Source organism: Aliivibrio friggae, assembly GCF_057368515.1.
The window spans coordinates 692,056-807,398 of sequence record NZ_CM170649.1; the positions used below are offsets into that span (position 1 = coordinate 692,056).

The 115,343-nt window shown below is 37.5% G+C and carries 113 protein-coding genes and 4 pseudogenes (1 of these 117 running past the window's edge); 64 read left to right on the plus strand and 53 right to left on the minus strand.

What is annotated here, in order from left to right; all coding sequences use genetic code 11:
• Positions 1-82: 82 nt before the first annotated feature.
• Together AC2INI_RS16510 and AC2INI_RS16515 are read right to left on the minus strand one after the other, a co-directional pair.
• On the minus strand, positions 83-607 hold the full coding sequence (locus AC2INI_RS16510; protein WP_486305745.1) for a DUF3087 domain-containing protein: 525 nt from the start codon (positions 605-607) through the stop codon (positions 83-85).
• 197 nt (positions 608-804) lie between these two features.
• Complete coding sequence (locus tag AC2INI_RS16515) at positions 805-1,725, minus strand: permease (protein ID WP_122032522.1); 921 nt, start codon at positions 1,723-1,725, stop codon at positions 805-807.
• A 107-nt stretch (positions 1,726-1,832) separates the two neighbouring features.
• Here AC2INI_RS16515 and AC2INI_RS16520 point away from each other — a divergent pair, with 107 nt between their 5' ends.
• The 3 genes from AC2INI_RS16520 to AC2INI_RS16530 are packed head-to-tail and all read left to right on the plus strand — an operon-like array spanning position 1,833 to position 3,708.
• On the plus strand, positions 1,833-2,126 hold the full coding sequence (locus tag AC2INI_RS16520; protein ID WP_122032523.1) for an ArsR/SmtB family transcription factor: 294 nt from the start codon (positions 1,833-1,835) through the stop codon (positions 2,124-2,126).
• A 14-nt stretch (positions 2,127-2,140) separates the two neighbouring features.
• Positions 2,141-2,614, plus strand: coding sequence for a methylated-DNA--[protein]-cysteine S-methyltransferase (locus tag AC2INI_RS16525; RefSeq protein WP_486305746.1), 474 nt, complete (start codon positions 2,141-2,143; stop codon positions 2,612-2,614).
• 50 nt (positions 2,615-2,664) lie between these two features.
• On the plus strand, positions 2,665-3,708 hold the full coding sequence (locus tag AC2INI_RS16530; RefSeq protein ID WP_486305747.1) for an ion channel: 1,044 nt from the start codon (positions 2,665-2,667) through the stop codon (positions 3,706-3,708).
• 3 nt (positions 3,709-3,711) lie between these two features.
• Here AC2INI_RS16530 and AC2INI_RS16535 read toward each other — a convergent pair whose 3' ends face one another.
• The 3 genes from AC2INI_RS16535 to AC2INI_RS16545 form a co-directional block, all read right to left on the minus strand.
• Positions 3,712-5,052, minus strand: a complete 1,341-nt coding sequence (locus AC2INI_RS16535; protein WP_486305748.1) for a heavy metal sensor histidine kinase — start codon at positions 5,050-5,052, stop codon at positions 3,712-3,714.
• Between the two features lie 4 nt (positions 5,053-5,056).
• Positions 5,057-5,740 (minus strand): heavy metal response regulator transcription factor, encoded by a 684-nt coding sequence (locus AC2INI_RS16540; RefSeq protein WP_122032526.1) that lies wholly within the window; start codon positions 5,738-5,740, stop codon positions 5,057-5,059.
• Between the two features lie 104 nt (positions 5,741-5,844).
• Complete coding sequence (locus AC2INI_RS16545) at positions 5,845-6,225, minus strand: DUF3316 domain-containing protein (RefSeq protein WP_122032527.1); 381 nt, start codon at positions 6,223-6,225, stop codon at positions 5,845-5,847.
• Between the two features lie 233 nt (positions 6,226-6,458).
• Here AC2INI_RS16545 and AC2INI_RS16550 point away from each other — a divergent pair, with 233 nt between their 5' ends.
• The gene (locus tag AC2INI_RS16550; RefSeq protein ID WP_122032528.1) at positions 6,459-7,124 is read left to right on the plus strand and encodes a response regulator transcription factor; all 666 of its coding nucleotides are present in this window, start codon (positions 6,459-6,461) and stop codon (positions 7,122-7,124) included.
• Positions 7,125-7,140: 16 nt separating this feature from the next.
• Entirely contained in the window at positions 7,141-8,529 is a 1,389-nt protein-coding gene (locus AC2INI_RS16555; RefSeq protein WP_486305749.1) for a histidine kinase sensor domain-containing protein, read from the plus strand.
• Positions 8,530-8,647: 118 nt separating this feature from the next.
• Here AC2INI_RS16555 and AC2INI_RS16560 read toward each other — a convergent pair whose 3' ends face one another.
• Positions 8,648-11,101, minus strand: a complete 2,454-nt coding sequence (locus AC2INI_RS16560) for a molybdopterin guanine dinucleotide-containing S/N-oxide reductase (protein ID WP_486305750.1) — start codon at positions 11,099-11,101, stop codon at positions 8,648-8,650.
• Between the two features lie 10 nt (positions 11,102-11,111).
• Entirely contained in the window at positions 11,112-12,203 is a 1,092-nt protein-coding gene (locus AC2INI_RS16565) for a NapC/NirT family cytochrome c (protein WP_486305751.1), read from the minus strand.
• Positions 12,204-12,532: 329 nt separating this feature from the next.
• Here AC2INI_RS16565 and AC2INI_RS16570 point away from each other — a divergent pair, with 329 nt between their 5' ends.
• The 16 genes from AC2INI_RS16570 (at position 12,533) to AC2INI_RS16645 (ending at position 26,295) form a co-directional block, all read left to right on the plus strand.
• The gene (locus AC2INI_RS16570) at positions 12,533-14,632 is read left to right on the plus strand and encodes a TonB-dependent siderophore receptor (protein ID WP_486305752.1); all 2,100 of its coding nucleotides are present in this window, start codon (positions 12,533-12,535) and stop codon (positions 14,630-14,632) included.
• Positions 14,633-14,741: 109 nt separating this feature from the next.
• Positions 14,742-15,509 carry a DUF3450 domain-containing protein gene (locus tag AC2INI_RS16575; protein ID WP_122032533.1) on the plus strand — a complete coding sequence of 256 codons (768 nt, stop codon included), beginning with the start codon at positions 14,742-14,744 and terminating at the stop codon, positions 15,507-15,509.
• Position 15,510: 1 nt separating this feature from the next.
• Positions 15,511-16,866: a MotA/TolQ/ExbB proton channel family protein gene (locus AC2INI_RS16580; protein ID WP_486305753.1), complete on the plus strand. Its 1,356-nt coding sequence runs from the start codon at positions 15,511-15,513 to the stop codon at positions 16,864-16,866.
• Positions 16,866-17,375, plus strand: coding sequence for a MotA/TolQ/ExbB proton channel family protein (locus AC2INI_RS16585; RefSeq protein WP_486305754.1), 510 nt, complete (start codon positions 16,866-16,868; stop codon positions 17,373-17,375). The genes AC2INI_RS16580 and AC2INI_RS16585 overlap by 1 nt, the downstream gene beginning before the upstream one ends.
• Positions 17,372-17,776 carry an ExbD/TolR family protein gene (locus AC2INI_RS16590; protein ID WP_017021643.1) on the plus strand — a complete coding sequence of 135 codons (405 nt, stop codon included), beginning with the start codon at positions 17,372-17,374 and terminating at the stop codon, positions 17,774-17,776. The genes AC2INI_RS16585 and AC2INI_RS16590 overlap by 4 nt, the downstream gene beginning before the upstream one ends.
• Positions 17,776-18,396: an energy transducer TonB gene (locus AC2INI_RS16595; RefSeq protein ID WP_065592692.1), complete on the plus strand. Its 621-nt coding sequence runs from the start codon at positions 17,776-17,778 to the stop codon at positions 18,394-18,396. The genes AC2INI_RS16590 and AC2INI_RS16595 overlap by 1 nt, the downstream gene beginning before the upstream one ends.
• On the plus strand, positions 18,393-19,595 hold the full coding sequence (locus AC2INI_RS16600) for a tetratricopeptide repeat protein (protein ID WP_486305755.1): 1,203 nt from the start codon (positions 18,393-18,395) through the stop codon (positions 19,593-19,595). The genes AC2INI_RS16595 and AC2INI_RS16600 overlap by 4 nt, the downstream gene beginning before the upstream one ends.
• 159 nt (positions 19,596-19,754) lie before the next feature.
• Entirely contained in the window at positions 19,755-20,399 is a 645-nt protein-coding gene (locus AC2INI_RS16605) for a PepSY-associated TM helix domain-containing protein (protein ID WP_486306458.1), read from the plus strand.
• Between the two features lie 75 nt (positions 20,400-20,474).
• The gene (locus AC2INI_RS16610) at positions 20,475-20,957 is read left to right on the plus strand and encodes a DUF2271 domain-containing protein (protein WP_486306459.1); all 483 of its coding nucleotides are present in this window, start codon (positions 20,475-20,477) and stop codon (positions 20,955-20,957) included.
• 50 nt (positions 20,958-21,007) lie between these two features.
• Complete coding sequence (locus tag AC2INI_RS16615) at positions 21,008-21,838, plus strand: DUF4198 domain-containing protein (protein WP_141677020.1); 831 nt, start codon at positions 21,008-21,010, stop codon at positions 21,836-21,838.
• Between the two features lie 57 nt (positions 21,839-21,895).
• Entirely contained in the window at positions 21,896-22,213 is a 318-nt protein-coding gene (locus AC2INI_RS16620; RefSeq protein ID WP_017021649.1) for a hypothetical protein, read from the plus strand.
• Positions 22,210-22,773, plus strand: a complete 564-nt coding sequence (locus AC2INI_RS16625) for a DUF6162 family protein (RefSeq protein ID WP_486305756.1) — start codon at positions 22,210-22,212, stop codon at positions 22,771-22,773. The genes AC2INI_RS16620 and AC2INI_RS16625 overlap by 4 nt, the downstream gene beginning before the upstream one ends.
• 22 nt (positions 22,774-22,795) lie before the next feature.
• Positions 22,796-23,719 carry a metal ABC transporter solute-binding protein, Zn/Mn family gene (locus tag AC2INI_RS16630; RefSeq protein ID WP_486305757.1) on the plus strand — a complete coding sequence of 308 codons (924 nt, stop codon included), beginning with the start codon at positions 22,796-22,798 and terminating at the stop codon, positions 23,717-23,719.
• Positions 23,719-24,483 carry a metal ABC transporter ATP-binding protein gene (locus AC2INI_RS16635; protein WP_486305758.1) on the plus strand — a complete coding sequence of 255 codons (765 nt, stop codon included), beginning with the start codon at positions 23,719-23,721 and terminating at the stop codon, positions 24,481-24,483. The genes AC2INI_RS16630 and AC2INI_RS16635 overlap by 1 nt, the downstream gene beginning before the upstream one ends.
• Positions 24,483-25,358 (plus strand): metal ABC transporter permease, encoded by an 876-nt coding sequence (locus AC2INI_RS16640; RefSeq protein ID WP_045104276.1) that lies wholly within the window; start codon positions 24,483-24,485, stop codon positions 25,356-25,358. Before AC2INI_RS16635 ends, AC2INI_RS16640 begins: the two co-directional genes overlap by 1 nt.
• 52 nt (positions 25,359-25,410) lie before the next feature.
• On the plus strand, positions 25,411-26,295 hold the full coding sequence (locus tag AC2INI_RS16645) for a metal ABC transporter solute-binding protein, Zn/Mn family (protein ID WP_486305759.1): 885 nt from the start codon (positions 25,411-25,413) through the stop codon (positions 26,293-26,295).
• A 119-nt stretch (positions 26,296-26,414) separates the two neighbouring features.
• Here the strand turns inward: AC2INI_RS16645 and AC2INI_RS16650 are convergent, their stop codons facing one another.
• The 3 genes from AC2INI_RS16650 to AC2INI_RS16660 are packed head-to-tail and all read right to left on the minus strand — an operon-like array spanning position 26,415 to position 28,680.
• Positions 26,415-26,894, minus strand: coding sequence for a transcriptional regulator (locus tag AC2INI_RS16650; protein ID WP_486305760.1), 480 nt, complete (start codon positions 26,892-26,894; stop codon positions 26,415-26,417).
• The gene (locus AC2INI_RS16655; protein WP_045104274.1) at positions 26,894-27,826 is read right to left on the minus strand and encodes an ABC transporter ATP-binding protein; all 933 of its coding nucleotides are present in this window, start codon (positions 27,824-27,826) and stop codon (positions 26,894-26,896) included. Before AC2INI_RS16655 ends, AC2INI_RS16650 begins: the two co-directional genes overlap by 1 nt.
• Positions 27,826-28,680 (minus strand): ABC transporter ATP-binding protein, encoded by an 855-nt coding sequence (locus AC2INI_RS16660; protein ID WP_486305761.1) that lies wholly within the window; start codon positions 28,678-28,680, stop codon positions 27,826-27,828. The genes AC2INI_RS16655 and AC2INI_RS16660 overlap by 1 nt, the downstream gene beginning before the upstream one ends.
• A gap of 379 nt (positions 28,681-29,059) precedes the next feature.
• Between AC2INI_RS16660 and AC2INI_RS16665 the strand changes: the two genes are divergently transcribed.
• On the plus strand, positions 29,060-30,187 hold the full coding sequence (locus AC2INI_RS16665) for a DUF3103 domain-containing protein (RefSeq protein ID WP_486305762.1): 1,128 nt from the start codon (positions 29,060-29,062) through the stop codon (positions 30,185-30,187).
• 73 nt (positions 30,188-30,260) lie between these two features.
• On the opposite strand, the gene AC2INI_RS16670 is transcribed toward AC2INI_RS16665, so the two are convergent.
• The 7 genes and pseudogenes from AC2INI_RS16670 to AC2INI_RS16700 form a co-directional block, all read right to left on the minus strand.
• Positions 30,261-30,659: a CBS domain-containing protein gene (locus AC2INI_RS16670; protein ID WP_122032544.1), complete on the minus strand. Its 399-nt coding sequence runs from the start codon at positions 30,657-30,659 to the stop codon at positions 30,261-30,263.
• Complete coding sequence (locus AC2INI_RS16675) at positions 30,656-31,006, minus strand: P-II family nitrogen regulator (RefSeq protein WP_105056329.1); 351 nt, start codon at positions 31,004-31,006, stop codon at positions 30,656-30,658. Before AC2INI_RS16675 ends, AC2INI_RS16670 begins: the two co-directional genes overlap by 4 nt.
• Positions 31,007-31,029: 23 nt before the next feature.
• On the minus strand, positions 31,030-31,821 hold the full coding sequence (locus tag AC2INI_RS16680) for a DUF1538 domain-containing protein (RefSeq protein ID WP_122032545.1): 792 nt from the start codon (positions 31,819-31,821) through the stop codon (positions 31,030-31,032).
• On the minus strand, positions 31,818-32,552 hold the full coding sequence (locus AC2INI_RS16685) for a DUF1538 family protein (RefSeq protein ID WP_486305763.1): 735 nt from the start codon (positions 32,550-32,552) through the stop codon (positions 31,818-31,820). The genes AC2INI_RS16680 and AC2INI_RS16685 overlap by 4 nt, the downstream gene beginning before the upstream one ends.
• Before the next feature lie 213 nt (positions 32,553-32,765).
• A pseudogene (locus tag AC2INI_RS16690) lies at positions 32,766-32,987 on the minus strand (catabolite repressor/activator); the annotation flags it as partial.
• Positions 32,988-33,037: 50 nt separating this feature from the next.
• Entirely contained in the window at positions 33,038-35,158 is a 2,121-nt protein-coding gene (locus AC2INI_RS16695) for a peptidase domain-containing ABC transporter (protein WP_122032547.1), read from the minus strand.
• A complete protein-coding gene (locus tag AC2INI_RS16700; protein ID WP_486305764.1) occupies positions 35,158-36,396 on the minus strand; it encodes an HlyD family secretion protein in 1,239 nt (412 codons plus the stop codon). The genes AC2INI_RS16695 and AC2INI_RS16700 overlap by 1 nt, the downstream gene beginning before the upstream one ends.
• A gap of 219 nt (positions 36,397-36,615) precedes the next feature.
• On the opposite strand from AC2INI_RS16700, the gene AC2INI_RS16705 reads away from it, so the two are divergent.
• The 3 genes and pseudogenes from AC2INI_RS16705 to AC2INI_RS16715 all read left to right on the plus strand — a co-directional run.
• Positions 36,616-36,846, plus strand: coding sequence for a hypothetical protein (locus AC2INI_RS16705; RefSeq protein ID WP_122032549.1), 231 nt, complete (start codon positions 36,616-36,618; stop codon positions 36,844-36,846).
• Between the two features lie 64 nt (positions 36,847-36,910).
• Entirely contained in the window at positions 36,911-37,534 is a 624-nt protein-coding gene (locus AC2INI_RS16710; RefSeq protein ID WP_162922437.1) for a DUF922 domain-containing protein, read from the plus strand.
• Positions 37,535-37,727: 193 nt separating this feature from the next.
• A pseudogene (locus AC2INI_RS16715) lies at positions 37,728-37,946 on the plus strand (IS6 family transposase); the annotation flags it as partial.
• 21 nt (positions 37,947-37,967) lie between these two features.
• On the opposite strand, the gene cra reads toward AC2INI_RS16715, so the two are convergent.
• Entirely contained in the window at positions 37,968-38,945 is a 978-nt protein-coding gene (gene cra / locus AC2INI_RS16720; RefSeq protein WP_045104256.1) for a catabolite repressor/activator, read from the minus strand.
• Between the two features lie 293 nt (positions 38,946-39,238).
• On the opposite strand from cra, the gene fruB reads away from it, so the two are divergent.
• From fruB to fruA, 3 genes are read left to right on the plus strand one after another with little or no spacing between them, the layout of a single operon-like run.
• Positions 39,239-40,375 carry a fused PTS fructose transporter subunit IIA/HPr protein gene (fruB, locus tag AC2INI_RS16725; protein ID WP_486305765.1) on the plus strand — a complete coding sequence of 379 codons (1,137 nt, stop codon included), beginning with the start codon at positions 39,239-39,241 and terminating at the stop codon, positions 40,373-40,375.
• Positions 40,376-40,378: 3 nt separating this feature from the next.
• Entirely contained in the window at positions 40,379-41,362 is a 984-nt protein-coding gene (gene pfkB, locus AC2INI_RS16730) for a 1-phosphofructokinase (protein WP_486305766.1), read from the plus strand.
• Positions 41,363-41,391: 29 nt separating this feature from the next.
• Positions 41,392-43,134: a PTS fructose transporter subunit IIBC gene (gene fruA, locus AC2INI_RS16735; RefSeq protein ID WP_486305767.1), complete on the plus strand. Its 1,743-nt coding sequence runs from the start codon at positions 41,392-41,394 to the stop codon at positions 43,132-43,134.
• Positions 43,135-43,209: 75 nt separating this feature from the next.
• On the opposite strand, the gene AC2INI_RS16740 is transcribed toward fruA, so the two are convergent.
• Entirely contained in the window at positions 43,210-43,734 is a 525-nt protein-coding gene (locus AC2INI_RS16740) for an outer membrane beta-barrel protein (RefSeq protein WP_122032554.1), read from the minus strand.
• 77 nt (positions 43,735-43,811) lie between these two features.
• On the opposite strand from AC2INI_RS16740, the gene AC2INI_RS16745 reads away from it, so the two are divergent.
• Both AC2INI_RS16745 and AC2INI_RS16750 read left to right on the plus strand, forming a co-directional pair.
• The gene (locus tag AC2INI_RS16745; protein ID WP_122032555.1) at positions 43,812-44,426 is read left to right on the plus strand and encodes a LysE family translocator; all 615 of its coding nucleotides are present in this window, start codon (positions 43,812-43,814) and stop codon (positions 44,424-44,426) included.
• A 175-nt stretch (positions 44,427-44,601) separates the two neighbouring features.
• Positions 44,602-45,261 (plus strand): HAD family hydrolase, encoded by a 660-nt coding sequence (locus tag AC2INI_RS16750; RefSeq protein WP_486305768.1) that lies wholly within the window; start codon positions 44,602-44,604, stop codon positions 45,259-45,261.
• Between the two features lie 98 nt (positions 45,262-45,359).
• Here the strand turns inward: AC2INI_RS16750 and AC2INI_RS16755 are convergent, their stop codons facing one another.
• The 3 genes from AC2INI_RS16755 to AC2INI_RS16765 are packed head-to-tail and all read right to left on the minus strand — an operon-like array spanning position 45,360 to position 47,472.
• Complete coding sequence (locus AC2INI_RS16755) at positions 45,360-46,190, minus strand: SGNH/GDSL hydrolase family protein (protein WP_486305769.1); 831 nt, start codon at positions 46,188-46,190, stop codon at positions 45,360-45,362.
• Between the two features lie 14 nt (positions 46,191-46,204).
• Positions 46,205-47,086 carry a LysR family transcriptional regulator gene (locus tag AC2INI_RS16760; protein ID WP_486305770.1) on the minus strand — a complete coding sequence of 294 codons (882 nt, stop codon included), beginning with the start codon at positions 47,084-47,086 and terminating at the stop codon, positions 46,205-46,207.
• Positions 47,083-47,472 (minus strand): nitrous oxide-stimulated promoter family protein, encoded by a 390-nt coding sequence (locus AC2INI_RS16765; protein WP_122032839.1) that lies wholly within the window; start codon positions 47,470-47,472, stop codon positions 47,083-47,085. The genes AC2INI_RS16760 and AC2INI_RS16765 overlap by 4 nt, the downstream gene beginning before the upstream one ends.
• Positions 47,473-47,707: 235 nt before the next feature.
• On the opposite strand from AC2INI_RS16765, the gene AC2INI_RS16770 reads away from it, so the two are divergent.
• Positions 47,708-48,172 carry a hypothetical protein gene (locus AC2INI_RS16770; protein ID WP_486305771.1) on the plus strand — a complete coding sequence of 155 codons (465 nt, stop codon included), beginning with the start codon at positions 47,708-47,710 and terminating at the stop codon, positions 48,170-48,172.
• 82 nt (positions 48,173-48,254) lie between these two features.
• Here AC2INI_RS16770 and AC2INI_RS16775 read toward each other — a convergent pair whose 3' ends face one another.
• Positions 48,255-48,470, minus strand: coding sequence for a hypothetical protein (locus tag AC2INI_RS16775; RefSeq protein WP_122032560.1), 216 nt, complete (start codon positions 48,468-48,470; stop codon positions 48,255-48,257).
• Between the two features lie 390 nt (positions 48,471-48,860).
• On the opposite strand from AC2INI_RS16775, the gene AC2INI_RS16780 reads away from it, so the two are divergent.
• From AC2INI_RS16780 to AC2INI_RS16830, 11 genes are all read left to right on the plus strand, one after another.
• The gene (locus AC2INI_RS16780; RefSeq protein WP_122032561.1) at positions 48,861-49,379 is read left to right on the plus strand and encodes a YbhB/YbcL family Raf kinase inhibitor-like protein; all 519 of its coding nucleotides are present in this window, start codon (positions 48,861-48,863) and stop codon (positions 49,377-49,379) included.
• A gap of 34 nt (positions 49,380-49,413) precedes the next feature.
• Positions 49,414-50,214, plus strand: a complete 801-nt coding sequence (locus tag AC2INI_RS16785) for a helix-turn-helix transcriptional regulator (protein ID WP_486305772.1) — start codon at positions 49,414-49,416, stop codon at positions 50,212-50,214.
• A gap of 394 nt (positions 50,215-50,608) precedes the next feature.
• A complete protein-coding gene (locus AC2INI_RS16790; RefSeq protein ID WP_122032562.1) occupies positions 50,609-51,256 on the plus strand; it encodes a hypothetical protein in 648 nt (215 codons plus the stop codon).
• A 61-nt stretch (positions 51,257-51,317) separates the two neighbouring features.
• A complete protein-coding gene (locus tag AC2INI_RS16795) occupies positions 51,318-52,337 on the plus strand; it encodes a penicillin-binding protein activator LpoB (protein ID WP_174213420.1) in 1,020 nt (339 codons plus the stop codon).
• 2 nt (positions 52,338-52,339) lie between these two features.
• Entirely contained in the window at positions 52,340-53,887 is a 1,548-nt protein-coding gene (locus AC2INI_RS16800; RefSeq protein WP_122032563.1) for a hypothetical protein, read from the plus strand.
• Complete coding sequence (locus AC2INI_RS16805) at positions 53,887-54,882, plus strand: hypothetical protein (protein ID WP_486305773.1); 996 nt, start codon at positions 53,887-53,889, stop codon at positions 54,880-54,882. Before AC2INI_RS16800 ends, AC2INI_RS16805 begins: the two co-directional genes overlap by 1 nt.
• A complete protein-coding gene (locus AC2INI_RS16810; protein ID WP_486305774.1) occupies positions 54,879-56,492 on the plus strand; it encodes a hypothetical protein in 1,614 nt (537 codons plus the stop codon). The genes AC2INI_RS16805 and AC2INI_RS16810 overlap by 4 nt, the downstream gene beginning before the upstream one ends.
• Before the next feature lie 68 nt (positions 56,493-56,560).
• Complete coding sequence (locus AC2INI_RS16815; RefSeq protein ID WP_122032566.1) at positions 56,561-57,175, plus strand: LPP20 family lipoprotein; 615 nt, start codon at positions 56,561-56,563, stop codon at positions 57,173-57,175.
• 4 nt (positions 57,176-57,179) lie between these two features.
• Entirely contained in the window at positions 57,180-58,340 is a 1,161-nt protein-coding gene (locus AC2INI_RS16820; RefSeq protein ID WP_122032567.1) for a transglycosylase SLT domain-containing protein, read from the plus strand.
• Between the two features lies 1 nt (position 58,341).
• A complete protein-coding gene (locus tag AC2INI_RS16825; RefSeq protein WP_122032568.1) occupies positions 58,342-59,295 on the plus strand; it encodes an LPP20 family lipoprotein in 954 nt (317 codons plus the stop codon).
• An 802-nt stretch (positions 59,296-60,097) separates the two neighbouring features.
• Entirely contained in the window at positions 60,098-60,268 is a 171-nt protein-coding gene (locus AC2INI_RS16830; RefSeq protein ID WP_162922438.1) for a hypothetical protein, read from the plus strand.
• A 107-nt stretch (positions 60,269-60,375) separates the two neighbouring features.
• Here the strand turns inward: AC2INI_RS16830 and AC2INI_RS16835 are convergent, their stop codons facing one another.
• From AC2INI_RS16835 to AC2INI_RS16845, 3 genes are read right to left on the minus strand one after another with little or no spacing between them, the layout of a single operon-like run.
• Entirely contained in the window at positions 60,376-61,500 is a 1,125-nt protein-coding gene (locus AC2INI_RS16835) for a M20 family metallopeptidase (protein WP_122032570.1), read from the minus strand.
• Between the two features lie 9 nt (positions 61,501-61,509).
• Positions 61,510-61,977, minus strand: a complete 468-nt coding sequence (locus tag AC2INI_RS16840; RefSeq protein WP_045104213.1) for a YjiG family protein — start codon at positions 61,975-61,977, stop codon at positions 61,510-61,512.
• A complete protein-coding gene (locus AC2INI_RS16845) occupies positions 61,977-62,714 on the minus strand; it encodes a nucleoside recognition domain-containing protein (RefSeq protein WP_122032571.1) in 738 nt (245 codons plus the stop codon). Before AC2INI_RS16845 ends, AC2INI_RS16840 begins: the two co-directional genes overlap by 1 nt.
• Positions 62,715-63,031: 317 nt before the next feature.
• Between AC2INI_RS16845 and AC2INI_RS16850 the strand changes: the two genes are divergently transcribed.
• Positions 63,032-63,226, plus strand: a complete 195-nt coding sequence (locus tag AC2INI_RS16850; protein ID WP_122032572.1) for a hypothetical protein — start codon at positions 63,032-63,034, stop codon at positions 63,224-63,226.
• Between the two features lie 178 nt (positions 63,227-63,404).
• Entirely contained in the window at positions 63,405-64,205 is an 801-nt protein-coding gene (locus tag AC2INI_RS16855) for a mechanosensitive ion channel family protein (RefSeq protein ID WP_122032842.1), read from the plus strand.
• Positions 64,206-64,297: 92 nt separating this feature from the next.
• Here AC2INI_RS16855 and AC2INI_RS16860 read toward each other — a convergent pair whose 3' ends face one another.
• On the minus strand, positions 64,298-65,041 hold the full coding sequence (locus AC2INI_RS16860) for a LuxR family transcriptional regulator (protein WP_122032573.1): 744 nt from the start codon (positions 65,039-65,041) through the stop codon (positions 64,298-64,300).
• Between the two features lie 240 nt (positions 65,042-65,281).
• Between AC2INI_RS16860 and AC2INI_RS16865 the strand changes: the two genes are divergently transcribed.
• The 7 genes from AC2INI_RS16865 (at position 65,282) to luxG (ending at position 72,383) form a co-directional block, all read left to right on the plus strand.
• Entirely contained in the window at positions 65,282-65,863 is a 582-nt protein-coding gene (locus AC2INI_RS16865; RefSeq protein WP_486306460.1) for an acyl-homoserine-lactone synthase, read from the plus strand.
• Positions 65,864-65,945: 82 nt separating this feature from the next.
• Positions 65,946-67,382, plus strand: a complete 1,437-nt coding sequence (luxC, locus tag AC2INI_RS16870; RefSeq protein ID WP_486305775.1) for a long-chain-fatty-acyl-CoA reductase LuxC — start codon at positions 65,946-65,948, stop codon at positions 67,380-67,382.
• A 15-nt stretch (positions 67,383-67,397) separates the two neighbouring features.
• A complete protein-coding gene (locus AC2INI_RS16875) occupies positions 67,398-68,321 on the plus strand; it encodes an acyl transferase (protein WP_486305776.1) in 924 nt (307 codons plus the stop codon).
• Positions 68,322-68,362: 41 nt separating this feature from the next.
• Positions 68,363-69,427 (plus strand): luciferase subunit alpha, encoded by a 1,065-nt coding sequence (luxA, locus tag AC2INI_RS16880; RefSeq protein WP_486305777.1) that lies wholly within the window; start codon positions 68,363-68,365, stop codon positions 69,425-69,427.
• A 35-nt stretch (positions 69,428-69,462) separates the two neighbouring features.
• The gene (gene luxB / locus AC2INI_RS16885) at positions 69,463-70,443 is read left to right on the plus strand and encodes a luciferase subunit beta (RefSeq protein WP_486305778.1); all 981 of its coding nucleotides are present in this window, start codon (positions 69,463-69,465) and stop codon (positions 70,441-70,443) included.
• Between the two features lie 83 nt (positions 70,444-70,526).
• The gene (gene luxE / locus AC2INI_RS16890; RefSeq protein ID WP_122032579.1) at positions 70,527-71,669 is read left to right on the plus strand and encodes a long-chain-fatty-acid--protein ligase LuxE; all 1,143 of its coding nucleotides are present in this window, start codon (positions 70,527-70,529) and stop codon (positions 71,667-71,669) included.
• Positions 71,670-71,672: 3 nt separating this feature from the next.
• A complete protein-coding gene (luxG, locus tag AC2INI_RS16895; RefSeq protein ID WP_486305779.1) occupies positions 71,673-72,383 on the plus strand; it encodes a flavin mononucleotide reductase LuxG in 711 nt (236 codons plus the stop codon).
• Between the two features lie 68 nt (positions 72,384-72,451).
• Here luxG and AC2INI_RS16900 read toward each other — a convergent pair whose 3' ends face one another.
• A complete protein-coding gene (locus AC2INI_RS16900) occupies positions 72,452-72,895 on the minus strand; it encodes a dCMP deaminase family protein (RefSeq protein WP_486305780.1) in 444 nt (147 codons plus the stop codon).
• A gap of 205 nt (positions 72,896-73,100) precedes the next feature.
• On the opposite strand from AC2INI_RS16900, the gene AC2INI_RS16905 reads away from it, so the two are divergent.
• From AC2INI_RS16905 to AC2INI_RS16930, 6 genes are all read left to right on the plus strand, one after another.
• The gene (locus AC2INI_RS16905) at positions 73,101-74,471 is read left to right on the plus strand and encodes an MATE family efflux transporter (RefSeq protein ID WP_486305781.1); all 1,371 of its coding nucleotides are present in this window, start codon (positions 73,101-73,103) and stop codon (positions 74,469-74,471) included.
• Between the two features lie 110 nt (positions 74,472-74,581).
• Positions 74,582-75,133 carry a sugar O-acetyltransferase gene (locus tag AC2INI_RS16910; protein ID WP_486305782.1) on the plus strand — a complete coding sequence of 184 codons (552 nt, stop codon included), beginning with the start codon at positions 74,582-74,584 and terminating at the stop codon, positions 75,131-75,133.
• A gap of 191 nt (positions 75,134-75,324) precedes the next feature.
• Complete coding sequence (locus AC2INI_RS16915) at positions 75,325-76,605, plus strand: hemolysin family protein (RefSeq protein ID WP_486305783.1); 1,281 nt, start codon at positions 75,325-75,327, stop codon at positions 76,603-76,605.
• A 216-nt stretch (positions 76,606-76,821) separates the two neighbouring features.
• Complete coding sequence (locus AC2INI_RS16920; protein WP_486305784.1) at positions 76,822-78,153, plus strand: GGDEF domain-containing protein; 1,332 nt, start codon at positions 76,822-76,824, stop codon at positions 78,151-78,153.
• On the plus strand, positions 78,143-79,468 hold the full coding sequence (locus AC2INI_RS16925; RefSeq protein WP_486305785.1) for a GGDEF domain-containing protein: 1,326 nt from the start codon (positions 78,143-78,145) through the stop codon (positions 79,466-79,468). Before AC2INI_RS16920 ends, AC2INI_RS16925 begins: the two co-directional genes overlap by 11 nt.
• Entirely contained in the window at positions 79,469-80,902 is a 1,434-nt protein-coding gene (locus AC2INI_RS16930; RefSeq protein WP_486305786.1) for an EAL domain-containing protein, read from the plus strand.
• 51 nt (positions 80,903-80,953) lie between these two features.
• On the opposite strand, the gene AC2INI_RS16935 is transcribed toward AC2INI_RS16930, so the two are convergent.
• Positions 80,954-81,826: a hypothetical protein gene (locus AC2INI_RS16935; protein ID WP_486305787.1), complete on the minus strand. Its 873-nt coding sequence runs from the start codon at positions 81,824-81,826 to the stop codon at positions 80,954-80,956.
• The gene (locus AC2INI_RS16940; protein ID WP_122032587.1) at positions 81,826-82,542 is read right to left on the minus strand and encodes an ABC transporter ATP-binding protein; all 717 of its coding nucleotides are present in this window, start codon (positions 82,540-82,542) and stop codon (positions 81,826-81,828) included. The genes AC2INI_RS16935 and AC2INI_RS16940 overlap by 1 nt, the downstream gene beginning before the upstream one ends.
• Before the next feature lie 181 nt (positions 82,543-82,723).
• Between AC2INI_RS16940 and AC2INI_RS16945 the strand changes: the two genes are divergently transcribed.
• Entirely contained in the window at positions 82,724-82,990 is a 267-nt protein-coding gene (locus AC2INI_RS16945; RefSeq protein WP_162922440.1) for a hypothetical protein, read from the plus strand.
• A 48-nt stretch (positions 82,991-83,038) separates the two neighbouring features.
• Here the strand turns inward: AC2INI_RS16945 and AC2INI_RS16950 are convergent, their stop codons facing one another.
• Positions 83,039-83,929: a DMT family transporter gene (locus AC2INI_RS16950; RefSeq protein ID WP_486305788.1), complete on the minus strand. Its 891-nt coding sequence runs from the start codon at positions 83,927-83,929 to the stop codon at positions 83,039-83,041.
• Between the two features lie 101 nt (positions 83,930-84,030).
• Between AC2INI_RS16950 and AC2INI_RS16955 the strand changes: the two are divergent.
• Positions 84,031-85,487 (plus strand): annotated as a pseudogene (locus AC2INI_RS16955) (aminotransferase-like domain-containing protein).
• Positions 85,488-85,491: 4 nt separating this feature from the next.
• Here AC2INI_RS16955 and AC2INI_RS16960 read toward each other — a convergent pair.
• Positions 85,492-86,403, minus strand: coding sequence for a LysR family transcriptional regulator (locus AC2INI_RS16960; protein ID WP_122032591.1), 912 nt, complete (start codon positions 86,401-86,403; stop codon positions 85,492-85,494).
• Between the two features lie 111 nt (positions 86,404-86,514).
• Between AC2INI_RS16960 and AC2INI_RS16965 the strand changes: the two genes are divergently transcribed.
• A complete protein-coding gene (locus AC2INI_RS16965; RefSeq protein WP_122032592.1) occupies positions 86,515-87,072 on the plus strand; it encodes an NAD(P)H-dependent oxidoreductase in 558 nt (185 codons plus the stop codon).
• A gap of 126 nt (positions 87,073-87,198) precedes the next feature.
• Positions 87,199-87,996: a RecX family transcriptional regulator gene (locus AC2INI_RS16970; protein ID WP_486305790.1), complete on the plus strand. Its 798-nt coding sequence runs from the start codon at positions 87,199-87,201 to the stop codon at positions 87,994-87,996.
• An 800-nt stretch (positions 87,997-88,796) separates the two neighbouring features.
• Here the strand turns inward: AC2INI_RS16970 and AC2INI_RS16975 are convergent.
• The 13 genes and pseudogenes from AC2INI_RS16975 to AC2INI_RS17035 form a co-directional block, all read right to left on the minus strand.
• Positions 88,797-88,919 carry a hypothetical protein gene (locus tag AC2INI_RS16975; protein ID WP_486305791.1) on the minus strand — a complete coding sequence of 41 codons (123 nt, stop codon included), beginning with the start codon at positions 88,917-88,919 and terminating at the stop codon, positions 88,797-88,799.
• A gap of 199 nt (positions 88,920-89,118) precedes the next feature.
• Positions 89,119-89,421 carry a hypothetical protein gene (locus AC2INI_RS16980; RefSeq protein ID WP_486305792.1) on the minus strand — a complete coding sequence of 101 codons (303 nt, stop codon included), beginning with the start codon at positions 89,419-89,421 and terminating at the stop codon, positions 89,119-89,121.
• Positions 89,422-89,514: 93 nt separating this feature from the next.
• A pseudogene (locus AC2INI_RS16985) lies at positions 89,515-92,615 on the minus strand (efflux RND transporter permease subunit).
• Positions 92,616-92,626: 11 nt separating this feature from the next.
• Positions 92,627-92,908: a permuted SH3 domain-containing protein gene (locus tag AC2INI_RS16990; RefSeq protein ID WP_486305793.1), complete on the minus strand. Its 282-nt coding sequence runs from the start codon at positions 92,906-92,908 to the stop codon at positions 92,627-92,629.
• Between the two features lie 42 nt (positions 92,909-92,950).
• On the minus strand, positions 92,951-93,781 hold the full coding sequence (locus AC2INI_RS16995; RefSeq protein ID WP_486305794.1) for an efflux RND transporter periplasmic adaptor subunit: 831 nt from the start codon (positions 93,779-93,781) through the stop codon (positions 92,951-92,953).
• A 226-nt stretch (positions 93,782-94,007) separates the two neighbouring features.
• Positions 94,008-95,264 (minus strand): BatD family protein, encoded by a 1,257-nt coding sequence (locus AC2INI_RS17000; RefSeq protein ID WP_486305795.1) that lies wholly within the window; start codon positions 95,262-95,264, stop codon positions 94,008-94,010.
• The gene (locus tag AC2INI_RS17005) at positions 95,264-97,042 is read right to left on the minus strand and encodes a vWA domain-containing protein (protein ID WP_486305796.1); all 1,779 of its coding nucleotides are present in this window, start codon (positions 97,040-97,042) and stop codon (positions 95,264-95,266) included. Before AC2INI_RS17005 ends, AC2INI_RS17000 begins: the two co-directional genes overlap by 1 nt.
• Positions 97,035-98,084 carry a vWA domain-containing protein gene (locus tag AC2INI_RS17010; RefSeq protein ID WP_486305797.1) on the minus strand — a complete coding sequence of 350 codons (1,050 nt, stop codon included), beginning with the start codon at positions 98,082-98,084 and terminating at the stop codon, positions 97,035-97,037. The genes AC2INI_RS17005 and AC2INI_RS17010 overlap by 8 nt, the downstream gene beginning before the upstream one ends.
• Positions 98,077-98,607: a DUF4381 domain-containing protein gene (locus AC2INI_RS17015; protein WP_486305798.1), complete on the minus strand. Its 531-nt coding sequence runs from the start codon at positions 98,605-98,607 to the stop codon at positions 98,077-98,079. Before AC2INI_RS17015 ends, AC2INI_RS17010 begins: the two co-directional genes overlap by 8 nt.
• 2 nt (positions 98,608-98,609) lie before the next feature.
• The gene (locus AC2INI_RS17020; protein WP_486305799.1) at positions 98,610-99,569 is read right to left on the minus strand and encodes a DUF58 domain-containing protein; all 960 of its coding nucleotides are present in this window, start codon (positions 99,567-99,569) and stop codon (positions 98,610-98,612) included.
• Positions 99,570-99,574: 5 nt separating this feature from the next.
• Entirely contained in the window at positions 99,575-100,555 is a 981-nt protein-coding gene (locus AC2INI_RS17025) for an AAA family ATPase (protein WP_486305800.1), read from the minus strand.
• Positions 100,556-100,580: 25 nt separating this feature from the next.
• A complete protein-coding gene (locus AC2INI_RS17030) occupies positions 100,581-101,879 on the minus strand; it encodes an anaerobic sulfatase maturase (protein WP_486305801.1) in 1,299 nt (432 codons plus the stop codon).
• Between the two features lie 76 nt (positions 101,880-101,955).
• Positions 101,956-103,476, minus strand: a complete 1,521-nt coding sequence (locus AC2INI_RS17035; protein WP_486305802.1) for an arylsulfatase — start codon at positions 103,474-103,476, stop codon at positions 101,956-101,958.
• Positions 103,477-103,638: 162 nt separating this feature from the next.
• On the opposite strand from AC2INI_RS17035, the gene AC2INI_RS17040 reads away from it, so the two are divergent.
• The gene (locus AC2INI_RS17040; protein ID WP_486305803.1) at positions 103,639-104,502 is read left to right on the plus strand and encodes a LysR family transcriptional regulator; all 864 of its coding nucleotides are present in this window, start codon (positions 103,639-103,641) and stop codon (positions 104,500-104,502) included.
• A 47-nt stretch (positions 104,503-104,549) separates the two neighbouring features.
• Here AC2INI_RS17040 and AC2INI_RS17045 read toward each other — a convergent pair whose 3' ends face one another.
• The 3 genes from AC2INI_RS17045 to AC2INI_RS17055 all read right to left on the minus strand — a co-directional run bounded on the left by AC2INI_RS17045 (position 104,550) and on the right by AC2INI_RS17055 (position 107,280).
• Positions 104,550-105,773, minus strand: coding sequence for an HlyD family secretion protein (locus AC2INI_RS17045; protein WP_486305804.1), 1,224 nt, complete (start codon positions 105,771-105,773; stop codon positions 104,550-104,552).
• A complete protein-coding gene (locus AC2INI_RS17050; RefSeq protein ID WP_486305805.1) occupies positions 105,766-106,143 on the minus strand; it encodes an MFS transporter in 378 nt (125 codons plus the stop codon). Before AC2INI_RS17050 ends, AC2INI_RS17045 begins: the two co-directional genes overlap by 8 nt.
• 126 nt (positions 106,144-106,269) lie before the next feature.
• Entirely contained in the window at positions 106,270-107,280 is a 1,011-nt protein-coding gene (locus AC2INI_RS17055) for an AraC family transcriptional regulator (protein ID WP_122032606.1), read from the minus strand.
• A gap of 104 nt (positions 107,281-107,384) precedes the next feature.
• Between AC2INI_RS17055 and AC2INI_RS17060 the strand changes: the two genes are divergently transcribed.
• Positions 107,385-107,855 carry a NanQ anomerase/TabA/YiaL family protein gene (locus AC2INI_RS17060; RefSeq protein ID WP_486305806.1) on the plus strand — a complete coding sequence of 157 codons (471 nt, stop codon included), beginning with the start codon at positions 107,385-107,387 and terminating at the stop codon, positions 107,853-107,855.
• Between the two features lie 114 nt (positions 107,856-107,969).
• Here the strand turns inward: AC2INI_RS17060 and AC2INI_RS17065 are convergent, their stop codons facing one another.
• From AC2INI_RS17065 to AC2INI_RS17085, 5 genes are all read right to left on the minus strand, one after another.
• Positions 107,970-109,001, minus strand: coding sequence for a hybrid-cluster NAD(P)-dependent oxidoreductase (locus AC2INI_RS17065; protein WP_486305807.1), 1,032 nt, complete (start codon positions 108,999-109,001; stop codon positions 107,970-107,972).
• 107 nt (positions 109,002-109,108) lie between these two features.
• On the minus strand, positions 109,109-110,770 hold the full coding sequence (gene hcp, locus AC2INI_RS17070) for a hydroxylamine reductase (protein ID WP_486305808.1): 1,662 nt from the start codon (positions 110,768-110,770) through the stop codon (positions 109,109-109,111).
• Between the two features lie 240 nt (positions 110,771-111,010).
• On the minus strand, positions 111,011-112,549 hold the full coding sequence (norR, locus tag AC2INI_RS17075; protein ID WP_486305809.1) for a nitric oxide reductase transcriptional regulator NorR: 1,539 nt from the start codon (positions 112,547-112,549) through the stop codon (positions 111,011-111,013).
• Between the two features lie 97 nt (positions 112,550-112,646).
• Positions 112,647-113,090: a hypothetical protein gene (locus AC2INI_RS17080; protein ID WP_122032611.1), complete on the minus strand. Its 444-nt coding sequence runs from the start codon at positions 113,088-113,090 to the stop codon at positions 112,647-112,649.
• 7 nt (positions 113,091-113,097) lie between these two features.
• On the minus strand, positions 113,098-113,574 hold the full coding sequence (locus AC2INI_RS17085; protein ID WP_486305810.1) for a winged helix-turn-helix domain-containing protein: 477 nt from the start codon (positions 113,572-113,574) through the stop codon (positions 113,098-113,100).
• A gap of 508 nt (positions 113,575-114,082) precedes the next feature.
• Between AC2INI_RS17085 and AC2INI_RS17090 the strand changes: the two genes are divergently transcribed.
• Positions 114,083-115,343: the 5' portion of a methyl-accepting chemotaxis protein gene (locus AC2INI_RS17090; protein WP_486305811.1), read on the plus strand. The gene runs 623 nt beyond the window's last position; only the first 1,261 of its 1,884 coding nucleotides appear in the window; its start codon is at positions 114,083-114,085; its stop codon lies off the right edge, out of view.

Sequence of the window (115,343 nt, forward strand, 5' to 3'; positions counted from 1 at the left end):
TCGTAACAATTTGACATAGGTCAATATTGAGATTATTTGTAATATTGTTATGAAACTAATTCATGATCAGTTGTATCTGTTATTAGTATCTATCTAGTAAGTCGACAGTAAAATCATCAAGATCAAGCGTAAAGTTCATTTCTGCTGCTTGTTCATATACTTCATTTAAGCTTTTTTGAACTGCTGTAATGGTAAGCGTGTTGTTATCCAAGGTGAATACTTGTTGTTGAGTCGTGTAGTAGAAAGCGAGTATCAACAGAGAGTTGTGATCATTTCTGGCCGCTTTTTCTTTAATCTTTGCTAGCTTACGATAGATACGATTATGAATTTGTTTTAGTTGCCATACGTACATGATCTCATCAAAATACGGATTACTTTTAACTTTGTTCATAACCACAGAACTTACTATTACCGCTAAGATAACGCCAAGAACATTGAGATGAAAGTTGCCAGTAGAGCCGGATTCAGTAATGCCTTCTGAGCCAAATAAAGCAATAAGAATTGAGCCGAATGCAAGGGCTAACACCGCAAGACAACCAACAAAACCCACCATAACCAAGTTAGTTTTTTTACGATACGTGTCTTTGTCTATATTTAGAATTTTCATGTCACACCGCTCTCGATGATAGTAAATAGAAGGGCAGTGTAGTGCAAAAAGGAATAAAATTGGAATTAAGAAAGAGTAACCGTTAGTTTCATCAAAGTTTTATCAAGAAATAGATGATGTTAAAGACAAAAAGCCATATCAAATTGAGTGATATGGCTTTGTTAATATTGCGTATTATTTTTTGAGGAGTTTAATCTTTAGAAGATAAATTGATACAAGAAGCCCGCACCAATTGCCATGCCTAGAATTACTACTAAGAACGCTGCAATCATTTGGTTCTTGAAGATAGATTTAAGCAAAATTACTTCGGTTAAACTTGCCCCTGCACTACCAATGATTAACGCCATTACTGCACCAAGACTCATTCCTTTTGCTGCTAGTGCTGCACTTAACGGGATAACCGCTTCAGCACGAATGTAAAGAGGAATACCAATGACCGCCGCAACTGGGATAGCAAATGGGTTATTTTCACTTGCGATACGAGCAACGAATTCTGTTGGCATAAAGCCATAAATCATTGAGCCAAGAGCAATACCACCAATTAAATAAGGCAATACTTTCTTAAAATCAGTCCAAGTACTGTTCCAAATTTTCATCCATTTACTTTGAGGTGCTTTTTTCGCAGCGCCACAGGTTGAACCACAGCCTTTTGATTCAGGTGCGATATACGCGCTTTCTTTTACGTATTTTTCAAAGCCCAGTTTTTCTAAGGTGTAACCTGCAATAATGGATACACCCATTGCAATTGCAAAGTAGAACACAGTCACTTTAAGACCAAAGGTGACAGCGAATAGTCCAATAATGATTGGGTTTAATAGTGGGCTTGCAAACAAGAACACCATCATCGTACCAAAACCAGCTTTAGCTCTTAGTAGACCTTTCAAAAAAGGAATGGTTGAGCATGAGCAAAACGGAGTAATTGCACCAAGTAAGCCGGCAACAATATAGCCTCGGCCATTTTTCCCGCTCAGAATACTTTGGATCTTCGCTGGTGGAATGTATTCCTGTAAGACGCCAACAAGGTAGCTAATTAATAGGAACAGTACGGTTAATTCTGCCGCTAAAAACGCGAACATATTTAAGGTGTCCATCACCATGTCTTGTGTAATTGTAAACATAATCTAAATCTCTATATTTCTGGAATAGTCGAAATATACACATAACTATTGGCGCGATCAAGTTATTTCTAGTAATATCGAAATATAAATTTAAAGAGGAATACATAATGGATATTGAAATTGTTGCTAAAGCATTGAAAGAATTAGGGCATCCCACCCGTTTAGCTATTTATAATGTTGTAGTTCGTGCTGGGCACCAAGGGATTGCTGTTGGTGGAATACAAGAAAAATTAGATATTCCGGGTTCTACCTTGTCTCATCATGTATCAGGTTTGGCTTCTGCAGGATTAATTTCTCAACGCCGTGAAGGGCGAACTCTTTTTTGTGTGGCTGAATATGAGAAACTGTCTTCGGTGATTGGTTTCTTACAAGATGAATGTTGTTTTGATGAAGAATGTTAAAAAGGAGCAATGAAATGAATGTGTATACTCAATTTGAAAGCCCGTTAGGTCTTGTGACTGCCAACGCGAATGACGATGGCTTGCTTGGTGTTTGGTTTGAAAGTCATGAGATGGAATTAAGTGATTTTGGAACGCAAGCAGATGACCATCCTGTTTTGAAACTTACCGTTCTTCAGTTACAGGAATATTTTTCAGGAAACCGCCGTGAGTTTTCTATTCCATTAGCGGCAAATGGCACAGAGTTTCAAAATAAGGTATGGAAAGCATTAACAACAATCCCTTATGGTGAAACATGGTGCTATAAAGATCTTGCCATTGCAGTCGGTAACCCAAAGGCGTCTCAAGCGGTTGGTGGGGCTAATGGTAAAAATCCAATATCAATTATCGTTCCTTGCCATCGTGTGATTGGTAAGAATGGCAGCCTAACGGGATACGCTGGTGGCGTTGACATCAAACAAGCATTATTAGAGTTAGAAGGTATACGTTAATTTTGTAGTACGCTACACTGATCGGAATTATGGATGATGAAGGAATAACAATGCACGCAATATTAAAAGTCATTGCTAACTTAATTAATAAGCACTTTATGGCGATTAATATGTATACGCTGATGTTTCTTCTTATCAGTTACGTCGCGTTAAGTTGGCTAGGGTTAACCTTGGCGAATGAACCTCATTTAACCGATAACCTATCCAGCTTTTTTTACTATATCGTTACCACCAGTAGTACCGTAGGGTATGGCGATTTAAGCCCAACAACCGATCATGGTCGACTCTTTTCAGCCTTGTTTATTATTCCATGTGGTGTTGGTTTATTTGCGTTGTCAGTGGGACGTGCCGCGGTATTTTTTACCGATTTTTGGCGTACAAACAGAAGAGGGAGACGAAACTTGAACTTAGAAAATCACATTATCGTTATTGGAATAAACAGTGGGCGAACGCCTCACCTTGTTCAAATGTTAAGAAGAGAAGAGCAAGGCCGACGAGAAGTGGTGGTTGTCTCTTGTGAGTATGAAGAGTCTCCTTTTGATTCTGATATCCATTTTGTGCGCGTTAACTCGTTTACCGATGCAACAGAAATGGAACGCTCAAACTTATCGAAAGCCAGTGCGGTTATTGTTGATACCGATTTAGATGATGCAACGTTAACCATTAGTTTGTTTGTCGCAGAGCAAAACAGCGATGCGCATTTAGTGGCTCACTTTGAAGACCCAATCAAACGAGATTTATTGCATAAATATTGCCCGAATTCAGAGTGTATTTCGTCACTGTCGACAGAATTAGTGGCGAAGTCTGTAATGGATAAAGGCTCAAGTTTTATTCATTCTGAGTTGGTGAGTGCGCATGAAGGTCAGACTCAATACTCAATTGAGATACCGAACGACATCACGCCATTTACGATTGAATCGGTGTATACGCCATTTAAGAAGCAGTATGAAGCCATCATTATTGCCATACAGACAAATAATGAAGGGTGTAAAATTAACCCAAGTCTAGAAACCATACTATCGCCAGGCGATGTAATTTATTACATTGCGGATGAACGTATTGTCGATCTTAATTGGGCTAACATTACGAATTAATCATTATTTTTGGAAAGAAACGGTAAACGTTGTTTGTGTATCGGCAGACTGCACTGTTATCTTTCCATTATGTGCATTTATAATCGAGCGAACAATAGTTAATCCAAGCCCTGCGCCTGTGCTGCTTGAATGTCTTCGTGATTTATCGGCTCTGTAAAAGCGCTCAAAAATAAAAGGCAGATCCTTTTCTTGGATGATGTCACCTGTGTTTGAAATTGATAATTGCACTTTATTTGGGCTTTCTTTGATATCAATTAAAATAGAACTGTTTGGTGCTGAATGACGAATTGCGTTTGATAAGAGATTATTAGCAATTCGTTGTATCATCGATTTATCCCCATATAGGATGCCCTTACCAGAAAGCCGAATAGTAACGTCTGACTCTTCAGAAATGATGCTGTAATATTCTACAATAGGTTCAAATAATGAGACTAAATCTAAGTGGATATTATTTTTTAATAGCAAATCATTTTCTGACTTAGCAAGATAAAGAGTATCGTTAATGGTTTTATTGATCCGTTCTAATTCTTCTAAATTAGACGATAAAATGTCCTGATAGTCTTGTGTGGATCTTGGGTGTGATAGCGTGACTTGAGTTTGTGTCACAATGTTCGATAATGGGGTTTTTAACTCATGGGCAATATCAGAAGAAAAGTCACTTAAGCGCTGAAACCCCAATTCTAATCGTTCAAGCATTTGGTTTTGCACCCTCGCAAACTCAATGAGTTCAGTGGGTAACCTCTCATCAGATAATCGGATATGCAATTTATTTGGTTGAACTTCTTTGATTTGATTTTGCAGTGATCTAAGCGGTTTAAACCCCATACTCACGATCAAAAAACTGTAAAGAAAAGACAGCAAACTCGCGATGCTAATAGACCACATTAAAATAACTTTGAGTTTTTTATTAAATTGAATGTGATGATCAATGTTAATGCCAATGAGAAGGCCAGTGTACTCATCATGTGCGTTTAGAGGATAATATAAAGTTCTAAATGTGTAGTTATTATACGTCCACTCGTTAAGGTCTTTTGATGGAGAAAATGCATCATCATTTGCGATTACGTTGGTGTTTTGGGTTTGCTCTCCGTTCTTTTTGGTTATCCATACATTAATGCCTCTGCTTTTTAACGATGAAAATATCTCGGTACTAGTAATCCCTTTGTTTTGCAGTAAGACGGAAATGGAAGTGCGGTTGGAGGTTAGTTGATTACGGTCTTCTTCATAGAAATGGGATTGAACGAGATACTGAATGGCGATGCCAAGGCCAATAAACACAAATACCGAGGTGGAGAAAAACATGAGGGTGAGCTTTAATTTCATTGAAAGATAATGAGTTTTCATCGCATCACACCTCGTCCATTTTATAGCCCATCCCTCGCACCGTATGGATCAATGGCGTGTCGTAAGGTTTATCGATTTTTGCTCTGAGTCGTTTAACGGCAACGTCAATGACATTGGTATCACTGTCGAAATTCATATCCCAAATGAGAGAAGCGATGGTGGTTCTTGATAGTACTTCTCCTTGCTTTCGCATGAACAATTCGAGTAATGAAAATTCTTTTGCTGTTAACGTAATATTATCGTGATTTCTTGTCGCAGTATGTTTTAAAAGGTCGAGTTGTAAATCACATAAGACTAACTCGTTTACTTTTTGGGTGTGCGAGTTTGCAGTTTGAGATCTCAGTGCATTTTCAATACGAGCTTTTAATTCAGCAAAGGCAAAGGGCTTGATTAGGTAATCATTCGCGCCGAGTTCAAACCCTTTTACTTTGTCATCTACTTGATCTTTTGCCGTCAGCATAATAATAGGCGTGCTATTTTCGCAGTTTCTGAGCGTTTGCAAAATTTGCCACCCATTCAATTTTGGCAGCATGACATCTAAGATAATTAAATCGTATTGATATGTCGTTGCGTTATACAAACCATCAACGCCATCACGCGAAAGATCAACAGTGTAACCGGACTCTGTTAATCCCTTTTTTAGATAATCTCCAGCTTTCGTTTCATCTTCTATTATAAGTAGTTTCATCACGTTACTTCTTTAAATATGGAGAACAATCAGTGGGTATCAATACAATATAGTCGCATCTTTCTTATATGGCACGTTGATTTATAAAGAATAGTACAAAAAAACTAGTCATTAGAGGTGTGCTCTAAGTAATGATAATTTGCGTGTATTAATCCTGTGTATTGTATTTGCCCTGCCATGTTCATTGTTTCTTGAACTGTGATGTAACTCTTGTCATCTAAGCTAATGCTTTGGGTTGTTTTTGATTCAAATGATTTGATTTTTAATGCATTTTTAAGTTCTGACGGTGAGCTTGTATCAAGTTTATTTAATTGAGTTAAAGCTTGATTGTAGGCTTCTTTTTTCGTTGTTACATGGTCAGTATAGAGCGTCGTATTGCTTGTTTTACTAATATAGTTGCCGCTAGTGATAACTGAGTTAGCCATCGCATTTGAACTTGCAAGAATAATAACGGCTGATAGAGCAAGTGTTTTGAATGATTTCATGATGATCCCTTAATGAGCTGTTTTGTTTAAGTAGGTTCATAATAGTGGACTGAAAGTGACATGACGGGGTCTGGTATATGACATTTTTGTCATGTTGGTTTGGGGAGTGGGTCGTGTTTTTATGACTGATATCATTAAGAAGAGAGAAACTGTCGCCATTTGAAATTCTTTATTGCACTGAGGTAATGCTGAGATTAGAATGCGAACGATTTTCATTTAATTGGTGAGTAAACGTGTCCCGTATTTTAGTGGTTGATGATGACATTGCGTTATGCAATTTATTACAAGAAGTATTACAAGATGAAGGCTACGATGTCGATTGCGTACATTGTGGAGAAAGTGCGCTAGAGTTTATTCAGACGCATTCAGTTGACCTTGTTTTACTTGATGTCATGTTACCAAAATTAGATGGTTATCAAGTGGCGAGACGCATTTGTCAGCGCTTTGCCACTCCTATTCTTATGCTTACTGCTTTAGGTGATGAAGAGTCTATGCTTGATGGTTTGCAAGCAGGCGCAGATCATTTTCTTGCTAAACCTTTCAATGTTCCTGAATTATTGGTGCGTATTACCGCTATTTTACGTCGTGTCGGTTTAGAGCGTCAGCGCCAAAATTATGTGGGTGCGACCGAAGATCTGGCAGAGCAATTTTTACGTTTACCATTGACTGAAACGGAATCCGAATTACTGCAATATCTGATTAAGAATGCTGATGTTGTGGTGTCTAAATCTGATCTTCAAGTTAACATTCTCAAAAAAGAGTTATGCCCGTTTGATCGTAACCTAGATATGCATATCAGTAATATTCGTCGTAAATTACTTCAATCTGGTTTATCTAAACAGCACATTAAAACCGTTCGTGGGCGTGGCTATAGCTTTATCAAAACGGTTAATAACTAATGATGGGTAAGGTTGAATGAATATGCTTCATTGGTTTTGTACTTGTCCCTCTTTTGTACGTAAGCATAAAAATGGATTAGCGTTTCGTTTATTTAGTGCATTCGCAGTCAGCTTATTTTTGATCATATCGCTACAAAGCTTGGCTGAAATTGCCTTAATGAAATCAATGTTACGTATTCCTGCATCCATACAAACTAAGATGTTAGATTTGGCTGACCAAGCAAATGTGATGATTGAAGATGGGGATATGGATGAGTTAGCCGATTGGGCAAGAGCACAAGAGTATTATCTTTTTGTTCTTGATGAAAATAAACGACCAATTACTCATCGTGATATGCATCCTCATTTTGCATTTAAACTCAGATATCTACGTCCATTAGATACGCAATTAGATAATGAAGTGAACCGTCCGATTATCGGTATTCCATTAAAGGATGGTTTAACGATAGTAATTCAAATGCCGTATCAGTACCATCCCGCAAAAGATTTCCCTCTTTATTTTGGCATTATAAAGTTCGTTATTTCAGGGTTGATCCTAGGGTTGTTCTCTTGGGTTATTGCTCACTATTTACAGCAGCCACTCGCTAAATTACGCGAAGTAAGTCATAAATTAGCGCAAGGCGATTTTGACGTTAAAGTGGGAGAAGAGATAGGACATTCGGTTCGAGAGTTTAGCGAGTTAGCTCATGACTTTGATAATATGACCCATGAGATCCACTCTTTAGCTGAAAAGCAGCAGAGACTGATCCGTGATGTTTCTCATGAATTACGAACGCCATTAGCTCGACATAATTTAGCGTTGCATTTACTGAGAAAGAAAGTGGACAGCGAGCATCAACATTTATTGGATAGATTAGAGAGTGAATCTAATGAGATGAATGAATTAGTGGGTGAGATCTTAGAGTTTAGCCGTTTAGAGAACGCTCGTTACTCCACAAAGTTAGAAGCGATTATGTTAGAGAGCCACTGCAGCGCTCAAGTGGCTCAACGTCGCGTCGATTTAAAATTAAATCAAAGTTTAGAAATGACAGCCACACAACCTATTCCAATGGCGATGGCAGATCCTCGTTTGGTGACTCGGATTATTAGCAATCTGATTGGTAATGCGATTAAATATGCCGGTGACAGTGCGGTGATTCAGGTTATCGTGACGCCATATACAGAGCAAGATAAAGAGTATGTCGCGGTAATCGTTGAAGATGATGGTTTAGGGATCCAAGAACATCAGTTATCGAATATATTTTCTCCATTTACCCGCTTAGAGTCAGCTAGAGATAAGCAATCTGGTGGCTATGGTTTAGGGCTTGCGATTGTTAAAGAAGCGATGTCAGTAATGAAGGGGAAAGTGAAGGCTGAGAATCGAAAAGAGGGCGGTCTGAGGATCTCACTGCTGTTTCCTGTTTAGTACCTGCTTTGATTAGAATTACTGCGATGGTTATAAGAAACATTGAAGTGAAGATAAAAATAAACCCGAGCACATTACATGCTCGGGTTTGTTATTTATGGGTATGAACTACATCATATTACCCATTCATTGGTGGCGTAAACGCCGTTAATGTTGGTGCAACACCCGTGTATTTTTCAATTTTTACAACACCAGAGTTACCACAGTTACCATTACCTAAACGAGAGGTCGGAATATCCATCGTTAGTACGTTTGGTCCACCGTTTTTACACATACCTGTCTTAGGATCTAAATCAGGCCATGCTCCTTCGTGGATACATACGCTGCCTTTTTTGATGCCATTAGAAACAAAAGCACCAACCAGAACTTGGCCACGTTGGTTATAAGCGCGAACTAAATCGCCATCTTTAATACCACGTGCTTTTGCATCTTCTGGGTGAATCGTAATAGGCTCACGGTTTTGTACCGCGTATTTTTTACGAAGATCGGCATAGTTAAATTGGCTGTGCAAACGGTGTGCTGAGTGCGATGTCATTAACTGTAGTTCGCCATCAGTGTAGTTAAACATCCACTCTGTTGGTTCCATCCATACTGGGTGTGGAGGACAATCATCCAGTTTGTAACTTTCGATAGTTTTAGAGAAGATCTCAATCTTACCACTTGGCGTGCCTAGTGGGTTCATGATTGGATCTTTACGGAAATCACCAAAACGTACAAACTCTGCATTCTTTACATTCCACTTCATTTCGATAAGCTTGTTTGCTTCCCAGAACTTAGAGAAATTCATCATAGGTACACGTGCGTTGCGGCCGCCTTTTTGTGCTGTTTTATAGAAATCACGAAGCCATTCCATCTCCGTTTTGTTTTCCATATACACATTTTTACCGCCAGGCTTTAGGAACTCAGCCATATCTGCGAATACGTCAAGATCACTACGTGCTTCGTTTTGTGGCTCAACGACTTGCTTCATAGGAACAAGATGCTGGTTAGAGTAATCGCCTGTCATCGTCATATCATTACGCTCAAATGACGTCGTAATTGGGAGAACGATATCCGCGTGTTTAGCCGCAGCAGTCCAGTATGGTTCTGAAATAACGATCATCTCAGGTTTTTGCCATGCTTTGATCAAACGGTTTGTATCTTGGTGATGGGTAAAGTTAGCACCGCCCGCCCACCAGATCATTTTCAGTTCTGGGAAGGTTAGCGTATGGCCATTGTGTTGGTACTCTGTGCCCGGTTTTTCTAAACATTCAACAATACGAGCGACAGGGAAAGCCGTAACTGAACCTTGAATAGCCCAGTCATTACCACCTGCTGAGCTGCCACCTAGCGATGGAGACATTGCAGGTAATACACCTGCGTCACGTGCTGGGTTACCGCCATTTGAGTAATGGTATGAATAACCAAAACCACCGCCAGGTAAGCCAACTTGACCAAGCATTGAAGCAAGAACGGTAAGCATCCAGTGACGTTGTTCACCGTGTTGCTGACGTTGCATACCCCAACCCGCCATCAGCATGGTACGGTTTTCTTTGAAGATCTTAGCCAGTAGTTCGATTTGTTTTGCAGGAACGCCACAGATCGCTTCAGCCCATTGTGGGGTTTTCTCGATGCCGTCTTCTTTACCCATCAAGTACGCTTCAAATTCCTCAAAGCCTACAGTGTATTTAGCTAGGAATTCAGCATCGTGCTGTTGTGTTTTGATTAACTGGTAAGCAATACCCATCATCATAGCGACATCAGATTGCGGGTTAGGTGCAATCCATTCTGCTTTATCACCAAAGAATTCAGCGGTTTCTGAACGCATTGGGTCAATAATAATAACGGTTTTGCCTGATTTTTTCAGTTGATGGAAAAACTCAAGACCTTGACCATCGGTTGAAGACCATGCGATTTTTAAAGTGTTAATTGGGTTTAAGCCCCATAACACAACCACTTCACTGTTTTCTAAAATTACCGGGTAAGTCGTTTGTTGTTCATATACTTCGATAGAGCCAACAACGTGAGGCATAATAACTTGAGCTGCACCCGTTGAGTAATCACCTAGGTGACCAGCATAACCACCGGACATACTCATGTAACGTTGAAGTAGTGTTTGAGCTTTATGTAATACACCACTTGAGCGCCAACCATAAGAGCCAGCAAAGATTGATTCAGGACCGTAAGCTTCACGAATGCGCATATGCTGTTCGTGAATTAGCTTATAAGCGTCATCCCATGATACTTGCACAAATTCATCGCTACCACGAACCCCTTGAGGGTTACTTGGGTTTTCTAAATAGCCTTTACGAACCATTGGGTATTTAACACGAGCCTTGGTGTAAACCTGCGATGGACCAGTTTGTTGCAAGCTGTTTGGTACGGTTTGCGCTAAGCCACTTTTGGTTGAAATAAGTTGACCATCTTTGACTTCACAAAGTAATGGACCCATACGACCAGCGGTTAGAATTAATGAATCTGTACGACCAAGTGTAGAGGCGTTTACAGATAACGGAGCGATAGACGTGATCGCTAATGCACCAGCAGATGCACCTGCGCCTTTTAAAAAGCCGCGACGAGTAATAGTAGTCATAGTCACTCCCTTATTTATGGTTTGCCACGTCTTTCGCGTGGTTTTGGAAGAATTTAGTTAAGATCTCAAGGTTTAGCTCAGAGATATCAGTACGTGCGCCCATGCTTTTTGCAACAGGCCCCCAAGAGTTAACAGTGAAGTGATTTGCCGGAATTTTCGCGTGACACGTTGCACAGTAGACGTTGTCTAGCTCTTCTGCGTAGTCCCATAATGGTTGATTTGATGCAAGAACAGGTGCTTCAATTGTGCCTGTTAGCTCAGCCGTGCGCCATTCGTTGCCATAAGCATCAGTGTTTGCTTCACCTAGTGTCAGAGCTTTGATGCCGGTATCAGTAAGAGTCGCAATGATTGAACGTTGGCCTTCACCCATGTAAATAACAGATTCTGCGCCTTTCATTTGGTAACCAGAAACAGTCACTGTACGTTTACCTTCATCGTTACTAACAGTTGTTAGTTCAACGGTAGGGTTAATTGTAGCAAGATCGGCCATTTTGATGCTTTCAATTGGATAAACTTTTTCAGCATCAGCTTTGGTGTTTTTCGCCATATCAAAAAGGTGATCAAAAGCAGACGTATCTAATGTGGCTTGTGGTGCAAAGTGAGCAACGCCTTTATGACAATCAATACAGGTTTGGTTATTTTCTCTTCCGTATGCGTGCATTTTTTGTGCACTAGCAGATTGGTCGTAAGTTTCCATTGCATCAAAGCTGTGACAAGAACGACAAGTAGCAGAGTCGTTCTCACGCATTTGATCCCATACAGTTTCAGCCATCGCTAAACGATGTTCTTCATACTTTTCATCAGTGTCAATTTTGCCAGTAACAAATTCGTGATAGATGTCTTTAGACGCACGGATTTTGGTAATTAGGTAATCAATTGGTTCTTCAGGAATGTGGCAATCTGCACATTCGGCACGGATGCCTTTTTGGTTACTGAAATGAACAGAACCTTGATATTCGTGTAGTGGTTTTTCCATTGTGTGGCATGAAACACAAAATTCAGTGGTTGATGTTGCGTGAAGTACTGCTTGGGTACCCCCTAAGGTTATCCAGCCAATGGCAATACCAACGGCGATGATTAAAGCAATATAGCGTTTGTTCATAATATGATCCTTTAATTAGCCACAATCTTTGTGTGGTCAACCTAAAATCCTACCACTTTTGTATTATTTTTTGTAATTTAAATCGAAGTTATGTCAATAAATGTAAGCGGTAGCTCATAATTGAGAGTTCTATTAATAAAGATTCATTTTTATTGTTTATTTTGGTGTCATTTTTATTGGTTTAACGTTTTGTTAAGTCATTCTTCTTTTTCTTTACAAACCTTTACGAATGCAAAGAATGTAAATTTAATGCAAATAATAACAATTATCATTTATATTCCATCTCAGATTTTATCACCCCTTTTATAAATCTTTGGAGATAATGGAATATGTTTTCTAAAAGTCAGTTGGCTCTTGTTATTGGCGCAGTTTTGTCTACCCCTCTTGCTTACGCTGAAACAGATACATCAACTACTGATGAGCACATGGTCGTTACAGGCCGTGATTACGGTTATAAAGCCGATACAAACTCAACATCAATGCGTATGGAAGCAACTCAGCTAGAAACTTCAGGACAAGTAAGTGTGATTGATGAGCAGCTTATTGATGAGCAACGTGCAAGTACGCTTGGTGAAGTATTGAAGAATGATGCAAGTATCGGTGCTGGTGCAACAACGCGTAACCGTGAGCAATTTACTTTGCGTGGTTTTGGATTAAGCAGTAGTACTGGTTTCTTACGTGATGGAAAACAACATTGGTCTCATTATCGTCAACCAATTGAATTATTAGACCGTGTTGAAATTTTAAAAGGCCCATCAGGTTTACTTTACGGCCAATCAGCTCCAGGCGGCTTAGTTAATATGGTAGCTAAAAAGCCAACCTATGAAACTCAAGTAAGTGTAAGCCAAGATCTTGGTTCAAATAATGATTCACGTACAACAGCCGATGTTAGCGGCTCATTAAATGAAGACCAGACATTACGTGGTCGCGCTATCGTTTCAAAGCAAACGTATAACTCATGGCGTCAATACAGTGATGGTACAGTGCCATCGACTGAGCGTTTCGTTGGTGGATTATTCCTTGATTATGACGTAACAGAAGACGTTACTGTGTCGCTGCATTATGACCGTACTATTGATGATGGTAGCGTAGATTCTGGTGCCTACATCAAAGATGGAAAAACGGTGATTGGTGATGATCATATCTGGGATGCTCAGTGGTCAAAAATTGAAAATGATGTTGAGAATATCGGTATCGATGTCGCAGCAAATTTAACTGACACATGGCGCATTAACGCAAGTTATAACTATCAAGATTTTAATCGTCATGATGTAGAAAGCTTCCCTAAAGAAGAAACGTATGATCCAGTAACAGGTGAATACAAGCAAGGTGGTAGTGATCGTACTGATAAATGGGTATTCCAAACAGCAAGTATAGATCTTATTGGTGAATTCGATGCATTGGGTGTAAGCCACCAAATGTTATTCGGCAGTAACTGGTTAGGTTATAGCTATGATCGTTTAGAGTATTCATTTAATAGCACAACAGCAACGGTTGGTGAGCCAGCTCAAGCCCCTGTTCGTGATCCAAATAAAGATCCTCGTGATACAAGTTCGGAATATAATAACTGGGGTTTCTATGCCCAAGATATGATTACGTTTAATGATCAATGGCAAGCACTTGTTGGTGTTCGTTTTGATCGACAAGTTGAAGAAGGTTTAGCTGAAGAGGCTACTTCTCCGAAATTAGCTGTAATTTATCACCCAACAGATACGGGTTCTATTTATGCTACATACTCTGAAAGCTTTGAAATGCAAGGTGAAGTGTCAGGTTCGAATTATGTCAATGATGGACAAAAATTAGATCCTCTACGTGGAAAGTTGTATGAATTAGGTACTAAATGGGAGTTGATGGATAACCAATTGTTTGTTTCTGGTGCTGTGTTTGATATTACTCAAGAAAACTCAACGGTTGATAAGCAACTAAGCAGTGGTATGGATGAGAAAACTCAAGCAGGTGAACAAGTTCACCGTGGTGCAGAGCTTTCGGTTCAAGGCTTTATTACAGAACGTTTCTCTATGAGTGGTTCGGCTACTTATTTAGATGCAGAATACACAGTGCATGAAGATTACCAAGGCAATCGTCCAGCTGACGTTCCTGAATACTCAGCAAGTGTTTGGTCACGTTATGCCTTCACAAATAATACCGATGCAAACTTAGGTGCTATTTATGTTGGCGAGCGTTACGGTGATGCTGCGAATACCTTTAAGAAAGATGGTTACACTCGTTTTGATTTAGGTTTAGCTCATACGATTAAATACGACCAAGATTTAACCTTTGTAGCTCGTTTCAATGTTGAAAACTTGTTTGATACTGACTACCTAGCAGGTGGTGGTTCAACGGGTGATGATTATGCAAAAAATGGTGCATCAAATGTTGTTATTGGCGAAGGCCGAAACTACATGGCGACACTACAAGTTAAATACTAATTTAGCGCATTAAATATAAGGGAGACTTCGGTCTCCCTTTAGTGCGTTTATTTGAAGGCAAATTTTTTAAGAGATAGACCTTAAAAATAACAGTTAAGAAATAGATAATATGAATATTTTAAAAACCAGTATTGGAATAGCGTTAGCTACCGTGATCACAACGGCTCAAGCATCTACACTTGATCAAGCTCGATCTATCGAAAATAAATCGAATACAGCCTCTGCTGTGAGCCAAACAAAAATTGATAAAAGCTCAGAAGCAACATTGGCATATAAAGCAGAGATCGAACAACTGCAAGAAGAAGTAAAGAATCTTGCGGTTTATCGTGATCACCTCACTGGTTTGGTGAATAGTCAGCAACAAGAAATGGGTAACCTAAATAATCAAATAGAGACAATTAAAGAGACAAGACAAGGTGTCGTGCCATTGATGTATAAAATGTTATCGGGCCTTACTGTGTTAGTTGAGCAAGATAAACCAATCAAGATAGTAGAACGCCAACAACGTATTGAAAAACTTGAACACATGATGACAAGAGCCGATGTGAGCGATGCAGAAAAATACCGTCGTATTCTCGAAGCGTATCAAATTGAGATGGATTACGGCTCGAAGCTAGGTACATATCAAACTCAAATCACGGTTGATAATGATGAATTAATCGATGCTGATATGTTGCATTTAGGCCGTGTTTCATTGCTTGCTCGTCGTTTGGATGCTTCACAATACTGGAGCTGGAATACCTACAGTAATCAGTGGACGTTATTGGATTCATCATTTAATGACGACTTAGCTAAAGCTTACTCTGTCGCTTATAAACAAGTGGCTCCGAGCTTATTGACTCTACCCGTTTCTTTATCACTGAAAGAGGTGAAATAACATGACGATCAAACCACTTATTTTAGCTATTTCAGTATTAAGTTTTTCAGCTAACACATCGGCAGCAAGCTCTGAATTAGTTCAAGACACCAAGCAAGCAAGCCAAATTCAAAAACAACATAATGCACAGCGTGAGTCTGGTTTTAAACAAACAGAACAAAGTTTAAAAGCACAAAGAAATGCGTTAATAGCAGAACGAAAACAGCTACAGAAAGAGAGTGATAAATTAAGCTCAACGTTCAGCAATAATGAAAAAACGTTAGTCTCTTTAGAGCAAAAATTACATCTAGAAACTGGCAGTCTGGGAGAGCTGTTTGGTGTTGTAAGACAAACAGCAAAAGATGTCGATTTAGAGTTAAAGAACTCAGTAACAGGCTTTGATGATAAGAAAAATAGCCAAGTAATTAATGATATCGTTGCTGCGAAATCTTTGCCTTCGATGGGCCAATTGACCGGTTTATGGCAAACAATGACACAACAAGCACAGGTAAGTTCACAACTGACTTTAGTTCCTGTAACTGTTATTAACGGTGCAGGTCATCGCGCAGAAGTGAATGCTTACCGTTTAGGAAATATGGCATTGGTTGGCGACGAAGGCTTTTTACGTTGGGGTAACAAAAAACAAGTTGCGACGTATTATGCACAACAGCCAGAGCTTGCGCCATCAGTAGCAACATTATCTGATATGGCGCAGCAACAAGTGATCATGATGGCAGTGGATCCATCGCGTGGCATCATGCTAGAGCAACTTGCAAATTCGCCAACGCTAAAAGATCGCCTTCAAGCGGGTGGTGTGGTTGGACAAATCATTATCGCTCTATTGGCAATTGGCCTGCTTATTTCGTTATTTAATGGTGCAAGATTGTTGGTTATTCGTCAGCAGATCCGTACTCAATTAAAAGATCCTGAACACATCGGTAATAATCCTCTTGGTCGTGTTTTATCTGTTTATGATGCAGAAAAAACTCGTTCGGTAGAAGCGTTAGAACTTCGTTTACTAGAAACCATTGTCGATGAGCAACAAGGCTTAGAAAAAGGTCTTTCAATGCTTAAGCTTCTCGCTGCATTAGCACCTATGTTAGGTCTTTTAGGTACTGTTACTGGCATGATCGAAACATTTCAAGTGATTACGCAATTTGGTAATGGCGATCCAAAAGTAATGGCGGGCGGTATTTCAATGGCTCTTGTGACTACGGTATTAGGCTTAGTTGCAGCAATGCCTCTGTTATTAACTCACAATATCTTAAGCTCACAAGCAGAGAGTATTCGTACCATCCTTGAAAAACAGGGCTTGAGTTTAGTGGCTGAACAAGCAGAAAAAGAAACAATAAATAAACCAATGGGAATCGCAGCTTAATGACGGCCTTCTTATCTCACTTTATGGCACAAGGCGGCCCCATTCTATGGTGGTTAGGCGCTGTTGTTGCTGTGTGTTGGTTACTAGTGGTTGAGCGTGTATTTTTCTTATCTTACACTTTTCCGGCACAGCGAAAAGTATGGTTAGATAAATGGCAACAGCGAGACGATCATGATTCGTGGTATGCGAAAACGATCCGTGATGGCTGGGTAAGCGAAGCACATCTTCAGCTTAATCAATACATGAATTTCATCAAAGTTCTTGTCGCCATTTGCCCAATGCTCGGTTTGCTAGGCACGGTAACAGGCATGATCTCAGTGTTTGATGTAATGGCAAATCAAGGCAGTAGCCAGCCAAAACTGATGGCTTCTGGTATCTCATTAGCCACATTACCAACCATGGCAGGAATGGTTGCTGCGCTAGCGGGTATGTTTGTTCATGCTCGTTTAGCCAAAGTATGCCGCCGTAAAGAACATCATTTAGAAAAAGCATTAAGGAGTCAGTCATGAGACTTGGCCGTCGTTCTTCAAACCAAGAAGAAGCACAAATAGATTTAACATCAATGCTCGATATCGTATTTATCATGCTGATCTTTTTTATCGTAACAAGCTCATTTGTTCGTGAATCAGGGGTTGAAGTAAATCGTCCTCAAGCCAGTAATGTATCGAGTCAAAAAGACGCCGGTATCTTTGTCGCTATTACCGCTTCAAACGATATTTTCATTGATAAACGTATGGTGGATGCTGAGCGAGTTCAAGCGACATTAGAGCATTTGTTATTAGAACAACCTGATGCATCGTTAGTGATTCAAGCAGATGAGCATGCGTATAACGGGACGGTTGTAAAAGTAATGGATGCGGCTAAAGGTGCGGGAGTTAAAGGCATCGCATTGGCTGCGGAGAAAAACTAATGTGGCGATTATTGTTGGCAGTGCCTATTGCGCTTTCTATGACGGTAGGACTATTCACCTTTATGGCGTGGATGGTAGACAACGGGCATAACGGGAAACCAGAAAGCAGTGAGACGATCCGCTTTGATATGGTGATGGTTGAGCAAGAACAAGATATTCAGCGCCGTCAACGTCGAGTGCCGGAAAAACCAGAAACACCAGAGCCGCCGCCAGAGGCAAAACCAATGGCGTCTCAAACTCAAACTTCAATGGCGACGCCACAAAGTTCAATGCCACCAATGAGCTTGGATTCTGGTATTTCGGGGTTAGCGATAAATGCACCGAGTTTCGCAGATTTTACAGGTAACCAACAAGCGATGCCGTTGTATCGTGTTGAGCCTCGTTATCCATCAAAAGCGATGAAAAGAGGCGCAGAGGGCTTTGTTGTTATGTCATTTACCATTGATGAACAAGGTCGCCCAACTAATGTAAAAGTGACGGATGCTAAACCGCGTCGAATGTTTGAAAGAGAAGCAGTTAAAGCGTTGAAAAAATGGAAATATCAACCAAAAGTAGTCGGTGGGAAAGCCATTGCTCAAGTTGGACAAACGGTGAAATTGGAGTTTACGTTAGCAAAATGATGAAATTAAAATTACATTCTTCTGTTCTTATTCTTAGCTTCGCTTTATTTTTTGCTGGGGCAGTGCAAGCTCAGCAACTTAGTCAATACAATGCGGGTAAAGTACAGCGAGCGTTGCAATTACAGCAGCAAGAAAAAATGCCTGAGGCAATTGCTGTTTTGGCAGAATTAACCCCTTCTCAGGATTATGATAAAGCCTATATTCAACGTATGTTGGGTGTGTTTCATTGGCAGGCAGGGAGTAGTAAGTCGGCAGTTAAATATCTCACTAAAGCAGTAAATAGCCAGCAATTAGCCGATGAGCAAGCATGGATAACGCAACGTATGCTTGCCGATTTATTATTAACAGAGCAGCGCTTTAGTGATGCGTTACCGCATTATTATCAATTAGCGAACTCAGTGCCTGAAAAACAAAAAATAGGCGATTTATGGTTCCGTATTTCTCAAACCCATTACCAGTTGGCGCAATGGGAAAAGGTCCTTTCTGCATTAAATAAGCATGAACGTGTCGCGATATATAAGAAACAAAGTGAAAGAAGCCAATCACTAGTACTGAAATTAGGGGCGCAACTACAGTTAAAACAATGGAAATCGTCGATCCCTACCTTGAACAGTTTAATTGTACTTGAACCAAATAAAGCGACATGGTGGCAGCAGTTAACTAGTATTCAGCTTCGTTTGAATCAACCTAAAAATGCGTTAGATACTCTTATTCTTGCAGAGCGACAAGGAATTGAATTGAGTCAATCAGAGTTGAAATTGTTGGCTCAACTTTATGCTCAGCGCGGTATCCCAGAGAAAGCCGCTGGAGTATTAAGTCAGTTAGATGAAGCGCAAAGTGATATTGATTTACTGACTATGCAAGCAAGTTATTGGCAAGCAGCAAAAGAGTGGGATAAAGCCACTGTCACTTGGTCAAAGGCTGCAACGCTAGATTCACGTTATTATTGGCAAGTGGCCCAATTGCAGATCCAAGAGGGTCATCATCAACAAGGCTTGAAGACTTTAGATAAGGTTAAGGATTACAAAAAGACAGATGATATTGCATTAGCTAAAGTAAGAGCTTATTACAAGCTAAACCAAATAGATTCAGCCTTACTTTATGCGAAAAGAGCCAATGATTTTACGCCCTCAAATGAAGCGAAAGGGTGGATAAAGTATTTGTCTCAATTGAGAAAAACAGCCAATACTTCAGCGTAAACTCCATTTAATGCCCTTATCGAATGATGAGGGCTTTTCTATTGCTCGTAAAATAAACAGTAAAGAATCCCCAAACGTAAACAATGTAAATTGAATGTCAACGCAAATCATTATCAATTACATTACCATCCATTATTCTTAAATGATCCTGTTTTATTCATGTTGCTGAAAAATAAACAAGTACAATTGTGGGCGCGTCGCTTACATGTCTATGTATCAATGGCGCTTCTACTCGTTGTCTTATTTTTCTCGATCACCGGGATCACGCTAAATCGTCCTGATTGGTTTGTTAGTAGCTCTCCAGACATCAAAAACACCACTCTTTCTGTTCCTAACAGAGTGCTTTTTTCTCAAGATGAAAAACAACACACCCTTTGGAATAAACCAAATACCGCTGCTTTGCTTGATTACTTAAATCAACACACCGATCTCTCTGGAACGCCTTCTAATGTTGATGTTTTTACCGACGTTGAAGACGGTGAACTAGTCGAGGGTGAATTGTCATTAAATTACAAAGGACCCGGTTATAACGCGTCTGTTTATATCGATTTAACGACAGGCATGGCAGATATCGAAAGCTCAAACTATGGCGTTGTTGCGTTATTAAATGATTTACATAAAGGACGAAACAGCGGTGAAGTTTGGAAAGCATTCATTGATATTACCGCGTTATTAATGATCTTTTTTGTACTAACAGGTGTGTGCTTAATTTTACCGAAAAAAAGAACACTAATGACATCAATGAAGTGGATGGTATTTGGCTCATCAATCACGCTTGCATTGTATTTTATTGCCGTACCTTAACCCTTTTAATCTTGTATCCATAAGGACATCACAATGGCTTCACTCTCTACCTATTTACGTCATTCAGTTGCTGCAATGGTATTAACAACGCCTCTTTTTGTTAATTCAGCGACTATTTCTGAGAGTGCAAAAGTCGATGTTGCTTTTGAGCTTCCAACGATTACGACCACCATGTATGCACGCCCTTATGTAGCGGTATGGATTGAAAACAGCGAACGTAAGTCAGTAAAAACGATTGAGCTGTGGGTAGGTAAAGATGAGTGGCTAAAAGATTTAAGAAGTTGGTGGCGTAAAGTCGGACGTTACGATCGTGAATTAGTTGATGCTGTTACTTCTGCAACACGACCAGCTGGTAAATACAAATTCAGTTGGGATGGCAAAGATGACTCAGGTCAGGCGCTACCACAAGGGGATTATACGTTACATATCGAAGTGGTTCGCGAGCATGGTGGCCGTAACTATTTACGTCAAAAAATGACGTTAGCGAATAGTGATATGACTTACCAATTAAAGCCAACAGAAGAGACTGGCGAAATTACCATTCATTATAAAAAATAATTTAGATGTCTATTTATCAGGGAATTAAACACATTATGAAAACAACATTAATGAACAGTAAGTTCAAAGCGGCAGTATTAACCGGCGTGATGGCTGCAGGTTTATTGGCTGCAACGACGGCTAACGCACACCCTCGCTGGGTTTTACCTTCTCATTTTACCGTATCTAAAGAAGGTGGTGATTGGCTTACGTTTGATGTGACCGCGTCACACGGTACGTTTGTATTTGATAAGCCGGCGGGTAGTGATCAGGCACAAGTAGTGATGCCTGATGGCCGTACTGAGCGCCCAAACTTTGTTGTTAAAGGCAAACGCCGTTCAATGTTTGATTTCTATTTTGAAGAAGAAGGCACACATAAAGTGCGTATCAATAATGAACCTACTTACTACACCCAATATAAAGCGGGTCGTCGTGATACGGTGAAATGGATTAAAGCAACCAAGGCAGATCGTGCGTTAGTACTTCCAGAAAAAGCACGAGATGTGGTAAGCCAAGTGAGTTTCACTCGTGCTGAGAGTTACGTAACAGTAGGTAAGCCAACAACAGAAGCGATGAAGCTTGATAATACCTTGTTAGAGCTTAAGCCATTAACTCATCCGTCGGATATTCTAGAAGGTGAACCTGTGACTTTTCAGTTCTTCTTTAATGGTAAACCTCAAGCGGGTGTAACGGCTGATATTACTCGTGAAGGGACACTATATCGTAATCATCAAGAACAAATTGACGTAGTGAGTGATAAAGACGGAAAGATCACCTTTACTCCTGAAACTGCGGGTCGTTACCTGATGAAATCAAATTACAAAGGTGAGCTGAAAGACCACCCACTTGCAGAACAAGCCAGTGTAAATGTTCACTTAACGTTTGAAGCTCTACTTCAATAATGTAGTTAGCACCACTTTCCATAAAGGTTTGTGGTGCTTTTTTATCGAGATTTATCCATGACTAAAGTAAACCTGAAAACCCTTTTTGTTTCTTCTCTTCTTTTTTCTTCTGCGAGTTTTGCTCATTTTCCATTAATGAGCTGTTGGTTTGAATCGGATTTAGTACTGTGTGAAACAGGCTATAGTGATGGCAGTAAAGCCGTTGATTATGACGTAAATATGTATGATTACGATGATAATTTGATTGCAAAAGTCACTACTGATAAACGCTCAATTGCGGAATTTACAAATCCTGAAACAGATTTTTATTTGGTGTTTGATTCAGGACACGAAAGCCCAGTGGAAGTCGATGTTGTCGAGATCTCAGAGAAATGATCATTCAATCAGTCACTCCAGATAATGGAAGCGCAGAAGGAAAATGGATAGCACTCATTATTGGGTGCATTTTGCTTATTGCGGTGGTCGCATTGCCATATCATCAATCGAACGATGAGGGCGTAAAGCTTGAATCACACCAAGTATTAATTACCGATTTAACGCAAGATGATTTAGCTATGATCGCTGAATTACGTTTAGCCTATGAAGAAATTTACGATATTCAGGCTGAGTCAACAGAAGAAAATGCATGGCCAGAGATTGCTTACCTAGCGGATGAATGGTTACCGCCTTTTGTGCAAGACCAAAGCTGGGAGCGTCGCGGAAAACACCAATGGCAGCATTTAGGTTCTGGAGTTTATCTGGGTTTAAAAGTGAAAAAAGAAGGCGCTGCGTCATTCATTTTTAATGCAAAAGGCAATGAGATTGAGCTTTGGCTGAACTCTGAATTGATGTCGACAACCATCTCTCCTGCTCTAATCTCTTGGAATGAAAGCGAACTCATTCAACAGCACTGGGTACAAGTTATCTTTCCTACTCATGACTCTCATTTAAATTGATACCAATTAGAGATAAATAATAATGATGAAATCTATTTTATACGTACGTTCTTTTGTTCTGCTTAGCTTACTCTCTTTGTTTTCTGCATCGGCGATATCGGCAACAAAACCTTTGGTGATTGGCATTACCTTACAACCTTACTACAGCTATGTAAAAGCGGTTGTGGGATATAAAGCAGAAATTCTTCCTTTGGTTGATGCAGGGTTTAATCCCCACAATTATTTACCCCAACCAAACGATTTAAAACGTTTAAATAAAATGGATGTGATTGTTGTTAATGGTATTGGTCATGATGACTTTGCGTTAAAAGTAATTTCGGCAGCAAATAACAGCGAATTAATGGTATTAGAAGCCAATAAAGACGTTCCGTTGTTGCCAGCGATGGGGCAATCGGTCGGTAAAGGGGCGGTGAATCCTCACACATTTGTTGGTCTATCTACAACAATTCAAAAGGTTTACACCATTGCCAATGAGCTATCTAGAATTGATCCTGAAAATGCCTCGTTCTACCGTAAAAATGCACGAAAATACGCGAAAAAATTCCGATTAATGAAGCGTGATGCCATGCTCTCTCTAGGTGAATTAGACACTGCAGGAATGAAGGTAGCAACAACGCACAATGCGTATGGTTATATTCTTCAAGAGTTTGGTGTGGATGTGGCTGCTGTCATTGAACCCGCTCACGGTGTAGAGCCAAGCGCGAGCCAGCTGCAAGGGACAATTGAAAAGATCCGTGAATCCGACATTGATGTTTTATTTTATGAATTGAACATGCCAAACCGTTTTGTCGATACGATTGAAGAGGCGACAGGCGTTCAGTTGTATCGTTTTTCACACATGACGCATGGCCCTTATGAAGACAATAAAGTTGAAATCGAAATGAAATCAAATTTAGACACCTTAATCGAAGCCATGAAATTTGCCGCTGATAAGGACGCTAAATAATGTCAGGACCAGCAATTTCGTTAACCAATGTTGGACTAACTTATGGTGAAAATACCATTTTAGAAGGAGTTAACCAACGCTTTGAAGCCGGTCAATGCCATGTGGTGATGGGGCCTAATGGCGGTGGTAAAACCTCGTTATTGCGTTCAATTTTAGGATTAACCGCGTTTCAGGGGGAAATTAATATTGAGTGGCCAGAGCAGAAAGGCGTGATTGGTTATGTACCACAAAAAGCCGTCTTTGAATCTAGCCTGCCGCTAACGGTGAAGGATTTCATTTTATTGAATCAAACGCTAGTGCCTCTGTTTTTAAGTGCGTTATGGCGTAAGAAAAGCAGCCAAGAAGCATTTGCAATGGCGCAGTTAGAGCGCGTTGGCATGTCTAACCGTGCCGATCGTCGAATGGGACAACTTTCTGGTGGGGAGCAACAGCGCGTGTTATTCGCTCAAGCGCTATTGGATAATCCCGATTTACTTGTTCTTGATGAACCAACAACAGGAATGGATGAGCACGGGGTTCGTTATCTTGAATCCTTAATGCATGAATTTATCGCGCAAGGGAAAACCGTATTAGCCGTTCACCACGATGTGACCGCTGTTCGCCGTCTTAAAGCACATGTTCATGTTATCAATCGTAATTTGGTTGATTCTGGTTGTTATTCAGAAGTATTAAAACCTGAGAAAATTGAGCGGTTATTCAATCATTATACGGGTGCAAGTGCTCAGTACGATGCATCAAAAACCAACAATGGAGAGGCTGCGTAATGGAACTTTTTCGTCAGTGGGCGTTATATGGCGTCGAGCAAGGTTTCTTAAGTGACAGTTTTTCGTATGCCTTTATGGTTAATGCTATTGTTGCCGCCATCCTCTTAGGGCCATTGTTAGGTGGGTTAGGGACGTTAGTGATTGCAAAGCGTTTAGCCTTTTTCTCTGAAGCAGTTGGACACGCTGCCTTAACGGGTATCGCGTTAGGTGTGTTATTGGGTGAGCCCGCAGAGAACCCAATCATCGGCTTATTTAGTTTCTGTATGATCTTTGCTTTGTTACTGCATTTTGTAAGAAACCGAACTAATGTGCCTTACGATACGTTAGTTGGGGTTTTCCTTGCCTTGGCATTGGCTGTGGGCGCTGCATTACTGATGTACGTAGCACGTAAAATTAATATTCACATGCTAGAGAACGTATTGTTCGGTTCTATCCTAACGGTTACGGACCAAGACATTGCGATTCTAGCAGGCAGTTGCTTATTGATTGTGGTGGTATTAATTCCGACGTTTAATCGTATTTTATTAACTTGTATTAGCCCTGATATTGCCAGAGTTCGTGGCTACAAAACTAATTTTTATGACTACCTGTTTGTGATGATGATTACCCTTGTGACGATTGCATCGGTAAAAATTGTCGGTGCGGTTTTAGTTGGCGCGTTATTGCTCATACCTGGTGCGACGGCTCGATTGTTAACTAAAAATATGGGCAGTTTTGTCTTGATGTCTGCGCTATTAGCGACAATATCGTGCTTGATTGGCACCGTATTACCGATGGAATTAGAAATGCCAGTGCCTTCTGGGGCTGCGATTATTATTGTTTCAGCTTTCTTCTTTTTACTTGCGACCACCTACCGAATTATTCGTAAGAATTAACAGAGTAGACCTCAATAATAATCGAAGAATATGGGTATAGATAGGATAAGAAATGAAACAGAATTCAATGAAATGGATAGTGATTGCTAGTGTATGTGTAGCCTCACTATTTAATATGAAAGCAGCAATCGCAGCAGATGTATTAACGGCAACCCCTGTGACGTATATGCTATCAAGCGAGTTATTAAAAAAGACCTCATTAACGACAAAATATTTACCACCAAATCGTTATGGGATTGAGCGTTTACCCAATTGGTTGGCCACTAAAGGGGTGAAAACCGTTCAAGATTCAGCAAAAACAGCCCAAGCGGTTGTGACGATTGGGGCGGTATGGGCTGATGATCCTCTTTATGTGAACGCAAGATACAGCAATATTCAGATTATTGAAGTCGATGCTTCTCAAGCAATTACTCCTCGCGCACAAGGTGTGGCAGCATTACGTTTATCTGATGGCTCAACTTCAAAATACGCATGGTTAAACCCAACAAATTTAATCCGAATGGTAGCGATTGTGAGTGATGATTTTCAACGTATCTGGCCTGATAAATCAGAGCAGATCCAAAAAAACCAAGAGCAGTTTATGTTGTCGGTACGTCAATTAATCAACCAGCAGCAAAAAGTGATTTTAGAGAATGATATCGACTCGGTTATTTTGTTGTCTGAGCAGTTAGAAGACTTTGCCTCTGGCAATCAATTATTTGTGGTTGATCGTTTAACAAAACCAGCTCTTGAATGGACTGAAAACGATAAAGCACAGTTGAACGATTTAATTAAAGAAGATGATTCAGTTTGGATTATTACGACTCAAAAACCAAACAAGCAGATGCAAGCGTTGCTGCCAATGGAACGTGTATTAGTTGTTGATGTGGTTGATCGTTGGGGCAGAGCAGGAATAAACAGTAAAGCGCCATTACAGAGATGGCAATTAGCGTTATAGCCTTATGTAAATTTGGCGAGTTTACTCTAAAAAGAAAAGCAGTAGAGGCTTATGGTTACGATCTAGCACCTACTGCTTTTTTTATTGTTTTATTATGATCATTTTATAAGGTAATACATTTAATGGGGGGACATTAAATTTGGAGTGTTACTGCTATTTAAGGATTCATTCCAAGAAAGGCTCGCCATTAATTTAACGTGTATTTCAATTAATGAATGGGCTTTTTTATTCCATGTGGATTGATCTTGTTGCTGATTACAAAACTCCAAACTGAGTACGGTCAGATGTTGTAATCGTTTTAAACACCAATCTTTAATATCAATATCCGTTTCAGAGTTAAAGGCGGCCACTTCTAACTTTGCACTGGCGTATTGTAATGTTTGGTATGCTTTTTTCGTATTATGATACTTAGTGTGCTCAAACACTCTTAAACACCCATCTAACCAACAGGCTATCGCTTTACTTTGATCATCTGTCAATGTTGGTCCCCACACCGAATTAGGTGCTGAATATAAGAGTGTTTCAAGCGTTTCTATTTGGTCATATTGTTTTGCTTCATACCAATTAGAAATTGAAATTAACCAAGTATCTAATGTCATTATGCTGCCTCATCCCAATGTTTAACAAAATGGTTATCGCCGACCTGTTTACACCCTTCTATTACAATACTGCTGCGTTTTCTAATTTCATCAGCGTCTATAGAATAGTTTGGTTCACTTTCGACTAAATTGCCAAACGGTAAATCAGGATCAGGCACTGCTGAGATTAATAGCTTGGTGTAAGGGTGCTGAGGGTTACGTAAAATTGAGCGAGTGTCTCCCCATTCTACAATTTGGCCTTTGTACATCACGGCGGTTTCTTCGGCGATATAATGAGCAGTAGCGAGATCATGTGTGATATACAAAAAGCCAATACCGAGTTCTTTTTTCATGTTCTGCATTAGGTTAAGAACGCCTAATCGAATTGATACATCAAGCATCGAGGTAGGCTCATCAGCTAGAATGATCTTAGAACCAACCGCTAAAGCGCGGGCAAGATTGACTCTTTGACGCTGACCACCGCTGAGTTCATGAGGAAACTTAGCTAAAGTGTCGTGATCCAATTCAACCAAATCCAATAATTCAAGTAGGCGTGCAGGTATGTCTTTATCATTCGCTATTTGTTTATGAATTTTAAGTGGTCGAGTTAAATGATGTGCAATGGTATGCGTTGGGTTTAATGAACCAAATGGGTCTTGAAATATCATTTGTACTTGGCTGCGATACTTCAAGATCTCTTTTGATGATGTTATCTCATTGATATTTTTTCCATCAAACAGAATTTCCCCGTTCGTCGCAGGGTATACCTTAGTAATTAGGCGAGCACAGGTACTTTTGCCACAACCAGATTCTCCAACCAGGGCTAAGGTGCGTCCTGCATAGAGATCAAAACTGATCCCTTGTAATGCTTTAAAGGTATCTTCCTTTGCGAAGCCTCCACCAACAGTAAATTCTTTAACGATGTTCTTAACTTGAATAAGAGGCTTATCCATTATAAAACTCCTTCTAATGTTAGGGATTGACGTCTTTCTTCATGAATATTTGGGAATGAAGCCCATAATTTCTGAGTGTAAGGGTGTTGTGGGTTATTTCTAATGTCTGATGATGTACCAACTTCAACAATTTCACCGTGGCGCATAATCGCAATACGATCACAAAGCTGACTCATTAGCGCTAAATCGTGGGTAATAAATAAGACTGAGAAGCCAAATTCTTGCTTTAATTGATAGATTTGTTGCAAGATTTCTCGTTGGACGACGACATCGAGAGCGGTTGTTGGTTCATCCATTATGATCAGTTTTGGGCTTAGAGAAAGTGCAATGGCAATGACTAGACGTTGCCTCATCCCTCCACTAAATTGATGGGGATAATCGGCTAAGCGTTCACGAGGGATATTAACTAAATCCAATAGTTTCTCTGCTCTGTCTTTCGCTTGTTCGTTTGTCATGCCTTTGTGGTGGCGTAATACATCAGCAAATTGTTCCTGAATAGGAAGAACAGGATTCAGTGAGTTCATGGCACTTTGAAAAACCATTGCTATCTCACTCCATCGGATTGCATTTAATTGTCCATCAGATAATCGGAGTAAGTCTTTATTTTGAAATAAAATACTCCCTCCAGAAATAAATGCCGGTGGCTTATGAAGACGGTTAATAGCAAAGGCAATGGTACTTTTCCCACAACCAGATTCTCCCGCAAGACCAAATATTTCTCCTTTACCGACATCAAAGCTGACGGACTTCACGGCATTGAAATCACCATTATCAGTGATGTAATCAACACAGAGTTCTTTTATTTGAATTAACGGTTCAGGGTGAGAGCCGTTAGTGATGTTTATATTACTCATGATAGTCACTCGTTAAAAAACCCAAAAGATAATAATTATCATTAGTATTAGCATGCGTTATTTAGGTAAGAAAGGAGTCTAAGGTTAATTAGTGAAGTGACTCGAAGTATGAATGCAATTTGTTGTTCGTTTCAATTGGAGTTGTCGGTGATATTGAACATATGAGAAAAATACAAAGAGGATCATGGTGCCATTTTTTAGCTGGTTTTCATTTTTTGTTTAAATTGCCAGGTATTCAACTGTTTCAAGTGTAAGACTTGGTGTTGGAAATCTATTTTAGAGTATTGACTTTAATTTTTGCATGATTTTGTTACAGTGGGGTGAAGGACAAATGTAAACGGATGTAAATAAATACAATAATTATAAAAAGGAATGCTGTATGAACAAATTAACAGCGCTACTCGTACTTTGTTTGATGACTCCTGTTTCAGCGAATGCGCAAGATGAAGTGTCTAAACGAGACTTAGCTCAGGAGCTGAGTCGTGCTTTTCCACAGTTAGAGAAGAGTTTAAAAGGTGCGATTAATCAGTACCAATTAAGTGCTTCTTTATCTGATTTGCCTATTCAACCCAAACCTCAAGCTCGAACTTTTATGGCTGCAATGAGTGCGGCTAATGATACAGAGATCGAGTCTCGTGGGTTACAGCATTATACTAATGAATTGTTGGAATTACGTCTTGCTGATCCAAGTATGCTTGCTCGTTGGCAGGCAGGGCAAAGTCCATTATTTGCTTTTGAACCTGAAGGAGCAGAAAGTGAATGGCAATATATTGAAGCATTTGATATTGATGGCAACGTCCATTACCTAGATATTTATGATATTCCAGAGCGTCCTGTTTTAGTGGTTGATACCAATAACCGTCAAGAACTAAAAGCTGGCTTAGCGTTAATGCGTGATGAGTTAAAAGCATTACAAGAGCAGCCGAAAGCAGAAAAAATGGCTCGTTACTCTATGATGCAAAGTGCACCAGCAGAGCCAACTGAAATCAATACGACTATATTGAAAAAAATTCAGCTAAAGGATGATCATGAACCATGGATCTCTGGTAAAGCAGAAGTGTATGCGATTGTTTCTGGTGTCAGCCCTGATCGTGATGAACCAACGATTGACCTGATTGAAATGCCGTACCTTGATTACGCCGAGCAGTCTTACCCTGCAAATCAAATCATGATTTTTTGGCAGCGTTATCGTTGGGGTGCAGCGGATATTATTTTGATGGAACAAGATGATAAAACGGACTATAAAGAGCTAGCTCAAACGATTCTAAAAGCAGCAAGTGACTTTTTAGCGACTATTCCAGATAAAGAAGCACAGGCATATTTGATTATTCCTCAAATGACGAGTGCAATCATTGCTTTGCTTCCTGATGATTTATTTATTAATGATGATGATTTCGTTGATGTGTTTTACACCATAATGAAGGATACGGAATACACTGATCATTCAGGTGCTGGTAATAATGCAGTAGCCGACTTTGCACCTTTGATCATTAAAAAAACAGAGTAATTAAATCGGTGGCTTAGAGAGGCTTATGTTCTTGGGAACTAAGCTTTAAGTCACCGAAACTCGCTTTTTTGGACTAGGGGCTTACGCCTGCCATCCCATTCAAAACAATGTTGTTATAACTGACCATTCCAACTATCTGACCATTTTTAATGACAGGTGCTCTGCTTATCCCAAAGCGTTCGAATAATCGTGCACAGTACTTTACGTTCATATCAGGAGAGACAGAAAGTGCAGGTTTTGTCATGATCTCATAAATATTCGTCCTCTCTGTTGGACGGTTTTGTGCGAGTACTTTTTTAGCAATATCATTCATTAGGACAATGCCGTATTCATCATCATCATGGCGTTTTTTTACAATCAGTGCTTTTACTTGCTTCTGCTTAGCTAATTGAATTCCTTCGGCTACCGTCATTAATCCATCAACCATGACGTAGGTATTTGACATAACGTTTTCTACTTTTACTTTATTCATAGTTTTTCCTCTACAACCTTGGTTAATGTCTCAACTTGATGTGCGACTCCTACTGCATCTTCAATATCTATTTGAATGGCAATTCCTTGGCCTGATTCAGTATCAAACTCTCCGACATCATTGATGGTCTCTAAAATAGAGCGTGCAAGGTGCTCTTCAACCACGAATAATAAAACATCTTTTTGGACTTCGAGTGTTAGGCCAAAGAAAGTCTTTTTCTTATTGAGACCTTCACCGCGAGCATGATTAATAACTGTTGCTCCTGTTGCTCCTGCATTACGCGCAGCATCGAGAACCGCATCAGTTTTGGCTTCTTCTACAAAAGCGAGTAACAATTTAAAACGCATCAGCTTTCTCCTAAATTCATCGATTAATTCGTATTTTCTTGAGGACTAGATTTTGTTTTGGCTCTATAAGCACTGATCTGCGCATAAGCCATAACAGAAATAATGGGGAACAAGCTGGCAAAGGCAATTAATCCAAAGCCATCAATCATTGGGTTTCGACCGGGAATTGTTGAAGCAAGTCCCAACCCTAGTGCGGTTACCAAAGGTACGGTGACCGTTGAGGTTGTTACACCACCAGAATCGTAAGCCAGTGGAATGATCATTTTAGGGGCATAGAAGGTTTGAACAACCACAATGACATAGCCCACCATGATGTAATAATGAATGGGATCACCAACTACAATTCGATAACTTCCTAGCGAGATACCAAAGGCAACACCTAAAGCAACGGTTATTCGTAATCCATTAATACTGATACTGCCGCCAGAAACCGCATTGGCTTTTATAGCAACAGCAATGAGTGATGGCTCAGCAATAGTGGTACTAAAACCAATCGTCGCCGCAAAAATATAGACCCAATAGTAATCGACCCAATCAAAGGTTTGGATTAATAAATCTTTTCCTTCATAGATAAAATCAGGCGCGGTTAATTGTGCAGCCATCGATTCACCGAGTGGAAACAACGCGAGTTCTAATCCCATTAAAAAGAGGGACAATCCTAAAATTACGTAGAAAAACCCTAGAATGACTTTAGGTAAATTGGTTATTGGTTTTTTTAATACCGCAAATTGGAAACCAAAAATAATAACGACAATCGGTAATACATCACGAATGGTTGATAAGAAGGTTTCAAAAAATAGAGTTAGACTGTTCATGCTAATACCATCCCATAGAGCATGACAAAAATCATCGGAAGGAGGGAGGCGAAGGCGATTAAACCAAAACCATCAAGCATAGGATTTCGCCCTTTAATGGTAGAAGCAAGGCCGACACCAAGAGCGGTAACTAAGGGAACGGTAATGGTAGATGTCGTCACGCCACCAGAATCATAAGCAATCCCGATGATGTTCTCAGGTGCTAACCATGTAAGAGCGACCACGGTAATATAACCCCCGATGATCATGATATGGATTGGCCAACCTTTTAAAATACGTAACACCCCAATCACAATGGCAAAACCAACAGAGAGTGCGACGGTTAAACGTAGTCCGTTGGCATAATCATCCATATCGTTTTCTGTATGTGGGATCATTCCTCCTTCGGCGGCGACTTCAGCCGCCTCTGCCGCTACGGCTGTGAGTGCAGGCTCCGCAATAGTCGTTCCAAAACCCAAACAAAAAGAGAAAAATAATAACCAAGCCACGCTGCCTTTTCTGGCAAAGGCTTGGGCCATCGACTCGCCAATAGGAAATAACCCCATCTCTAAACCAAAGATAAAAAAGGTCAAACCCAATACAACAAGTAGCAAGCCAAAGAGGATGGAACCAATGTTTGGTAATGGCTCTTGCAGTACTACGAGTTGAAAGAAAGCAATGACCAGAATAATAGGTAGGAGATCGCGAAAACTTCCAAACATGGCACTTAACATTGCTTTAATCGCGTTCATTTATTCTCCTTTTTAAGTTCGCATCTGTATATTCTTTATACTGTACGAATTAAAATGAGAGTGTGATCAAAGATAGATTTTCGTTTATTTACGAAGAGAATGTTTCAAAATGTTAATTGGATAGAAAGGTCATTATTTGTGGTGTGGTTCGAACGTGTTTATTTTGGTGTGGAATTCAATATAAATTGGCTGCCGCAACAGCCAATTTAACGACTAGCGAATAACAATTTTCCTAGGAATTAACTCTATTCCTGCTTGATAACGCTTTGCTGAAGCATTCAACCCTAATGCCAAGGCACTATCAGCAATCAGTTCGAATTGCTGTGGTAGAGAGTTGACTTTGATAGGTAAAAAATCAAGCAAACGATTATCACCAAACGTACCTAATTTTATTTTGGTCATCAATTCAGGCTTTTCAATTAGTACATCTAATAGAATATAAAACGGAGGCTAGTTTTTCTTGGTTACTACAAATCACTCAAATGTTATTTTGTAATATCTATTACTCTATCTGCTGATTCAATTGTTTCTTTTCGATGAGAAATAATAATTCTTGTTATATCTAATCTACTTATATGTTTATTTATTTTATATTCATTGTCACAGTCTAAATGGCTCGTTGATTCATCTAAGCAGAGAATGTCTGGTTTTTTATATAAGGCCCTTGCTAAAAAAATACGCTGTAATTGTCCACCAGAAAAATTATTACCCATATCCCCAACTAAAGAATGAAACCCCATAGGAAGTGATTGAATATCTTCTAAAATATTAGCATGTTTACAACATTGTATTAATCGCTTCTCATCATAACTTGAATCAAACATGGTAATGTTTTCTGAAAGGGTTCCTGAAAGTAATGTATCATCTTGCATGACACTGCCTAAATGTTTTCGATAGTCATTTAAAGAAATATCTTGAATGTTTATATTATCAATATAAATATTTCCTGAAGTAGGTTTTAATAAACCGAGAAGTAACTTCATTAAGGTAGTTTTACCGCAGCCAGAAGAGCCTATGATGGCAATACATTCACCAGGTTGAATTTCAAATGTTAGGTTGCTAAATAGCCATTCTGAATTGTCCGTATAACGAAAGCTTAAGTTTTCAACTCGTAGGTGAGCATTAAGCACGTTAGGAAGTTTATTATGCATTGAATGCTGCTCTCTTTGCTCCAACGTAATGTCTGATAAACGATTCAAATGTAAACTCAATAATTTAAAAGAGAACATGTTATCAATGAAAGCATATATATTTGTCGTAAACTGGTTTTTGTAAGCAATAAATGCTAATAACATTCCAATTGTAAGGTCTCCTTCTATTACGGCTAAGGCACCAAAGAATACAACTAAAATGGTTTCTAAACTGTATATTAAATTATTCAGGCTATCTTCAGCTATCCTTAATTTACCTAAACGAATATCTATATTGATAACCTCAGAATATTGGTTTAACCACGTATTTTGTCTGCTCGTTTCATGATTAAATAATTTAATAGTTTGGATTGCTCTAATACTTTCTAAAAAGATAGAATCTTCTTTCGCATCTGCCAAAATTGCTTCTTCTGTTATTCGTCTATTAGGGAAATAAAATATAAGCTGTATGAGGAAAGAAACGAGAACAACAAAGATCACTAGAAAGGTAAGCTTTTGACTATATAAAAACATCATGAGCAATACGACTGTTGCCATGAGACCGTCAATAATTGATTCAATGACCCCTGTAGTTAGTAATTCCTTGATAGAGCTCATTGAACTGAAACGAGAAATAACATCTCCAATATGACGTTTCTCAAAGTAATTCATGGGTAATCGGATTAAATGATAAAATAAGTTTGATCCCATTTGGATGTTGATGGCACTACTAAATCGAATAATAAGCCAGTTTCGAAAAGCACTTACTACAACTTGAATTAGTGCTAATAATCCAAATCCAATAGCTAATACAATTAAGAGAGGTTTATCATTACTCATTAGGACGTTATCTACTACCCATTGTATGTAATAAGGAGAGAATAATGCTGCTGATTGCATAATAGTAGACAAAAGGAACAAAGAAGTTAGAGATCGTTTTAATCCTGTTATTTTGTCCCAAAGTTGAGATATTTTCATAACAGTTCTTACATCTTGTTTTTTAAAAGATGTTGTAGGTGTCAACTCTAAAGCTACACCTGTATAACACCTACTAAATTCAGTAAATGTAAGTTTACGTTTTCCAATCGATGGGTCATTAATTAATATCCCTTTTTTTGATACCTCGGTTAACACTACAAAATGGTCTAAATTCCAATGAAGTATACAAGGTAAGGTTAATTGCTTAATTTCATGTAATTCACACTGAATTGCACGAGAAGCTAATCCTAATTCACTCGCGATTTCCATAATCTGATTTAGATTCATTCCTTGGGTATCAATTGTTAGGAACTTTCTAAGAGAAGAAGTATTTATTTGATGACCGTGATATGATGAAACCATAGCTAGAGAAGCTAATCCACATTCCCCCGCTTCAGACTGTACGATTAAAGGGACTCTTTTTTTTCCTGAATACGATAATAGATCCAGAGGGTTTTGTACTTTTATTTTTTGTTTTAATGTTTGTAACCTTGTCATTACATTTTCCCTTTTATTGCATAGATAGGGTCAAGTAACCATTCTAAAAGACTTCTTTTTTCCAAAATAATATCAGCATCGGCAATCATCCCTACTTTTAATGGAAATTTTTTCCCATAAGCTGAAATTATTTGATTAGTTAACTTAACTCGAACTCGATATATAGCTTCGTCCATTTTTATCGGGAGAATTTTGTCTGTTGGGAGAATTAATGCTTTATCTATGTTTATAATAAACCCTTGAGATAAACCAAATTTTTGATAAGGAAAGGCATCAAATCTAATTTTTACTTCATCTCCTATTTGTACAAATCCGGCAGAACTTGTGGGGAGTAGCAATTCAACTTCTAAGGGAGACCCCTCAGGTATAATACTTAAAATAGGTGAATCAGCATTAATTTGAGTACCTATTGAAGGTTGAATCGCAGTAACCATGCCTGATTCTGGCGCTTTTTTAATGAATTCATACGTATTATTGAGCTCGACCAGTTTAACTTGTAATTCAGAAATTTGTCGTTGAATTACTGCTTTTTTTAAAAGACGCTTTTCTGGCAAAGCTATATGCTCGGATTTCAAATTATCTATATCGACAGATACTGAAGCTATCTCTCTTTCTAATCTATTAGTGGCCTCTAAGGCTTCTAAATACAATTCTTGAATTGAAGAGAGTAGAGCAGACGAAAGAAATCCCTTTTGGTGCAAGCTTCTATTTTTATAAAATAGATTCTCCTTGAGTCGAAATCTTTGTTGACTGGTTTCTTTAGCTTTGTTCATTGCTTGTAAGCTCTTTTGTAATTGTACCAATTGTCGCTTTATACGTTGTTCATCTTTTTTAAATAAAATTTTTGTTACATTTTTCTCTTTTGTAAGAGCTTCAATTTGAATTTTAATTTCTTTACTCAAAGCTTCTGATACTTCCACACCATTCACTAAACTTTGACTATTTCGAATTTTAGCGATTAATTGTCCTTCTTCAACTATGTCTCCTTCATGGACAAATAATTCATCAAGAATTCCAGTTCTACCTGAATAGACTTTAATTACTCCTTTTTGAGGTAATAAATAACCTTTAACCGTTTCTTTTCGTGAATATTTAGATTCGATTAAATAAATTATTGAAATAACTAAAAATACGAATGTAACGATTGATATAACATAAAAGGAAGGAGGTTGAGTAAGAATCATCTTACCGGTAAGTCGATTTTGTTTAAGATTAGTTACTTCTTTTCGGAATAACATGTGCTCTTTAATTGTCAATGAAATGTAGTAAATTTACTATGTATTTTTTGTAATTGTGAGTCACTTAATAAGTATTTGTTATGTGATTGATGTCATTCATTTATAAAATATATGAAAATAAACTTGAAAATTAAATATTTTCAATGGTATCTTTCGATTTGAAAAATACTTTTGTTGGTTAATGTTATACCTAAACTCATGTAAAATAAGGATAATATTGTGAAAGAAATAACTAGGGAAGATTTAGAACTTGTGATTGGCGGTAGACTAGAGCACAGAGCTGGTGGCGGTGGGAATTTAAGCTCTTCTAGAGGAGGAAGTCGATCTCAAGATAGAAGAGAGCGGGGAAGAGATGCTCGAAATAATGGCCATAAGTCACATGAGGGTGGGAGACGTAAGGGTGGGGATCGCAGTAGAAGAGAAGGTGGCGGTCGTTCAACAGAGCGTTAAAAATAGTTAATGTGATATTTAAGTGTGGCTTCATGTGAGTGTAGCCATACAAATGGAGATAGAAGTGACAAGTAAATTATTACCTATATTTATTTCTCTGATATTAATAATTTTTAATTATGCCAAAGCAGAGTCACAACCAGACATTGGGTATTCTTTAGAAATTAATTATCAAACTTATAATGTAATAGGTGAAACTGAAACTGAAATTAATACTTCCTTTAATAATAAAATTAAATTTATAGAAAATATAGATATTATATATATTGATGCTTATACACAGTGGAATTATAATATAATTAATGATGACACCACATGTGAAATAAACAAGTTTTCTGTGAGTGTTACTTATATATTACCTCAGATTATAATCTCTGATTCAAATAAAGAGGTTGCGAATTTATTTAAATCATATTTAGAGCGTTTATACCGCCATGAAGAGACACATTGCGCTATATCTGTTAAGTTATTACATGATATTTATATAGCTATTGAGAAGGGACAATCTAGTAATTGTAATGATCAACGTGAAATTGCTGATAGACTAGAACAAGATATAAGCAAAAACCAAGAAGCATTTGATATGTATACCAATCATGGTGAAATAGAATTAGCTAATTCACCTTTTGGAGAAGAAAAGTATTTGGCTTACTGTAAGATTTCGTTGCCTGTGTTTAAAAATAATTAATAGGCACTAAGACTTATCATCATTCAATTCTTTCTACTGCACTTAATAACATGACTGTCACTGAAAGTCGCAGTCGAAAGTTATTGTTTTGTGTATATCGGGCATAACTTTTTTCGGTTCTGTCGCACGGTAAGGAACTAAAGTGACGTTGTAAGTTCAAAATAGTTATATTTAATATCATTTCGAGTCATTAATGGATTTCACTGACTACCAATACCCTTCAGATATCATTCTTCAAGCGGTACGTTATTACGTCTCATACAAACTCAGCACTCGTGATATCGAAGAGATTTTTACAGAACGTGGTAGCGCTATTGATCATTCTACAATTAACCGTTGGGTCATTACTTTTTCGCCAATGCTTGAGCACAAATCTCGTCAATTAAAACGTAAAGTATCATCATCGTGGCGTACTCCACCGTGCGACAGAACCCTAGCGAATAACAATTTTCCTAGGAATTAACTCTATTCCTGCTTGATAACGCTTTGCTGAAGCATTCAACCCTAATGCCAAGGCACTATCAGCAATCAGTTCGAATTGCTGTGGTAGAGAGTTTACTTTGATAGGTAAAAAATCAAGCAAACGATTATCACCAAAAGTGCCTAATTTTATTTTGGTCATCAATTCAGGCTTTTCAATGAGTACATCCAAAATGCCTTCAAGTAGGATATAAGAGGTTGTAATGATCGCATCTGGAATCGTCTCTTCTTTTATCCATTGTTCAAAAATTGCTTTGCCTGATTCACTGTTAAAGTGTTCGCCATAACCAGTGATACTCGCTAAACCTTTCTCTTTAGCTTTTGCTTTAAAGCCTAAATGACGCTGACGAGATATGTTGAGATCAGGTAATGCCCCAATTAAGCCGATCGATTTTACGTTTTCATTAACTACCGATTTGGTTAGCTCATAAGCCGCTTCAAAATCTTCACTGATCACGCAACCAAAATGTTCATCATCCAAAGAGCGGTCAATCGCGATAATGGGTGTGCCTTTTTCTTGAATCGTTAAATAGTACTCACTGCCATCGGGCAAACAGCTTGCAACAAACAACGCGTCTATACGACGACTGATTAAAGCATGGGCTACGTTTTTTTCTGTTTCAGGATCATCATCAGAGCAACCAATTAAGATCTGATAACCCGCTTTACGAGAGTTGTATTCTAAAAGTTTAGCCAGCTTGGCGTAACTGGTGTTTTCAAGATCAGGAATGATTAAACCAAACGAACGGCTACTGCCCGCACGTAATGCAGAAGCGGCATGGTCTGGACGATAATTATGCTCATCAACCACAGCCATGACTTTTAATTGGGTCTTTTCACTGATGCGATATTTCTGTGCTTTACCATTAATGACATAGCTTGCGGTGGTTTTAGAGACGCCAGCAAGTTTGGCAATTTCATCTAATGTCATGGATAAGATCCTTAAATTCTGTGGGTCGGATCATATAAATTTAGATCCAATCATTTTATGAGTTGAATTATATGCTGAATCGTTTCAGTATAAAAGCTGAAAGGATTCAGCAAATTTGAAAAACGTGATATTTACGTTGTTTTTACTTTTTATGAAGCGTATTAATAAGTAGAAAGCATTTGCTGAACTTTTTTAACTGTTTTGCTGAATCGATTAAGCTTTACTCAAGCAACGCTTAAACGGTGATTTAGCAGAGCACAAATTACAGATAAACAAGCGAGAGGCTAAGACCCATGCTGACATTGACAAAGAATGACATTACGTTGCAACAAGCAGCAACGGATAAGACAACAGCAATCAAAGCGATTGCAAAGCAACTGACAGAAAAAGGTTTAGTTGCAGAGAAGTACGTAGAAGGGATGTTAAATCGTGAGCAACAGAACTCAACGTTTTTAGGTAATGGTATTGCTATCCCACACGGTACAACAGACACCCGTGATTTAGTCAATAACACAGGCGTGGCTGTTCATCATTTTCCTCAAGGCGTTAACTGGGGTGATGGTAACGTGGTTTATGTGGCTATTGGTATTGCGGCTAAATCAGATGAACACCTAGGTATTTTAAAGCAACTGACTAAAGTCCTTTCTGCAGATGGTGTAGAAGAGAAATTAAAACAAGCAAAAACAGAAGCTGACATTATTGCATTACTAAATGGTGACGTGCAGTTTGAAGCCGATTTTGATGCATCACTCATCCAATTGCTTTTCCCTGCAAGCGATATGATCCAAATGAGTGCGGTTGCGGGCGGTTTATTAAAAAATAGCGGTAATGCCGAAAGCCAATTTGTTGCAGAGTTAGTTACTAAAGAGCCTACGCATCTAGGCAACGGTTTATGGTTGGTAAGTACTGACAAAGGCGTTAAACGCTCTGGTATGTCTATCGTAACGACAGCAAATGGGTGCGAGTTTAATGGCTTGCCTGTTAAAGGTTTGATTGCAATTGCTTCTTGTAACGCCTCTCATAAATCGTTCTTAACAACGATCACCAAAGCAGTAGCTGGGCAACAACAAGACTCGATTCTATCTGCAACTTCTGAGCAGTTACTTACGATGTTTTCTACTTCTGCTGAAGAAACAACAGTAAGTGCTGATGTTGATAATACAGCAACCTTTAAAATTAAAAATGCACACGGTTTACACGCTCGTCCAGGAGCAATGCTCGTTGCTGAAGCGAAAAAATACGAATCAAAAATCACCGTATTAAACGTAAATGGTGACGGAAAAGCGGTGAATGCGAAAAGCTTAATGAAAGTGATTGCGCTTGGCGTTAAACACGGTCATGAACTGCAATTTACTGCAGATGGCTCAGATGCAAAAGAAGCGCTTGCTGGTATTGGTGCTGCTATTGCTTCTGGTTTAGGTGAGGGTTAATTGATGAGCAGTAATCAAAAAAGCAAAGTAGTTACTATCACGCTAAACCCTGCTTTAGATTTAACGGGCAGTTTAGATGCGTTATCGGTTGGCTCTGTGAGTTTAGTTAGTAAAGGCTCACTTCATGCGGCGGGTAAAGGCGTAAACGTTGCTAAAGTATTGTCTGACTTAGGTGCTGAAGTGACGGTTACCGGTTTTTTAGGTCGTGATAATGAAGAGCTGTTCTGTCAATTATTCGAAGAGATGAACGCTAACGATGAGTTTATCCGTGTCGATGGTGCTACTCGCATTAATGTGAAATTAGTAGAGCAAGATGGCCGAGTGAGTGACATCAACTTTCCGGGTGTTGATGTCTCTGAACAAGCGATTGCCGAGTTTGAAGTTCGTTTATTTGAATTAGCTAAAACACATGAATTTTTCGTATTAGCAGGCAGTTTACCAAAAGGTATTTCTCCTGAGCTGTGTGCTGAGTGGATTGAAAAGCTGCATCAAATGGGTAAAAAAGTCCTATTTGATAGCAGTCGTGCGGCATTGGCAGCAGGTTTAGAGGCTCACCCTTGGTTAATTAAACCAAACGATGAAGAGCTATCTGAATTTGTGGGTCGTGAGTTAGAAACGCCAGAAGCGTGTCAGCAAGCGGCTCAAGATCTTGCACAAAAAGGCATTGAAAATATCGTCGTGTCATTAGGCTCAAAAGGCGTAATGTGGCTTGGCAATAATGAGCAAAACAAGACGGAATGGATCTACTCTCAACCGCCAAAAATGAACGTAGTAAGTACTGTAGGTGCTGGTGATACGTTAGTTGCTGGCCTATGTTGGGGTCACATGCAGAAAGATTGGGATCGTTCACAAATCTTATCTTTTGCTACCGCTTTATCTGCTTTAGCTGTATCGCAGGTTGGCGTTGGCGTACCAAATGTCGAAGACGTAAAAGAATTACAAAAACAAGTAACCCTACATAACCCTATTTCTACAAACGTGCAGTAATGCGTTTAGACTTAGTTTAAGGACAGATTATGAAAAATATAGCTATCGTTACTGCATGCCCAAGTGGTGTAGCAAACAGCATTATTGCAGCAGGTTTATTAGAACAAGCAGCAACCAAACTAAATTGGAAAGCGACGATTGAATGTCAATCAAGCGTGTTACCCGTTGAGGTGTTAACTCAAGAAGTCATTGATACGGCGGATGCAATTGTTATTGCCGCAAACTCGGTGGTTGATACGTCTCGCTTTGTTGGTAAAAAAGTACACCAAGGTTCAATTTCTGAATGTGCAATTAATTCGGAAGTTTGGTTAGAAAATGCAGTAAATAATGCCAAAGAACTAACCGCTTCAGAAGTGACGGTTTCAGAGACAGTGGCATCGACTGACGCGACAGGACCTAAGAAAATCGTAGCGATTACGGCATGTCCAACGGGTGTTGCGCATACTTTCATGGCGGCAGAAGCGCTAGAAGAAGAAGGTAAACGCCAAGGCCACATTATTAAAGTAGAAACTCGTGGTTCTGTGGGTGCAAAAAATCAGTTAACGGACCAAGAAATTGCCGAGGCTGATTTAGTAATCATCGCAGCGGATATCGAAGTTGCACTTGATCGCTTTAATGGTAAGCGCCTGTACAAAACAAGCACAGGTTTAGCGCTGAAGAAAACAGAACAAGAGATGAATAAAGCCTTCTCAGATGCGACGGTTTTCCAATCATCAGGTAAAGCGCAATCTTCTCAAGCCGAAGAGAAAAAAGGCATGTACAAACACCTAATGACAGGGGTATCGCACATGCTTCCTGTTGTTATCGCGGGTGGTTTATTGATTGCATTGTCATTTGTATTTGGTATCGAAGCATTTAAAGAGCCGGGTACTATTGCAGCAACGCTGATGGACATTGGTGGCGGCGCGGCATTTGCGTTGATGATCCCTGTTCTTGCTGGTTTCATTGCATTCTCAATTGCTGACCGTCCTGGTTTAGCGCCAGGTTTAATTGGTGGTATGTTGGCGAGCTCAACTGGCGCAGGTTTCCTTGGTGGTATCGCGGCGGGTTTCATTGCGGGTTATTCTGCAAAATTCATCGCAGATAAAGTGTCTCTTCCTCAATCAATGGAAGCGCTTAAACCAATCCTAATCATTCCATTTGTGGCGAGTTTGTTCACTGGTTTGGTAATGATTTATGTTGTTGGTGGTCCTGTATCAGGTATCATGTCTGCACTGACAGAGTTCCTAAACAACATGGGTTCAACTAACGCTGTATTACTGGGTGTGATTCTTGGTTGTATGATGTGTTTCGACTTAGGTGGTCCAGTAAACAAAGCAGCATATACATTTGGTGTTGGTCTTCTGGCTTCACAAACGTACGGTCCAATGGCGGCTATCATGGCGGCAGGTATGGTTCCTGCGCTAGGTATGGGTTTAGCGACATTCCTTGCTAAGAACAAGTTTGAAGCGGGTGAACGTGAAGCAGGTAAAGCATCATTTGTACTTGGCTTATGCTTTATCTCTGAAGGTGCGATTCCATTTGCAGCGAAAGACCCAATGCGTGTGATTCCAAGCTGTATGGCGGGTGGTGCATTAACGGGTGGTCTATCTATGCTATTTGGTGCTCAACTACTTGCTCCACACGGTGGTCTGTTCGTACTTCTTATTCCAAACGCGATTACGCCAGTGTTCATGTACTTAGTAGCAATTGCAGCAGGTACTGCGGTAACGGGTTTCACTTATGCTTTCTTGAAAAATAAAGCAGATGAGAAAGAAGCAGTAGCAGCTTAATAAGTGCAGATATACTGATATAAAAAGGGCGCTTCCAAGGTGATTGGAAGCGCCCTTTTTTATGTTTTTTAAAAGTTAGAACATAAAGTTCACACCAGCACCAATTGAAGATATGTAATCGTCAGAAGCTAAAGGCATATATTGGTATTCAAGATTGAAGCTTACAGAAGGAAACAGTTTCATTACCGTACCGACTGCAACGTAAGGCTTAGTTGATACCGCCTCTTGTTTTAAGGTTTGATTACCTTCGTTATATTTATATTCAACATTAGTGCGATTTAAACCGAACTTCCCATAGAAAGAGCCATAATAAGACATAGGGAAATACATTTTTGCTGCAATAGTCGCACCCGTAGCCGATGCTTTATCATTATCAATTGCGATATCATTCATTGATGCAGTCATGTAATAGCTTAGATCCATCGCTATCATCGGCGCGAAATGGTAGTTATATCCGACTTGGGTCATTAAACCACTACCATGTGAGTCATCAATTTTCAGGTTAGCAAAACTTGGCTGAATATAGATTTGGTGTAAAGTGTCTGTTGCTTGTGCAGATGCAGAAGCACCTAGCAACAAAAGTGGAAGTAACCTTTTCATTATAAACTCGTCTTTTTAACCTAATGCGCGATTTTATTGTGAATGAGACAATGTTGTAAAGAGGAATTAAAGAAGAAATGACATTAACTATTTGGTTTTCATTATTATTGGTATCAATGTTGGGAGCAATGTCGCCGGGGCCGAGTCTGGCAACTGTCGCAAAGCATACGTTATCTGGCCGCCGTATTAATGGCATTGCAGCGGCATGGGCACACTCCATTGGGATTGGTATCTATGCATTTGTTACCGTTATTGGGTTAGCGGTCGTCTTACAGCAGTCACCGACAGTATTTAAAGCTATCAGCTATCTAGGTGCCGCCTATCTTGCTTATCTAGGATTTGGTGCATTGCGATCTACTGGGGGAATAGCAGCAAAGCTTGAATCTGGAGAACAAGTTTCTATTCTAGAATCAGCAAAAGAAGGTTTATTGATTTCACTGTTAAACCCCAAAATTGCACTGTTCTTTTTAGCCCTATTTAGTCAATTTGTGGCTGTCGGTAACGATCCATTAGATAAAGCGATTATCGTGATTACGCCTATTATTATTGATGGTTTGTGGTACACCATTATTAGCTACTTATTGTCGGCTCCTAAGATTGTAGATAAGCTTCGAAATCAAGCCAAATGGATTGATCGCCTCTCTGGTGTCGTGCTTATTCTTCTTGCTATTCGAGTGGTATTTTCTGCGTAGTCAGTTACTCTAAAATTTTTATTTTGCTTAATTTAAAAGAGGAAGTGGGCTTAAAAGAAGAGTTCACTTTTTTATCCAATAGTTTTGGCTTAGTATGAGCATTCTCAAACGTATAGCATTGTCATTTTATACGTAAAGTTATTCTATTTTTTGTTATTAATACATAAGGTTTCTCATGACATTTCAAGCTGCAATTTTCGATATGGATGGACTGCTATTAGACACTGAACGTGTGTGTATGGGGATCTTTAAAGAGGCATGTGAAGCTCAAAATGTCCCATTTATTGAAGAGCTGTATCTTTCTATTATTGGCTGTAATGCAAAGCGTATTGAACAACTGTTTCGCGAAGGTTATGGACCAAGTGTTGACTACCCAGCATTAAATCAAGAGTGGCGAGTGCGTTATACTGCTGTAGTTAAGCATCAAGCAATCCCAGTAAAAGAAGGGGTTATTGAGCTACTAGAGTGGCTAAAAGCAAATGAAATCCCAATGGCCGTTGCGACATCTACACAGCATGATATTGCGATTAAAAAATTGGAATTAGCAGGTCTTGATGGCTACTTTGATGTACTGGCAACAGGCTGTGAAGTCGAACATGGTAAACCGCACCCTGAGATCTACTTCTTAGCGGCAGAGCGTTTAGGTATTGCTGCTAATACTTGTCTTGCGTTTGAAGATTCAAATAACGGAACTCATGCTGCCGTTGCAGCAAATATGATCACTTATCAAATTCCAGATTTAGTAGAGCCAAGTGCAGAAGTTATTAAACTTCGTCATCAAATCCTACCTTCTATGATTGATGTGTTGGTTGATTTAAAAAACCGCAAAGCCTAACTTGTTTTGAACTCAATAATGTAGAAATAAAAGAAAGGCGGATCACTATGTAGTGTCCGCCTTTTTTGTTTAACGTGTATTAGTAGATAAAGTCAGAATTAAGGTAATAGAGTTTCTAATTTAGGCTGAAGTACTTTAATCCAAGCAGAATAAGCTTTCGCGTTTAAATGGAGATCATCACAAGTAAATTCATTCGATAAGAAGCTATTAGGGCTCAGGATCTGATTAACGTTCAAATAATGAATATTGTGTTGCTGACAATAAGATTCTAAACGAGAGTTTAACTCTGTCACTTTTGGATTTAAATGAGCGAGTCTATTGCCACAATATAAAGTGCTTTGAACCAATATAGGGCAGTCATTCTTTTGCCAATAAGTCAGCATTTCTATGTAATTATCAAAAACAGAATCAACAGCAAAACCTTGAGATAAATCGTTGATCCCTGCCATGATTGAAATGAGCTTAGGTTTAACGGCTAGTGTCGTTTCTATTCGACGTAGCATGCCAAGCGTAGTGTCACCAGCAATTCCTCGGTTTACGTGCGGAATGTGAGTAAAAACATCTTGCCATGGTCCCCATTCCGTAATTGAGTCACCAAATAGAACCACATCCACTTCCGGCGTAAATGTCTGATGTGAATCGACTAAATGAATATAACGGCTCATGCTATGTCCTCGTTGAGCTATATCTATTTCTTTGCAAAGAAACTTAACTTGTTGGGTTGGATCTTCGATGGCATCCAGTTTTGGCAATAATCCATCAATCTGAGAAACAAGAGCGCTGAGTTTGATAGAGAGCTGTAACTCTTCTTTTAAAGCATGTAGTTCATTGATTAATCTATACACTGAGATCGATTGAAATTGATGAAACAGATCATATAAATCGATAGCTTGATTATTAAGTAAATAGGTTCTTAGTTGTGCTTTCATTATTCATTCATCTTCTATAATTTTTCAAATGTATGTTCAATTTCATCAAGCATCCACTCCATGACATTCCCCATTCCACTGTCACGGCGCTTTACTACTCCTATCTCAATCTGTAATGCATCAGGAACATGAAAAGCCGACAGTCGGATAGTTTGATCTCGATACCAGTCTGATTCTAATACATGCTCAGGTACTAAAGCCCAACCAACATTGCGGATCACCAAGGCTGTAATGTAGTAATAACTGTCTATATACCAATGGTTGGCAGAAATGGCCTTTTCATGTGAATGACCAACACGGTCACGAATTACAAGTTGACGATGTTGATTTAAGTCTACTAACGTCGGTTTTCTTATTTTAGCCAATGGGTGTTTTGGAGATACGATAAGTGCCTGATTAAAAAAGCCTAGCGAAAGATATTCTAAAGAATCAGATAAAGTATTTACGCGAAATAGAAAACCAAGATCTGCTTTTTTATCATTGACCCATTCCGCAATATCAGCCTGAGAGCCATTAATGATCGTCAGTTTTAATAATGGAAATTTGAGCGATAATTTTTGAAAGAAATCTTCAAATACATCAATAGGCACTGCTTCATCGAGTGCAACCGTTAATGCTATCTCTTCACCTGTCGCAACGGTATCAGCTCTGGCTTGTAGGCGTTCACATTGCTCAAGAATTGCCTGAGCCTCAATAAACATGTCTTCGCCATCTTGTGTTAAAACCGGTAAGCGGGCACTTCTATCAAAGAGATCAAACCCAAGATCTGCCTCTAGATTGGCAATTGCGGTACTAATTCGCGATTGCGCCTTCCCCATTTTGCGTGCTGCAGCAGAAAATGAACCACATTTTACGGAAGTAACAAAGGCATTGAGTTGATCTAAAGTCCAATTCATTTTTTCTCACCTTTTTGTAAACGTATATGGCGGTTAGAGCAATTTGCTGAAGGCTTAGGGTTCACTGTTCGTTTTTCAGACAGTAAATGACGGATAGCTAAAATGGGATGTTTTAATAGCATTCGTGGACCAGAAAAGCGCATCACTAATCTCATCTGTTCTTTAGGTTCAGGCTTGTAGCAGTGGATAGGGCAGGTATTGCAAGTGGGTTTGTTTTCACCGTAAGGGCAGCGATCTAAGCGAACTTCAGCATAATCCATTAAGTTTTGGCATTCTTCACATAGTGATTGAGAGTGATGGTTTTTTTTACAATAAATCTCAATCATTGCTGATACGGTTTTGAACTCAGTATTGAGTTTACCAAGTAGAATATTACTGCTTTTCATGTCTAACCCATGCATGTTAAATCCTAATCAAACCAGTATAAAGGGGAAATGATATTGGGTGAAGTGTTCACTTTTTCATAAATGAATTATGGCTTAGTATTTAGTTATCCCCTAAAGCATATTGCTCCTAAGTGTATGCGCCAAAAGCCATTTAGCATCACGCTAAGTGGCTTTTTTTTATGATTATTAGTTATCATTAGGTATACTGTTAAAAAATGACTTAGGTATATAAATAATGAATATTTTAAAAGTCTTAGGTGTCATACTTTCTACTGGGATATTGATGGGCTGCGATACTGAAGATGATAACGATATTGATTCAGTATTAGTAAAGCGTAATGAATATAAAGTGGTGGAATTTACGTTAAAGCCTGGGCAACAAGTGAATATTACAGTAACTGATCTTAGTAATGTTTTAGCTGAGACGTCGATAACTCATCCTGATTTGTATGATGACTGGGTATCTGAGACTCAAAATATTGGTTTTGAAGATGCTGATATTTATGGTTATTACCACTTCCCCCCATTATCTGGAAAGCACTCATCGGGCTGGCAAGATTTACATTCCGCTATTACAGAAGAAACAACATACCTTTTATTTTTTGAAAATACGGTTTCTGGACTTATTTCTCCTCCAACCGAAGGGCCGTCTGCTTCTTCGACGATGATGTACCACATTGATATTCGAAATAAGCCTTAAGAGTACCGTAAAGTATTAATATGGAGTGGATCTCCCTAATTATTAATATTTTACGGTAAATGAAAACGTTGAATAATAGGCTCTATTTATCTTCTGATGTGTAACTAGAGTACGAGCAGTAATAGCAACCATTTGATTTTGGATATATTTCTTTAGCGGCATTTAGTGCTGTACTACATGCAGTATGATAACCAAGAGGCTCGCACTTTGCGATCCCAGGACTGTGAGTGCATGTTGCAGTGTGAACTTCATGATCACCATTAGCTTGTTCGTTTTTATCTACATAAAATAAACTCATAACCACCTCTAATCATTAATGTTTAATAGCAATATCGAATAATTACAATACGCCTATTAGAGGTAGTTGATAGCTAAAAAAATGAATAGTTAGATGTACATCACTTGTAATCATTAAACTTGTGAGGCGTCTTTAATATCGTATTTTTTAGTATCTGTAATGCTATGTTAGCCCTTAGTTAATGAAGCGTATGAATACGTTTTGTTTCTATTTTAAACCCTTTAATTCAAATGAGTCATTAATTGTTTTGGTCTCTTAGGTTACTCAAAGTATCATTTATTGTTTTTTATGATCTCATATTGAAACTTTTAGGTGATTTTGTTTTTGTGTGATCTTTAATATTGTTCCTGTACTTATTAAGACCCCCTATAAACAGTAAAGGAAATTATTATGAACAAAGCATTATTAGTGTTACTGACTCTTGCATCATTCTCTAGCCAGGCTTTTGAAGTATCGAGTAAGGATATTCACGAAGGTCAGTTGATGAGCAGTGAGTTTGTTTTCTCAGGCATGGGTTGTACTGGTGACAATATTTCACCACAACTAAGCTGGAAAGATGCACCAGAAGGAACAAAAAGCTTTGCCATTACTGTATTTGATCCAGATGCACCAACAGGTAGTGGTTGGTGGCATTGGTTAGCACTTAACATTCCTGCTAATGTAAGCAGTGTTGCCCAAGGCTCTCCAATGAAAAATGTACTACAGACTAAAAATGACTTTGGCACAATGAGCTACGGCGGTGCGTGTCCTCCTGCTGGTGATGGGATGCACAGATACCAATATACAGTATGGGCATTACCACAAGAGAAAATTGATTTACCAGCAGATATCTCACCAGCGGTAGTCGGTTATACTTTAAACAGCATGGCATTAGACAAAGCCGTATTAACAGCGACATATGTACGCTAATTACCATTGAAATATAAAAATATAGGGGTATAAAATGGATAAAGTGATGTTGAACGAACCCATGTTTCGAGTTCAAACCTATTCAGGCCAGAGCGATCAACATTTACGTAATGTTCATATTTATGCCCCTAGTATTATTTGGGTTAAGTCTGGTGTAAAAACCGTCTTTCAAGAGAGTGAGCAATTTGATATTGATGCACACTCTTGGTTACTTACGTCAGCCAACCAAGGCTTAAACTTTATTAATAAAACGACAGAGGATAATTTTTATTCTATTCAGATCTGCTTTTTTTTAGCGCCCCCTAAGGAGATGCTAGAAGAAAGTCAAAGTAACGAAAGCACTCGCTTACATACTCATGCGGTCACTGTTTCATCATTGTTGGCTTATGGATTCACATTCTTAACCGATACGAATACCCAAAAGCTAAGTTCTAAAACACAGCAATTTCACTTGTTGGCCTTATATCAGCAATTGGCAGAATTGGGTGTGCTGCATGTTTTATTCTCTCCAACGTTCACTTCTTTTCAAAATGAGTTGAGTGCGTACTTTTCTAAAGATCCAGCCGAACCTTATCACCTAGAAACGGTATGCGATGATTTTTCTATGAGTCGCGCAACGCTAATCCGTCGATTACAGCGAGATGGTACCAATTTTAGAACGGTATTATCGAACGTTCGAATGACTCATGCTCTGTCTTTAATGCAAGAGAAACGCCAAACCCAGTTAGACTTGGCGTTGCAGTGTGGTTATCAATCAGAAAGTCGTTTTAGCCAGCGTTTCCATCAGCAGTTTGGTATGACGCCAAAGCAGTATATGAAGACGGTGGTGTATTGATGTTTTTGCAATTTAATAATTACATACTTTGAGTTATTGAGAGCGGTGAAAATATACTATGTGTAATTATTAAAATAGATCTTTGTCATGTTATTTTATTAATAGTATAAAATACCTAAAATAGAAAATATTTATAACATCTGATTGTTTCCTTACTTACCCCTCCCTCCCGCTATTGATGTATATATCAATCCCCTCTCAATTGTTGTGAAATTGTTTGTTTAATGATGTATTTTGGTGTTTATTTCTTTGTTTTTTATGGCTAATTACATGAATTAATCACATAATATATAAAATATGACATATCGTATTGCATTAAATTTAAGATATAGTATTCTGCATCTCGTTGGTGGAACAGCATGTTCTAAAATTAATAGTGATTGATGAGTGAATAATGATGAAAAAGACAGTATTAGCAATGGTTTTAGCTGCAACAATGGTATCTGGTTGTTCAATGATTGGTGGTTCTGAAACTACATCATATGCAGATCTTCGAGCTGAAGGTGATGCGTTATATGCAGAGTCAAAACCAGCAGTAAGAGATGACGAAGGAAAGATAATTGAAGAAGGTTACCAAGTATCTGATGTAGCTCAATTAGAAGCTATTCGTTTACTTGTTAATTCAGCATTTTTATCAGCGAAACCAGCTTATGAGCGTTACACGGATGAACTTCTTGCTACACCAGAACTAGGTAATTATTTTTCTGCAGTAGAAGCAAAAGATACTGAGGAAGAAAAACGTGCGGTATATGACTCTTTAAGTGATGAAATGAAAGTAAAAGTTGACGATTTTAATAAGTCATCAGTGAGTGATGAGATTATGTCTGGCCTAAAAGATGCAGCATTGGTTGCTCTAGAAAATTCAGCAGTATTCTTAAAAGCAGATACAACAGCAATGTTATCTGATGTTGATTTCTCAAAACTGATGGATGAAAAAGATGCAGTTTCTTTAACTGCTGAACAGGTTATTTATCTGGATAAGACTGTAGTTTCTGCATATGAAAACTACAAAATCATTTCTGCTTTTAGCTCAGCACAATAATTTCAATTAAAAACTTATTAAAGCCGGTGATTATTTACCGGTTTTTTTTTGAGAGGATAAAATGAAAAAGATCTCATATTTATTAGTCGTATCTTTATTTTTGGTTGGCTGCCAATCAACTAGTTTAAAAGTAAATTCTGAAGCTGATATTGAATCAAATTCTCAAATAGAGAAAGTCAGTAGAGACGCTTTATTCGAAAGTGAAAATATTGAATTACCAAGCAATTACGATGTAAAAGCATTTAATAAAATGAGTATTGCAGCGTACGTAGATCATGTGCGTTTTGAAAAAGATGCTAAAAAGACTCAAATTGATAATGGGATTATCGCCAAATTATTAGAAAATGAGTTGGCAAGAACTAAGCGCTATGAAGTATTAACTCGTAATTGTGATGCTTGTGACTATGAAGTTGCTTTTCAAGCTGAAAATACCGTTGAAGAAGGATCTATTCAACTTGGTGAGCAATTAAATCCTGAATATGTTTTTGAGACTTCAATTGCATTGGGAACTGTGATTAAAAAAATGAGTGATCATAATGAGATCATCTTTAGAAGTTTAGTGACAACAAAAGTCGTTGACCCAACATCGGGCAAAATAATCCACTCATTTGAACCAATTCGTCACAACATGCCAGCTAAACGATTTTTTGCAATGGAAGGAAAGTTTTTAGGTGGTTTTGATTACCGAAAACAAAATGAACTTCAAGAAGCTTACAAAGAAGCTGCTCAAAAAGCAATTCAAGTATTAGTTAATAGAACAATGGATTACTACCCAGTTGGTGGTCGTGTAACAAACTTTAGAAATGGACGTTTTGCTATTGATGCCGGTATCGATCAAGGTTTTGCGACTAAGCAGCCAGTAGTTTTATTTTTAAGTGATGATGGTTTAGATATACCAATCGCCTCTGGTGAAGTAACACCAAAGACTAATGGTGGCTCAGGCGTTATGTTTATTTGGAAAGAAGATGACCTTGATGCTGATGATGTGAAGAAGAAACTAGAAGCGATGGGTAAAGATTACCTTAAGCGCAATAAAATCTATGCAGTATCAGTAGGTACGCCAGAAGACTGGAAACTATAATTATGCTTAAACTACTACGTAATATTTATGCAGGTATCTTAATCACTGCAACAATAAATTTATTTACTATTGGTTCTTTATCTGCGGAACCAATGGATGATGTTTTCTCTATGTTAGAAGATGGAGGTGGAACTCGCACTGGTAAAAATAAAATTGATGGTTATTACGTAGTAGCTATGGGTACATCAAGTCGTTCAAATGAAAATAAAGGCCTTGAAGAAGCAAGAATGGAGGCATTACGTCAATTATCTGAAATGATCAATGGCGTAACCATGAGCGGTAATACTAGTGCTTCAATGAAATATATTACAGTATCAGATGAAAATGGCACTCAAGAGTTTTCTCGAGAAAGTTTCGTTGATGTCGTTAATACTAGCTTCAAAGGTCAACTTTCTGCTGCTAAACAATTGAAATCAGGTAAATACGATGGTGACTATTTTGTTGCAATTGTTATTACACAAACTGATCTTAAACAGGCAGCATCACTTCGCTCAACCGCTAATTCTGGTAATAGTCATTCAGGCAATACAATTATCATTGCCACTGATGCAAGTAATCAATCTATTGCTCAAGTCAAACAAGGAGCTAAAACCGTAGAATCTAAAGGTTTAGCATCAATGAAGGTTGGTGAAACAGAGGCTCGTAAAAAAGCATTAAATGATGCTATTCACAACGCTGTTCAACAAGCACAGGGCGTTATGATGCAGGGCAAGTCTGGCAAATTTAATGATGCAATTGCTGTTGCAATATCAACAAAAACAGAAGGCTATGTAAGTAGCTATGAAATGCTTGATGAAGATATTTCTCGTGGTCAATATTACGTGATTATTGAAGCAATTGTTGATGCAGGTAAATTATTAAATGATGTTAATTTTTATACTCAAGTACTAGGGCAACCTGTTTTTTCTATTAATTCTGAAAATGATAAGAAATCAGATTGGGTGATTGATGAACTTGAGCGCCTTGGATTTACAATTAATGATGGTAAGAAAAAAGCAACGCATACTTTCTATTTAAAGCAAAGACAATCAAATGTAGAAGACCATAAAGGGTCTAAAGGTATTGAAACGGTGCTGAGTATTGTCCTTAAAGATAATAACTCTGGAGACATATTATTTACGATAAATAATAACCCGATGAAAACCCGTATTTATGTTCAGCCAGTATCAAGAGCTAAACAAGTTTCAGAGCATGTTGCTTATAAGCAAATGAAGAAAAAAATGGGTGTTGAAGTAATTCAATCTTTAGCACGTCATGCAGAAAAAGGCATTGTTTATCAAATTGTGTTAAAGAACGCAAAACGAACAGACGTTGATATTTTTAAACATGTTTTAAATAACGGCACAAGTGGAAATGTTGAAACCTGGAAATGGGATAAAAAACATAAAACGATGACATTAGATTACCGTTTTTCAGGACCGTTAAGTGAAGCTTTTGACCAAAGCCTGAAAGAAATATATTCCACATTTAAAAAAGAAGGCAAAGGCCGTAGACCACATATGAAAAAAGTGGAACGAGATGCTGCATACTTTGACATTGTGAGAAGCTAATGAGGTATATTTTATCGATTATTTTGTTATTTATGTCAGTAATGTCGCATGCTAAAAGTTTACGAAGTATCTATGAAGTAGAGCTGGGTAATAAAAAAACAGGGATCTATAAATTAGAGGATTATACCTTTTTTGTAGTAAAACAACCTTGTTTAACTGTAAAAAAATATTCTAATCATAAAGAAGAAAAAGAGGCTAAAAAGAAATATTTTCGTAGTCTGAAAGAATATTTAAGTATTAATGGAATTAAATACAATAAATATAATTGGCCAGAGAATAAATATATAAGAAATGACTTCTCTAAAATAGTATCAGATCGTTACCCAAGTGGTAATGTCCTACAAGTAAGAGAAGTGATCAATAGAAATATAGAAGGATGTATTAGAGAATTTGTTAAAGCTGTTAGTAATGAACAGTTTGTATCTGGGGTGAAACTTTCAGATGCAAGTGTAAAAAAGATTGAATTAGATATACTTGATGGCTATATCACTGATGTTAATATCAATGGTGTTAACGAGTTCTTTAAGGAAAAGAATATAAACATTATTTCAAAAGGAAGCTTTTTCCTTGATAATAAATATCATGTTTTTGATTTTGAATCAGTTTTCCTTGATGATTTAAGTGATGGATTAGATAAGAAGGATCTATCTTTTTCTTTATATAAAGGAACGGAGGTTGATTTTAATGATGGTAAAAACATTGATGGGATAATTGAAAGTAATATATTAGCAATTAACTTTAATAATGAAAATATATTGGCATGGTATCGATTAAATGCATTGTTTAGAGCTTTGAATAATAAAGAACTTGCAACTTATATATCATTTAGAGTTTTTAAAATTTGTCCATTTGATTTGGATAATTGGGTTTATTATATGAAGTCAATTGATGAGAACTCTGTTGAATTCCATACATTTAAAGAAATTTTAATTCATATCAAGAATGAACATAAAATGTCAGATTGGGCAAGAGAACAATTAAAGGAAGTAATATGAAATTTAGAAATATAGGTTTTTTTATTATGCTGTCTAGCTTAAATGTTTATGCAGCAGATTTCATACCTGTAGAGGAACAAAATAATCTAGAGGTAATGACAGAGGTTGCAGAACAACCCTATGAGCAAGAAGAAGTAGAAGATGAGTTATCGGCATCTGAACAATTAGAGAAGTATCTAGAGTCGAAAGATGGTTGGTCAGAAGGTTATAATAGTGAAAAAAAGAGAATATTTGTAATCTCGTCTGTAAGCTTTGTGACACCAGACCCAACAACTGATGATTCTTTTTTACAAAAGCGTTCTAGATTTGCACTAAGAGCTTCAGTTGAAGCAAAGGCGCAAGTTGTACGTTATATGAATGAAGAGATGGAAGCTGTTGATCAATTTACAACACCAGGTACAGATGTTCATGCGAAGTTAAATGCTAAATATATAGAGTTAGAAAATAAATTCATTCAGAAACGTGAAGAAATGTTAAAGTTATTAGCTCAGAAAGATATAGCAGAAGCTGATAAATTAGCAGGTGTAACTTGGGAAGATCAAGTTGAAGAGTTCTTTAATGCTGTTATTAAACAGTTAGATGAATCATACGATCCCAATGAAATAAAGAATGAGAAAGAAGAAAAATATTCATCAATTAAAACTGAATACTTAAAAGTATTAAATGAATATAATACTTTAGAACAAGAAGCTCAAACGATTAGAGGTAATATTTCGGAAGAAAGTTATACTGGAATTAGTGCGTATGCTAAAGCACCAATTATGGGTACATCAATCGTTGCACAATCAGAATCATATATTGATGGTGAATATGAAGTAGCTGTTTTAACTGTTTGGAGTAAAAAACTTGAAAACGCAGCAGCTTCAATATTAACCGGTATTGATTATAAGCCTAAGCCTAAACATGGACTTTCTGTTACTCAATGGTTGAAATCACAAGAATTATCAACCTTAGTTGGACCGCGCCAGTTTGTTGATAAAAATGGTGAGCGTTGGTTTATGGGGGCTTATGCGATGCCTATGAACGTAAAAGGTTCAAAAAAGAATAAAAATAAAAAATTTGCTGATCTGAATGCAAGAAAAGAAACTGCAATGGCACTATATTCAGATATTGAAACATTTGAAGCTTCAGAAGAAATAATGCAAACAATTGAAGATCCGAACGGCAATGAAATGACGAATAGTGCTGAAAGCATCGAATCATCGCTGACAGCAAAACTTAGTAAACGTAATGTTAAAGGTTCTTCTAAATTACTATCTAAGACAGTGAAGCACCCTATCTCAGGACAGAAAATATATGTAGTTGTATATGGAATATCTGGAAAAAGTGCATCTTCTGCTTTAGAAATGCAAAAGGAAACATATCGTTCGGCTGTAAAAGTAAATAAAAATTTACAGAAAAGCATGGCCGTACAGAAGCAACAAGATAAATTTCTTAATGAGAGTAAAAAAACTGTTACTTTAACAAATTCTGAGAGTTTAGACATTAAAAATGATATGGAATCTAAACCCGATCAATCTAACAATTCAACAACTCAAATAAAGAAATCGACAGGTAGTTCAAAAGTATCATTACTAAATGCGCCAACAATTGATGAAGACGATTTTTAATCAAACAAATCATAAATTAAAACAGGGAGTGAACACTCCCTAAAATTAAATAACCAAGAGATATTACAATGAAAAAGATCTTAGCTTTATCGGTAGTGGCAATGGCTTTGGTTGGTTGCCAGTCAACACAACAAGAAAGCAAGCCAGTAGTAGAGAAATCTCCTGCATATTTAGAGTGTAATTTTGGTGGGGAATATTATGAAGTAGCAGCTCCAAAATGGAAATGTGAACCAAATACTAACCGCGAAATGTATGCAAAACAGGCGTCTGGTTCAAGTGCAAATAAATCAGGTGGAGTAGCTCATCAGCGTCAGTTAGCTATTTTAGATGCAAATAGAACACTTGCTGGTCAGTTTAAGACGGATGTAATTGCTACGATTAAATCATCGAGCGGGACGTTAGGTATTGATGGCGCAGCTGGTGGTGCTGGTGCAACTAAAGATGTTTCAGAAGCATTAGTTAATTTCGAACTAAAAGGAACTGAAATCATTCGTACGATGACAGGTCCAAATGGTCATGTTTATGTTCATGTAGGTATGCCACGTGCCGCGTTACAACAGAATATTGATTTAGCGCTTGAGGTTGTACAAGAGAAAGCACCAAACTCCTTACCTACTAATGTAACGCCTGCACAAAATAAGCAGTTATCTGACGATATCGCTAAAGCACTAGAAGGTATGTAATCCAATGACTACGGCTAAATTTGTAAAATCACTTGTAATCGGTTTAAGTTGTTTTTCGAGCTTAGCCGTAGTGCATGCGTCTGATTCAGTTGATGCTTTTGAAAAGAAGAAAGCGAGTATGCTTTCTTCTTTTGAAAGCTCTAAAAAAGAGAATGTTGATAAATTTGAACAGTCTAAGACTTCTTATTTATCTGCTTTTAATAAAGCAAAAGAAAAGTTAAGTAAAACATGGGATATTCCAGAACTGACGAATAAATCAAAGTGGGTTCAATATTCTAATAATGATCAAGTAAAACGTTCTGTAGATTTTGAAACCGGTAGTGTTGTGGTTGAGGTTGTTGGTAATGATCTTTCAGAAGAACAAATAAATAAAATCATTAAAGGCCAAGTTTCTGAGCTAGAAAATCAAACAACAACAAATGCCTATACTAAAGATAGTGTATTAGCAGCGACAAAAATAAAACCTAATAAAATAGAATCAAAAGCGAAAGTGCTACCAGATGTCAGCTCTAAAGAATTATTGATGGCACAAACAAAGTCGAGTTACACGCAGAAAAATGGATTGAAAGTAACTCGTGTTAGCATGGCCGTACCGCAGAATAAAGTTGCCAAACGAGCTATGATCTATCTGCCACATGTGAGTAAAACTTCGGAGAAGTGGGGGGTTGAACCTGAGTTAATCCTTGCGATTATGCATACCGAAAGTCACTTTAATCCAATGGCACAATCTCATATTCCTGCTTATGGTTTAATGCAAGTCGTCCCGACATCTGCGGGTAGAGATGTGACTAAGATCTATTTAGGGAAAGAACAATTACTTTCCCCTGAAATACTATTTAATCCAGAATTCAATATTGATATAGGTACTGCTTATCTAAATATTTTGGACACTCGTTATTTAAAACGAGTTGATAATAAACAGTCACGGTTGTATTTATCTATTATCTCATATAATGGTGGGATTGGTGCAGCAGCAAAAGTAATTAATGGTAACCGAAATTCAAAATTATCATCATTAGCTGTTAATGCAAACAAACTAACCCCTGATGAGATTTATCATAAATTATCTAAAGACCATCCTGCGAAAGAAGCACGAGATTACTTAAAAAAAGTAAATGATAAACGAGAGTATTACGCTAAAGTGCTGAATACAGGCAGTATGTAAAATGAGAATTACATTCATTCTTTTAGGTTTATTACCTAGTCTAGTTATCGCTGCCCCATCTTGGTACGATAATCCAGAACTTAATTCTAACCAATATATAGGTTCGGGTTTAGGTGAAAGTATTGGTTTAGCAAAACAAGAAGCTATAAAACAGATCTCATTTACTCTTTCTTCTACTATATCTAGCAGTCTAAACGAAACAATAAAAACCGTGGGTAACAGCGGAATAATGGAAACAAAATCATCTACGGAAATGGTAAATAAATCAATTTTATTGCCTAAAATCACATGGAAACATATAGAAGCAGAACATGGGATTTACTACACTCAAGGTAGTGTGGATAAAACTGAAGTTATTAAGTTGTATGAAAATACGCTTCGCTCTCAATCAAAACGATTTGATTATTTATTAAGCGAAAAGGAAATTGATCTATCAGATTATCTAGCTATAACCCAATCATCTGAAGCTTTGCAAACACACCTCATTCAGTCGACAATCATAATGTCAGGATCTGAAATTGCTAAAAATGAATACAATAAGGTAATGAGTATTCTAGATAAGAAAAATGCGTTTAAAAACAGTATGTGTATGACGGTAACATATAAAGGGCATTCTTCTTTTGAAAGAAAAATGTTACAACCATCGATTGAAAGTGCGATTCAGAACTCTGGTTTAAAGCTAAAATCAGAGTCTTCATGTGAATTAGTCACTTTCAATTCAAATAGTACAACAAGTAAAAATAATGGGATCCGAACTGAAAGTGTAAAAATACACATTAGTTTGGGAAGCCCTGCTATTGCATCAAAAGTAATATCAGTTATTGGTAGTAGTTCGGGTTCAAAAAAAGCAGCAATGAGTGATGTTTCGAGTAAATTTTTATCTCATTTTGATCAACGTAATAATTTAGTACACTACCTTTTAGATTCAAATTTACCTGAGCTAACTATAAAATAATGTCAATAATCATCGGATTGATGACTCTTTTCTTTCTTTTGTTCATTCAGAGGCAAGTTGAGTTATATACAACAGCAAAACTTACACGATTAGGTTATCCAAAACTTAGGTTTGCTACTGCATTTATTGGTGTACCTGCCCATGAGATCTCACATGCCATTGCATGTTTGATATTCGGGCATAAAATCAATGAAATTAAGCTATTACAGTTTAATGGTACACCTACACTGGGTTATGTTAACCATAGTTACTCTAAAAGGAATGTTTATCATAGAATAGGCAATTTATTTATTGGGCTAGCACCGATATATATAGGCTTAATATTGTGCGTTTTATTTACTAAATTGCTATTTTCAGAAATAGATTTCGCCTCATTCAACAGACCTATTTATAATGATTTACTGGAAATCACAAGGTTTACAGACATCGTAGGGTTATTCATCAGTAATCTGTTTTCTAGTATAGATTTACACGTAATATTATTCACAGAAAGTAATGTCAAATATTTTATTTGGTTGTTTGTTATATCATCTATTATTACACACATAATACCTTCTTCATCAGATTTTGAAGGTGTTAAAGATGGACTAATATTTTTAATATTACTCGTTTCATTATTATTATTTACTTTTGGTGTCTCAGTAATAAGTTCAATGTTATTACCCGTAATTTTGAATTTGGTTTCAGTTCTATTATCGTTTTATATAGTGATTATTCTTACAAGTATCATTTTGATTTGTACTGCTAAATTATTGAACTCAATTTTATAGAGCTTTTTAAATTATTAATTAGAGGTTTTTTCATGTTTAAAATTTTTGCACTTATATTTATCTGTGTCGGTATTTACCTTGGAATGAACTATTCAGATGAAATTGAAAGTATTATGGATACTGATGTTTTTGAACAAGTTCAAGACAAGGTAGAAAATAGCAAAGACCTAGTTATTGATAAGCTTGAAGAAGCTAAGAATTAATTAAATAACACGGTTTTTCAGTAGATTAGTGGCGTTCCCAACGAACATAAAAAACAGCGAGCACTTAGGCTCGCTGTTTTTATTTTTAACCCTGAATAAGTAGAGATCTACTTCGCCAGTTTAGTCAGTACACTCATTAACAACTTGATACGTGGTTCGATTGATTCAAGTAGCAAGTACTCATCGGCACTGTGGAAGCCTGCACCGATTGGACCTAAACCATCTAATGTTGGAACACCTAAGATTGCGGTGTTGTTAGCATCAGAGCCGCCGCCTACTTCTTTCCAGTTGATATCAATGTTTAGCTCTTGAGCTGATTCTTCAATCATAGCCATTAATGATTCTGTTAAATCAGATGGCACCATTGATGGTTTGTACGCTTCACGCTCTAGAGTGATAGTGACACCGTCAACAAATGGCGTTTCAATCATGCCGTTTAGCGTAGTATCTACTTGATCGTATTCTGAGTTATCCCAGAAACGAACATCCACAATCGCCGTTGCTAAATCAGGAACGATGTTTGCGCCAGCACCACCAGAAACTACACCAACATTTAATGTCGTGCCTGATTCAAAGTCAGTCATCGCATTCGCCGCTAAGATCCAGTTGGCCATTTCAGTGATAGCACTGCGACCATTTTCTGGTTCGTTACCAGCATGAGCTGCTTTACCATTGAAGGTCATTTTATAGCGAGCCATGCCTTTACGAGCTTTAACTAAGCCACCATCCGCACGAGCTGCTTCTGCGACTAATACGTTTTTCGCTTTCTTAGCTGTTTCTTGGATCCAATCAACTGAATCTAAAGAACCCGTCTCTTCATCTGGGTTCATGCAGACACAAATAGACAGTTTATCTAATACCGCTTGGTCTAGGTTACGCAGTGCATACACCACGTTTAATAGACCCGATTTCATATCAGAAACACCAGGGCCATACGCTTTTTCAGCATCCATAGACATTGGGCGCTCTGCCGCAGTACCGACAGGGAAAACCGTATCCATGTGACCAATCATCATTACATCAATATGTTCAGCATCTGGTTTGTTACGAACTTCAAGACCAACGCCTGCTTTACCACAATCAATGCGCTTAACAGACCAGCCGTTCATTGCTTCGTATTTTGCAGCCATATGATTCGCAATTACTTCGATGCCTTCAACGGTATACGTACCGCAATCCACATCAATCAGTGGGCGTAGCTCTTCTAGATAATCGTTTAGAGAAAAATTCATCTTGAGTCCTTATAGAATCATGTTCATAACAAACATAGCACCGAATGCGTTCAATACTGAAATTGCAATCATTACTGGAATATAGCGGCCTTCAGTACCTATAGGACCCATGATGCGGCCCATATACTGTACTTGCGAGCCCATTAGGTAAATCGCAGGTGCAAGAATGGCAATGTGGTTACCATCTAAAATACCTTGGTCAAACAATGTGATAACTACACCAACCGCGCCACCCATTGACATCCATGCGCCAATTAATACTGCAGCAGCTTCACCCGGTAAACCAAAGACAGCCATGATAGGAGAGAACAGAGTTCCCATTAGTTCAAGAGCACCAGTGATCTGAAGTGCTTTAATGATAACAAACGCCATTAGTACGTTAGGAACCGTTGAAGTGGTTGCAATAACCCAGCCTTTTTTAGCGCCTTCAACGAAGATGTCAGTCACCATTGGTTTTTTCGCTTTAACGTCGCTCATTATGCAGTCTCCTCAGTCATTTTCTTGTCTTGCTTATCGCTGTCTTGGCCTTCTTTACCTTCCGTAATGTTTAGGTAAATACGGAATAAGTTTGCACCAACAAATTTGAAAGCAAACATCACAACAACCGCTAGGCCGATAGAAGAAGGAACCGCCAAAGAACCATCAGGATTTGTTAACGTAAATAGCACCGCCCCAGACGAGAAGAAGTTTACAATTGCTGCACCAGCAGTGAATTGGAACATAGTGAAGATGTCGGTTTCGCGTTTAGTTAAATGTTTTTCGTCTTTTAATTGACGAGTCATCGCCGCACCCGCATCGGTACTTTGTAATGAGGCGATTAAAGCCAAACCAGAGTTACCAGGAATACCCATTAAAGGACGTAGAAGAGGAGTAAGCAGTTTACGAGCTGCGTTAAGTGCGCCGTAATGCTCAAGAACATTGATCATACCTAATGCAAACATCACGGTAGGGATAAGAGTTAATGCAAAGATGAAACCGTCACGAGCACCACTACCGCCTTTACCGCGTAGTGAAGTTGTTGCTGCTTGAACACCATCCGCTGTTTCAGAAACAGAATAAGCGACTTGTCCAAAAGAGCCATTTAGCGTGGTGAAATCGAGAACACCATACCATTCGTTAGATTGCATTAAGCCAGAAAAGAACACAACAGCGAAGGCGAGAGCCACGTAGCTGCCAATACCGACTTTAGAATCTTTGTCAGTCGATTGAGTCATAATTACCTCGTTTAAAAGTTAAGATTAGAAATTGTAAGTGGTTAACTATTTAGTGGTATTGTGCGTTAATCTGGCTTATGGGATTTGATACGTATCAATAACTATTTCTAAAAGTAATATTCTATATATGAAGATTATTATTTTGTGATCTATCTGAAATTGTAGAGTTTTATGTTGATTTGTTGTTTAATTTTGTCTTTTGTTATTTTTAATAGAGGATTATATATTGAGTCTTTTTATATCAAGATAGGCTTGTTCATCTTCCATTCAGAAATGAGGTGATAGAGTGAGACTTCATTTATAGAGAGAGTAAAAATATGAAACAGTTATTTGCAACGATAGTCGCTTTGTTTGTTGGTTTTTTTGTTCTTGTTTCAAGCTTATTTTTTGCGATTGGATTGAGTATTGTTGGCTTTATTATGTCAAAAACACAGAGCAAGAGAATGAGTACTAAAGAAGACAGAGAAGCGAGAATTATTGAAGGTGAATACTCTGACGTGACGAATTATTAATCAATTGAGAGCCATTGATTAGTATAAAGTGAATCAAGTTCGAGGAAATGGGGCGATAGGGATGAAATTATTGCTTACCTATGGGATATTTACCGTTGATTTTAGAAAGCAGCGGTAAATAGAAGAGGTGAGTGTGGATAGACTGTTATTAGTCATAGATTTTTTATTAACACATAAAATGATTTTTAGTGTGTTGATTATTAGCTTTATCTTTTTATTGCGTCATTATGCGGTCAAGAGGATTAGAGGGGATATTCCTTTTTTAACCGAAGATCAGCGAAAATGGATCTCCCGTACCAAAAACGGCTCATTCACCTTCATTGTTATTATTCTATTTATTCTTTGGCAATCAGAGATTAATGAATTTGCTTTATCTGTTACAGCGATCGCAGTGGCATTAGTAGTGGCCTCTAAAGAGATTATTCTTTGTTTTACTGGTTCAATTCAACGTGCGAGTTCACGTTCTTTTCGTATCGGTGATTGGATAGAAGTTGGTTCCTTGTGTGGTGAAGTGATTGAGCACAATATGATGGCAACTGTGATTCAAGAGATTGACTTGCATCATGGACAGTACGACTACACCGGAAAAACAGCAACCTTACCTAATAGTATGTTCTTCACATACCCAGTCAAAAACCTTAACTTCATGAAGCGCTATGTTTATCATAACTTTTCTATTTGTGTAAAAGAGTTTGTAAACTTGTATCCAGTGCTTCCTGACTTATTACATAAAATTGATGTGCATTGTGAAGATTTTATTGATGTCGCTAGACGCTATAATAGTGTGATAGAAAAACATGCAGGGGTTGATTTACCAGGCTCTGAGCCTCATATCCACATCACGACAACGTCACTTGGGGATCAAAAAGTTCACTACATGATTTTTTGCCCAACAGAAAAAGCATCTCATTTGGAGCAACTTATTCGCCAAGATTTTATGGTGATGTATGAAGAGAAGTTTCCTCAGAAAGAGGGTTAAGTAACGTTTTTGTATTAGAGACAGGATTGAATTTTTTATGTGAGCGCGATTTATTTAAGTCGCGCTCATTTTTTATCCGTGTATAAAAGTGATTAATATGAAGGATTGATAGCGCCAGTTAAGATGGCCTTTGAGACGCTTTGACAACGATTGTTCGTACCTAACTTCGTTTGTGAATTGGTGAGATGAAATGTAACTGTGCGTTCAGCACAACCTAGAATTTTAGATATTTCCCATGAGCTTTTCCCTTCACAAGCCCATGATAAGCATTCTTTCTCTCGCTTTGTTAAGTAGGTGCTTGATGTTGGTTTATTTTGATTAATTCTATGATAGCTGTCTAGCAAGGCTGGAATAATAGGAGGGATATTCATGCAAGCATTAGAATAGATATAATCTATATTCTTTTCTTTGTTTGAGTGAGCAAAGCTTATCATTCCAAACCCCCCATTTATGGTATGAATAGGAAAACTAAATCCTGAATGTAATCCTGAGATCTTCGCTTCTTTAATTACATTAGGTTTGCTTTTTTTTTGTGTTTTTTGATCAAAGAGATTCCAAGATATTGGTGAGTGATTAGAGAAGCAATAATCGACAATTGGGTCATACTTTATTAAGTTTTCTTCATCATAATAGTCGCGCCATTGTTTTGGGTAATTGTCTAATATTAATACATCTGATTTGATCATCGACTTTGGGTTTATAATTGCGAAAAGATAATATTCGCAATGGATCATATCTGTAAGTTTTTCTAAATTATTATCTATATCCTGATATTTTTTAGATGTTTGAATACTATTAACTAATTCAAGTGTTGAATCTATATTCTCAATGTTCATTTGTTAATCCCCTAGTTAGTCTGATTAAAGTTTAATATTTGTTACTTTTATAATTATATTTTTGCGTGTTATATATCATTAAAACAGGTGTTTAGTGAAAAATGTTTACTATAAACATAGCTTGCATCACACAATGGTATAAGTAAGTTTAAATGTAGGTTTAATGTTAATCACCTGTAGAGTTGTACAGGTTTACGAATGAGATTTGATTGTTATAGTGACCAAAACGAAGGAGTTATGATGGCTATAATGATTAAAAATGCAGAATTTACTACAATCTCAAAAGGTGAGTATTTAGGGATATTAAGTCTTCGATATCAGGTTTTTAAGAAAAGATTACAATGGGATTTAGCATCTGAAAATGATTTAGAATCTGATCAGTATGACAATGACTCAGCAGAATATATTTATGCGTGTGATGACAGCCGAAATGTAAATGGATGTTGGAGGTTATTGCCGACTACTGGTGATTATATGTTAAAAAGCATATTTTCTGAATTACTCGGCCATCATAAGGCACCCAGTGACCCTCAAGTGGTGGAATTAAGTCGTTTTGCGGTAGGAAAACGTACTTCAAAAATGAATGAATCTGTTAGTGAAATAACTATGAAGTTATTTGAAGCAATATATTTTCATGCAATTAAAAATGACATAAAAGAATACGTAACAGTTACATCTATTGCGATTGAACGACTTTTAAAACGTATGAATATTCCTTGTGAACGAATTGGAGACCAAAAGGTTCATTTATTAGGTGAAACTAAATCTGTTGTATTATCAATGCCTATTAATAATATGTTTAAAGAAGCAATAGCAAGTTGATATATCTGTATTAAGAATGCAATGACCTGACGATATATTAATATCGTTAGTTGGCTATTTAATGATTGTGTATAGGATTATAATGAAAAAAAATATCCCAATGATAATCTCTGGAATAATAAAAGAGAGTGAAAATACATACGCTAGGGAGGTGTTATTAAACGATAATACCTTATTTATTACAATTCCAGATGAGGTAAATATAGATCTTGCTATAAATAATAACGTAAAGAATAAATTGACATTAAATCAGACCATTAATTTTTTATATACTGTTGGACAGCGTTGGAAAAGTGAAGAATACACACGTCGCCGAGCTTATATTCGGGATTTAGAAAAATATCTTGGCTATTCGAGCGAAATGGCAAAGTTAGAAGCAAATTGGATTGCGATGCTATTGTGCTCAAAAAGTGCACTGTATGATATTGTAAAAAACGATTTAGGTTCACAGTATATTACTGATGAATGGCTACCTCAGGGAGATTGCTATGTAAAAGCGTTGCCTAAAGGAAAGTCTGTTCATTTACTCGCGGGTAATGTCCCCTTATCGGGCGTTACTTCTATTCTCCGAGCTATTTTAACTAAAAATCAATGCATCATTAAAACCCCAGCAGCAGACCCATTTACTGCAAATGCCTTAGTTTCTAGTTTTATTGATGTTAATGCTGAACACCCAATCACAAGGTCTATGTCGGTCATGTATTGGTCGTATCATGAAGACATGAGCTTACCGCAAAGGATAATGGATAGTGCAGATGTTGTGGTTGCGTGGGGAGGTGAAGAGGCAATTAAGTGGGCGGTTAACCATACACCTCCTCATGTGAACATTTTAAAATTTGGTCCTAAGAAAAGCCTAACTATTGTTGATAATCCAGAAGATCTTATCGAATCGGCGACTGGCGTTGCGCATGATATTTGTTTCTATGATCAACAAGCGTGCTTTTCAACTCAAAATATTTACTACATTGGCGGTAGGTTAAACGAGTTCATTAATGAGCTTGAGAAACAACTAATGCTATATGCTCGAATTTTACCGAAAGGCGACCAAAGCTTCGATGAAAAAGCGGCATTCAGTTTAACAGAAAAAGAATGTTTGTTTTCCGGTTACCAAGTAAGAAAAGGAGAAAATCAGAGTTGGCTACTAATAGAATCACCATTAAATAGTTTTAATAATCAGCCACTGTCTCGCTCTGTTTATATCCACCAAATTTATAATATTGCAGACGTATATCCATTTATTAATAAGTATACAACTCAAACTGTTTCTATTACGCCATGGGATTCTTCATTTAAATATAGAGATCAATTGGCTGAATGTGGGGCGGAACGAATTGTTGAGTCGGGTATGAATAATATATTTCGTGTTGGAGGTTCTCATGATGGCATGCGACCACTTCAGCACCTCGTTAATTACATTTCACAAGAAAGACCCTCTACTTATACCACTAAGGATGTTGCAGTAGAGATAGAACAAACCCGTTATTTAGAAGAAGACAAGTTTCTTGTTTTTGTTCCATAACCAAAAGGATATTACATGGAAAATACAGACACGTTCTCAACCATTGATCATGTTATTACTCTTGTAAATGGTCAAACCATTAGGGTTTGGGAAACGTTGCCCAAAGAAAATACAAAGATAAAAAATAACACGATCCTCATTGCTTCTGGTTTTGCTCGACGAATGGATCATTTTGCTGGTCTTGCAGAATACCTATCAAGTAATGGATTCCATGTCATTCGTTATGATTCTCTTCATCATGTAGGTTTAAGCAGTGGTGATATTAATGAATTCTCCATGACGATCGGAAAGAATAGTTTATTGACGGTCATTGATTGGCTTAATGAACGCGGTATTAATAACTTGGGGCTTATTGCCGCCAGTTTATCTGCTCGAATTGCTTATGAGATAGCGAATGAAATAGACATTTCTTTCTTAGTGACTGCGGTTGGTGTTGTTAACTTGCGGGATACATTAGAGCGAGCACTAAAGTACGATTATCTTCAATTAGCGATTCATGATTTACCCGAAGATTTAGATTTTGAGGGACATAATTTAGGTTCAGAGACTTTTGTTACCGATTGCTTTAAGTATGAGTGGGACACGTTACATTCGACAATTAACAAGATGAAAAACAGCGATGTTCCATTTATTGCATTTACGGCTAACGATGATAATTGGGTTAAACAAGATGAGGTTATTACATTAATTAATACGCTTGATCCTAAAAAGTGCAAACTGTATTCATTAATTGGTAGCTCACATGATTTAGGGGAAAACCTTGTTGTTTTAAGAAATTTTTATCAATCAGTAACGAAAGCCGCAATGGCTTTAGATAAAGGATCTTTAGATTTAGAGTTCAAAATCATCGAACCAAAATTTCAAGAGGTGACGAGTGTGACAGTAAAAGAACGTCGATTAAAAAGCCAAATTGAAAATGAATCTTTCATATTGGCCTAGTTCGATAGCGTAAACGACATATCACAATAAAGGAAGATATTATGAAGTTCGGAAATATTTGTTTTTCATACCAACCACCTGATGAAAGTCATAAACAAGTAATGGACCGCTTTGTTCGGCTTGGCGTTGCATCTGAAGAACTGGGTTTTGATACTTATTGGACTCTTGAACACCATTTCACAGAATTTGGCCTTACAGGGAGTCTTTTTGTGTCAGCCGCGAATATACTGGGACGAACCAAAACTCTGAAAGTAGGAACAATGGGAGTGGTTATTCCAACTGCTCATCCAGTTCGTCAGGCAGAAGATGTTTTGTTATTAGACCAACTGTCGAAAGGGCGTTTCAACTTTGGTGTTGTGAGAGGGTTGTATCATAAAGACTTCCGAGTGTTTGGGGCTAATATGGAAGAGTCTCGTGAAATAACACAAGATTTTCATAAGATGATTACTAATAGCTTTAAAACTGGAACCATTAGCACTGATGGTAAACATATTGATTTCCCTAGTGTTGAGATTTATCCAACGACATATTCAAAAGAAATATCAACGTGCATGACTGCAGAATCAGCTAGCACAACAGAATGGTTGGCGAGCCAAGGGCTTCCTATGGTTCTAAGCTGGATTATCGGAACGAATGAGAAGAAGGCACAAATGGAACTCTATAATGAGATCGCGACAGAGTATGGTCACGATATTACCAAGATTGATCATTCATTAACCTACATTTGTTCTGTGGATTACGATAGAGAAAAAGCGCGCGAAATTTGTCGAAAATTCCTAGTAAATTGGTATGAGTCTTATGTTAATGCCACAAATATCTTCAGTGATAGTAATCAGACTCGTGGTTATGATTACCATAAAGGACAGTGGCGAGATTTCGTTTTACAAGGTCACACAAATACAAATCGACGTGTTGATTACAGCCATAATCTCAATCCGGTAGGAACGCCTGAAGATTGTATCGATATCATTCAGCGTGACATTGATGCTACAGGTATCACCAATATTACGTGTGGTTTTGAAGCTAACGGTACTGAAGATGAAATAATAGCATCCATGGAGCTTTTCATGACAGAAGTCGCCCCTTTCTTAAAAGACCCTAAGTGATCATAAATACATTTTAATAGCGTAAGGAGTACATTATGAAATTTGGATTATTTTTCCTCAACTTTCAAGTTGATGGATCTACCTCCGAAGAAACGCTCGATAATATGATAAATACGGTAACGCTCATTGATTCTGAAAAATACCATTTTGATACCGTTTTTGTTCATGAGCATCATTTTTCGAAAAATGGCATTATAGGCGCTCCAATTACCGCGGCTGGATTTTTACTTGGGTTAACAGATAAGTTGCACATTGGTTCATTAAATCAGGTGATAACAACTCATCATCCTGTTCGTATTGCTGAAGAAGTCAGTTTATTGGATCAAGTATCTGAAGGGCGTTTTATACTTGGTTTTAGTGATAGCAAAAATGACTTTGAAATGATATTTTTTAAACGTAATATCCTGTCTCAACACACACAATTTGAAGCTTGCTACGCCATTATTAATGAGGCATTAACGACAGGTTATTGTCACCCTCAAAATGATTTTTATGATTTTCCTAGAGTGTCAATTAACCCTCATTGTTATAGTGAATATGGCCCTAAACAATATGTTGTTGCAAGCAGTGATGAAGTAGTCGCTTGGGCTGCGAGAAAGGGGTTACCGTTAACCTTTAAATGGGATGACGATCTTAATATGAAAGAAGAGTATGCCTTACTTTATAATAAAATAGCGACACAATATTGCGTTGATACTTCAAAAATAGATCACCAATTAACCGTTATTGTTAATCTAAATGCTGATGGTGACATAGCTCGTGAAGAGGTTAGGCAATATTTAGAAAGTTATATTATAGAAACTTGGCCAAATATCGACCCAGAAGAAAAAATGAATAGGATCATTCAAGAGAATGCAGTGGGAACGGATAGTGATTATTATGAATCGACTAAATTAGCGATTGAAAAAACCGGCGCCTCGACTGTTCTTTTATCTTTTGAATCAATGAGAGATCAAAATAACATTGAGAATGTTATTAATATGGTCAATCAGAAAATTCATCAGAATCTTACTTAATCATGATTAAATAATGGCAGATTTCTTCTGCCATTATCTATATCTTATAATGCTAATTATTACTTTAATAATTTGGAGTATATATGAGTATTCAGGTATCTGTTGAGAAGCATGAAATTATAGCAAGCTCAGAAATTGATGATCTTATTTTTATGAGTTCTCCGCAAGAATGGACATTTGAAGAGCAACAAAGAATACAAGATAAACTAGTGAGAGAAGCGTTTCACTTTCACTATAATCGAAATGAAACTTACCGAAATTATTGTGTCACTCAACACGTTAGTGAAAACATTCACACACTTGACGATATTCCTGTATTTCCAACCTCTGTTTTTAAGCAATTGAAAGTCCATACTGCAAGTGAAGCCGAAATAGAAAATTGGTATACCAGCAGCGGAACCAGTGGAGTCAAAAGTTATATTGGACGTGATCGTCTCAGTATTGAACGTTTATTAGGATCTGTGAATTTTGGAATGAAATATGTGGGAGATTGGTTTGATCACCAAATGGAGTTAGTTAATCTTGGGCCAGATCGATTTAATACCAATAATGTATGGTTTAAATATGTCATGAGCTTAGTTGAATTACTGTACCCGACAGAGTTCACTGTTAATGATGATGAGATTGATTTTGAAAGTACGATTGATCACCTATTTCGTATTTATTATTCTAAAAAGGACATGTGTTTAATCGGCCCTCCTTATTTTGTTTATCTGTTATGCCAATACATGAAAGAGCATGAAATTCAATTAAAAGCGGGAGATCGCTTGCATGTCATTACTGGAGGTGGCTGGAAATCAAATCAAAGTGAATCGTTAAATCGCAATGAGTTTAATGACATGGTGATGGATACTTTTCACTTATCTAATATCAATCAAATTCGTGACACTTTTAATCAAGTTGAATTAAATACCTGTTTTTTTGAAGACAAACAGCAACGAAAGCACGTACCTCCATGGGTATACGCACGTGCATTAGATCCAGAAACCTTACAACCTGTTGATGAGGGGGAATTAGGCTTATTAAGCTATATGGATGCATCTGCAACAGGTTATCCCGCGTTTATTGTCACGGATGATATTGGCACGGTTCATCATGTAAAAGCGCCTGATGCTTATCCAGGTACGACGGTGAATATTGTTCGACGGTTAAATACCCGAGCACAAAAAGGCTGTGCACTTTCTATGGCAAACATAATGCAAGAAAGAATCGACAATCAGGAGTAGCGTATGCGAGTTAAATGTAAGGTTTTAAAAATAGAGGCGGCTAAAAATCATATTTATAGAGTCTATATTACGCCAAGTGAATCTATTGTGTTTAAGGCGGGGCAATATATCTTTGCCTATTTAGAAGACAACAAAAAACAGCCTTTTTCAATTGCGAGTTGCCCTACTGAGACAGGTACAATTGAGTTGCATATCGGCAGTTCTGACAAAGACAGTTCATTAGAGGCGATGGAGTATTTTGTGGATGCTTTACTTAAAAATTCTACGATTGAAATTGATGCTCCTCATGGTGATGCTTGGTTGCGTGAAGACAGTCGAAAACCTTTATTATTAATCGCTGGTGGGACAGGATTATCTTATATCAACAGCATTCTTAAAAATTGTTTAAATCGACGATTTACTCAGCCGATTTATGTGTATTGGGGAGTAAAGAACAGTGAATTTTTATATATAGATGAAGAACTGAAACTGTTATCAATAAAATACACCAATTTATCTTATGTACCTGTTGTTATTGATGACGATTCAAATTTATGGTCAGGAAAGCGGGGAACGGTGCTTGATGCCATTATGGAAGATTTTATAGATCTTACCTTATTTGATATTTATGTGTGCGGACCACCAATGATGGCAAAAGCAGTAAAAGAACAATTAGTGGCAAAAAAGAAGGCGCAACAAGAACGAATGTATGCAGATGCTTTTGCTTATTTGTAATAATGTTGTGGTATTTATTATTTAATACCACAACATCAATAGCCGGATTAATATTATTCATTATCCGGTTATTTTAATGTATCCAAAGGCAACCACGTCACCTCAACACCTGCTTGAGCAAACATATCTTGGCTGATCTGGATCTTCTCACCCCAACGAGATAAGAAATCTTCGCTCTGCTCAGGGCAATATACTTTTGAAATATCGGTTTGAATGATCTTCGCCGCACAGTTAGGGCAAGGAAAATGAGTAACCCAAATATCACAGCCTTCTAAATCTCGCTTAGCAAATAAAATTGCGTTTTCTTCGGCGTGAAGTGTTTTTAAGTATTTAAGTTCACGATCATCGGTATCTGCGCTGTCGGATACCCCATGTGGATAGCCATTAAACCCAACTGATACAATACGGTTGTGTTTGGTTATGACGGCACCAACTTGTGTTGATGGGTCTTTACTCCACGAACCGACTAATTCAGCCATTTGGAAAAATCGTTTTGCCCATTTAGAAACCATAATTCTGCCCTTTGTTACTGAATATATCGAATAATTATATCTATTTCATAAGCTTATAACACAATTTGTGAGTGTCAATAAGCGCAAAACAATAATCCGTTCTAATAACTACTGATCTATCTCAAAAGCGGATGGATACCAACTTTTTCAATCATTATTTCTGCCATATACTCGCCGCAATTCTTTGTTGTTACCGAGGTAAATTATGACAACATTTCATGCAGAGTCATCCATCACACGTACTTTTTGGCGTTATGCCATCCCTTCTATTGCAGCAATGGTGGTGAGTGGTCTGTATCAAATTATCGATGGGATCTTTGTTGGCCATTATATTGGCTTTGAAGGTCTTGCGGGTATAAATATGGCATGGCCTGCTATTTGTGTGTTAGGCGCAATAGGCGTAATGATAGGCATGGGCACAGGCAGTGTAATGTCTATTTATCGTGGTGAAAATAAGTTAGAAAAAACTAAAGTCGCGCTTACTACGGGTTTTTGGCTATTAGCTATTTTAAGTGCGATAGCTATCTTCTTTATCGTTTTATTCGCTAAAGATATTTTGTCTGCACAAGGGGCTGAAGGCCAGAACTTTGCTTATGCAATGGATTACATCAATGTACTAATGTTTGGTGGTTTTTTTACTGCCTGTGCAACAGCATTGCCAATGTTAGTCAGAAATGATGAGTCGCCTAATGTAGCCACCTTTTTATTGATGCTTGGTGCTTTAATAAATATCGTATTGGATTATTTGTTTATCGGTGTGATGGGCTTAGGGTTATCAGGTGCAGCGTTAGCGACATTAATTGCTCAGGCATTTGTAACTGTCTTTGGTATTGGTTACTTCTTTACTAAGCGCTCAAGTATTCAGATCACACTAAAAGACATTGTGTTCTCGTTAAATAAAGCTAAGCAGTCTTTAGCTTTGGGTTCGTCAGCACTAGTGATGTATTTATATGGTAGCTTTGTTGTGGCAATGCATAATGCGTTAATGATGCATTATGGCTCGGCAACGACAGTGGGGGCTTATGCCATTGTAGGTTACCTATTTATGTTGTATTACCTTCTAGCGCAGGGCATTGCGGAAGGCGCACAACCACCAATTAGTTACTATTATGGCGCGAAAGAAAATAAGAAAGTGTACCAAATCTTTAAACTGGCGCTTAAATGGGTAACTATTACCGGTATAGCTTGGGTTGCTATTTTAAATATTTCACCAGAGCTAACGACAGCCCTGTTTACTAACGGTGATCAGTCATTAATTGCTGAAACGATTGTTGGTATCCGCTATCACCTGTTTGCTATGTTCTTAGACGGTATTATTGTACTTGTTACTATCTACTTCTTATCGGTGAATGAAGGCAAAAAAGCGATGGTGATCTCAATGAGTAATATCATTATTCAATTGCCTTTCTTGCTGATACTTCCAAAATGGTTTGACATTGATGGGGTATGGTTAGCGATGCCTATCTCTAATATTGCCTTGATTATCTGTATTACACCAATGGTGTGGAAGCATTTGAAAGCTCAGAAATTGATTAAACCATTACCGATTGCATCGACATCAGTAATGAGCCATTAAGCCTCGCTAAAATAGGAAGTTTTTTAGACGAAGATTTACTCTTTTTTTTATAAATTCAATCGAATAGACTTTACTTGGTCTATTCGGTTTTTGTTTTTAGGGAGACGGTGATGACAGAATTTGAAAAAATGAAAAGTGGGCAAGAATTTAATGGCGCCGATCCTGAGATCGATACTATTCGTAATCAAACACAACAATACCTTAAAAAATTTAATCAGAGTGTTGAAACAGAAGAAAAGTTAGCCATTTTACCCAGTGTATTTAGCGCATTTGGAAACAGTTTTATTCAGGCGCCTTTCTTTTGTGAATTTGGTAAAACGATTTCTATTGGTAATGAAACCTTCATTAATATGAACGTGACCATGCTTGATGGTGCTGAAATTACCATTGGCAATCATGTATTAATTGGCCCAAATGCTCAGTTTTACACGGCTTCACATTCATTGGATTATAAAAGTCGTCGTCGCTGGGAAACTTTCTGTAAGCCTATTGTCGTTGAAGATGATGTGTGGATAGGGGGAAGTGTAGTCATTAATCAAGGCGTAACTATTGGTGCTCGTTCTGTTATTGCAGCAAACTCTGTCGTAAATCATGATGTGCCAACTGATTGTTTATATGGTGGAAGTCCTGCTAAATTTATTAAAAAACTAGACCAAAAATAGCGATTAATATATAAAATAATGAACTATTAGCGACAAATTATTTCAGCTTATTTCTATATGTATATATTAAGCTTCTTGTTTAAAAATAGTTCAATATAATGATTGACCTTCTTGTAAATCAGGCATATAAGTGTAGAAAATTTCAGCATACTTTATGTTGATTTTCATTATTTATTAATTCGAGGTTTACATTGGATATTGCCATTTTACTTTTTTTAATTGTGATTAATGGTGTGTTTGCTATGTCTGAAATTGCATTGATGACAGCAAAAAAGAGTCGATTACAAAAACTAGCAGCAGAAGGAAGTTCATCTGCGGCTAAAGCAATAAAACTGGCTGAAGAGCCGACACAGTTTTTATCTACTGTACAGATAGGCATTACCGTTATTGGTATTCTTAATGGTATTTTAGGCGAAGCTGCACTTGCAGGACCAATATCAGAGTTGATCATATCGTTAGGTGTCCCTGTAACGATAGCGCCGACCATATCAACTATCTCTACAGTTGTTGTTATTACCTACGTTTCTATTGTTGTTGGTGAATTAGTACCAAAACGTATAGCACAGTTCCATGCTGAGCGTATATCTACACTTATTGCACCATTAATTAGTGTGCTAGCGTCTATTTCTAGACCTTTTGTTTTCTTACTCTCGATCTCTACGGATGCTTTGCTGCGTTTGCTTGGGCGTTCAAATCAAGATGGAGCTTCTATTACGGAAGATGATATTCATGCTCTGTTACATGAAGGCTCAGAGCAGGGCGTCATTGAGAAAAAAGAACACACAATGGTGCGTAATATTTTTCAGTTAGATGACCGAAAAGTCGCATCCTTAATGACACCAAGAAGTGAGCTTGTTTATTTTGATACTGAACAATCATGGGATGAAAACTTACCTAAATTATTACGTTCAGATTATTCAATTTACCCTGTGACTCGTGGTGGAATGGATAATGTACTTGGGTTTACAACTGCTCGATTTTTATTGAAAGCAGCACATCAAGAGCATAGAACTAAATGGTTAATGCGTAATTTATTGCCGTGTTTAACGATTTTAGAAAATAAGTTTGGTAGTGAACTGCTTGAGTTGTTGAAAACGACTGGTGATGAAATCGTGCTGGTTGTTGATGAATACGGTGACGCTCAAGGTATTGTGACTCAAAAAGATTTACTTGAGGCATTAGCGGGTGAATTTAAATCTGAAAACCCAAATGATTCATGGGCGGAAAAAGTATCTGAAACGGAATGGTTACTAGATGGTTCTATCCCCACAACGGTGTTAAAAGATACCTTAAGTTTAGATTCTTTACCTGAAGAGAAAGAAGCAGATTATCAAACGCTAACAGGAATGTTTATGTGGTTAACAACGAATGTTCCTATGGTAGGTGATTCTGTTCAGTATCAAGATTGGAATTTTGAAGTGCTTTCAATAGATAATAATAGAGCAAGTAAAGTACGAGTTACTCAGATTTAAGAAATAGAATAAAACCAGTAGCAATAGAATCACTACGATAATTATATCGTAGTGATTCTTTGATCGTGCTGTTGACTAAAGATTTTTTAAACAAAAATAAAGGACATATTGAAAGCGATGAGGGATCTTATTAATGCTTTCATTTGTAGTGCATCACACTGTTTTAGTAAGAGTGCATTTTAGTCATATATGATTAGTGATAAATAATTAAGCGCTATGAATAATATAAAAAGATTATGGTTTTTTAAACCTTGTTTGTTTTTTGTGTTGTTTTCTGGAATATACTCATCATTGTTTTATTATAATGTATTATCGATTCCAATTTTAGAAAAGAAAATTAATATAAAATATCAAGAGATTGTGGATATAACAAAACGATTTCATGGTTATTACATTAACTCTAATACAGTAGAGCTTGAAGAGGGGATCCACAAATTTAATAACGTTGGCATTATTGTTAATAAAACAGGACCCGTCAAAGTATTATCACCAGCGATAAACTTACTTTCGCAAAGTCTTTTAAAGGCTATAGATAAAAAATATATATGGACTATTGCAGTTATTGAAAAGTTGCATGGCGAGAATACAGGTAATTCCTATTTCTTACCTTTAAGAGATATCTATATAAAATTTAATGATAAAACACTGCATGACTCATTAATGTTAGATCGAATTGTTAAATTAGAAGGTTTAGATAAAACGTATAAAGGCTTTCATAATTATGATATAAGAATCACAGAGGTGTATATAGAAGATTCATCGAATGAAAGAATACATTCTGTTATATACCCTATTTATTTAAAATCAAAATTAGTGTCAGTTATCATTGTTGATATTAAAGAAGGTTGGAATGATTCATTAGTTAGTGACCTGAGTAATAAAAGATGGATATTTATTACTAGGAATAAAGGTTTTGACTGGGCTACATTTAATATAAAAGTCCCATATACATTAAATGCTCCATCATTAATGGTTAGTATTGATATATTTAAATTGTTAAGTGTTAGTTTTTATTTATCTTCTGCAATTTATTTATTTTCGATATTCTTGTATTGCTTTTATCTAAAAATTAACAATATTCGATGCAATGATCGGATGACTGGTTTTTTTCGTCGAGATTTTATTGAAAGTAAACTGAAACGGGTTGAAGGCGCTTCCTTTCTTATTATTGATATAGACCATTTTAAGCAAGTAAATGATAACTATGGTCATGATGTTGGTGACAGAGTTATCAAAGTGGTAACCCAACGTATAAAAGAGAGTATTAGAGAAGATGACATTGCGATCCGCTGGGGTGGTGAAGAGTTTGTTATTGTTTTCTATCATATGAGGCATGATTTCTTTCATCAAAAAGCAGAAATGATTCGAGCAAGAATAGAAAGAGAGAGGATAGAAAATATGCATATTACCATTTCTATTGGGGGCTCTAAACAGCAACACTCTGAATTGGCTTTTGATGCAATAAAAAGGGCAGATATAGCTCTTTATCAATCAAAAAATACGGGGCGTAACCGCGTGACTTTAGATAAGAATGAAGATGATGCGTGAAATAATTAGTATTAATAATGCGTATTTGAAGACATTCTCATTCTTATTCCTATTGTCTTTTTATATGCTATATCAATATAACAAGTTAGAAGCTAATTCATTTAGAATGGAGTTTCATGAAAAAATAACAAAGTTATATGATACTGTTAGAAAGATTACGCCTTTTTATTTAAATACAACAACAGTAGTTCTTAGTAAGGGAACTCATGAACGTGATGATGTTTCTATTATGGTTGATGAGGATAGCAAGGTCAAAAATTTGTCTTGCGGTATTAATTTATTAGAAGACGAGTTGAAGATTTATATAAATGATGATTATTGGAGTCTAGCTATTCTAGAGAAGTTAGAATCTAATGTTAATATCGGTCATTTTAAACCATTACATGAAGTGCATGAGAAATTGAACTCTAAGGAAGCATCAGGTTCCAGTTGGATTGATCGGATTGTAGATAACGAAAAAATGTCAAAAAGTTATCAAGCATTTGCTCAATGTGATCTTAAATTAACAGAGCCTTATGTAGAACCGCTTACAGGTAAAAATGTTAGAAGTATATTCTATCCAATTTATGAAAATAAACAGTTAAGAGCCATGTTTATTTTAGATATGAAAGTAAGTGTATTTTCAAATTGGTTGAATGATTTCAATAAAAAGAGATATAGCTTTCTGAATTACGGTGGTGATCATACATTATCCTTATCAAGTGGTTTAATTGAGATCCCTTGTACACCAGTAAGTAAAAAACTAAATCTATCTATAAATATGGTTGATTTGTTTATGCTAAGTTCAAGCATTGCATTGATGATGACATTTCTATTGTTTTCAATTAATAGGTCACTATATCGGTTTCTTTCATATTGTCGATTAGATCATATGACTGGCTTATATCGTCGTGATTTTTATGAATTAAAACTAAACTTAACGTTTGGGAGAGCTGTTATCGTGATTGATATCGATGAATTTAAACGTATTAATGATCAGTATGGGCACCAGAAAGGTGATGTAGTGATAAAAGAAGTGTGTCATCGAATAAAACAGCATATGAGAAGAGATGATATGGCCATTCGATGGGGTGGTGAAGAATTTATTATCGTTCTTAATCATATATCGGATAGTGAGTTATTAAAACGATCTGAGGCTATTCGAAGAGCAATCTACGCAGAGCCTATAGCGGAGATCTGTGTGTCAGTTTCTATTGGTGCAACAACGGGTAAAAAAATGTCTTTTAAAAAAGCATTTAAACTGGCAGATACTGCATTATATCAATCAAAAAACTCTGGTAGAAACAGAGTTACTGTATTAGAAGACGTAATCTAAATGAAATTTATTGTTAATAAATATATAGTTGGCGTTGTTATCCTATTTATTTTGTTTGAGTATGCTATCTGTACCGATTATCAACGCTATGTTGAATCAAATATCCAGAAAACGGTTAAAAATATAGAATTGAAATTTGATAAAGTGGCAGTGTTAGTCGATGAGTTTACTTACCTAAAAGGCAAAACTTGCCAAGAGATGATGTTACCATTGCAAAAACAGGTAGCAGACTCTCCATCTATCAATAGTATCTCAGTGATCCAAGATGGCCAGTATTTTTGTAGCTCGATTGTTGGTAGCAACATATCGAAAAAAAGCATACCTGAAAAAGAGATATACATAAAAGAAAAGAACCTATTAACGGGTAAGCCAAGCATTTCATACTATCACCGTTATGATGATAGTAATGGTATTCAATTTTTCATGAAAGAAATACCAATGGAGTTAGAGGATTCTCGACTTGGCCAGATGTCACTATCAAACTCACAATATGTGATATCGAAAGGAAATCAATTTAGTATCCATATTCTAAACGGTGAGAAAATATATTCATCAGATAAGTATGATTTTCATTTGTTACTTAAATACGATAGATGGAGTTCAATTAAAGCTTATATTGTTGATAATCGAATCCTTATTGTCATCTTGCTGTTAATGTCGATATTGTTACGTGTTTTACCAAGCACAAGTACACGATTAAATTTTGATTTTTATAAACTAAGAAAAGCAATTAGAAAAAATCAAATAACACCGTATGTTCAGCCAATAGTTAATGAGAAAGAAAAAATCATTGGGGGGGAAGTATTGGCTCGCTGGATTAAGCCGTGTGGTACCATCATTTCACCTCTGGATTTTATCCCTCAAATGGAAAAATTTGGATTGATTGGTGCAATGACAAAATCGATATTGTGCCAACTTAATGATGGTTATAAAGATTTGAACGGAACTGATTTAAAAATAAGCGTGAACCTGACGGAAAGCTGTCTTTATGATGATGAAATTTATACATTATGTGAGCAGTTATCTAAAAAACTTACGTTAGTATTAGAATTTACAGAATCAACTGAGTTTGAAAATAGAGAAAAAATAACAAGTTATATGCAAAAATTTCGAGCGATTGGAGTGAAGTTTGCTTTGGATGATTACGGTACTGGTTATTCTTCTTTGCAGTACTTAAATTATTATCAGTTCGATTTTATTAAGATTGATAAATCATTTATTGATGACATTGAAACTAATTCACAGTCACTTAAGATACTGGAAAATATTATTTTACTAGCAAACAATCTAGATATTAAATTGATTGCAGAAGGGGTAGAAAATAAGAATCAACAAGAGATGCTGAATGAGTTACAGATCTCATCGCATCAAGGCTTCTTGTACTTTAAGCCAATGTCACTTAAAGATTTTAATATAGTAGTTAAAGATAAGTAGTAACTAACAAGAGTAAGGGAGAGGTCAGTTTATGGGCCTCTCCCTTTTTATTTACTTATTAAACAACCAACGTGGGTTTAGTGATTGCCAAGAGATCTCTGTGGTTCGATACAAAGAGATACTAACGAACAATGAAATAGCGCCAAGTAAACTATACAAGCTTAAGAATCCAATCCCTGCTTGTGAAAAACTCATCAAAGGATCTGAAGAAAGTAAAATCGTTGTTGGGATCTTATACATATGAGTTAGAAATACGGCAATACCATCCCAGTTTAGTACCCAAGTTGACAGCAGTTTCAGTGCATAACCACCTAATAATAAGATGATTAAAGGGGAATTACTGACTTGAGATACCGCTAAAACTAATCCTGCAATAGGTAACATAACCACGCTAACCAGCAGCATTCTTCCCATAAACTGCAGCCAATTGCTAATCACTGACATAAACGAGATGTGTTCATGAAGCACCACTAATACAGTGTCGCTTGATAAACTAATTACCCAAAAGGATAGATTGGCGATAAGTACTAATGCAGAAAAAATCAATGGTATTACAATTAAACCAAAAGCCAGTTTTATCGCGTGTGTATATTGGCTAGAGATTGGCATGCTGCGCCAAAATGCAGAGCTGCCTTCATTACGCTCTTTACGTAATGTTTTTGAAAGGTAAGTCGTTGTGAGAGCTAATGATAAAATACCAACCACAAAGCTTAATGCGAGTTGTAGATCGTTTGAAAACTCAGAGCTAAACGGGGTAAAGTTACCTTGAGTTTCGACTGAAATAAATAAATTATCTTGTAGGCTAGTGTTCATCATTAAGCTAATAAAAAGTACCGCACCGCAAAGAAGAATAAACAGAGGGACACGAGTAATCGTTTTGTGTTCAATAAGCTCTTTTTCAAGCATATATAATGATGGACGCATTAAATAGATTCCTTTTGAAGAGCAATAAAGAGTTCAGCTAATGTACCTTGAGGTATGTTATCCATAGTATCTTTCTTCACACATTTACCTTGTTTTAAGATCAATACATCCGTCAATAGATGCTCAATTTCAGCCACTTCATGGCTTGCAATAATTAAACAGCGCTCTCCTGCATTAAACCAAGTTGTTAAGTGCTGATAAAACGTGTCGCGATATAATAAATCTAACCCTAAGGTTGGTTCATCTAAAATCAGAACTTTAGTATCGGTTGCTATGACTATCGCTAAATGGACTTGTACCTTCATGCCTTTTGATAGTGAGCTTATCTTGCTATTTAATTTGATATTGGTATTACTCAATACAGAAGTCGCTTTATTAATATCAAAGCTTGGGTGTATTCCTGAGGTATATTTTAAAAGTTGTTTCACACTCATCCATTCAGGTAACACATTCACATCAGAAATGTACGCTAAATGCTGCATTAATTTGGCGTGCTGATCGATAGGATGCAGACCATTAATACTGATCTCACCATCATAACGATGGGTTCCCAATAAGGCATTAATTAGTGTCGATTTTCCCGCGCCGTTGTGCCCAAGCAAACCGAGAACTTGCCCTGCTTTTAAATCAAAACTGATATCGCTTAATGCTTGTTGATTTTTATTAGAGTCTGAATAGTGTTTTGAGACATTTCTTACATGGACAAGAGAAGTCATCCTATACCTTATCGATTATAAATTGCATATTGTATGTTGAGTAGCAATATCACGATAAGTTCATTAAAGAAAGAATAATCATTAATTGTGCATTTTAAAATAAATTTAAGTTTAGATGCTAAATGAATACCCCCCTCTAATTGGTAAGCTAAAGGCGACTTTAAAATTAGAGGCCCTACATGTGAGTAAGAAAGGTTTGAGAATAAAAAGATTTGAACAGCGGTTACAAAAAACTCATGAAAGGTTTGGCTATATATCTTTAGAAGCTATTGCAAGTAGCTATTTTTTCTATAGAAAAGAGCCTAATGATTTTGAACCAATTAAGTGTGCTGATTTACAACCTTTCACCACTTATACGCAAAATATACCTTTAGATCGTTTAGAACAGATGCGTAAAGCGTTACATAAAGCAAATAAAGTGCAGAAATTAAAGCGTGAAGCTGCTTAAATTCTGCACTTATCACATGAGTGAAAATGAGAGGGTAATCTGGTGAAACTATGTATTAAGTTCTTTAATTAATAATGGTTTAGGCTTTCTTATTACTAAGTAAACCGCAATAGCCGCAAGAGCAAAGCCCAGAGCACCTTGGGTATCAAAGTGTTCACCAAATACTATCCATGCTTGAAATGCAGTCATTGGCGGTATGAGATAAAAAGTAGAAGCCACGCTAGAAGAGTCGCCTTTTTTTATCATATAAAGCAGTAATGAAATAGCAGTAACAGAGACAACCAAAACTAACCATGATAAACCAAAAATAAATTCAGCATTCCATGTCACCACCATGGTTTCATTTAATAAAGCGACAGGTAAAAAGACCAAAGAAGCGGCACTGTATTGCCAAACCATGCTACCGACTAAATCTACGTTCTGGCAGTATCTTTTTTGGTATAGAGTGCCAAAGGTAATGCCAATTAATGCGATAAACGCAAACAAGTATGCGGTGTATTGATTACTGGTGTCCTGCCATTCGATATTACCTTGTAATACTAAGGTTATCCCTATTAAACCAAGCGCTAAGCCTACCCATTGCACAGGTTGTAGGCGTTGGTTGCCAAAGTTAACCAATAATACCGCAGTAAGAATCGGTTGAACCCCGACAAGTAACGCACACAAGCCCGATGACATTCCAAGAGCAATAGCTTGATAAGTCCCTCCTAGATAGAATCCATGAATCAATACACCGGCAATCAAAGAGTGAATTGCATCTTTACCTTTTGGAAGATGAGCTTTGAATATAAATAACAATAAAATAAAAACGACAATATTCCCGACCATTCTAATCAATAAAAAAGTGGCAGGCTCAGCAAATTGCAATCCATATTGAGCACCGATAAAGCCAGAACTCCATAAAGCGACGAAGATAAAAGGGATGAATTTAGTTAGCATGAGAATTCCTGTGTATTGTTTTATATTGTTGTCTTTCGCGTACTTTAACTAGGTACAGCTATTGAGGTAAGAGACAGTTTTCGTTATTTTATTGGGTACAGATGGTAACTGTTGATAATTGGGTTAGGATGATGAAGAAATATCAACAAATAAAGGAACATATACAACAAGGGATTGAGCGTGGCTTGTATCTAAAAGGAGATAAGCTGCCTTCGATCCGAGAGTTAAGCGATTCTTTATCGGTAGGAAAAAATACGGTTATTCGTGCTTATGAAGAGCTTGAAGCAAAACAAATCGTGGTTGCCCATGATCGTTCGGGCTACCGAGTTGGAAGTAAAAATATTCATCTAAATAACATGAATGAATACTTGAACGAGCCTTGTGATATTGATTTACTGTCGCTCAGCAAAGCCATTTTACGCCAACCAAATCACCAGAACTTATTGCCAATGGGATCGGCTCACCCTGATATTGATTTTCCAGCCATACGCAGCCTATACGCAGAAATTGGTCGCCATAGTCGTCAGCAAATCAATATACCTAGTTGTTATCAATTACCGCCGGGTAATGCTTCTTTACTGAAATACATCGCAAACATTACACAAGAGTTAGGCGTTTCAGTTTCTTCGAATGAGGTATTGATAACTCATGGAGCACAGCAAGCCATCAGTTTAAGTTTGCAGGCGTTAACCAACCTGGAGATATTGTCCTGGTTGATTCCCCTTGTTATTTTGGCTCTTTGTTATTACTTGAATCCCTGAATTTAAAAGTAATTGAGATCCCAAATCATTTTACCTATGGATTGGACATTGATGCAGTAAAGCAGGCGATAGAAACTTGGGATGTGAAAGCTATATTAGTTAATCCCACTCATAATAATCCAACCGGTTACACTCAATCTGAATCAGCACGTTTGGCTTTACTGAAGGCCACATCTGGTATTCCATTTATCGAAGAAGATATCTTTGGAGGCCTTACCTACGAAGGGACGCAGAAAACCTTTAAAGCGTTAGATACTGAAGATAGGGTGATCTATTGCAGTTCACTTTCAAAAACTTTAGATTCGCGTTTACGGATAGGCTGGATCCTTGCTGGAAAATATCAAACTCAAATAGAAAAACGCTTAATGTCAGAAAATATGGGTAGCGTTAACCTTATTCAATCGGCGGTGAGTGATTTCTTAAAAAAAGGTAAATATAAACAGCATATTCATAAGGCTCAACGTAGTTATAAAAACAATCAAAAACGACTATTTCAGCAATTAACAGAAGCACTAGATAGCTATGAACATATGAAGGGGCGCTATTATCTTTCTCAGCCTGAAGGCGGCTTTTTATGTTGGCTAACCTTACCTTTAGGCACTGATGGCACAGAGATTTATAAAAGAGCATTAGAAGAGAACATCAGTGTGTTACCTGGCTCGATGTTTTGTACTCAAGATCAATATAAACACTGTATTCGAATTAGTTTTGCCTCTTATCGAGAGAACGATAAATGGAGAAAGGGCATAGAAAGTCTAGCGAGTATTGTTGCAAATCAATGCCTTTCGTGTGATTAAGTCATCAACTTATTACGGGATTAATCATATTTTCTAGATGCGAGTGTTGAGCCTTAATATGTTCTAGAAATACTTTAGATTTCTCAGAAAGAAAGTGTTTATCAAAATAGATTAGGTTCAGTGGTTTTTTTTGTATATTTACTTCATCTAATAGAGTTACAAGTGTGCCACTCTTTATTGGATCTTTTACGATGAATTTAGGTAACAAAGCTATCCCACATCCTGCTTTAGCCAGAGATTTAGCGACATAAAGGCTATCTACTTGGTATTTTGTATTTATGTTTAACTCTAGAGCATTATTGCTTTCTGAAATGAGCCAAGGAACATTTTTACCATCAATATTAATGACAGTACACGGAAGCTGTTCTAGAGCCGATAGGGTGATTTCGCAATCAGACTTAGCAATAAATTGAGGAGAGGCGACAAAAACATATTCTATTTCGCAAATGTTATAAGCAATTAAGTTTGAGTCTTCTAAATTGCCAATACGAAAAGAGAAATCAATACTTTCATTGATGATTTGTTCGTTCCTATTTGATGAGGATATATCCACATTAACAAAAGGATATTGTTCAGAAAAAGAGGCTACGAGAGTTGGTATCAAAAATTGGGCTAAAGTATCTGAGGTAGATAATTTTAGTTTTCCTGTTATATCAATAGAGTTATTTTCTATGGTTGTTCTTAGCTCTTCTAATACAGTTTCTAAACGCTTTGTTTTCGGTAGTAAGCGCAGCCCTAATTCGGTAAGGGCTACGTTTCTTGTACTGCGAATAAATAGCCTTTCACCTAATTGAGATTCAAGCTGTTGTATACGTCTACTAACGGTTGTTGTCGGAATAGCTAGTCGTCTAGCCGCTTCAGAAAAACTTTTGTATTGAGCTACTTTTGCAAATAGTAACCAATCATCATTTGACATACCACATCCTTATTATCCCATTTTTGGTAAAGTGTTATCCGATAGTACCATATTATCAAATATAAAAAATTCGCTATCCTGTCTAGGTGTTTACTTAATCAGGTGTAGAAAATGAAAAATATTACAGTAATTTCGGGACATCCAAATAATGATAATTCAATTAGCAATCATGGGGTTATTAGCCATTTAGAGCAAAGTATTATTAAAGATAATTTGCATGTGAGAATGTTGGAAAATCTACATTCTAATTTTGAGTTTGATATTGAAAAAGAGCAAGTCGCCTTGTTGGAAGCAGATACTATTATTTTCCAGTTTCCACTATTTTGGTATTCATTCCCTGCATTAATGAAAAAATGGATTGATGACGTAATTTGTTATGGTTTCGCTTTTGGTGGTGAAAAAGGCACGCAGTTAAAAGATAAGAAGTTTGTTTTTTCTTTTACGCTTGGTGGACAGGAGTCCGCTTATGGTAATGAAGACGAAATTGCGTTAACGATTGAAGAGTTAATGAAACCATTGATACAGATCCTGAAATATTGCCAAGTATCCGATATCGATTATGTATACAGCTGTAATATGCTTTATATCCCTAATATGTATGGTTCAATTGACGATATTCAATCACGTTCTGTAATTCACGCAAATAAAGTGTTGTCTATGATTGAGTGATTATAGATTGATGATATGTTTGAATGGGTAGCAACTCTGCTTACACATCGGATTTAATGATAGTAACTAATCTTAATCTGCATTAGAGTCTGGGGTAATACGTTAACGCAATTACCCGAGGTTCTTATGTTCAGTCAACGTCCAGTCAAACCCGCAAAAACTATTGATAATGTATATGGCAGTGCTTTTTACCATCTTGAAGCCAAAGACAGAACTATCGATGAGTTAAGAAAGAAGCTAATTGCTAAGACTGATAATCAAGAGTGGATTGATACCGTACTTGAAGATCTGATCGGCCGTGGCTATCTAAAATCAGACAAGAACTTTGCAATTAACTTTGTAGAAATGGCGTTTAGTGGCGAGAAAGGCAGTCAGTTTATTCTGTCTAAATTAAGAGAGAAAGGCATTAATGAATCTATCGTTAATGAAGCGATTGCTTATGTATCTAACCGCGATGAAGTGTGTGAAATAACGTTATTGAATAACCGATTAGCGAATATGAATTTAGACTCATTATCGAGTGATAAACTTTATGCAACGCTAACTAAATATGGTTTTAAATCTGCCGATGTTCGTGAGGCAATCAAATCTCACCCTGTTGCTTCTGCGCTACCCTCTAAAATGCAAATAAAAGCCGATAAAGCGGATCTCGTTAAAGAAATTGAGAAGCTTGCCCGTAAACTAAAAGGTAAGTCTGTTATCAAGCGGGAGCTAAAACAAAAACTGATCGATGTATCTACTTTTGATGAAGAAATTGAAAAGTTAGAGATGGACGGTTCGATTGATTTTTATGAGAACTGCCAAGCAAGATTAGACAAAAAGCGCTTTGATTTAAGTAATTCAAAAGACAAAAGCAAAGCTTATGCGTATCTGTATTCTCATGGTTTTAGCTCTGATGAGATCAAAGAAACGCTTTCTAGTTAGTGAATTGAAGCGTATATAATTATTTTCAGAAAAGTCTGAATATCAATCCTTGATTGATGCGGTGTAAAATCTTTTTATTATTAATTGGTTTGGATGTTGTCGTGTTTGGGATGTTGAGTAATAAAAGTATTATTATTGATAATGAAAGTCGAGCTGCATTATTGCGTAAAAAAAGCAGTGGAAAAGTATTGCCCTTTAAATTATATGAAACAAAGGGACTTCGAGTAGTAAAACGATACACAACTTTGGGGTATTGTGTTCATGATAAAAGCCTAATTGATGATTGCCAACTGTGTAGTTCTTGTTATGAGAGAAATAACTGATCTGCCAAATATAACTCAGATAATTATTTGAATTTAATAAAATTGTTAGCCACTTAAATATCGATAAGGCATCGAATTTTCTTTTACTTTAATGGGAGTAAATGATGTTGCTTTTTACACTGAAAGCAAACGGTTTCAATGCTGGGTATTTTTCTGTTCCATGTTGATAATGTTTTTAACGAGATGTGCCCATTTTGTTTATGTGTGTTTCTGATCGTTTTAAATGAATAGATACGTAATGTGTCCATCTGAGTTCCTTATAAATAGCCCCATTGCGATATAGTTTTTTGAGCTTTGGGGTCACCAGTTCATTACATTTGATTAATTATAAGATACGAGAGTTGATGTTTAATTAAAGGTGTATTTATAAGTGATACCAAATCGCTCTTTTTGCCCGAAATTATTATCAACCATATAGGTAAATGTACTTAGGGTTTGTTTCTCTGCAATTTTGTAACTCACGCCGCCAAATAACCATCATGCATCATAATCATTCGTCCCTTTTGCCGCGCCAGTCGCCATCATTAGCGTAAATTTTTGAGTTAATGGTTTTAAGGCAAAGGCTCCAACATAACCACTTTGGTTAGTGCTAGACACCATCCTAAAGTGCTCATCAAACGTCGGTTCTTTGCCATGGAATTTCCCTGTTGTTGAATTGATGTCACATACTTCTTCACCATCATTGTAGTTGTAGCCAATGGTAGGGAATATTTGAATACCTAGTGGTTCAAAACCAAAGTAGCTTAGTGGAATGAAAGTACCTACGCTGTAATTGGTTTGAGTGTTTTTATTATCAAATTCATTTTTCCGAAATTGAAGTTGACGATCCCCAAATCAAACAACCATGAACCACCCACACGCCATTCACTGCCGTCGTCGTTAACACGAACATTGATTTTTTAACAGGATCGAAGGCAATCGAGCCGGTTAGTGACCAACTGCTGCTATTTGTATCGTAATTATCACTGTAGGTGACGCCAAGCTCTGTGACGACCCTTGTTGGATCATCAGCCAATTTCTTTGTGTTGGCTTTTTCAGATACCGTAGCGTGAGAAGCTCCTGAGAATAAAAAAGACAGTAAAATAATATGGTTAGTTTTCATGATGTAAGCCTGATAAATATAAAGATAAAACAAACAATAAACCCACAAAACTTAAGTCAGTGATGCAGGTTTAAAGTAATGGTGAAAGAATGACTATTTTTTTGGGTTGAACCTTTCTCTTAAAGATTGCATGGCAACAAAAAATACAGGAGTAAAAATGGTGCCAAGAAGTGTTGATAAAATCATACCGCCAAAGACGGCGAACCCTAATGAGTGACGAGATTCAGCACCGGCTCCTGAGGCAATAACCAAAGGAAATACCCCCCAAATGAAAGCAAAGGCGGTCATTTGAACGGCTCTGAAGCGTAACCGTGCTGCTTCTTTTGCTGCATCAATAATGGAATACCCTTTTTCTTCGCGCAGCACTTTGGCAAACTCCACTATCAATATGGCGACTTTGGCGGACATGCCTATCAAAATAACGATCCCGATTTGAACGTATAAATCAAACGGTTGGCCTAGTGAAAATAAGGTGGCCATTGCGCCAAGTATGGCAATGGGTACGGCCATCATTACCGCAGTAGGAATACTCCAACTTTCGTATTGAGCGACTAAGAATAAGTAAGTAAATAAAAGCGATAATGCAAAAGCAATAGGGGCTGCGTTCCCTGCTTTTTGCTCTTGGTAGGTCATGCCTGACCATTCAAAAGAATAACCACTTGGTAATTCTGCCGCTGCCAATTTTTCGATGGCTTTTACTACGTCACCTGAACTGTATCCTGCGGTTGGCACCCCATTAATGGTGGCGGACCCGAACAGGTTATAGTTCATTAGTGAATCAGGGCCAAAGATAGGTTTGATTTTCACTAATGTACCCAGTGAAACCATTTTTCCTGCGTTATTTCTGACATAAAGGTTCTTAATGTCATCAGTGCTGTCTCGATATTCTTGTTCGGCTTGAACTTTTACTTGGAAAGAACGACCGTAAATATTGAAATCAGAAATATACGCACCCCCTAGTTGAGATTGTAAGGTTTGAAATATATCACTGAGCGGGATCCCCATTGAGATGGCTTTATCTCGATCAACATCAATAAAGCGTTGTGGTACGTTTGCTCTAAATATTGAGAAGGCACGAGCCACTTCTGGTAATTGGTTTATCTTGGCAACAAACCCCTGAGTTGTTTGAGCAAGCTCTTGAGGCTCTCGACCTAAGTTGTCTTCAAGGACAAAATTAAAACCATCAACAGAGCCCATACCTCGAATGGCCGGTGTTGAAAACACTAACGCATTCGCATTCGGGATCGTATTTAGCATTTGTCGAACTTTGTTCATTAACGCCTGTTGGTGTAATGCTGGATCTTTACGGTTATCCCAGTTATTGAGTTTGATAATAAGCATCCCTGCATTTGGGATTGCCGACATATTGATGAGTGAAAATCCACTCACAGAAACCACATCTTCAACGCCTTCAATCTGTAGAAGATCACGTGTGTAATCTTGCAGAATAGGAATGGTACGCTGAAGCGAAGCCGAATCGGGTAGACGCATTTCAACCATGAACGCACCTTTGTCTTCATTAGGAACAAAGGCCGTTGGGATAGCCGTAAAGGTATAAGCAAGAATACCAATCAAAGATAAGTAAACCACACTAGAGATAAATAACCGCTTACTCATTACGCCAACAAGAAATTGATACTTCTTAGTTAGGGCCTCAAAACCACGGTTAAAGGCTCGTAATGGCGCAACAGGTTCACTGTGTTTGTCAGTTAAAATCAAACCACATAATGCTGGCGATAAAGTTAGAGCATTAATCGCCGAGATTAATACTGACACACAGATCGTAACCGCAAACTGATTGAACATTTTACCTGATATACCAGGCAATAAAGCGACAGGAACAAATACGGCGAGAAGAATTGCACTGGCCCTGTCACTTCTTTCATTGCTTCAATCGTGGCAGGGATCGGTTTCATGTGTTTTTCATGAATGATACGTTCTACGTTTTCGACCACAATGATTGCATCATCTACCACAATCCCGATGGCCAGTATTAAACCAAAGAGTGAGATTGTATTTATCGTCATTCCCATCATGTTCATTACCGCAAAGGTTGCAATAATCGAAACAGGAATGGCGATAATCGGAATAGCCGTTGCACGCAGGTTTTGTAAGAAGATATAGACAACAATAGCCACTAATAGCGCAGCAATAATGAGAGTTTCATACACTTCATCAATTGAGGCTTCGACGTATTCGGTGGAGTCATAGGCAATATTATATTCCAAATCATCAGGGAAGGTTTTACTGTATTGCTTCATTGCCGTTTTGACTTTACTCATGGCATCGAGCGCATTGGCCGTAGGTAATTGGTATAAAGCCATTACTGCGGCAGGTTTGTTATTGAGCTGTCCATCTGCTTCATAACCTTGTGCTCCTAATTCGACACGAGCGACATCAGAGAGGCGAATAATAGAACCGTCTTTATTGGCTCTGATCACGATGTCACTAAATTCGTCAGTAGAGCTTAAACGTCCTTTAGTTTGTAATACATATTGGTTTTGTTGTTGGTCAGGAGCGGGCATTCCACCGACTTTGCCCGCTGCAACTTGGATGTTTTGGGACTTAATCGCCCCGATAACATCGGTAGAGGTCAGGCTTAATGTACTCATTTTATTTGGGTTGAGCCAAACACGCATAGAGTAAGATTTTTTACCAAGAAGGGTAATGTCACTCATTCCTTCTAATCGTTTCAGACGCTCTACTAAGTTAAGGTCGGCATAATTTGACAGGTAAATACTGTCGTAGGTTCCTTTGGGAGAGCTAAGAGTGACAACGCCTAAAATATCGGATGATTTCTTGCGAACTGTTACTCCTATTTGTTTTACCTCAGGTGGTAGCGTTGATGTCGCTTGCGATACTAAGTTATTAACTCGAACTTGGGCCATGTCGCCATCTGCACCAATTCGGAAATAAACACGTAAGCTGTAACTGCCATCATTACCAATATTAGAAGACATATAAATCATGTCTTCTACGCCATTAATTTTGGATTCTAAGGGTTGAGCAACCGTCTTTTTAACTACACTTGCATTCGCCCCTGGGTAGACGGTATTAACAATAATAACCGTTGGTGAAATTGCTGGGTATTCTGCAATAGGCAATACTTTAAGGGCGATTAACCCCATTAAAGTCATCACAAGAGAGATAACTAAGGCAAATTTAGGTCGATGAATAAAAAACTTACTTAACATAATGGGATCCCTTATTCTGCAGAAGTCAGCTCTTCAACCTGTATGCCAGTACGGATTTTTTGTAAACCTTCCGTCACGATACGATCACCTTTACTCAAGCCTGATATAACCGCTTTGTTTGTCCCATAAGCTTGGCCTAATACAACGTATTGTTGCTTGACTGTGTTTGAGTCATCGATTTGCATAACGTAATCGCCAGCTTGATCTTGTTGAATTGAAGCTTGAGGAATGAGTAAACCATCGACGGTTTGTCCTTTTAAGCTGATCTTGATTTTGCCAAACTCTCCAGGCATTAATCCGTAGTCATGGTTATCAAATACCGCTTGTACATGAATTTAGCCCGTTGATGGGTCGATCTTGTTACCAACGGCTGAGATCTTGCCATTATTAGCATAGATAGAGCCGTCAGATAGGGTTAAACGAATATCAAGGTTCAGTTTATTATTTTTGTTTCTGACGATATCAATGGCGTTACGAATACGACGGTAAATTTTCTCATCAACATTAAAGTCAAAATTCATCACATCCACTTTAGTTAATGAAACCAAGCTGTTTTTCATTGTTGAGCTAGGTGGTAATAAAGCCGTTACTTGCTCGCCAATTTTGTAGCGAGAAAATCCAAGGCGACCGGAAAAAGGAGCGTAAATATGAGTGAATTCCAAATCGAGTTGAGCGGACTTTAAAGCAGCTTGTTTTTCTGAAATATCTGCTTGTGCAGAAGCGTAGTTAGCGATGGCGGTATCATATTGCTGTGCGCTGATACTTTTATCCTTGATTAATTGTTTTGCGCGATGTGCATTGCTTGATGTCATCTTTAAGGTAGCTTTTGCCTTTTCGAGCGAGGCTTTTGCAGAATTCACCGCAGCATAAAAGAGTCGAGAATCAATTTCATATAAGAGATCGCCTTTTTTTACAAAATCGCCATCGTTAAAATGAATGGCTTGGAGTTCTCCGCCTACACGGGGAATAATATCAACGCTACGTGCTGAAGAGGTTCGGCCAATGAATTCCAAGTGTGGGGTAATTGGTTGTGATTGAATTACAAGTGACTTCACTTTAGGAAGTGGAGCATTAACTGTTGTAGGTGCTTTCTCTTGATTACAGCCACTTAGAACGAAGGTACTAAGTAAGCCAATAATTAAAGAATTGCTTATTATTTTTTTCATAAGAGGTTCTCGGTTTAAATTTAAATATACATTTAGTTACATTTAAACCTTACTATTATTAAGGTTGTAAATAAGTTCAATTCTTGAGTAGTGAGAGATAACCCTCGGAGATTTAATAACGTTTTTTTAGCTTTTATAATTCGTTTATAAATATTTTTATTTAATTTCCCTGCTTAATAAATTTCCTGTAAATCTGGAAGTTAGGGTATTTTTACGGTTTAAATCGTTACTTTATTTTTAACCAAAGTTGCCATGACTTATGAGGGGGTAGCATTGTTTTTTGTACCTCTTCACTGTCTGAGTTCCATGCGTCTTGATTATTTATTTGGTACTTTTTCAGTTCTAGTAATTCTGTTTTCTTAAAGAGCTTACGGTATAGATACAATCTAATTTCAGGTGAAGAATGACACTTAGTAGCCCGAAAAAAGAGTAGCCAATCAGGGTAGGGATGAGATTGATAATAATGTCTAAGTTTGTTGAATAAGAATAATGAGGAAACAAATATAAACAGAATAGAAAAGAGAGTAAGCGAATACGCTTTTAGCCATGAAATTAAGGTATGTTGTATATGAATGGTTTGTCCGTGTACGATGAGTTGTTCAGATCTTTGTGTGGTGGTATTCCAAAAAGGGATCGTAATATCAGGCAAGGTTATTTCTCCCCCCTGTTGTAAAATATAGGTTTCAGACTCTTTTCTCACTGCAGTATGTTGACCTCTATTATTATTGTCTTTAAGTTGTTCAGGATCCGTATATCGTTGAATGGCACTATTTTTTAGATTAGGTATTAGTGTCGGAAGTAACATTGCAAGTGAATCTGAAGCATCTAAAGTTAGGGTTCGAGTGATAGCGTCGCCAACGGTTAGTTGAGGTTCTTTACTTTTGTCTTTTTTCTCTTTTTTATTACTTTGAGAAGTTGAATATTGCCAGTGCTGAGCTAGGTTAGCATTAGGAGAAACCACCCACGCTTCTGAATTGGTCATTTTTGCAGTCGGTCGTTGTGCTGAAAAACGATGGGGTTGAGTAAATAAAATGCCTCGAACATTTTTTCCCGTTTCTACAGATACCGTAATTTTGATACCGATAGATGGCACCATAAATTGTCCCGTTTTTTGAGGGAATAGAGGTATTTCCCAACGTTGATGAGACCACGTTTGATCTCCTTCCATTTGGCTATAATTAGTGGCTTGTAAATTACGCTGTTGGGCGAGTATATTTTGAATTGAAATATTCTCAATGACGGTGCCATCGGTAAACCATCGAGGTGTTGAGATATCAATGAACAAGATCACTGATTGATTAATCGAGATGGCGGAATCATTTTTTTTATCTGAATTTATTGTTTCTGAGCTTAGCCAGCTTTTAAGTCTAATTTCATGGTTATCTACCAATTCTTGCATTGTTGGCAATGGTTCTTCACTGGCATAAAGTGAAAAACTCGTAACGATAAGCATAAACAAAAGAAATAGGGAGGTGCGGCGCATTATTCATTTCCTTTTTCAGACAGTGTTTGCAAATGGAATTTATTCTGCAAAAAGTACCCAGGATTGGCTTCAACTCGACGTAACCATTTCTCCGCGATTTGTTTATCGGCTAAGATTTGTTCTGCTGAGAGTGTTTGTTTTTTTATTTGGGATTTAAGTACTTGCTCGTCAGCACCGTTGGAGGTTTGAGGCTCGTTTTCAGGCAACTCTTGAGATTGCTCTGCTTCACCGGTATTGGCTTGGCTTTCACTAAATCGATTAATTTCATCAATCATATTCTGTATTAAAACCAAGTTATGTTTAGCAGTCTTGTTATTTGGGTAGCGTTTAACTGTCGCTTTAAGTAAATCGCGAGCAGCAAGGTATTCACGTTGTCTGGCAAGTGAAATTGCAATATTAACTAATAGAACCTCGCTGTTTTCTGAATCTTTGGTTTCAACAATGTTATTGGTTGCATCAGTATTGTTTAATGCGGATTGAAGATCTGGAATTCCCGCCATGAATGCCGTATAGGCTTGTTGGTATTCTGCTGCGTAATAAAATGCGACCCCTTTATGCAATGGGTCTTGATAATGTTGCGCGGCTTTAATGTAATCATTTTTGTTGAAATACCATTGACCTTGTTGATCTGGAGTGAGCCATAAATTCATCCACCATTGTGTGGTTTTGTCCCATATATCTTTCTTGTTATTTTCTTTTTCTGTAGAGTGTGTTGCTGTTGATTGAACCATTTCAGCCAATGTTGAGGGTGAATAAAGTCCAAGACTTCCTACAAGAATAAAGGCGGCGCACCACTGAACTAACCAACCTCGTCTAAACCACAATAGCATGAGTAATAAAACAGGGATCAGCAGAAAATAACCTAAATCTTCCCATGGCATAACGGAATCATTGCTTAATTGCATATGACGTTTAATTTGGTTGTTGAGCCAATTTATATCGCTATTATCAATCGATACTTGAGTTATTTTTCCGTGGCTTATACGCTTTAATTCATTTAAAGAATCCATATTTAACGGAAAATTACTGGTTCTGTTTTCATTACCTATAGCAAGAATAAGTAATTGGTTGGAAGAATAAGTAAAGTATTCTTCAAAACGTTCATAATCTTGTGTGGTTACCCCATCAGTGATTAATACAACCGTCCCTGTGATTTGTGGCTGTTGTAAAGAAGATAAGGTTGAAAACTGCTGTTTGATTAATGGTAATGTTTTGTAAGCTGATTTTCCTTCTACAGGCATTATTTTAGGACTAATGGCTGCAAGGTATGGCTTAAATACCGCAGAATCTTGTGTTAATGGCATCGCGATATGTGCGGTACCAGAATAAACGATTAACCCTGTTTTCCCACCTTCTCGTAGCGTTAATAAATCTTGGATCTTTTGTTTAGAACGCGTCAATCGATTAGGTAATACGTCTTTTTCAAGCATGGACGCACTCGTATCTAATACGATTAATAATGGCGCCTTATCTTCTCCAAAAGGTGACAGTTCTTTTAGCCATGTAGGGCCTGCACAAATAAGTATGGTAAGTGATAATACAACCGTAAGTAATTTTAAAGGCAGTTGCTGTTTCCATCCTTCATTTCCCACTAATAGCGCTTTTTGTAAATGTTCGGGAAGTTGATTTTTCTGGTCGTTTTGAGTTTCTTGTCGCCATTTTAGATAGATAATCACAATGAAAGGAATCAATAACAACAACCATAATGGGCGAATGAAATGAAATTGAGCAATGCCTTGTTTTATCAAAAGCCATTGTGTTGAGAGTGAATCAAACATGATGTTCTCCTTTGGATTGATGAGATTTTTTCTTGGCACGTTTACATGACATAAACCCAAAGAAGAACAGATGTATTAATACTAAAAACATCACAGGGTATTGATGAATACTCTGTTTTGTTCTGTAGGTTGTGCTTTGATAAAGTTGTGGCTCTAATTTGCCAATTTCGGCGTATGCGTTACGTAATTCATCTTGGTTTAGTGCCTGAAATGCCTGACCGCCAGATGCATTAGCAACAGTATTAATAGTATCCATATCAAGGGCTTGCTCTCCTATAGTTTGTGGGTCGCCTACTGCAATCATATGTATGCGTACTCCCTTTACTTTCGCGACTTTTGCAGCGTCGATTGGGGGGACATAACTGTCTGTATCATTGCCATCGGTGAGGATGATCGCGACTTTTTCGCGGGGTTTATCGGTTGGTAATGGTGTTTTACTGTCTTCAAATCGTTTAATGGTTAAGCCAATAGCATCGCCAAGATGGGTACTTTTACCTGCCATTTCTACACGGGTTTGTTCAAGTAAATCGAGCCAAACTTGATGGTCTGAAGTAAAAGGTGTTTGGACAAAAGCGGCATCACCAAATAAAATTAAACCAAGGCGATCGCCTTTTCGTGTTTTAGCAAAATCTTTTAAGACTTCTTTGGCAGCATCTAATCGACTCACTTTTTGACCGTTTTTGGCGGTGAAGTCTTTCTCTGCCATTGAGCCGGATAAATCGACGACGACCATGATGTCACGACCTATTTGTTCACGCACTTGAGGTGGGCCTAATAAGGTCGGCTTGGTTAAGGCGAGTAAGATTAATACCCAAGAAAGACAAAGTAAGATGCGTTGCCATTTTGCAGGGGTCAACCGACTTGCCCCATCTGATGTCGGGAGCTTTAAAGCATCAACGAGTAGATTGAAAAATGGCACTTTTATCGCAGCCTGTTGAGTGCGATAAGAGGGGGCAATACGCGTGATAAGCAAAGGTAAAGGCAGTAACCATAACCACATTGGATATAGAAACTCGATACTAGACCAAGACAGGTTATTCATTAATTTTTACCTGATTTTTTGAGCTGCATTTTTCCTCAATTGTGTGGTGAATTACCCACTCTCTGAATTGACTAATAAGAACTTCTGCTTGTTCTGGAATAAGGGTAAATTTAGCCTCAGGAAGCCAAATTTCATTTAATGCACGCTTACTTAACGCATGATGAAAATGCACACAACGGGACGTTTTGGTTAACACAAAGAACTGCAATAAATCGTCATCTGATTTAGATGCATTCGTTTTATCTAAATAGACAGCAACACGCTTCATTAAATGAAAGAGCTCACAGGTTGCTTGATAAGGGCGGTCACTGTTTATCTCGTTAATACCTTTCAGTGCTTGGCGGCGGTACCGGTTTTTTCGATGTATCTTAATTTCTCTATAAATCACAAAAAGTATAAGAGTGCTGAGTAAGGAGAATAGAACTTGCCAACCCAGAGTCTGAGGGAACCAAGCGATTGATTCTGGAACTTGAACATCAATAATACCTTTTAAGATATAAGTATTTGGAGGAGTATGAGTCATGATTATTTAGTTCTCAGTAGATGAGCCAATTGAGCTATGTGTGTTCCTGACGTTGAAATTTCCATGAAAGGTAATCGTTTAATCGCCATTAAATGACGTAACGTATCGCAACGTTTTTGATGCTCAGTTTGGAGGTGTTGGTTGGCTTTTATTACGTCTCTTTTTTTCTCTACATTAATTTGATGAGTACCATCACTAAAAACCCATTTTGAGGTGGGATTGAAAGTAAGAGAGGCTTCCATAGGATCGCTAATTAACACGCTTAATACATCATTACTTTTTTGAAGATGCTTGAGTAATGACGTGTCTTGCTCTGTCATGCCAAGCCAGCCACTAAAGATAATAATGACACTGTCTTTGAGTTTTCTTCGATTAAGCTCATGAAGGGCATCAGATAAAGATATAGGGTGGGGACTATTTTTTTCTGCGCTTAATTGTTGGTTAGCAAAAGTAAGATGTTTGAGATAATGTAATACATCAGATTGACTGCGTTTTGGTGGCATCCATTGTGTATTGTCGTCTTTAATTAAAAACAGTCCCACACGGTCACTTTCTTTAATTACACGCCATGCACATAAGCTCGCAAGCTCTGCAGCAACAACGGATTTCATGGTATTAAAGGAAGAGAAAAACATGGTTGAACGCTGATCAACACAAAGAATAATATTGTGATCTTTTTCTTCTGTATACGATCTTACATGAGGTTTACCGGTTCTTAAGGTGACCTTCCAATCGAGGTTGCGAATATCATCACCGATGTGATAATGACGCAGTTCTTCAAAGTTTAATCCTCTACCACGATAGCCTGAGAGATGACGACCAGAAAGTAAACGACTGGTTTTTAAATGAGGAAATAACGAGAATCCATTGATATGAGCTTGAAGTTTAACAAGCTGAGAGTGTTCGCAATGGATCCTAGGATCTATAGTTTGATTTGATGAGGTTTTTTTTATTAAATCCATCAGGATTAACCAATAACTACGGTGTTTAAGAGTATTGCTACAATATCTTGTGTGGATATTCCATCCGCCAGAGCGTCATAGCTTAAGCTGATACGGTGACCTAGTACTGAATGAGCAACCGCTCGAATATCATCGGGAAGTACATGTTCTCTGTTTTCTAACCAAGCGTGGGCACGAGCACATTTGTCTAATGCGATAGAGGCTCGAGGGCTAGCTCCAACGTCTATCCATTGTGATAATTGAGTATGTGGGTAACGCTCGGGATGGCGAGTTGCCATGACTAAAGCGACGATATAGTTCTCTGCAATGTCAGAGACATGTATAAAAGGCAGCTCTTTACGTCCTTCTAAAATAGCTTTTGGATCAATCGTTACGGTTTCTTTTTGTGATTGATTCGCTTGCTCATTTTCTTCATCGCGAACTAAACGAATGATTTCTTTTTCGGCTTCATCATCGGGATAGCTCACACTTACTTTCATCATAAAGCGGTCCATTTGTGCTTCTGGTAATGGGTAAGTTCCTTCTTGCTCTACTGGGTTTTGTGTTGCGAGTACCATAAAGAGTTCAGGCAAGGTATGGGTGGTATCACTGACTGTGATAGTGCCTTCGGCCATGGCTTCGAGTAATGCTGCTTGTACCTTTGCAGGAGCACGGTTTATTTCATCAGCCAAAACGATGCTATTAAAAATTGGACCAGCTTGAAAATGCAGCTGAGGTTTGCCACTGATCTCTTGATAAACCTCTGTCCCCGTTACATCAGAAGGCAGTAGATCTGGAGTGAATTGAATTCGACCAAACGATGTATTTAATGCATTCGCTAGCGTTTTAATTGAGCGTGTTTTTGCCGTTCCTGGTAAGCCTTCAAGTAGGACGTGACCATTGGTTAACAAACCGATAATCAGAGATTTAACGACATGAGGTTGGCCAACAACCGATTGGTTTACATGATTAATTAATTTGGCAACCGCATCTTGAGCTTTGTACATAATGACTCCAGAAGTATTCATATATTTATTGGTTAAGTGCGTCTTGCTGCTTTTTTAATAAAACAGATAATCCGGTAAGCATAGGGAGGCTTTCATCGAAGAAAGCGCGAATGCCACTGCACAAATAGTTCAATCCAAGTTCACCATCAGGAGATTTTATGAGTCGATTTTTAGGACACTCTCCCCAACATAAATTTAAATAAGGGCAGGCTTTACAGTAGGCAGGAAGACTGTCTCTTTTCGCCATTCCAAAGCCATGCTGCCGGATTGAAAAAGCAAATTCGTTTAAGCCACGTTCGTTGATATTGCCAAGCTTATATTCAGGGTATACGTAATGATCACAGCTAAATACATCACCATTGTGTTCCATTGCTAGGCCTTTACCGCAGAACTCGGCAGTCACACATAATTGAGATTCTTTACCCATTACCTGAGCAACTGCGGTTTCAAATAAGTTAACTAACACACGACCTAAATCATTATTAACCCACTCCACAAATACGGTATTTAAAAAGTAGCCCCAGTCATCTGGATCGACAGACCAGTCAGTGACGATTGACATTGGGTGTCCGGGTTTAGCTAACTCATTGCCTTTTTCTGGTGTCATTGATTCGTTCCAAAACTGAGGAGCAGTAGTGGCAAAATCTTTAGCTTCAACACAAGGAGTGAACTGAATGTAAGTAGCACCAAGCTCTTTTGTTAAGAATCGATAAACCTCGAGTGGGTGTTTTACGTTATGGCGATTTACGACAACCAGAGCGTTAAAAGGTATTTGATAATCTTGCAGGCGCTCAACCGCCGCCATTACTAAATGAAAAGTAGGTTTACCACTACGAGTCACACGATACTTATCATGCAGTTCTCTTGGTCCATCAATTGATAAGCCAACTAGAAATCCGTTATCTTTTAAAAATTGACACCATTCGTCATTCAATAAAATGCCATTGGTTTGTAAATCGTTTTCAATTTTTACGCCTTTAGGGCAGTGCTTTTGTTGTAGTTGGACGACTTTTCTGAAGTAATCGACACCCAATAAGGTAGGTTCTCCTCCTTGCCATGAGAAGACAATCTCGTTGCCATCTTGATTCTCAATATAACTCTTTATAAAGGCTTCTAAAGTCGCATCATCCATTACGGGTTGTTTTGGTTGGTGAAGCAACTCATCCTTATGAAGATAAAAGCAATATTGGCAATCAAGGTTACATTTTGAACCACCGGGTTTAGACATTACGTGAAATCGACGTTGATAGTCTGTGTTTTTTGTTGCTGTTTTTAATGGAACAACATCTAAGAACGTTGAATTTTTTACAGAAGAATAAGACATAGAATCACTTATATATTAAAAAGAGAGTGGCTCAGAAATGAGCCACTGCACATTACAAATCATCAATTAAAAATGATTAATCTTCTTTTGGAACAAAACTGCCGGCTTTCATACGAGGCGGGAATTTTTCAAAAGACTTATAGATCTTGCCAGCTTCACGTTTAGCGAGTGCAAGTACATAAGAGCGGTCATACATCCATTTGTCATAGCCCATACCGCCGTCACCACGTTCTAGTGGATCGACTTTTAAATCGAAGATCAGTGGCACACGAAGTTTTGTGAATGGGTATCTCCATACGTCTAACCCTGTCTCATGTTCTTGAATCATGAAGTGGAATTTCCAGCGATCGTAACGGATTGCGAGTAAGTCACCATCATCACTCCAGTAAGCAAACTCTTTACGAGCACTTTCTTCTGTTTTTCCAGTGATCATTGGTAATTGGTTATAACCATCTAGATGAACGTTATATTTTTTCCCTTGGATACGTTCGCCTTTTAGAAGGTCTTGTTTAGCGTGATTATTACCTGCAGCTGCAAGCAGTGTTGGCATCCAATCTTCTAGTGACATCATGCCATTTACGTTTTTGCCTTTAGGGATATGGTTTGGCCATTTAACCATTGCAGGTACACGGAAACCGCCTTCCCAGCCCGTATTTTTCTCACTGCGGAATGGTGTCATTGCTGCATCTGGCCATGTTGCGATCATTGGGCCATTATCAGTGGTGTAAATAACAATCGTGTTATCTTCAATACCAAGGTCTTTGATTTGTTTTAGTACTTGGCCAACTTGTTCATCGTGTTGAACCATGCCATCTGCATAATCACCTAAACCGGTTTTGCCACGGGCTTTACCATCAATATGAGTATTGTTATGCATACGAGTGGTATTGATCCAAGTAAAGAATGGTTTATCTGCTTTTACTTGTTTTTCAATGAAGGTTTCAGCCATGCCTAAGACTTCAGTATCGATTGTTTCCATACGCTTTTTGGTTAATGGGCCCGTATCTTCGATTTTTCCATCCGCAGACGACTTAATTACGCCACGAGGACCATATTGTTTGCGGAATTCAGGATCTTTAGGATAATCGACATTTTCAGGTTCTTCTTCTGCATTTAGGTGATACAGGTTACCAAAGAACTCATCAAAGCCGTGATTTGTAGGAAGCATATCATCACGGTCGCCTAAGTGGTTTTTACCAAATTGACCAGTTGCGTAACCAAGATCTTTCAATAGTGTTGCGATAGTTGGATCTTTTTCGCTAATGCCTTCTGGTGCACCAGGCATCCCAACTTTTGATAAGCCTGTTCGTTTTGGCATTTGGCCGGTGATGAAAGCTGAGCGGCCTGCAGTTGAACTTTGTTGTGCATAAAAGTTAGTAAACTTCACCCCATCTTTTGCAATACTATCGATATTTGGTGTTGAGTATCCCAGCATGTCTTGGTTGTAAGCACTGATGTTCCAGTAACCGACATCATCGCCAAAGATAACGACGATGTTAGGTTGATCTGCAGCGTGAGCAACAGCTGAAGCTGCGCCAAGTGCAAGTGTGCAAGCATTAAGCACAAATTTTTTAGCGTTGTTTTTTTTTAAGTTCATAAAAGATCCGTAAAGTAGAGAAGTTTGCTCTTTTAAAAAAGGCAGTGCACAATAAATATACCTGTGGTTTGGTTTTGATAAATAAGGTTAAACAACGGTATTACCTAAGTTTTATTTATGAGTGTGGTTATTTAAGGCCTATTTATCGGTAGTGGAGCAAGAATGGATTTAAATTTGATTCGTACATTTATGGCGGTATATCAATGCCAGTCATACACCAAAGCATCAGAGTTACTGGAATTAACCCAACCTGCAGTGAGTGCTGCGATTAAACGTCTTGAAACTGAGATAGATAAGCAATTATTTATTAAAAAAGGGCGGGGGATAGAAGCGACGTCTAAAGCTCATGCGTTAGCGAACAAATTTCAATTTGCTTTAGATACGATTAATGATGCAGTTAATGATAAAAATACTTTATCGGTCTATTGTGCGGAGATTATTCTTCACTCTTTAGTTGGTTTAGAGCAAATCGATTTCTCCGAATCTCCTCGAAGCCAATCAATGATATTTGAACACCTTAGAGAACAAAAAGTAGATTTGGTATTAGATGTTGTCACTATAAAAGATTCTGCGTTCATTATTGAAGATGTATACACTGAACCCTTAGTTGTTGTCTGTGCAAAAGATCATCCTCGAATTCAAGAACAATTAACGAAAGAAGATTATTATCGTGAATCACATGTGATTTATTCAGGACGTTGGCAGGGACTAAATGGGTTTGAACAAATTGCGCAAGAGCCAGTAAAAGAGCGGAAAATAGCACTTAGTGTTTCTTCATTATCAAGCGTAATAATGTTCGTCTCTCATGGTGAATCGCTAGGTTTAGTTTCTCAATCATTTGCAAAACGTTGGCAACAACAGCTAGATTTAGCGATTTATCCTTGTCCTGTAAAGTTGCACTTAGCAGATTATAAATTTATTTATCACAAGCGTTATATTAATGATCCTCAGCATAAGAAAGTGAGGCAGCAGATTATTGATAAGTTGAGTAAGAAAAAACCATTAATGGAATGGATGGGATTGTAAAAAGCCCTCCGCTCGAGAGAGCAGAGCAGAGGGAAAACATGGAAGTTTTATAGTGAATAGAAGAAGTAGATTTGTGATTTCATGCGGATAATAATGCCACGAATTACATCTAAGAAAGCCATAAAGCCAATGGGTTTCTCACCAGATATCCACGCTAAGCCAACCGAGCCAACAGGAATATCATAGCCTTCACCCTCTTCCAGCTTTAAACGTACAAAGTGGTGCTTGTTATTGACGTTTAATCCTGTCGTTTGACGAACATTCGTTTCTCGGCCTAGTAAATTACCTTGTGCTTCTCCTGTTGCTTCAACAATACCTTCTACCTCAGCCACAAAGACTTTTCCCGGGTAAACTGCGCTAGAGAATTCAGCAGGGCGACCAACTGTCACATTACGTATCGCTTGGTGGTTAACGCGCATTAATACGTACTTCTCATTGGTATACATCTGCATACGTGGAACCGCACCAATATATTGACCTTCACGCAGAATAAAGTTTGTCACATAGCCATCAGCAGGGGCGTAGACTTTAGTGTTGTCTACATTCCATTGTGCTTGAGTGACGCTTTCTTTTGCGCTCGCTAGTTCACTTTCTTTGGCTTTTACACCTAATTTTGCATTATCTAGATCTAACAATGCTTTTTCATTAGCAAGTTTGGCTTTATCTAATTGAGCAACAGCACTGGCAACATCTATTTCACCAATGGATACCAAGGTACCTTGCTCATCTAGTGTACTTTGAGTAATGGTATTTTTTACTTTACTGTTTTGCTTAATATAGCGTTGCAGTGTGAGTTTTTTGTACTTCAAATCTTGGCTTTTTGCTTCAATTTGTTTTTGGCTAACCACGATATCGCTTTCTGATGCGGTAATAGCTTGGCGTGCCAATTTCACATTTTGCTGTGCAACTTCAAGGGCGACCTGACTTGCTTCTAAAGAGACCTCTGCTTTATTTAGTGCTATTTGATATAGCTCATCATCAATTTCATACACTAATTGGCCCTTTGTGATCTCCTGGTTTGGTTTTACGTGGATCTTAGTCACAACGCCTTTAATTTGAGTACTGGCAGGACGAAGTTGAATGTGTGGTGATTGCACTACAGAGCCGCCAGAAAGATCCATTGGCGTAAAATTAAGTAAGCCCGCCCATACAAATAATAACCAAGACCCACCGCCAATGTAGGCAAACCCTTGAGTAAACTTATTCCAAGGCATTCCAACCAGACGAAGAAGATAAATAAACAGAGCCCATACCGCTAATCCCTCAAGCATTGTGATTCTCCTCTTGAGTTGATGCTGTTGTGCCTGTTTCTGTTATTGGCGTTTGTGCTTGTGTCTGTGATGGTGAAGTAGGTTGATGCCAAATATCACGAATTTTAATTAATGCTTTTTCTGCATCGACAAAAGCACAAATCACGGCTAAAACCCAGACCCAATGCCAAACAAACCCTATCCAAGTGAGGGCAGTGATCAGTCCTATTTGTTGGTGTTGTTTACTGTGTGCTTTGTTGATTGGTAGTTCATGAAGTTTCCAGAAACCATACGCGAGAGCGACAATACTTCCTATCATGACGACGCTCGCAGCAATATGCAGCCCAAGATCCTGACCTGATCCAACAAAGGGCATGCTGACTAAACTCATAAATGATTTACCTTAAATAATAATGAGCAGTAAGCATGAAGGGTAACTGAGTAATATGTCGATTAAATGTGTTTACATATATCAAAAAATAGATACAAATGATGTATAGAAATATTTGTTTAGTTATTAAAGTAGTGTTTTTCTGTATTGAACAGGGGTAACACCGTACATACGTTTAAACGCAACAGAAAATGAAGCCATAGTTTTATAGCCAACTCGTTGTGCAATTTCTTGCATAGATAAATCACTACCCATTAATGCGATAGCCTCATCACAAATGCTGTGGTGGACAATATCGGTAAAGGCAATGCTTTGGTCTTGTAAGCGACGTTGAAGCGTAAGTGGCTTCATCCCCATTTTTTGGGCGACAAACTCAAGCGTAGGATAACCAAAAAATAAGGCATATTTAGTGAGTTCAAATACCACTTTTAACGTATCTTGAGGCTGTGGAATAAGCATATAACTCATCGCTTGTTCTACGGTAAATGCCTTCACTTGTGATGTTGGTAGCTTAAAACGGCGAGGGCAAGTGATGTCTTTAACGGGAAACCAGACTTGAGTATTTGGACTGTTCCACACGATAGGGCAGTTAAATATAGCTTCGATTTCTCCTGTTTTACCAATCATGTTACCTGATAAGTGAATGGCGACGGGTTGATAGTCGTCGCCATGGAATAGTTTTAATAATCGAACGAATGATCCCGCCGCCAAAATACTCTCATGGATGCGAGCTTGAGGAAGCATTGTTGGCGTTAAAATTCGCCATTTTGCAATCGAGCCGCTCAGTAGCATATTGACCTGCACCCCAGACTGAAGGGCATTATGTATGGTATTCATACGCTTGATTGCCATACCCAAATTGGTCGAGCTTGCTAGTAACTGCACAAAAGGGCCAAACTGTTTCAAACTGTCTGATTGTGTCAACTTTGCTGTATAAGCTGGATCTTGGGTTAATAATTCAATTTTACAGAGTAGCGCTTCGAGATCGCTTAATGGCATCAATTTTAGTTGATAATCAAATAAGTGAGGAGGCATATCAAAATCGGCATAGGTTAAACCATAATATTTCATAGCATGGTCTATCAGCATTTTTGCACTATGCACTCGCACGAGATAAGTTGCGTTTGGTTTAGCCATGAAGCCTCATTAAAAGTCACTTTTAAACAGCATTATATCTTACTGATATCAATATCTCATGCTACTATTTTTAACTTCATAATCGATATCATTGAGAGGCTATTTTGTTTAAAGGTAAATGGAGTGACGATATTCAAGGGGCTGCATTACACCCTGTTATCATTGAGATTATTCAGAAAGTAAAAGAGCAAACGGCCAACAATACAGAGGTTGGGAATTACCCATTATCTTATGATGAGTCGGTGTATTTTATTGTTGATGATAAAACCGAGTTCAGAGAAAAACGTCGCTCTGAAATTCATCATAAATACCTTGATGTACAATTGATATTAGAAGGCACAGAAACCTTTGGATACAGTGAATATCCGTTACTGTCGATTGAAGATGACTATCTTGCAGAGAAAGACATTGCTTTTAGCAACGACGTGAAAGATGAGCAATTTGTAACGTTAACAGTTGGAGAGTTTATTATCTTTAATCCTAAGCAACCACATCGTCCATTAGTTGCGGTTGATGATAAGCCAGCAGCGGTGAAGAAGCTGATCATTAAAGTGAATAGTGCGTTATTGGTGTAGTGGCTTCTTTAGATTAAATAAGCAAAAAGTCGATGACTGCTTTGTAAGTGCCAAGCAATTATCGGCTTTTGAAATTTAATAATAAGAGGTAAACGATATTTATTTGGGCTGTGATTAAACCAAACTCACTTCAACATCACTTTGCACTTGGCTTGAACACGCCAGTGTATAACCCTGAGTAATATCTTCTTCGCTTAAGGTTTCAGTACTGGTTCGGCTTACTTCCCCTTTCTCTACTTTACATTTACATGAGCCACACATACCACTGCGACAAGCGATAATAATTGGAACACCACTTTCTTCTAAAACATCCGCTAAGGTTGCACCTTTATCAATCTCTTTTGATACACCAAAGGCAGGCACTTCAAATTGCACTACGCCTGAGTTTTCTGTTGCTTCTGTTACTTCGGCTTCAATCGGGGTAAAGCTTTCTTGGAAGAAGTGCGCCATATCTAAACCAAGGTTTTCTACATCGGCTTTCATGTCTTGCATAAATAAGTTAGGACCACATAAATAAACAGTGCGATCTGCTAGATCAGGACAAAGCGTATGTAACCACTCTTGATCTAGGCGTCCTTGTGGGTGAGTTGTCTCTGTATTATCTTTTAATAACAGCTTTAAATGAAAGTTGGCGTGAGTCTCATGTAGCAGTTCAAGCTCTTCAAAAAAGATGGTCTGTTCTTTATTTTTTGCCATGTGAATAAAGGTAATATCGATCTCAATATCTTGAGCTATCCAAGTTTTCGCCATCGACATAACTGGTGTAATACCACAACCAGCGCTTAACAACGCGACTTTCTTTCTTGGTTTGCAATCGATTGAGTTGAATGGGCCTGTTGGTGCTAAAACGGCAACCTCATCACCCTCGCTTAGTTGATCAATTAGGTAGTTTGATACCTTACCGCCTTCCACGCGTTTAATGGTTAATTGTAGAAAATCTTGATTTGGCATTGAGCTGATAGAGTAGGCGCGATATTCCATCTTTCCTTCAATTTCAATACCGACACTAATAAATTGACCCGGTTTAAAATCAAAGCTTTCTTGGTTTTGGCTTATTAGTTGTAAGCTAATGGTATCAGTGGTCTCAAACCATTTTTTATTACAGCGAAGTTGAAGAGGGGTTGTTGGCCAAATAAATTGTGTCATATTGGTTCTCTATTACTTAGAAGTTATTGGTCAAATGTTATTGCTCGTTTTATAGCGAAAAATGCCCCAGATAAACTGAGGCATAGATTAAGACTAATAAACGTCGATTACGCAGTTAAGATCGTTTTTAGATCTTCTTCAACTGTCGTGATACTACGCATATCAAACTTATCTTGAATGATAGCAAGCAGGTTATCAGTTAAGAACGCAGGCGCTGTTGGGCCTGTGTAAATACCTTTAACACCAAGAGCGAATAGAGTTAGTAGGATAACAATCGCTTTTTGTTCAAACCACGAAAGTACCAGCGTTAATGGAAGTTCGTTAATGCCACAATCAAACTCATCAGCGAGTGCAAGTGCGAGTTGAATCGCTGAGTAAGCATCGTTACATTGACCAACATCCAATAAACGCGGGATACCATTAATATCGCCGAATTCATTTTTGTTAAAACGGAATTTACCACAAGCAAGTGTTAAAATTACTGAATCTTCAGGTGCTTGAGCTGTGAAATCTGTGTAGTAGCTACGTTCTGATTTGTCCCCATCACAACCACCAACAAGGAAGAAGTGACTGATGTTACCTTCTTTAACTTGCTCAATAACCGCAGGCGCAGCAGCCATTAGTGCGTTACGACCAAATCCAACCGTGATCATTTGCTCGATTTCGTTATGCTTAAAGCCTTCTTGCGCTAATGCACAATCAACAACCGCTGTGAAATCGTCACCTTCTAAGTGAGCAACACCAGGCCAGCCTACGATGCTACGAGTAAATAGACGATCTGCGTATTGACCTACATTTGGGTTTAATAGACAGTTTGATGTCATTACGATAGCACCAGGGAAGTTAGCAAATTCTTTTTGCTGGTTCTGCCATGCGCTGCCGTAGTTACCTACAAGGTGAGGGTATTTTTTAAGTTCAGGGTAAGAGTGAGCAGGAAGCATTTCACCGTTAGTATAAACGTTGATGCCTTTGCCTTCCGTTTGTTGAAGGATTTTCTCTAAGTCATGTAAGTCGTGACCAGAAACCAGAATGCATTTACCTTCAATAGTTTTTACGTTTACTTGTGAAGGCTCTGGGTGACCAAATGTTTTTGTTTCACCCGCATCTAGCATTTCCATTACACGGTAGTTCATTAGGCCAATTTTCATTGAACAATCTAATAACTCACCAAGATCGCTAGGATCAGTGCCTAACCACGCCATGATTTCATGATATTCAGCAAATACAGCATCATCAGTTTGACCAAGAACTCGAGCGTGCTCCATGTAAGCAGCTGCGCCTTTTAAGCCGTAAAGACAAAGTAGGCGTAGGCCAATTACATCTTCATGTTGCGATTCGTGACCACGGTTAACCGCGGCTTGTGGTGCTAATGCGATAAGTTCTTCTGCATTAGTTGGTAAATCAAATAAGGCGGCAGGAGAAAGTTCAGATAGTTCGGTATTGCTAAGAAGAGCCGCAGCGCGAATTTGTTCTTCTAATTGCTTTTTGTAAGCGTGTGCTTGCAGTGCGAATTCGATAACACGCTCAGGGTCGAAGTTAACGTTAGTTAGTGTTGCGAAGAAGGCTTTTGGCGCCCATTGGTCGATCTCATCAATCACAACGTTTACTTTACGGCCTTGCTCTGCCCAGAAAGAAACCCCTTGTAATGCGTAAACTAGAATATCTTGTAAGTCAGATACTTCAGCTGTTTTACCACACATACCTTGTGCAAAAGAACAGCCTTTCGTTGTTGGTGTTTGAATTGTTTGTTCACATTGGATACAGAACATAGTTGGAACTCCAGTCATTGAATACATATTGTTCAAATCACGTCAGTTCAGTGCGTTCTATCCTTGTGGAATAGATTGCTGAACTCATCTCGATTTGAATCGACATTGATGAGCTCTCTATTGCACAGGGTGTGCCAGTTTTAAATTATTGATTTTATTGTCGTTAATTTGTATTTGAAGTCGATTTGATGTATTTATTACATCGAGGTTGTTGTAATAAATACATCGCCGGATCATATTTTATGAATTAGATATCCCGAATTTTTTTCCCATTCGGTATAAATTCCCTCTATCCATTTGTAAAAATTCGGCGGCTTTTGACCAAGTTCCGTTCGATTCAGCTAAAGCGTGCTCAATTAACTGTTTTTGATAGCTTTCTACTAACTCTCGCATTGGTTTGCTTTCATTAGGTAAAAGGGTTGATGTCATTTTTACATCGCGACTTGTTGCGATATCTCCTAAGAAGTGCGCCAGTGTGATACTGGATTTATTGTTCTGAATGGCTCGAAGCCCTGCACGCATTAACGTATGCTCTAATTCTCGAACATTACCAAGCCATGGGCTTTGTTCTAGATGAGATAGGGTTCTTGGATGAATGTGTAAATTAGGTACATTAAACTGTAGGCGTACTTTTTCTAATAAATGGCCCGCTAATACTGCCACATCACCTTCACGCTCACGCAGTGGTGGAACATGAATAGGGAAGACGTTTAGACGATGATACAGATCCGCACGAAAGCGTCCTTGTTCAACTTCCTGCTCTAAATCTCGATTTGTAGCTGCAATGATACGGACATCAACCATGCTATTTTTATCTGACCCTACTCGCTGTACTTCGCCTTGCTGGATAACACGTAACAGCTTTGCTTGAATAAGCAGTGGCAGTTCGCCAATTTCATCTAAGAAAATGGTACCGTTATTAGCGAGTTCAAATTTACCTGCACGATGGCTGTTCGCACCAGTAAATGCCCCTTTAACATGACCAAACAATTCACTTTCAGCTAAAGACTCAGGTAATGCAGCACAGTTAACGTAAATCATTGGTTGCTCGTTACGCTGTGACTTTGCATGAACTGAGTGAGCGACTAACTCTTTACCGGAGCCAGTTTCACCACTGATTAATACCGCATAGTCAGAATGAGCAACGGTATTGATATTAGTTTTAAGGTGCGTCATTTGTGGGCTAATACCGATTAACTTACCTTTTTGATGCCTAGCTTGTTGGATTAAGGTTTTATTTATCGATTTCTGATGCTGATTACTGTTTTGTAAGGATTTTATCAGAGTTTTATTGTGCAATGTTGCAGCGGCAAGGGCTGCAAAGGTTTCAATGGTAATGTTATCTATTTTATTGAATGCGCCAACCTCTAGTGCATCTAATGTTAATAGTCCTACGAGCGTATTATCGACATACAAGCTACAACCCAAGCAGTCATGCACTTCAATACTGATGTGTTCATCGACGAGCAGTAAACCATCAAAAGGATCAGGTAAGTCTGAGTCTGATTTAAAACGAACAGGGTGTTTGCTTTCTAAAATAGCCTGTAACCGAGGATGTAATTCAGGTTGAAAACGACGACCTAATACCGCTTGAGATAAGCCTTTAACCGCAACAGGCGTTAATGACCCACTATCATCGAGAACAAATAGAGCGCTAGCGTCACAAGGAAAAACCTGATGAATAGAGTTAATCAGTCTTTGGTAGTGCAGATCACTGGCTAGATTAGAGCTTAAATCCAGAGCTATTTGTAATAAGATTTTTTCAACAGAAGGTTTCATACGAATCACTTTGGTAGATGATGTAAAAATAACATCATCTACCATATCATAATTAATAGTATTATTAACAATAATGGGATTAATTACTCTAGCTTTGTTAGTTATTCCACTGACTCATTTGACCTGTAAAATTTGTTGTTAACGTTTTAACTTCAGGAAAATCTTCATAAATAGTTAAATTATCCCCATCTAATTTGTAGGCATAAAATAGTAATCTATGTTCTTTTGACATTTGAATCGTATCGTCTAATTTGTTTTTGTAATTTGGTTCAATTAAAGGTGTTCTGGTTTCAATAAAGTAAATTAATTGATTTGATAAGTTGAATTGTTTTCCTGTGACTTTCCATTTTGCTATGTTATCGCCATATTTTAATGTATGAAGAGCAACAAAATCTCCTCTATAACAGGTCATTTTTATTTTATGGTTTGGATTAACTGAATCTATAATGTTCACTTTATAGTTACACCCGCTGCCATTTACAAATGAATATAAAGTAATGGTAGTAATAAGAGTAGCTAATGTTAAATTTATTCTTTTCATTATAATTTTAAATTATTACCCATGAATGAATTACGTTTAATATAAAATATGTTAATAATAAAAATATTAACAATTGAGTCGGTGATGATGAAAATACATCCATTAATTTATTGTAATTATTAGGAAGGCTGATATTTTCTTGGTATATTTCCTTTTCCTTTTCCTTTTCCTTTTCCTTTTCCTTGAAACTAATCTTATACCCAACTTTAGGTGTGTTTATTATTTTTATATTGTCGTGTTTTAGTATCTTTCTTAGGTTAGAGATGGCTACAGCTAAAGAATTTGGACCAATGAAATCAGGATGTTCCCAAGCTGCAATGATTAATGTGTTTTTATCTATTGACTCATTTTTATTTTTAATTAAAAGTTGAAGTATTTTACTTTCAGGTATTGAAATAGGGTGAGATTGCTTATCTATTATAATCTCTGGCCTATCCTCCATTGATAGCATTGAGTTATTGAAATGTGTTATTGAAGTTGCCATGGTTATCATTATTAGTTTTGTTTGTGATTGGGAATATATCATTTAGATTTTATAAAATACAGCATCAAGATCACAGTTAATAAATTTGTCATTATAATTTAAATAATCTTATCGTGAGTTTGTTTTGATTTAAACTATTGATTTTAATGTATTTATGCTTAAATTAAATATTATTACTGGATAAGTATTAAAAGTTTACAGATACTTTACTTTCTAAAAAAACATAAATAGATAAGAAAGGGAGGTGAAGGTGTCATTATGTGGGAGTCATAAAAAATCAAATTCAATTGATTACTTAACTATAGATGAAATCTCTTATCTTAATGATGTATTTGAAATAATATTTATAGTTGACGTTAATAACGATAGATTTTATGAGTTTGAGGATGAAATTATTTAATGTCGAATTTTTACATAATTATGTGATGAAATGTATTTAGAATGAAGATAAATATATCTATGTTATTTGATGGCATAGTAAATAGTAATATTACTTAGGGTTAGTTATATGGATTTGAAAAACAAGATATTAATATCTACATTTGCATTACTTTTTTTAGTATCAGCAGGGTTAACATGGCTTGGATACTCTTCATTTAAGGGTTATAACGAGAAAATAACATATTCTAGTTTAGATAAAAATGACGACCTTTACTCAGAATCATTAGAAAGTGCTCTTGATAAATATTTTATCGCATTAGAAACATTTAGTGTGGAATTCGATAATGATGGAGAGTTATCAAATCAAGAGTTAGTTGTTGAGCAATTAAGATTGATTTATAACAGATTAGGAGCCGATGATGCTTGGTTAGGAATGGCTGATGGTAGAGCTTTAGAATATACAGGTCAATTTCATCCTACTTTTAATGCAATAGAAGATAAGAGAGAATGGTATTTTAGAGGTATTAAGGGTGAAGAGCGAATAGTAACGAATAGTTATTTGAATTCTAATGGAGATACGGTTTTTGGTATTGCCCATCCGATAATTAATAAAGGGAAAGTTGTAGCAATTGTTGCTGTAGGTGTAAAGGTTAATGCTCTTGATAAAATAATGGATGATATAGCTGAAGATGGGCAAATATATTTATATGAGATAGACTCCGAACAGGTTATTAGCTCTAAAAATAAGAAGCATATAGGGCAATCATTGTTTAATATTAATCCGGATTTAGACGGTTTCATTGATGGAACTTTAAGGTTTAAAAGTGTTTTTAGGGATGATTATGTTATAGCCTCAGTTGCGGATATTGACTCAGCCGATTGGAGGCTGATAATTTATCAGTATGAAGATGAAGTGTATGCAGAAAGTAATAATATGCTTAAAGAGTCATTAGCGGCTTTCTTTGTGATTTTAGTTTCATCATTAGCGCTTGTTTATTATTCGATTATTCATTTAATATATAAACCAATAGGTGGGGAACCTGTTGAAATATCAGGGATTTTATCTAATATATCAAAAGGTGATCTATCACAAGAGTTGACTTCATCAGGTAAAGATACCGGCATATATTTATCCCTTTTAGCTTTAAATGCTAAGCTTTCTGAGATAGTAACAAGTAGCCATTCAATTTCAAATAATGTATCTGCTTCATCTGAGGAATTAACTGTTGTGATGTCTGATACTGCAAAAAACTCACAGCATGAACTAGCGCAGATAGAGGAGATCTCGACAGCGATTAGTGAATTATCGAGCACCTCTAAAGAAGTAACAACAAATGCATCTCATGCAGAAGAAGAAGCACAAAAAGCCATTACAAATGTATCAAGTG

Bases quoted from the DNA above. Each gene is read 5' to 3' on its own strand.
- luxE (WP_122032579.1), top strand. From the start codon at position 70,527: ATGAGTATTCAGGTATCTGTTGAGAAGCATGAAATTATAGCAAGCTCA.
- AC2INI_RS17065 (WP_486305807.1), bottom strand. From the start codon at position 109,001: ATGACACAATTTATTTGGCCAACAACCCCTCTTCAACTTCGCTGTAAT.
- AC2INI_RS17050 (WP_486305805.1), bottom strand. From the start codon at position 106,143: ATGAGTTTAGTCAGCATGCCCTTTGTTGGATCAGGTCAGGATCTTGGG.
- AC2INI_RS16650 (WP_486305760.1), bottom strand. From the start codon at position 26,894: ATGACATTAGATACTTGGTTAATTTCAATTTCTAATTGGTATGAAGCA.
- AC2INI_RS16560 (WP_486305750.1), bottom strand. From the start codon at position 11,101: ATGACTACTATTACTCGTCGCGGCTTTTTAAAAGGCGCAGGTGCATCT.
- AC2INI_RS16975 (WP_486305791.1), bottom strand. From the start codon at position 88,919: ATGGTGTCTAGCACTAACCAAAGTGGTTATGTTGGAGCCTTTGCCTTA.
- AC2INI_RS16590 (WP_017021643.1), top strand. From the start codon at position 17,372: ATGAGACTTGGCCGTCGTTCTTCAAACCAAGAAGAAGCACAAATAGAT.
- AC2INI_RS16610 (WP_486306459.1), top strand. From the start codon at position 20,475: ATGGTATTAACAACGCCTCTTTTTGTTAATTCAGCGACTATTTCTGAG.
- AC2INI_RS16700 (WP_486305764.1), bottom strand. From the start codon at position 36,396: ATGTTATTCCGAAAAGAAGTAACTAATCTTAAACAAAATCGACTTACC.
- AC2INI_RS17080 (WP_122032611.1), bottom strand. From the start codon at position 113,090: ATGAAAAGAATAAATTTAACATTAGCTACTCTTATTACTACCATTACT.
- AC2INI_RS17015 (WP_486305798.1), bottom strand. From the start codon at position 98,607: ATGACTCATACTCCTCCAAATACTTATATCTTAAAAGGTATTATTGAT.
- AC2INI_RS17030 (WP_486305801.1), bottom strand. From the start codon at position 101,879: ATGTCTTATTCTTCTGTAAAAAATTCAACGTTCTTAGATGTTGTTCCA.
- AC2INI_RS16940 (WP_122032587.1), bottom strand. From the start codon at position 82,542: ATGACTTCTCTTGTCCATGTAAGAAATGTCTCAAAACACTATTCAGAC.
- AC2INI_RS16655 (WP_045104274.1), bottom strand. From the start codon at position 27,826: ATGGATAAGCCTCTTATTCAAGTTAAGAACATCGTTAAAGAATTTACT.
- AC2INI_RS16770 (WP_486305771.1), top strand. From the start codon at position 47,708: ATGAATATTTTAAAAGTCTTAGGTGTCATACTTTCTACTGGGATATTG.
- fruB (WP_486305765.1), top strand. From the start codon at position 39,239: ATGCTGACATTGACAAAGAATGACATTACGTTGCAACAAGCAGCAACG.
- AC2INI_RS16670 (WP_122032544.1), bottom strand. From the start codon at position 30,659: ATGAATAAAGTAAAAGTAGAAAACGTTATGTCAAATACCTACGTCATG.
- AC2INI_RS16675 (WP_105056329.1), bottom strand. From the start codon at position 31,006: ATGCGTTTTAAATTGTTACTCGCTTTTGTAGAAGAAGCCAAAACTGAT.
- AC2INI_RS17040 (WP_486305803.1), top strand. From the start codon at position 103,639: ATGGATTTAAATTTGATTCGTACATTTATGGCGGTATATCAATGCCAG.
- AC2INI_RS16595 (WP_065592692.1), top strand. From the start codon at position 17,776: ATGTGGCGATTATTGTTGGCAGTGCCTATTGCGCTTTCTATGACGGTA.
- AC2INI_RS16665 (WP_486305762.1), top strand. From the start codon at position 29,060: ATGAACAAATTAACAGCGCTACTCGTACTTTGTTTGATGACTCCTGTT.
- AC2INI_RS16765 (WP_122032839.1), bottom strand. From the start codon at position 47,472: ATGAAAAGCAGTAATATTCTACTTGGTAAACTCAATACTGAGTTCAAA.
- AC2INI_RS16775 (WP_122032560.1), bottom strand. From the start codon at position 48,470: ATGAGTTTATTTTATGTAGATAAAAACGAACAAGCTAATGGTGATCAT.
- AC2INI_RS16635 (WP_486305758.1), top strand. From the start codon at position 23,719: ATGTCAGGACCAGCAATTTCGTTAACCAATGTTGGACTAACTTATGGT.
- AC2INI_RS16925 (WP_486305785.1), top strand. From the start codon at position 78,143: ATGATGCGTGAAATAATTAGTATTAATAATGCGTATTTGAAGACATTC.
- AC2INI_RS16615 (WP_141677020.1), top strand. From the start codon at position 21,008: ATGAACAGTAAGTTCAAAGCGGCAGTATTAACCGGCGTGATGGCTGCA.
- AC2INI_RS16860 (WP_122032573.1), bottom strand. From the start codon at position 65,041: ATGAACATTGAGAATATAGATTCAACACTTGAATTAGTTAATAGTATT.
- AC2INI_RS16850 (WP_122032572.1), top strand. From the start codon at position 63,032: ATGAAACAGTTATTTGCAACGATAGTCGCTTTGTTTGTTGGTTTTTTT.
- AC2INI_RS16790 (WP_122032562.1), top strand. From the start codon at position 50,609: ATGATGAAAAAGACAGTATTAGCAATGGTTTTAGCTGCAACAATGGTA.
- AC2INI_RS16575 (WP_122032533.1), top strand. From the start codon at position 14,742: ATGAATATTTTAAAAACCAGTATTGGAATAGCGTTAGCTACCGTGATC.
- AC2INI_RS16815 (WP_122032566.1), top strand. From the start codon at position 56,561: ATGAAAAAGATCTTAGCTTTATCGGTAGTGGCAATGGCTTTGGTTGGT.
- AC2INI_RS16640 (WP_045104276.1), top strand. From the start codon at position 24,483: ATGGAACTTTTTCGTCAGTGGGCGTTATATGGCGTCGAGCAAGGTTTC.
- AC2INI_RS16960 (WP_122032591.1), bottom strand. From the start codon at position 86,403: ATGTCAAATGATGATTGGTTACTATTTGCAAAAGTAGCTCAATACAAA.
- AC2INI_RS17055 (WP_122032606.1), bottom strand. From the start codon at position 107,280: ATGGCTAAACCAAACGCAACTTATCTCGTGCGAGTGCATAGTGCAAAA.
- AC2INI_RS16695 (WP_122032547.1), bottom strand. From the start codon at position 35,158: ATGACAAGGTTACAAACATTAAAACAAAAAATAAAAGTACAAAACCCT.
- hcp (WP_486305808.1), bottom strand. From the start codon at position 110,770: ATGTTCTGTATCCAATGTGAACAAACAATTCAAACACCAACAACGAAA.
- AC2INI_RS16645 (WP_486305759.1), top strand. From the start codon at position 25,411: ATGAAACAGAATTCAATGAAATGGATAGTGATTGCTAGTGTATGTGTA.
- cra (WP_045104256.1), bottom strand. From the start codon at position 38,945: ATGACATTAGATGAAATTGCCAAACTTGCTGGCGTCTCTAAAACCACC.
- AC2INI_RS16620 (WP_017021649.1), top strand. From the start codon at position 21,896: ATGACTAAAGTAAACCTGAAAACCCTTTTTGTTTCTTCTCTTCTTTTT.
- AC2INI_RS16980 (WP_486305792.1), bottom strand. From the start codon at position 89,421: ATGAAAACTAACCATATTATTTTACTGTCTTTTTTATTCTCAGGAGCT.
- AC2INI_RS16625 (WP_486305756.1), top strand. From the start codon at position 22,210: ATGATCATTCAATCAGTCACTCCAGATAATGGAAGCGCAGAAGGAAAA.
- AC2INI_RS16660 (WP_486305761.1), bottom strand. From the start codon at position 28,680: ATGAGTAATATAAACATCACTAACGGCTCTCACCCTGAACCGTTAATT.
- AC2INI_RS16825 (WP_122032568.1), top strand. From the start codon at position 58,342: ATGAGAATTACATTCATTCTTTTAGGTTTATTACCTAGTCTAGTTATC.
- luxB (WP_486305778.1), top strand. From the start codon at position 69,463: ATGAAATTTGGATTATTTTTCCTCAACTTTCAAGTTGATGGATCTACC.
- AC2INI_RS17025 (WP_486305800.1), bottom strand. From the start codon at position 100,555: ATGTACAAAGCTCAAGATGCGGTTGCCAAATTAATTAATCATGTAAAC.
- AC2INI_RS16525 (WP_486305746.1), top strand. From the start codon at position 2,141: ATGAATGTGTATACTCAATTTGAAAGCCCGTTAGGTCTTGTGACTGCC.
- AC2INI_RS16810 (WP_486305774.1), top strand. From the start codon at position 54,879: ATGAAATTTAGAAATATAGGTTTTTTTATTATGCTGTCTAGCTTAAAT.
- AC2INI_RS17085 (WP_486305810.1), bottom strand. From the start codon at position 113,574: ATGGCAACTTCAATAACACATTTCAATAACTCAATGCTATCAATGGAG.
- AC2INI_RS16820 (WP_122032567.1), top strand. From the start codon at position 57,180: ATGACTACGGCTAAATTTGTAAAATCACTTGTAATCGGTTTAAGTTGT.
- AC2INI_RS16990 (WP_486305793.1), bottom strand. From the start codon at position 92,908: ATGCCTGGAGAGTTTGGCAAAATCAAGATCAGCTTAAAAGGACAAACC.
- AC2INI_RS17035 (WP_486305802.1), bottom strand. From the start codon at position 103,476: ATGAACTTAAAAAAAAACAACGCTAAAAAATTTGTGCTTAATGCTTGC.
- AC2INI_RS17005 (WP_486305796.1), bottom strand. From the start codon at position 97,042: ATGTTTGATTCACTCTCAACACAATGGCTTTTGATAAAACAAGGCATT.
- AC2INI_RS16760 (WP_486305770.1), bottom strand. From the start codon at position 47,086: ATGAATTGGACTTTAGATCAACTCAATGCCTTTGTTACTTCCGTAAAA.
- AC2INI_RS16845 (WP_122032571.1), bottom strand. From the start codon at position 62,714: ATGACTCAATCGACTGACAAAGATTCTAAAGTCGGTATTGGCAGCTAC.
- AC2INI_RS16565 (WP_486305751.1), bottom strand. From the start codon at position 12,203: ATGAACAAACGCTATATTGCTTTAATCATCGCCGTTGGTATTGCCATT.
- AC2INI_RS16545 (WP_122032527.1), bottom strand. From the start codon at position 6,225: ATGAAATCATTCAAAACACTTGCTCTATCAGCCGTTATTATTCTTGCA.
- AC2INI_RS16740 (WP_122032554.1), bottom strand. From the start codon at position 43,734: ATGAAAAGGTTACTTCCACTTTTGTTGCTAGGTGCTTCTGCATCTGCA.
- luxG (WP_486305779.1), top strand. From the start codon at position 71,673: ATGCGAGTTAAATGTAAGGTTTTAAAAATAGAGGCGGCTAAAAATCAT.
- AC2INI_RS17045 (WP_486305804.1), bottom strand. From the start codon at position 105,773: ATGCTTGAGGGATTAGCGGTATGGGCTCTGTTTATTTATCTTCTTCGT.
- AC2INI_RS16855 (WP_122032842.1), top strand. From the start codon at position 63,405: ATGATTTTTAGTGTGTTGATTATTAGCTTTATCTTTTTATTGCGTCAT.
- AC2INI_RS16905 (WP_486305781.1), top strand. From the start codon at position 73,101: ATGACAACATTTCATGCAGAGTCATCCATCACACGTACTTTTTGGCGT.
- AC2INI_RS16520 (WP_122032523.1), top strand. From the start codon at position 1,833: ATGGATATTGAAATTGTTGCTAAAGCATTGAAAGAATTAGGGCATCCC.
- AC2INI_RS16965 (WP_122032592.1), top strand. From the start codon at position 86,515: ATGAAAAATATTACAGTAATTTCGGGACATCCAAATAATGATAATTCA.
- AC2INI_RS16830 (WP_162922438.1), top strand. From the start codon at position 60,098: ATGTTTAAAATTTTTGCACTTATATTTATCTGTGTCGGTATTTACCTT.
- AC2INI_RS16580 (WP_486305753.1), top strand. From the start codon at position 15,511: ATGACGATCAAACCACTTATTTTAGCTATTTCAGTATTAAGTTTTTCA.
- AC2INI_RS16515 (WP_122032522.1), bottom strand. From the start codon at position 1,725: ATGTTTACAATTACACAAGACATGGTGATGGACACCTTAAATATGTTC.
- AC2INI_RS16840 (WP_045104213.1), bottom strand. From the start codon at position 61,977: ATGAGCGACGTTAAAGCGAAAAAACCAATGGTGACTGACATCTTCGTT.
- AC2INI_RS16510 (WP_486305745.1), bottom strand. From the start codon at position 607: ATGAAAATTCTAAATATAGACAAAGACACGTATCGTAAAAAAACTAAC.
- AC2INI_RS16800 (WP_122032563.1), top strand. From the start codon at position 52,340: ATGCTTAAACTACTACGTAATATTTATGCAGGTATCTTAATCACTGCA.
- norR (WP_486305809.1), bottom strand. From the start codon at position 112,549: ATGAAACCTTCTGTTGAAAAAATCTTATTACAAATAGCTCTGGATTTA.
- AC2INI_RS16555 (WP_486305749.1), top strand. From the start codon at position 7,141: ATGAATATGCTTCATTGGTTTTGTACTTGTCCCTCTTTTGTACGTAAG.
- AC2INI_RS16600 (WP_486305755.1), top strand. From the start codon at position 18,393: ATGATGAAATTAAAATTACATTCTTCTGTTCTTATTCTTAGCTTCGCT.
- AC2INI_RS16755 (WP_486305769.1), bottom strand. From the start codon at position 46,190: ATGAAAGCACAACTAAGAACCTATTTACTTAATAATCAAGCTATCGAT.
- AC2INI_RS16680 (WP_122032545.1), bottom strand. From the start codon at position 31,821: ATGAACAGTCTAACTCTATTTTTTGAAACCTTCTTATCAACCATTCGT.
- AC2INI_RS16910 (WP_486305782.1), top strand. From the start codon at position 74,582: ATGACAGAATTTGAAAAAATGAAAAGTGGGCAAGAATTTAATGGCGCC.
- pfkB (WP_486305766.1), top strand. From the start codon at position 40,379: ATGAGCAGTAATCAAAAAAGCAAAGTAGTTACTATCACGCTAAACCCT.
- AC2INI_RS16685 (WP_486305763.1), bottom strand. From the start codon at position 32,552: ATGAACGCGATTAAAGCAATGTTAAGTGCCATGTTTGGAAGTTTTCGC.
- fruA (WP_486305767.1), top strand. From the start codon at position 41,392: ATGAAAAATATAGCTATCGTTACTGCATGCCCAAGTGGTGTAGCAAAC.
- AC2INI_RS16900 (WP_486305780.1), bottom strand. From the start codon at position 72,895: ATGGTTTCTAAATGGGCAAAACGATTTTTCCAAATGGCTGAATTAGTC.
- AC2INI_RS16875 (WP_486305776.1), top strand. From the start codon at position 67,398: ATGGAAAATACAGACACGTTCTCAACCATTGATCATGTTATTACTCTT.
- AC2INI_RS16535 (WP_486305748.1), bottom strand. From the start codon at position 5,052: ATGAAAACTCATTATCTTTCAATGAAATTAAAGCTCACCCTCATGTTT.
- luxC (WP_486305775.1), top strand. From the start codon at position 65,946: ATGAAAAAAAATATCCCAATGATAATCTCTGGAATAATAAAAGAGAGT.
- AC2INI_RS16835 (WP_122032570.1), bottom strand. From the start codon at position 61,500: ATGAATTTTTCTCTAAACGATTATCTAGAAGAGCTACGCCCACTGATT.
- AC2INI_RS16930 (WP_486305786.1), top strand. From the start codon at position 79,469: ATGAAATTTATTGTTAATAAATATATAGTTGGCGTTGTTATCCTATTT.
- AC2INI_RS17000 (WP_486305795.1), bottom strand. From the start codon at position 95,264: ATGCGCCGCACCTCCCTATTTCTTTTGTTTATGCTTATCGTTACGAGT.
- AC2INI_RS16785 (WP_486305772.1), top strand. From the start codon at position 49,414: ATGGATAAAGTGATGTTGAACGAACCCATGTTTCGAGTTCAAACCTAT.
- AC2INI_RS16805 (WP_486305773.1), top strand. From the start codon at position 53,887: ATGAGGTATATTTTATCGATTATTTTGTTATTTATGTCAGTAATGTCG.
- AC2INI_RS16970 (WP_486305790.1), top strand. From the start codon at position 87,199: ATGTTCAGTCAACGTCCAGTCAAACCCGCAAAAACTATTGATAATGTA.
- AC2INI_RS16630 (WP_486305757.1), top strand. From the start codon at position 22,796: ATGATGAAATCTATTTTATACGTACGTTCTTTTGTTCTGCTTAGCTTA.
- AC2INI_RS16950 (WP_486305788.1), bottom strand. From the start codon at position 83,929: ATGCTAACTAAATTCATCCCTTTTATCTTCGTCGCTTTATGGAGTTCT.
- AC2INI_RS16935 (WP_486305787.1), bottom strand. From the start codon at position 81,826: ATGCGTCCATCATTATATATGCTTGAAAAAGAGCTTATTGAACACAAA.
- AC2INI_RS16750 (WP_486305768.1), top strand. From the start codon at position 44,602: ATGACATTTCAAGCTGCAATTTTCGATATGGATGGACTGCTATTAGAC.
- AC2INI_RS16540 (WP_122032526.1), bottom strand. From the start codon at position 5,740: ATGAAACTACTTATAATAGAAGATGAAACGAAAGCTGGAGATTATCTA.
- AC2INI_RS17020 (WP_486305799.1), bottom strand. From the start codon at position 99,569: ATGGATTTAATAAAAAAAACCTCATCAAATCAAACTATAGATCCTAGG.
- AC2INI_RS16995 (WP_486305794.1), bottom strand. From the start codon at position 93,781: ATGAAAAAAATAATAAGCAATTCTTTAATTATTGGCTTACTTAGTACC.
- AC2INI_RS16780 (WP_122032561.1), top strand. From the start codon at position 48,861: ATGAACAAAGCATTATTAGTGTTACTGACTCTTGCATCATTCTCTAGC.
- AC2INI_RS16745 (WP_122032555.1), top strand. From the start codon at position 43,812: ATGACATTAACTATTTGGTTTTCATTATTATTGGTATCAATGTTGGGA.
- AC2INI_RS16585 (WP_486305754.1), top strand. From the start codon at position 16,866: ATGACGGCCTTCTTATCTCACTTTATGGCACAAGGCGGCCCCATTCTA.
- AC2INI_RS16795 (WP_174213420.1), top strand. From the start codon at position 51,318: ATGAAAAAGATCTCATATTTATTAGTCGTATCTTTATTTTTGGTTGGC.
- AC2INI_RS17010 (WP_486305797.1), bottom strand. From the start codon at position 98,084: ATGAATAACCTGTCTTGGTCTAGTATCGAGTTTCTATATCCAATGTGG.
- AC2INI_RS16530 (WP_486305747.1), top strand. From the start codon at position 2,665: ATGCACGCAATATTAAAAGTCATTGCTAACTTAATTAATAAGCACTTT.
- AC2INI_RS16605 (WP_486306458.1), top strand. From the start codon at position 19,755: ATGTTGCTGAAAAATAAACAAGTACAATTGTGGGCGCGTCGCTTACAT.
- AC2INI_RS16920 (WP_486305784.1), top strand. From the start codon at position 76,822: ATGAATAATATAAAAAGATTATGGTTTTTTAAACCTTGTTTGTTTTTT.
- AC2INI_RS16865 (WP_486306460.1), top strand. From the start codon at position 65,282: ATGGCTATAATGATTAAAAATGCAGAATTTACTACAATCTCAAAAGGT.
- luxA (WP_486305777.1), top strand. From the start codon at position 68,363: ATGAAGTTCGGAAATATTTGTTTTTCATACCAACCACCTGATGAAAGT.
- AC2INI_RS16570 (WP_486305752.1), top strand. From the start codon at position 12,533: ATGTTTTCTAAAAGTCAGTTGGCTCTTGTTATTGGCGCAGTTTTGTCT.